This is a genomic window from Chitinophaga silvisoli (genome assembly GCF_003412465.1).
In the GTDB taxonomy this organism is placed as follows: Bacteria; Bacteroidota; Bacteroidia; order Chitinophagales; family Chitinophagaceae; genus Chitinophaga; species Chitinophaga silvisoli.
In genome coordinates this window covers 346029-443645 of record NZ_QTJV01000007.1, presented here as the reverse complement: position 1 = coordinate 443645, position 97617 = coordinate 346029, and the positions used below count along the sequence as shown (strand labels likewise).

Genomic DNA, 97617 nt, shown 5'->3' with positions numbered 1-97617 from the left:
GTATTAGGCAGGTTTGTTGCAGCTATTAAGGTCTTCCAGGATTTGCAGACGAAAGAGATAAGACATTGTATCAGGCAAACCGATCGATCACCTGATCTTTATATTTTAACCCAATGGGCAGGCTGGCCCCGGCTATCACCAGCTGATTTCCCTCTATATACAGGATAGAACTAACCGCAACAATATAGGATTTATGAATCCTGAGGAACAGGTTGGATGGCAAACTTTCCTCTATACTTTTCAGGGTTTCACCGGTGATGATCACCTTCCCATTTTTCAGGAATATTTTCAGATAATCCCCGATAGAATTCATATAAGTTACATCTTCAAAATTGAGTTTGTGGATCCGTTTATCTGCCTTTACTGTAAAATACCCCTGTGCTGCCGCTGAGCGGCTTTCCAGTTCTATTTTGTGCCGTACTTTATTGACAGCAAGCAAAAAGCGTTCGAATGAAAACGGCTTTAGCAGGTAGTCCACGGCATTCAGTTCAAAACCTTCTACCGCATGCTGCGGATAGGCAGTCGTAAAGATTATGTCCGGTGCTTTGGGAAGTGATTTAAGCAGGTTAATGCCGGAGAGTCCAGGCATTTTAATATCCAGGAATAAGAGTTGGATATTGCCCTCCTGCTGAAGGGCCTCCAGTGCTTCGATGGCATTATTACATTTCCGCACGAGCTCTATTAAGGGGAACTCTTTGATGTAGGATTCGATTACATCATGTGCGAGTGTTTCGTCATCTATTATGAGGCATCTGATTTTCATAAAATATCTATGCTGAGTTGTACAGTGTATAAGGTGGCTTCGTCTTTGATTTCCAGGCGGTGATTCCCGGGATATAAGAGGTCTAATCTCCGCTTTACATTATCCAGTCCCAGTCCTTTAAAATCAAGTGGTTCGGGATCGTCCAGCTCTCCTTTATCATTAACTACATGGAAGCGAAGCAAATGTCCTGTCATTGCTAACTGGATCTGTATAAAAGATCCCCCGTGCTTGAATGCATTCTCCACAAATACAATAAACATAAAGGGAGCTACCTTGTATAGTGCCGGATCTCCTGTTATTTCAAAACTTAGCTGCATACTCCCGGCATTGCGTAATTGCTGTAATGCAATATAGTTTTTCAGGTAACTGATTTCATTTTCCAGGGGCACATAATCAGCATCTGTTTCGTAAATCATATACCGCATTACTTCCGCCAGTTTAAGGATGGAAGCCGGTAACTGGGTGTCTTTTTTCAGCGATAAAGCATAAATGCTATTCAGGCTGTTAAAAAGGAAATGGGGATTGATCTGGGTTTTTAGGAACTTCAGTTCTGTTTCTGATTTTTCATTTTGCAGGCGGACGAGCATAAACCATCCCCTGGAAAGTTTGATCAGGGTAGTAAGCCCCAGATAGATCAGGGCAAACAAAAATAGCTCGGGAAAATTATAGTAAGCAATAAAATAGTAGCTGGGTACCAGGTAGTCAATCACTACATTGAAAAGGAAGGTATTCAGGCCGGCGCTTATGCACATCAAGGTTACCAGGGACAAGAGATAGTATACATACTTTTCCTTCCTTAATATGAAAGGAACCAGGAGTCCCAGGTTGATATACACCGCTATCAGCAGGGGAATGTGAAATGCTGCTGTATAGATAAAATCGATCTTTTCCGGCGGGCCGGGAGAAAAGAAGATCAGCAGGCAGTAATAAGACAGGCTCCAGAACAGGATATGTTGCAGGATCCTGTTCCGGGATAGGCTACGGAAGAACAGGATATGTTGCAGGATCCTGTTCCGGGATAGGCCACGGGAGAACAGGGTATTCTGTAGGAGTCTGTTCCGGGATAGGCCGCGGGAGAACAGGGTATTCTGTAGGAGTCTGTTCCGGGATAGGCTACGGGAGAACAGGGTATTCTGTAGGAACCTGTTCCGGGATAGGCTACGGGAGAACAGGGTATTCTGTAGGAGTCTGTTCCGGGATAGACCACGGGAGAACAGGGTATTCTGTAGGAGTCTGTTCCGGAACAGGCTCCTTAAAACAGGTGTCGTCTTATGCTTCAGGACCTCCATTTAGTGTTTGAATTTTACCGGGTCCTTGAAAAAGTCTTTATTGTCTGCAAACTTGACTATGAACTTTTGTAACTCTTCTGTGCTGGCCGTAATCACATTCTCAAACTCCAAAGATTCATGTTTGATCCTGATCTTATTTTTATTCAGCAGTTCATAAATCAATTCTGAATTCAGGGAGCACATTTCAAATCCATTGTTCTCAATCTTAATTTTTGCATAGGAATGCACCGGCAGGTAATGATTCTTCAGGAGTTCATTCTTTTCATGCAGGTCTAAGGGAAACAGGTCTACGAAGAAGTGATCGCCCAGTTTTACCAGGTTGAACATAAACTCGGCTTTTGCACCATTTTCGGTATAGGTGAGGAGGTAGCTGTTTTTGTTGATCAGGGAGCTTTGAAAGATATCCTTTTCCTTTCCTTCTTTAGGTTCCTTGAATTGGGAATGCTGGCTCTCCAACAGGTTTTGCAGGTTCCAGGTCTCGTTAGGATCGCTGGTATGCCAGGTGCCCAGGAGGCGTTTATCGAATACCAGGTCTTTGCCGGTATATAAAGGGTGTAAGGAGGCGATGCAGCCCTGGAAAAAGAGCATTGCCAGGGAAAGGATTGTAAGTGGGAAGAACCAGGTCGTTTTCATGTGGCAAAAATTTAAGTTAGTGATATTCTTTAGGTAAAGGAAACACGAACCGAAATTTTTGGGAAATAATACCGATCAACGTTGTAAAATACAGGGTCAACTTGTAAAAAAAAGAGATGTAAAAGGAAGTGATGTAAAAAAAGGAAGCGATGTAAAAAACGGAAGGCTGGCCATTTGGCCAGCCTTCCGAAAGACTTTCGTGTCGTAGCTTAGATTATGCACCTTTTTTAGGAGTTGCAGCAGGCTTGTGAGCTTTGTGAACTTTAGCAGTATCAGCAGCTGGTTTTTCAGTTTTTGCTTTTTCTTTCTTAGCTGGTTTTTCAGCTGGAGTCTGTGCAAAAGTTACAGCGCTAACACTCATTGCTACGGCAGCTACAATAAGACTTTTCTTGATGTTCATGATCTTTGTTTTTAAATAATTTTGAATTGTTTGTTTGTAGTTTCTGACGTAAAAGTACAGCCTATACGGTGCCTTGTCGGGTCGGTTTCGGTGAATGAGGTCGAAGTGTCGTTGAAAAAGGAAAATCGGGTGGTAACATGTTCATATTGTTACAACAGTTGTCCGAAGCCGAACACTTTTCCTGTAAAGGATATTACCAATTAACTGTGAATCAGTTGGTTGTGGTTTTGGCCTAGTTCGTGCTTCTTACCAGGCATTATTTTTCACCTAACTATGATTATTAATTCCATTAAAGTTGCCTGGCGCAACCTGTCTTACAACAGGCTTTTTAGCGCTCTGAATATCTTTGGTCTGGCTATGGGCCTTACTATTGCTATTTTGCTCTCCCTATACATCATCCAGGAGCGGTCTTTCGATGCTATTCCTAACCAGGACCGTACTTTCAGGTACCTGGCTCATGTCAGCTTCGATGGTACCAAAAGCACCTGGTCGGGTGTTCCTAACCAGGTAGGTCCAACCGTGCAGGAACACATTCCCGAGGTGGAATTGTCCGCCCGTACTGTGCTCAATGACTTCGGGGAAAATGCCAACTTCGGAATCGGGGAGACTACCGTGACCTTTATTGCTATCATCTGTGGATTGATCCTGGCGATGCCGTTATTCAATTCATTGTCCGGGAAGACATTGATGTATGAGCTTTTGTCATTGCGCTATTGACGGTATCAACACAGGCGATCAGGGCGGCGGTGGCCAACCCGGTTCATTCATTGAGGAGTGAGTAGAGTTGTAAATGCCGGATAACAAAACAGGAACGATAAACAAGAATAGCTTAGCCGGGGTAAGAACTTTTGACTATTAAAAAGCACCTTTCGAATTCTTGCTGAAAAGAAAATGAATCCTTTCAAAGAAAATGAATTCTTTCAAAAAGTAATTTGAATCCTTTCAAAAAGAAATTTGATTCCTTTTAAAAAAATCCTTTCAAAAAGAAAATTCGAATCCCTTCTAAAGGAAAAATACACATTTTTTTACAATAGAATGGCCATGGTTTCTTCCATGGCTTTCAAACTCAGTTCGCGAAGGGTAGCAAACTTTTCTGCTACCAGCGCGGGCTGATACTGGCTGGCTTCCAGGGATTCCAGTGGTTCCAGGATGGGATATAAGATGCCATCGAGCCCGATAAAGGAGATGGTCGTTTTCAGATTATGTGCGGTACTCCGGATGGCCGCAAGATCTTCTGCCTGGATAGCTTTTTTGAGTGCTCCCAGATCTTCAGGTAATTGGGTAACGAATTGTTGCAGCATAGCATGCTCAAATTCCGTGTCTCCCTTGCTTAAGGTCTTCAGATATTGCAATTGCACGAGCGGCCCCTCATGAGGCTGTAAATGGCCATTGCCGGCATGCGTATCAGGTGGGCTGATTTTCCCGGTAAAGATTTCGATCAGTCTGAATAATTCCTCTTCCCTGATGGGTTTGGAGAGGTATTCATTCATCCCTGCCTGCAGGCATTTTTCTCTTTCACCCGCCATGGCATGAGCTGTCATGGCGATGATGGGAATATTGGAATGCAGTTCCTGTCTTATTTTGCGGGCGGCGGTATAGCCATCCATTTCCGGCATCTGGATGTCCATCAGCACCATATCGTAGTGAGCTTTGCTGAGGGCGTTCAGTACGTCCTGGCCATTTGTGACCAGGTGGTAATGCAGCTGGCGGTTGCCCAGCAGGTGCCGCAGCAGGTCCTGGTTCATTTTATTGTCTTCTGCCACCAGGAGTTTTACATCAGCGTGGAGGGCAGAGAGGATGTGATCATTTGTGTTTTCACCGTTTTCGGGCAGGAGTTCGCCGATGGCATAGGGCAGTTCTACCATAAAGGTGCTGCCTTTGCCGGGTTCACTTTCTACGGTGAGTGCCCCATGCTGGAGTTCTACCAGTTGTTTGACGATGGTAAGACCCAGGCCGGTGCCACCGTATTTACGGGTGGTATCGGCTTCTGCCTGGTTGAAGCGGTCGAAGATAGCGGGTAGTTTATCGGGAGCGATGCCGATCCCGGTATCACTTACGGCCAGCGATATACGTACGGTATGTTCATTTTCGCCAAGTTTATTGACCATGATATTGACATGACCCTGGTTGGTGAATTTGATTGCGTTGTTGGTAAGGTTGACCAGGACCTGGGTGAGTCTTACCACATCGCCGTACAGGATATCGGGTACATTGTCATCGATGGCGACGTTGAAGGCGAGTTTTTTCTCTTCGGCTTTGAGGCGGAACATGGTCTGGACTGCGTGGAGTACGCCCCGCAGGCTGAACGAGACCGGTTCCAGGCGCATCATGCCGGATTCTATTTTCGAGATATCTAGGATATCGTTGATGATTTCTAACAGGTTTTCGCCGGCATTTTCGATGGCGGCGACATATTCCCTGGCTTTTTCATTCAGGGGTTGTTGTTGGAGCAGGTGTGTGAATCCGAGGACCGAGTTCATGGGTGTCCGGATTTCGTGGCTCATGTTGGCGAGGAACTGGTCTTTGATGGCAGCAAGTTTCTTTTCCTGCTGTTGCGATTTGTCCAGGGCTTCAATGAGTTGTTCCTGTTTATGGATGCGGGTGGTGATATACAGGAAAGCGAGCAGGCTGCTGATGCAGGCAAAGATCATCATGATCGAGCCCCAGTTCTGGGCGCGTTGTCCGCTGGTGTCAATGAGTCGTACGGTTCGGTTTACTTCTGTTTGCCTGGTACTGTCCAGCTGGTGCAGGATGACCCCGATGGCATCGCCCAGGCGTTTCCCTTTCTGCGCGTTGATGAGTCGTTCGGCAGACCATTTGCCATGGGTATAAAAGGAGTCGAGGACGGTGACGTTGAAATGATTTTTTTCTTCTACCAGGTAGTTCAGCTGGGTCAGCAGTTTTTCAGTGCTGTCGCTCATGACCAGCTTATTAATTTCGTTGAGGTCGGCTTTTATAAGGGCTACGTCGGCTTCTATGCCGGTGATATTAAGGGTGTCCTGGGAGATGACGGTACCTCTTACTTTACTATCTGTTTTAGCAATACTGGTCTGAAGTTTTTGCAGCTCATTTTTTACGTTCAGTTCATTCAGCAGCTGTTCATTTCCTGAGATCAGCTTGCGGATGTTCTGCGAGGAATTGAACTGGAGTACTATAAACAGGATCATCCCTGATATAAACACGCCGAGTAAATAGTATTTCAGATGTTTAGGCTGCATATAACGTTGATGATACAAGTTACAATTTTTCTTCACAAACGATCGCTTCTGCCTTGGGCAGAAGCGATCGTTTTGTAAAGATGTCCATTAAAAAACTATTTGGTAGCTGGAGCTGGCTTAGCTGCAGTACCTGCTGCTTTTTTGTAATGATGTTTCTTGTGATGTTTTTTAGGGGCTTTCTTTTCAGTTGGAGCCTGTTCTGTTTTAACTGTTTTTGCAGCTTTAACGGTATTGTTTGCGAAAGTGGCGGTACCTACCAGCATCAGGGCAGCGGCCATCAGCATTGCTATCTTTTTCATGACAGTTGTTTTTAGTATTTGTGATCAATTTGTTTGATGACCTAAAGGTACATCCCTGATCTTCAGGTGTCTGGTCGATTTGGGTTAACAGGCATTAGTGGTCGTTCAAAAAGGAAAAACTGTCGGTGGGGATTTTTTCTCAGGGGGAGTGGGGAAACAAAAGCAGCTGCCGGCCGGATAGTGATTGATTGGAAGTGCCTTCCGGCGGGCAGCTGCGTATTTATAGCAGGTTTAATTTGCTATTTAAGACCGAGCGATAGGCATCTGCCACCGGCACTGCATTCTTATGTATAATGATAGTACCGTCTTCAATCGATTCTATTTTATCGAGTGCTACGATATAAGACCTGTGCACCCGCATAAACCTGCCGGCGGGCAGTTTCTCTTCCACAGCTTTGAGCGTGGTGTGGATAGCATGGAACTTCTGCACGGTATGTAGTTTTACATAATCGCCCATTGCCTCCAGATATAAGATCTCGTCTATGCGGATTCTTTTGAGCACTCCATTGTCACGGATAAAGACAAATTCACTGTCTGTGCTCTGTACTTCCTGCGCGGTGCTTTCACAGATCTCCTTCGCCTTATCGATGGCCTGGATAAAGCGCGCGGGACTCACTGGTTTAATCAGGTAGTCTGCAACGTTCAGCTCAAAGGCTTCTACAGCATAATCTTTTTTGACGGTGGTAAAGATAATGACAGGACCTTTTTTCCCCAGGTTGCGGGTTAGTTCCAGTCCACTCATTCCCGGCATTTCGATGTCGAGGAGGAGCAGGTCTACTTTTTCTTTTTGCAGTACATTATAGGCTTCGAGCGCACTGGCACATTCGCCCAGTACATGCAGTTGTTCAACGTGGCTGGCCAATTGTTTCATTGCCGTGCGGGCCAGCTTATTGTCGTCTACAATAAGGCAGTTCATGCCGCAAATATAAGGGCTTTCAGGACTACGGACGCGCCTTTTGCATATTATAATTTGCTTAAAACCTGTTAAGACCTTATTAAAATTAAAATGTAATAAATATCTTGCATGTTCTAAACCGGGTCTCAATTGAAACAGCTGCCAAGGCTCATCCTTATATTATCATGCATACTCTTCCCGTTCGTTTACGGAGGAGTGGCCGGGGATCATGCATCCCCGAAGGGGCAGCCGCAGCTACTCAGTTATAAGACTCCACAGCATTTTCACACCTATTGTGGTAAAACTCATTTCAGGGCAAGGGCTGTCAACAAGTTCAATTTACGTAACCGTGGACTTGTAGATTATAATGAATATTTCCTGACTGTTTCCAGTATCAGGATTAAGCCGCTGTTCGTATACATTCATCCCCAATATAAAGGATATACTGAATCTATCATCAGCGTATCGAACTCGCTTAGCGACTGGCGGGGGCCACCGGTGGCATAATTTCCATATAACTCAATTTCCGTAATTACTTATTTACGCGCTGTTACAGCGCACTAACATTTCGCGCAGTTATGTATCTGAACATTACTGTAAAGCGATGTGCGGTTTTGCTATGCCTGTTGGCAGGCATAAGTGCGCATAGCTTTGCACAAACTTTACAATTGAAGCAGGCAATCGATATGACCCTGCAGCATTATCCTACACTGAAGGCAAAGAATACCCTCGCCAATGCTGCGGCCGCACATACGACCGATGTCAATCACGAGTGGTATCCAAACCTGAAACTGGTGGAAGAAGCGACTATAGGCTCCGATAATGGCGTGTATGGCTCTTACTTCCCCATGAGCATCATTCCTTCTACTTCCGGCGGGATCCGGGCGGCCAACAATTCACAGGCTGTAGCCGGCAATATCGGCATGGCACAATTGCAATGGGAAGTTTACAATTTTGGCCTGTACAAGGTGCGTAAGGATGAAGCCAGGCAACAACAACTGGTAGCCGGTGCAGATGCCGGCATCACGGCCAATGACCTTACCGTTTCTGTAATCCAGGATTACCTGTCTATGCTGGAATATTATAACCTGATGCGTATCCAGGCGGACAATATAGAACGTACTAAATCAGTATCCCAGGCGGTCACCAGCATTGTACTGCATGGGTTGAAACCAGGGGTAGATAGTGCAATTGCAGCGGCAGAATTGTCAAAAGCCCGGTTGAACTATATCGATTTCCAGAATGGATATAACAAGGTGCGCATGCACCTCGCAAGTCTTACAGGCCTGGATAGTACAGCGATTGTACCGGATACACTTTATGATCAAGGGCTTCGCCAGGTATTACTGGCACAGTCTGATACCGCGACTGTAGAGCAGACACATCCTGCATTGATGTATTACAATGCCCTGCTCGCCTCGGCTAAGAAACATGAACAGGTGATCCGTAAAACGGCGATGCCAAAGGTGATGCTGCTGGCAGCCGGTTGGGCCAGGGGTTCCAGTATCAACAGCAATGACGAATACCAGCATTTAGAGACAGGCTTTGGCTACAGCCGTTACAATTACCTGGCGGGTGTAGGGATCACCTATAATGTGGCGGACATCTTTCATACCAGAGACAGGATGAGGGAGCAATATGTACGTACAAGGGCTGCGGCTAACCAGCTGGAATCGTCTCATACTTTGCTGGACAACCAGCTGAATCAGGCCAGGGTGAACATTCATACGGCGGTAGACAAGCTGAATGAAATGCCGGCACAGCTGAATGCTGCGAGAGCGGCGGCTGCACAAAAGATGGCTTTGTATAAGGGTGGGTTGACGAACATCATTGATGTGACGAATGCATTGTATGTATTGAACCGGGCAGAGAATGACCTGATTCAGACCCGGCATGATGCGTGGCAATCACTGTTTATGGAGGCATTTGCTACGAATACGATCCAGACATTGGTGCAGCAGCTGGAAGCGACGCGTGGGCAGTTATAAAGGGGAAGCAGGAGATAATTCATGAGCGTCTAACCGCTGAATAAACATCTACGCGTTGAGTTACATCTGGTAGTTGAATAACATCTACGCGTTGAGTAACATCTGGTAGTTGAATAAACATCTACGCGTTGAGTAAACATCTGGTCGTTGACCAATATGTACGCGTTGAGTAAACATCTGGTCGTTGACCAATATGTACGCGTTGAGTAAACATCTTTTCGTTGAACAACATCTACCCGTTGAATAAACACCTGGTCGTTGAACAACATCATTAGAAGAGATACATCCATTCTCTGAACTTAAAATAATTCTATGTCATTAGTCTCTACTGCCTTAAAAAAGCCAATCTCGGTTGTCGTACTGACACTGGGCGTGTTCCTTTTTTCTATACTGGCAGTTATTAATATACCCATCGATATTTTCCCGAAGCTAAACCAGCCGACTATCTATGTGATAGAACCATATGGAGGTATGTCTGCCCAGCAGATGGAAGGTTTCTTTGCTACCCGCTTACAGGACCAGTTCCTGTATGTGAATGGGATCAAAAATATCAGTAGTAAGAACATTCAGGGTCTCACCATGATCAAGCTTACCTTCTATGAAGGTACTGACATGGGGGAGGCCTCTGCACAGGTAGCGCTGCAGGTAAGCCGTGCGATGAACTTCTTTCCTCCGGGTGCTGCGCCGCCACAGGTGATTCGCTTTGATGCATCTTCATTACCGGTAGGTGAACTGGTATTTAGTTCCCAGACACGCCCACTGAAAGATATCTATGATATGGCGACGACCCGTATCAGGCCGATGTTTGCCACTGTACCGGGATTGTCTGCCTCTCCGCCATTTGGTGCAAATGCACGTTCAGTAGTGGTGAATGTGAACCCGGACAGGCTGCGTAGTTTTAACCTGAGTGCTGATCAGGTAGTGGAAGCCATTGCACGCAACAATGCCATGAGTCCATCCGGGAACATTCGTATCAACAATAAGATGTTTCTTACTACGATCAACTCACTGGAAGAACAGGTAACTGACTTTGGTAATATTCCTGTAACTACGAATGGTAATGCGACGGTGTTTGTGAAGGATATTGCGACTGTATCTGACGGCGCGGATGTGACGGTAGACTATGCGCTGGTAAACGGAAAGCGTTCGGTTTATATGCCGGTGGTGAAGACACCGGATGCATCTACCTGGGAGGTAGTGAAACAGCTGAAGGCGAAGTTGCCCGAGATGCAGAATTTATTGCCGGAAGATACCAGGATCACTTATGAATTTGACCAGTCGGTTGCCGTGATCAATGCTGTGAAAGGCTTAATGACGGAGGGGATCCTGGGGGCCGTGCTGACAGGTCTGATGGTGTTGCTCTTCCTGCGTGATGTAAGGAGTTGTCTTGTCGTGGTGATCACTATACCGATAGCCATTTTATCTGCCGTATTTGGGCTCTACTTATCGGGGCAGACGATCAACCTGATGACATTGTCCGGGTTGGCACTGGCCATCGGGGTGCTTGTGGATCAGGCCACGGTAACGATTGAGAATATCCACCAGCACCTGGAGATGGGGAAACCCAAGCGGCAGGCGATTTATGAAGCTTGTGAAGAGATTGCGTTTCCCTTGTTGCTCATCCTCCTGTGTATCCTTGCCGTGTTTGCGCCATCCTTCATTATGTCAGGCGTGCCGAAAGCGATGTTCCTGCCATTATCATTATCTATTGGTTTTGCAATGATCGCTTCTTTCTTTACTGCACAGACACTTGTACCGGTTATATCCAACTGGTGGCTGAAGGCGGAGAAGTACCAGCATGCGCATGCTGGACTGGCCTTGGATAAGGAAGAGGTGAAAGAGGTGAATGATCATATGGAAGAGCAGCAGGTGCATCCTGAAAAACTGAGTGGCTTTGAGAAATTCAAAGCCTGGTTTATGCGGGTGCTGGAAGGGCTCGGAAGGCGCTCTTCGCTGGTGATCACCTTGTACCTGATTATTGCATTTGGGGCAGCAGGTACGGCGTATGTGGTGATTGGGAAGGACCTGATGCCGCATCTTAATGTGGGGCAGTTCCAGTTACGCCTGAAAGAGCCGGATGGTACGCGGTTGGAAAGGACGGAGGAGAAGGTACACCAGGTATTGCAGCTGATCGATCAGGCGACGGACAATAATGTTGAAATCAGTTCTGCTTATGTAGGTCTGATTCCGAGTAGTTACGGCTCGAGTAACCTGTATGTATTCAATGCGGGTACGCACGAGGCAGTGTTGCAGGTGAACCTGAATGAGGATTATAAGGTGAATATTGATGAACTGAAGGATAAGTTGCGTGATATGATTCATGAGAAATATCCGCAGCTACGTGTGTCTTTTGAGCCTATTGATATGACAGAGAAGATTATGGCGCAGGGAGCTTCTACGCCTATCGAGGTGAGAGTAGCGGGGAAAGATATGCAGCAGATTCAGAAGTATGCGACGACGCTGACGAATCGCCTGAAGGAGCTTTCATTTTTACGTGATGTGCAGATTGTACAGCCCTTGCATTACCCGGTGATCAGGATCAATGTAGACAGGTTCAAGGTAGCGCAGATGGGATTGAATGTGTACCAGGTAGCGCGTTCGGTGACGGCTTCAACATCCAGTAGCCGTTTTTCGGAAAAGAACCAGTGGCTGGATGAGAAAGGGGCTTACACTTACCAGGTGCAGGTACAGATCCCCGAGTATAGTATGCAGGCGATCAGTGACCTGCAGGAGATTCCGCTGGTGAAGGGGCAGGCAAGGCCGGTGTTGGGGGATGTGGCGAGTTTTAGTACGAGTGAGGTACCTGGAGAGTATGATCGTTCGGGACCGCGTCGTTACCTGACGGTGAGTGCGAATATTTCCAATATCGATTTAGGGGCTGCAACGAAAGCAGTGCAGCATGAGATTGATGAGATGGGGACACCGCCACGTGGTTTGATAGCAAAGGTGCAGGGTAGTTCAAGTTTGCTGACGGAAACATTGGATGGTTTGCAGAATGGTTTGATGCTGGCGGTGATGGTGATTTTCCTGTTGCTGGCGGCGAATTACCAGTCATTCCGACTGAGTTTTGTGGTATTGGTGACGGTGCCTGCGGTAATAGCGGGTGCACTGCTGATGTTGTTGCTGACGGGGTCTACGCTGAATCTGCAATCATATATGGGAATGATTATGTCAACGGGGGTATCGGTGGCGAATGCGATTTTGATTGTGACGAATGCGGAGAAACTGCGTATTGATTACAGGGATGCGTATAAGGCGGGTATTGTGAGTGCGGGTATTCGTCTGCGACCGATATTGATGACGAGTCTGGCGATGATAGCGGGGATGATCCCGATGGCATCGGGCATGGGTGAATCGGGTGATCAGACGGCACCTTTGGGCAGGGCGGTGATTGGAGGATTGATTGCTTCTACGGTTGCGGCGCTGTTTATATTGCCATTGGTGTATGCAAGGATGCAGCGGAAGGTGACGTTTGATCCGGTTTCGCTGATGCCGGAAGATGAGGTGGCTGCGGAGCATTAGGGTTTTATTTATGAAACCCTGGTTCTGGGAATTCAATCCTGTACCAGGGATTTTGATGCCGGGACAATTTACTATTACTGAACTTTTAACTATCAATCATTAACATGAATAATCAACATAGACTCGTCATTATATGTACGGCAGTGAGCATGCTGGCAGCATGCCGCGAGGCTTCTTCGAAAAAGAAGAAAGAAGAAAAACACCACGGCAGTCAATATACTTTTTCAACGGTGGTACAAGAGCCATTATCGTCCAGTATCCAGTTGCCAGCCGTACTGGATGCTTACCAGAAGGTGAGTATTTATCCGCGTGCAAACGGCTTTGTGAAAAATGTATTGGTAGACAGGGGATCGGTGGTGAGGAAAGGACAGATGTTGCTGGAACTGGATGCACCGGAGGTGATCCAGCAATATTATGCAGCACAGGCGAAATGGCTGCAGGCGAAGGCAGATTATGCAGCGTCTAAGGATAATTACGAACGTACTGTGGCAGTAAGTGCTACACCTGGTACCATTTCTCCCCATGACCTGGAAGTGTCGAATGCAAAGATGCTGGCGGATAGTGCAATTATGAACAGCCAGCTGGCGAATTTCAGGGCATTGGAAGCGACCCGGAGTTACCTGCAGGTGACAGCGCCGTTTGATGGCGTGATCACTGAGCGTAATGTACACCCGGGGGCGCTGGTAGGGCCCACAACGAATATAGATGGCAGGCCCATGCTGATGCTGGAGCAGGAGGATCGTTTGCGTCTTATTGTGCAGGTGCCGGAGATTTATAGTGCGCAACTGGGGGATGCACAAAAGGTATCATTCAGGGTGAATGCTTTGCCGGGTAAGGAGTTTACGGGTACGATCAGCCGTCAGGCGGGATCATTGAATGACCGTTTCCGTTCAGAGGCAGTAGAGGTGGATGTGTTCAATCCCGGGCATACGCTGAAACCGGGCATGTATGCGGAGATTACGATTCCGGTGAGTGGTAGCCGACAGGCCATGGTGGTGCCGGCTACGGCGATTGTGACATCGACGGAGAAGAAGTATGTGATAGCGGTGAGGAGTGGAATTACGCATTGGGTAGATGTGCAGGAGGGAAATCATCATAATGATTCAACGGAAGTGTTTGGTTCATTGCAGGCGGGGGATAAGGTGATAGCGCCGGCAACGGATGATATAAAGGAGAATGTGAGTATTGAGTAGGAGGCTCATCGGGCGATGGATTTTTGAGAATGGAAATTATAAGTGATTGGAGGTTTTTAGGAGTGCTGGTTTGGGAAAAATGGAAGTATTCAGTGAAAAGAGATGTAAAGTTGGTTGGACGTATTTAATGGTTCGGAATTGGTAAAATGGAGGTATTCAGTGAACGGAGGTATCAGTTGATTGGATGTATGCAGTAGTTAATTTTTACCAAAATAAATTGGCATCAGGCAGCATTTTTGTAATACTATCTCCAAAAGGTGTATTATGAAAAAATCAACAAACCTGAAAAGAACAATAAAAGCCGTCAAGAGAGAAAACGTGGAAGTCGCGCCAAAAGTAAAGCCGACTGCAAAAAAGGATTACGACGACGATCAGAACAAAATGCTGGAAGGCTATGATGAAAGTGAATATGATCAGAAAGACATCGCCGATGAGAAAAGAAAAAAGGGGGCCTGACAGTGGCTCCCTTTTGTTTTTTGAATTATTGGCGGATTTGAAACGACTAATTGAATGCCTGAATCAGTTACCAGGAAAGAACACGATACTCACGCCCACAGACTTCGTATCGGGATTGTAGGTAGGCATGGCAATAGGATGCATACTATTTTTTCCCTCTCTTCCATCTTTCTTCGCAAAAGCTCTTTCCATCTTAGGGAATACCCAATAGGCTGCCTTGGTACTCAGGATACCCAAACCAGCCCCTGCAATCACATCACTCAGCCAGTGGCGGTTGTTATACATACGCAGCACACCGGTAGCAGTAGCCATGGCATATCCATAGACCCCATACCATGGACTTACATCCTTGTATTCCTGGCGCATGAATTCAGCACCCATGAAAGACGTGGCGGTATGGCCTGAAGGGAAGGAGTTGAAAGTACTTCCATCCGGGCGCTGCCTGTGAGAAAGTGTCTTCACACCACCTACAGTTCCCATCATTACTAATGATGAAATACCAAGGATGATGGTACGGTCGCGGAAATTGTGTGCACCATGGATGCCCATAGCATTCAGGGCGTACACACTTAATGCGGGTGCATAGCGGGTGTAATTATCTATTTTGGTATGGAAGGTCGCATTATCTTCCATGATCTCGTTCTTGGTACTATGATCAAGATTACGTAGCGGACCGTATTCGAAAGTAGCAAGGCCATAACCAAGCATAGCAGCAGGAACCACTACACTGGCAATTGTACATTCGTATTTTTTGTTTCCCTTGAAGAGCTTTAAAAAGGAGCTATCCTTTTTAATCATTGCTACTCCCGAATCGGCTGGCAGCTGCTGGGCGCAAACCCCGCTTACTATTACGAACGGCAATAACAGTTGTAGGTATAAAGAGTTTAATCTCATCCAATACAGATTATCGGTAGTAACATAATGTTGTGCATATACTACAAAACAAAAAAAACATTCTGTAGAGATTCTGAAGGTAAATAATATTTTATTTAGATAGATCAAACGTTTGTAGGAGCCTGGGTTTTAAACAAACGTTTGAATGGAAAGATGCCGTGGCCGGCTTTTTGGATACAATTGAATTTTTATTTTGTATATTCGCATCAATACCAGGAAATGGTGTCTTCCTGCACAAGAACTGTCCCTTATTCTTAGGGTCTGATGGCGCCTACAAATAGTAAGTATATTTCTGCTCATACAAGCGGGCAGTTCTGTTTATATATTTGTAGGAACATGTTGAAATTTAACAAATCTTTAGAACAATTTACGATTGCCTGCCAGCTGGTTCGCTGGACTGTTATTATTATCCCTGTCGCGCTGGTAGTCGGCTCGCTGGTAGCATTATTTCTCTGGCTACTGGACTATGTCACGCATTTCCGCTGGGAACATCCTTGGTTATTGTATTTGCTGCCTATAGCAGGGATTGGTATTTATTTCCTTTATAACAAGTTGGGCGGTACTTCGGAGAAAGGCAACAACCTCATTATGGATGAGATTCATGAGCCAGGCGGCGGCGTGCCTGCCAGGATGGCTCCACTTGTGCTGCTGACTACTATTCTCACACATTTGTTTGGCGGCTCAGCGGGTCGCGAAGGAACTGCGGTACAAATAGGGGGCAGTATGGCAGGATTGCTGGGCAGGTGGATGCGTTTATCGCCAGGGGATGTAAGGATCCTTTTAATGACGGGGATTGCAGCGGGGTTTGGGGCGGTATTTGGTACGCCACTTACAGGTACTGTTTTCGCGCTGGAGGTGCTGGCAATTGGGGTGATCAGGTACGATGCATTAGTGCCATGTTTGATTGCAGCTGTATTTGCTGATTGGGTATGTAGTGCCTGGGGTATTCATCATACGCATTACCAGATTTTATTTTCACCGGATACCCCGTTTGATTATTTGCTGCTCGCGAAAGTAATTGTGGCGGGCATTGCATTTGGTTTAGCGGGTTTTTTATTTTCCACCTGCATGCACCAGATCAAAAAATACAGCAAGCAGTTCATTCGTCCGGCATGGTTGATTCCTGTGGTGGGTGGCTTGATCATTATTGCCTTTTGCCGGGTCCTGGGCACAGAGGATTACACTGGTTTGGGTGTACTGAGCAAGGACCCCGGTGGGGTGAGCATTGTGAATGCATTTAAAGACATAGAGATATCCAGGTGGGCATGGTTGTGGAAGTTATTGTTTACAGCTATCACACTGGCGATGGGCTTTAAGGGAGGAGAGGTGACACCCCTGTTTTTCATTGGTGCGGCATTAGGCCATACCATAGCGGTATTGGTGGGAGCGCCGGTAGACCTCTTTGCGGGCATAGGTTTTATCGCGGTGTTTGCAGGTGCCACGAATACACCGATAGCCTGTACATTGATGGGGGTGGAGTTGTTTGGAACAAGCAACGTGTTGTATTTTGCGGTAGCGTGTTTTACGGCATATTATTTCAGTGGGCATTCCGGCATTTATAGTGCCCAGCGTTTAGGAGTTTCAAAGAAATGGGAATAAGGCCAGAGCCGGCAGAGTTTTTGTTGCACATTGTCATCTAAAATCAAGATATGAAAGCCATTACAATTCCCCAATTTAAAGCAAGCCCTGAATTAACAGAACAACCTAAGCCGGCAGTTAAGACTGGCAGTATGCTGGTACGGATTGTAGCCGCAGGGATCAATCCTTTTGATGCCAAAATGATTGATGGGATCCTGGATGGACAAATGCCGCATCATTTCCCCATGATACCGGGTGTAGATGCAGCAGGGGTGGTGGAAGAAACTGGTGAAGGTGTGACGCAGTTTAAAACAGGGGATCACATCTATGGTCAGTTCCTGCATGCGCCGGTAGGCGAAGGTACATTTGCAGAATATGTAGTGGTGCCTGAAAAAGCAGCATTATCTCTCGCGCCTAAAAATATTCCTCTCAAGCAGGCTGCAGCCATACCAACTGCGGGAATGACTGCTTTGCAAATGATTGAGAAATCCGGGTTGAAGCATGAGTCAATTCTGCTGGTAGTAGGTGCTACAGGTGGTGTAGGTTCTTTCCTGATTCAGCTGGCAGCCATGCAGGGAATTTATGTAATTGCTACGGTGAGTGATGACCAGGGAGCGAGTAGGGTGAGTGAATTCGGCGCGAAAGAAACCATTAATTATAAAAAATTGAATGTAGCGGATATTATCAGGAATAAGTATCCTGATGGTGTGGATGGATTGATTGATATGGTGAGTAGCCCGGATGCATTTAAAGTGCTTACGCAATATGTGAAGAAGGGTGGTGTTGCATTGACAACAGCCTTTGTAGCCGATGAAGAGGATTTAAAAAAGAAAGGATTGCAGGGAGGAAATTTTGAATTGAAAGGGAACCGGACCTTGTTGGATACGCTTTCGGATGCGGTGGATAATGGAGCGCTGAAGGTGCCGGTGGAGCGGGAGATTACGTTGGAAGAAACACCGGCTGCATTAGCAGAAATTAAGAAATTGAATAGTAAAGGAAAGACAATTGTGGTATTGTAATTAAAGGCTTACAACAATAATGTTAAAGAATTTATAAAGGTTTACAGCAGTACTATTAACGAATTAAAAGGATATTTCAGCAATAATATTAATGAATATATAAAGGACCTTTCAGTAATATTATTAGCAAATTTATCATTAAAGCAAAGCAATGCTGTTGCACTAACTTCAACGACTAATTGAGCCGGCCGCTGACCTGCGGCCGGCTTCATTCAACCCATTAAAAATAAATTCCGTACCTTTGCCCCGTCTGTCGCATCCCCATACTTACATTTTAACTTGCTTCACTTAGCATAACCCGGGGCTCTCATCTATTTGACATGTTGTGACAGGTTTCAATTTCCCGTACTATTCAGGTGCGTTTTTTGATGTGTGGAATTCCATACCGCGATTGGCATTTTATTATAGCATCGATTTTTTGACTAAAACTGTATTATGAGTAAAACCATTATTGTATCGAACAGGCTACCGGTAAAGATCACTGAGAAGGATGGCGAATATGTGTTGAATCCGAGTGAAGGCGGTTTGGCTACAGGGCTGGGGTCCATTTACAGGCAAGGCTACAACATCTGGATTGGATGGCCCGGCGTGGACGTAAACGAAGCCGCACAGGGGCAGATCAAACAACAACTGGGCACTATGAACCTCATGCCGGTGTACCTGACCCAGGATGAAATCAATAACTATTACGAAGGATTCTCGAACGAAGTACTGTGGCCGGTTTTCCACTATATGTCCGTATATGCCCGCTATGAACAGGTTTATTGGGATTACTATTACCAGGTGAATACAAAATTCAGGGACGCTGTTTTAGAAGTGGCGGAACCCGGCGATGTGATCTGGATTCACGATTACCAGTTATTGCTCTTACCGGGCATGATCCGTGCTGCTGCGCCGGATGTAGCCATTGGTTATTTCCAGCATATTCCTTTTCCATCATTTGAATTATTCCGTTTGATTCCATGGCGTGTTGAATTGCTTGAAGGTATGCTGGGTGCAGACTTACTGGGCTTTCATACTTTTGATGATAGTCATCATTTCCTCAATGCAGTAACGCGTTTGCTGCCACTGAATGCAAATGCGAATGTGGTGACTGTGAATGACCGTGCAGTAGTAGCGGAGACCTTTCCCATGGGGATTGACAACAATAAATTCGAATTGTTATCACAGGATCCGGAGGTGATCAAACAGGTAGAGAGTCTGCGCGAGAATTTCCAGGGTACACACATGGTTTTGTCTATTGACAGACTTGATTACAGCAAGGGTATTATTCAACGTTTGCAGGCCTTTGAATTATTCCTGCAACTGTACCCGGAATATATTGAGAAAGTAGTACTGTATATGATCGTAGTGCCATCGAGAGATTCCGTGGCACAATACAAGGAACTGAGAGATGCTATTGATATGCTGGCAGGGGGCATCAATGCCCGCTTCCGTACGTTGAACTGGCATCCTATTAATTATTTTTATCGCAGTTTTCCGGTGGAGACATTGTCTGCTTTGTACAGCTTTGCAGACGTAGGACTGGTGACACCTATGCGCGATGGTATGAACCTCGTGAGCAAGGAATATGTGGCCAGCCGGAAGGATAGCAATGGTGTACTGATCCTGAGTGAAATGGCTGGTGCCAGCAAGGAACTCATTGATGCACTCATTGTGAACCCCAACAATATCGGTGCGATCGCGCGCGCCATCCATGAAGCATTGAATATGCCGGAGGGTGAGCAAAGAAGACGAATGAAACAGATGCAGCAGATTGTATCTAAGTTTAACATTTCACATTGGGTAAAATTATTTATGGCAAGATTACAGGAAGTGAAACAGCTGCAGCAGTCTATGCTGGCGAGAAGAATGAGCCTGGAAATGCAGGTGCATGTTAGAAAAAGTTATAAAGATGCGAAGGAAAGAGCGATCTTCCTTGACTACGATGGTACACTGGTTGGATTCCAGACCAACATCGATTTAGCTTCGCCGGACCAGGACCTGATCCAGTTGCTGTCGGAGCTCACAGCAGATCCGTTGAACCGGGTGGTCATGGTGAGTGGTCGTAAATACCAGACATTAGAAGAATGGCTGGGACATCTGAAACTCGATCTCATAGCAGAACATGGCGCGTTCCATAAAAAGCATGGAGAAGAGTGGCAGCAATTGCCGGGATTAACGGATCAGTGGAAAGCGGATATTGCGCCTATCCTGGAGACATTTACCGATCGTACGCCGGGTTCATTTATCGAAGAGAAGAGTTTTTCACTGGTATGGCATTATCGCAAGGCGGAAGCAGGTTTGGGTGAATTGCGTGCGAATGAGCTGATGAATACACTGCGTTATTTTGCGGCGGATAAAGGCTTACAATTATTGCCCGGAGATAAGGTGATCGAGGTGAAGAACGTGGAGATCAATAAAGGAAAGGCTACCTTGTCATGGTTGCAGAATAAGCATTATGACTTTACCCTGGCAATTGGAGACGATCATACGGATGAGGATATTTTTAAAGCATTGCCACACGATGCCGTGACAATAAAGGTGGGCAGCCAGTTGTCGGCAGCGCGGTTTTATTTGAGGAATCATCGGGAGGTGCGGGCGTTTTTGAAATCTTTGATTTTGGTATAAAAATATTGTTCCCCATACGGCGAACGCAAAAAAAAAGCGGCTACGGAGAGATCTCTGTAGCCCTTTTCATTTATTGTAAACCTTAATTCAAAACTATTTGAAGATCGGCGTATCCAGTTTCATCGCTATCCTGTAAGCTGCATTCATCAGGCCTACATGGCTGTAAGCCTGCGGGAAATTGCCCCACTGACTACCATTTGTTTCATCCACGTCTTCACTAAACAACATGAGATGATTTGAATATTGCATCAGCTTCTCAAATTCTTTCACTGCATCATCCACTCTACCTACACATGCCAGTGCTTCCACATACCAGAAAGCGCAGACCAGGAAGGTCGTCTTCGGCTTCCCGAAATCATCTGAGTGCAGGTAACGATAGAATAAACCGTTCGGTGTTTTCAACTCTTTTTCCAATGCCGCCAGGTGATCTTTTGCCTTGTCAGAAGCCGGATCCAGGTAGTTCATCATGATGAGCTGCAGGGTGCTGGCATCCAGGTACAGACTACCTGTTGCATTGGTATATACTTTACGAATCGGGTCGTAACAGCTTTCGATATGCGCTGCTGCTCTATTCTTTAAAGCTACGGCCTGTGCCGCCAGGTCATTGTTGCCGATGATACGGGCCATTTTTTCTGCTGCAGAGCAACCCGCCCACTGGAACAGGTTACTGTAGCAATGGATGTTGGCGAAGTTGCGGAACTCCCAGATACCTGCATCTTTTTCATCGATGGTTCGTTCGATCTTCCTGAGGAGGTATTCGATCCACCAGGCAGAGTCTTTTCTTTCAGAGAAGACAAAGCGATGATCGGTATATAAGGGCAACATGGAGATGAGTACCTGTCCGTAGATATCATTCTGGATATGCTCATAGGCCTGATTTCCGACCCTTACAGGTTGATTGCCCTGGTAGCCGTCCAGATGTGGAAGTATTTGCTCAACCAGGTTCTTTTTGCCCGTAATGCCATAAAGCGGCTGGTACCGGTAATCACCTGAGAAGGAAATATCAGCCACATAGCTGAAATACTTTTCCATTTCCTCGAAGTGACCAATATGGTTGAGGGCGGTAATTACGTAATATGTATCCCTGAGCCAGCAATAGCGGTAATCCCAGTTACGTCCGCTACCCGGAGATTCCGGCAGACTGGTAGTGCTGGCGGCGATGATAGCCCCGGTATCTTCATACTGGTGAATCTTCAGGGCCAGGGCAGAACGGATGACGGCTGGCTGGTAGAAGTTGGCGATATTGGAGTGCTTGATCCAGGTACGCCAATAAACGGTCGTTTCGCGGAGGAAACGTTCAGCAGTACTATTGAGTGGCGCTTCCAGGGGCTGGCCATAGGAGAGAAGGAGGTATTTTTCTTCATTCACAACGAAGAATTCCTCTTCAAAAAGGTAGCTCACAGGAATATTGGTGGTAAGGCGGATATGTTCATCACATCCCAGGAATTCGATGTGATTGCTGCCCCGCTGTGCTTTGAGTTTGCGCCCACCGTAGTCACATACGGGTTCACATTTGACCCGGACACGTGGATTGCCTTCCAGTGGGGTGATTTTACGGATCAGCATCAATGGTTTGAAATACCTTTCGTATTGATAAAAACGTGGGGCAAAATCGGTAATCCTGTATTTACCATTTGCACTGGTAATTTCAGTGACCAGGATGTTGGTATTTTCAAGATAATACTGTCGGCTATTGTATTCTCCCTCGGGCAGGATGGAGAACTCTCCTCCCTTTTTCTTGTCAAGCATGCCTCCGAACACGAAGGTACTATCCATCTGGGGCCAGCAAAGCCAGTCGATATTGGTGTTGATGTTCACATGCGCCAGGAAAGCGCAGTTACCGATCAAGCCTGTTTGATAGGTGTGTTTGTCCATAAGTATTATTCCTTTTCCGGCTTGGTATTAAATTATTCAATACATCTTTCTTCACTGATTGTTCATTGTTTACACAAAAGGTGTTCCACAATTGAGGAATTGGGGAATTGAGCCGGGGTGTGGACCTGGCCGGGGAACTGAATTATCAGGTTTGATTCCATTGCAGGCAGGACTTCCGGCCTGTTAATACCATTGCGGGTTTTACTGGCGCAGCCCGATTGGCATTTTTTTCGTATATTATGTTGTATATGCGCAAATGGCTTCGTATAACCATCATTGTTTTCAGTGGCCTCATAGGTCTGTTGCTCTTGCTTTGGCTGGCCCTTGCTTTTTATATTCACACGCATAAAGCATACATCCTGAAGCAGATCAGCGACCAGGTGAATGACCGCCTCCATGGGGGCGAATTGACTATTGGAGAACTGGAACCTGCTTTGGTGCAAAGTTTTCCTGATGTATCTGTTGCGCTGAAAGATGTAAGTGTGAAAGATAGTCTCTGGGTGCAACATAAGCATGAGCTGGTGAAAGTCTCGCGCCTCTTTGTACAGGTGAATACCCTGGCACTGCTCAGGAAGCAGCTGGACATAAAGCAGATCAGTCTACAAAAAGGAACGATCTACCTGTATACTGATAGTACGGGATACACCAATGCCAGCGTGTTGAAGAAGAAAAATGAGCAGGTGAAAAACACAAAAGGAAGCAGCACGAATGCGGATATTACCAGGTTAAACCTGGAGCATGTAAGGCTGGTAATGGATAACCAGCTGAAAGGAAAGTCCTTTGATTTCGATGTCTCGCGCCTGCGTGGCAGCTTGCTCACCAATGATTCCGGATGGACGGCTAGGGTGGACATGGATCTGAAAGTAAACTCCTTTGCTTTCAATACCGGCAGGGGCAGTTTCTTAAAGGATAAAGACCTTTCTACAGACCTGGAACTGCATTATAATACCAGGAAGAAAGTACTCGATATTCCCCAGCAGATCTTACGGATTGATAATAAACAGGACCTTTCAGTAGGTGCGAATTTTTCATTTGCAGATGATAAGGCATTCACCATCCATATCATAGCTGAAAATGCTTCGCTGGCACATGTCTCTACTATGCTCACCCCGAATATCAAAGAAAGGCTGGATAGTATTCAGATGGAAAAACCACTGGATGCGGAGTGTGTGATCAAAGGCGGACTGGCAGATAAAGGTACGCCTTTGCTGAAGGTGATCTGGCAAACAAAAGATAATAACATTACTACAAAAGGGCTGGAGCTCACGGAATGTAGTTTTGGCGGTAGTTACAGCAATGACTGGGTACCTGGAAAGGGGCATGGGGATGATAATTCTATCATCAGTCTTTACAACCTGAACACGCGTTGTTTCAGTATCCCGGTGACGGCAGATACTGTTCATATTTCCAATTTACAGCATCCTGCATTGACCGGCTATTTCAGGGCGGATTTTCAATTGACGGACCTGAATGCGGATGGTGTCTTTAACTTCACCGGTGGCACAGCAAAAGCGAACCTGTTTTACAAGGGAGGCATTACTGCGGGAGATACTATCAAACCTTTCCTGAAAGGCACTGTAGAAGTATTACACGGTGTACTGGCATATATACCGCGCAACCTGCAGTTTACAGACTGCAATGCGAAGCTGGATTTTACCGGGCAGGACCTTTACATGGAAAATATCAGCGTGCAGACAGCAAAGAGCAAGCTTTTCATGGAGGGGAGTGTGCTGAATATAACCAACCTGTTTTTCTCAGCGCCTGAGAAGTTGCAACTGGCCTGGAAGGTACATAGTCCGATCCTGGACCTGAATGAGTTCAGGGGTTTCCTGGCACAGAGAGGCAAGGTCGTGCAAAGCAAGGCAGCGGCGCGGAAGAAGATGACCCGTATCACGAACCAGCTGGATGTGATGCTTAATTCCTGTAATGTGAACCTGAATGTGGCGCTGGATAAGCTCATTTATCAGCGCTTTACGGCACAGCAGGTCAGGGCAGACATCTCACTGACCCAGACAGATATCCGGCTCAACCAGATTGCGCTCTCACATGCGGGGGGAACTATCCAGCTGAGTGGTAACGTCCTCCAGAATGGCAATAATAACCGTTTTAAGGTCAATACAGACATTAATAATGTGCATGTGGACCAGTTGTTCTATGCATTCAATGATTTCGGTATGCAGACCCTGAATTCGAAAAACCTGCGGGGCATCCTGTCAGCCAAAGCGAACATTTCCGGCAATATCTTTGACAATGGCAAGGTGGCACCGAAATCGCTGTATGGCACGATGGGGTTTGAACTGAGACAAGGCGCGCTGGTACATGTATCGCAGCTGGAGGATATAGGGAACATTGCGTTCAGGAAGCGGGATATGGGAAATATTACTTTTGAAAATGTGAAAAATAACCTCACGATACAGGGGGATAAGGTGCTGGTACCGCCGATGCAGATCAACTCCAGTGTGCTCTATATGGATGTATCCGGGGTATATGGTATGACATCGGGAACAGATCTCTATATCGATGTGCCGCTTCGTAATCCTAAGAAGGATGTGGACATTGAGGACAAGGAAATGAAAAAGAAACGCAGGACCAGGGGCATCGTGCTACACCTGCATGCTACGGATGACGGAAATGGCAAAGTGAAGATAAAATTAGGCAGTAAAAAGAAAGATGAGGGCAAGGATGTAACAAATTAGGGATAGCCGGCGTTTGAGGGAAGGGAAAATAAACTATTTTTGCGGCCTTATAATTATTTAATGCACCCATGAGAAAACTATTGCCAATCGCTTTGCTGGCTATGATCGTGGCCTGTAAGAAAAATGAAGATACCAGAACTTCGATCAGTTACACAGGCAAATGGTTCATTTCGCAAACGGTAAGTCTGCAGTATTATATCAATACAGATGGGGATACTGTTTATTTCAGGAATGATACCCGTAATTATGCGGATAGCACAGCGTACCTGGATATAAAACTGACAGGGTATACAACCGGTAAAGCGGCATTGTACCTGGATGGTTACCTGGATTCGCTGAGTTATGAGTATATGACGAAGGAGTATTTTAAACTGGATAGCACTTTGTGTGTGGTGCAGGAGGCGAGTGATTCCGTGTTCAGGTTTAATACCCTGGTTTATAATGGAGAACTGGTGCCGGGAAGGGTAGTGGTGACACAGGATTATTTTGTGGCAGACAGGCGCTGATGGTCATTTTGAAAATGGCTTATGCATGTAAGGGGATAATGTGATAGCAACAGGGAATTGGCGAAACGAATCAGCTCATTTAGCTGCCCGTTTTAGGTAAGTGCAATAATTAGAAGGATTGGAATCAGATTAAATTTTTACACCAGCAAATAAGTTCATGTGGGAAAGGGATAAAAGGCATGATTTTTTAGGCTTTTAACCTGACCATATTATTCCCGATGTCAAGAGACTTTTTCAGCACATTCCGGACTGCATTCCGGACATTACAGAACAATGATCCACTGCGGCTGGCTGGCGCAACGGCGTTCTTTGCCAGTTTTGCGTTGCCTCCTATCTTATTAATACTGCTACAGGTCATGGGCCTGTTATTTGACCGGAAACATTTGGGCAAGCAATTATTTCAGCGTCTTGGCGAGCTGGTAGGTACGGATAGTGCCGAGCAGGTAGTGGTGACGCTGAGGGGCTTCCGAAACCTGGGTAAGACCTGGCCGGTAGCAACACTGCTGTTTATCTTTCTCTTATTTGTAGCTACAACTTTATTAAAAGTAATTCGCAGTTCGCTCAACCAGTTGTGGCAAATCCGCCTGCCACAGCGGGAAGGTTTCGTGAGGTCCCTGATGGGACGGCTGCGTTCCCTGATTGTGATCGGGGCGGCCGGTATTCTTTTCCTGGCCAGTGTGCTGACGGAAAGTGCGCATGCCTTTCTGGGTACTTACATTCACGATCTCTTTCCCAATACAGACCTGATCTTCAATGAATTGTTCACGCAGGTTGTGTCCCTGGCTATTATGACGGCCTGGTTCACGGTATTGTTCCGCTACCTGCCTGATGCCAGGCCTGACTGGAAAGTTGCTTTTTCCGGGGCATTCCTTACGGGGATCCTGTTCGGGATAGGCAAGTTTGTGCTGAGACGTTTGCTGTACGGCGGCAATATTGGTATCCTGTACGGTGCCTCTGCTTCGGCGGTATTGTTGATGCTGTTTATCTTTTACAGTTCTATTATCTTCTATTACGGGGCAGCGTTTACAAAGGCGTGGAGTGAATTTAAACAACGACCTATGCAGCCACTGAGGCATGCTACGTTTTACGAACTTGCAGATGTAGAAATGTAAACAGGAGTCAGCAAGGCATTACGCCTCGCCCCTCAGCACCATTTCAATATGCTCCTTTACAGGATTGCTAAACCCTTCTACAGTAATTTTTGGATGCTGGTCCAGATTGATTGTAATTCTTCCATTTTCATTTACCAACGTGTCCGAAAGGGGCTCCAGTAATGCATGCATTTGTCGCACACCCATTTGCGCGAGTTGGTTCATAACAGTATCTTCCAGCTGATGGAATTCACGATTCTTGTAAGAATAGATAACCTGGATCATTGTGTTTAAGATTTTCAAAGGATGATAAAATAATTAATACTTGTTCTTTCTTCCTGATGTTGGTTACACTAATATCCCCGTTTACAAAGGATAATAAAAAGTTTTCATTGGATGAATTGTAATATATGTCCCCATCGACTGGCAAAAATCAAACCAATTGAATGCCTGTGTAAATATATAAATTTTATTAATAACTAGTTGTATTTCACTTTTATAAAACTTTTCCACAATCTGTTTTCCACACCTATCATAAACTGCCTTTGGTAGTCAGTAAAGGATTTATTTTATTTAAAAGCCCCAGGTCCAATTCTGTTACAGACGGCATCCAAATAAATCTGAATATCGTTATCTTGCCGCCTCAAACATTGCAGATGCGCAAATTTCGTTACACAAATCTATTCCTGGTGTTGGCGTGCTTCTCTGCCACCACAGCAGTAGCGCAGCCCGGGCAATCCACAAAATGGAGCCGTGACGGGCAATATATCTATGAGCCTTCTACCAGTTCTATCGTTGCGGTAAAACTTTCAGACGGTTCACAATCAGAAAAGGTCCCAGCCAGATTATTGACCCAGGGTAACTACCAGATCAGGATCCGCGACTTTGACTTCTCTGCCGATGAAAAGAAACTCCTCGTTTATGCCAATGCGGAGCGTGTATGGCGCTACGATACCCGTGGCGATTACTATGTACTGGATCTGAGTAATAATAGTCTGAAGAAACTCGGTGCAGACCTGCCCCAGTCTTCCCTCATGTTCGCTAAGTTCTCTCCCGATGCCAGGCAGGTTGCTTACGTAAGCGGGCATAACCTCTACGTTGAAGATCTCGCCAGCGGTACGCGTAAAGCTCTTACGACAGACGGTACCCGCCGACTGATCAATGGTACTTTCGACTGGGCTTACGAAGAAGAATTCGGCTGCCGCGATGGTTTCCGCTGGAGTCCTGACGGCAAATCCATTGCCTACTGGCAGATCGATGCCACAAAGATCCGGGACTTCCTCATGATCGACAATACTGACTCTATCTATTCATATACTGTTCCGGTAGAATATCCCAAAGCAGGGGAGAGTCCTTCTGCATGTCGTGTGGGCGTGGTAGATATTGCTACTGCAAAGACTACCTGGCTGCAGGTGCCCGGCGATGAACAGCAACACTACATTCCACGTATGGAATGGGTACCTGGCAGAAATGAACTCATCCTGCAACAGCTGAACCGCAAGCAGAATGAAAGTATCCTCTTCCTCGCCAATGCTGCTACCGGCAAGGCAAGCTCTTTCTATAAAGAAAACGACTCTGCCTGGATTGATGTGAAATCCCGCTGGGATGACCGCGATATCAGCGGCTGGGACTGGCTTTCCAACGGACAGTCCTTCGTATGGGTAAGTGAAAAAGACGGCTGGCGACACCTTTACAATGTAGACCTGAAAGGAAAGGAGCAACTGATTACGCCGGGTAACTACGATGTCATTAACCTGCTGAAAGTAGATGAAGCGCATAAAGTGGCTTACATCCTGGCTTCTCCCGACGACGCCACCCAGCAGTATCTCTACAAGGTTTCACTGGATGGTAAAGGCAAACCGGAGCGAATTTCTCCGCTGTCAGAACCCGGTACACATTCCTACGAAATCTCTCCTGATGCACAATACGCATTGCATGGCTTCTCCAACCACTACTACCGCAATCAGCAGGAAGTGGTAAAACTCGCTACCCACAAAAGCGGCGAGGGAGAGCAGATCTATAAAGACATCATCAGCTCCCGCAGAATCCAGAAACAGGAGTTTTTCAATGTAACTACTGTAGATGGTGTGACCATGACGGGCTGGATGGCAAAGCCTAACAACTTTGACTCTACGAAAAAGTATCCTGTAGTATTCTATGTATATGGTGAACCAGCCGGTGCTACTACCATGGATCAATATGGTGCGGGTTACAATCACCTGTACAATGGTGATATGGCCGCAGATGGTTACATCTACATCTCTATGGATAACAGGGGTACACCACAACCTAAAGGCAGAACATGGCGCAAGGCGATCTATCGTAAGGTAGGGATCCTGAATGCCCGTGACCAGGCAATGGGCGCGAAAGAGCTGTTCAGAGAACACAGCTATATGGATACTTCACGTGTAGCCGTGTGGGGTTGGAGCGGTGGTGGTTCTATGACACTGAACCTGCTGTTCCAGTATCCTGAAATTTATAAGACGGGTATTGCCATTGCAGCTGTGGGGAACCAGCTGACCTATGATAATATTTATCAGGAGCGTTATATGGGATTGCCACAGGAGAACAGGGAGGATTTTGTAAAAGGATCACCGATCACTTATGCAAAGAACCTGCGTGGCAACCTGCTGTATGTACATGGTACAGGTGATGACAATGTGCATTATCAGAACGCAGAAATGTTGCTGAATGAGCTGATCAAAAATGATAAGATCTTCCAGTTCATGGCCTATCCGAACCGCACCCATGGTATTAGTGAAGGGGAAGGTACGAGAAGACATTTAGCGACTTTGTATACTAATTATTTGAAAGAACATTGTGCGCCAGGCGCGAGGTAATTGAATTATGGCAAAAAATAAAATTTTCGGACTATTATCAGTTGTAGTGGTCCTTGTATGTGCATTCCTGCCCTGGATTACTGTAGAAAGTAAACAGCTGGTTTTCACCGGGGTACAGACCAATGGCTCTTATTTCGGTGAGCCTGGGAAGGTGAATGTTTTCTTTGCGGTAGTGATTGGGATCTTATTTGTGCTGAAGGGGAAAATGCCTTCCAGGATCAATCTCTTCCTGGCAGCGTTCCTGGCGGCGTGGACATTCAGGAATTTGTTGCTGTTCAGCAGGTGTGAGATGGGTGAGTGCCCGGACAGGCATATTGCCTTATTCCTGTCGTTCGTGGCGGCATTGGGCGCATTTATTTCAGTGTTGTTTACGAATAATGGGAAAACAGCTGAGAAGAAGGACTAAAAAAAGAGCGGGTTTCTGTTAACAGAAACCCGCTCTTTTTTTTAACGGAAGATCATTGCCATGATCCAGGCACCAAAATAAACGGCACCTGTGTACCCGATATTCCGCAGAATCACCGGTAATGCCGGCTGATTGGTCATTTTGGACTTTATAAAACTAAATAAGATCATGAGCACGAAGCAGAATGTAACACTGTTCTGTGCTGCCCGATAAAAGTTTTCATTCTTTAAATAAGGGAGTAAGGGCAATATGCCTCCTACAAGAAAAAAGAACCCCGTAATCGCTGCACTCAACAGCGCACGGCCCAGATTGAAATGGGTCACTGCCACCTGCTCCTGCTGTAAAGTATTTTCCCAGTCATTTGCATCTCTCTCCATTTCGCTGGCTATATCCGCGATGATGTGATGGCCTATTTCCAGGTCTTCGAGTTTCCGGCGTTCTTCGGCGGAGAGCGTACCTACATCATGCTGGGTATCGCCCTTGTTGGCATAGTAAGCGGTGATCATTACAAGCACGCTCCCTATGATCCAGATCAGGGTATTGATGGTATAGAACCGTTGTACAGTGATGTCGAGATCATGGGACAGGAAGGTGGTGAAAAATAGTAACAACAGTCCTTCCGGAAAACCGATGATGAAATCTGTTTTCCAACCAGTACTGCGGATAGTTTTAATATTTTCGGACATGTAGCGGAATTGTTGGTGAGTCATTTACGAACATACCATGACATCAGATTCCGCGGAAAAACATTGGTAGAAATGCTTTCAGGGAAATTTATTCTTCCTGATCCTTCCTGGAAATGTTTTCCGCAAAATCGATTTTAAAAATATGCCTTCAAGGAACATGCCTGAGTTTATAAGATCTCCAGACTACGCCCTATAATCTCCACGCTTTCCTTCACCTGTGAAGCGTTGATCAGCAAAGGTGGCGCAAACCTGATTTTGTCGCCATGCGTTGGTTTCGCGAGCAGGCCATTCTCTTTCAGCGCCAGGCACAGATCCCAGGCAGCTTCCGGATTGGGATGATTGATGACAATAGCGTTGAGGAGTCCTTTTCCCCGGATTGTTCCAATATGTGGAGAGGCCAGTGCGGCCAGTTCCTGTCTTAGGAGTGCCCCCATAGCTGCGGCATTTTCTGCCATTTTCTCTGTTTGCAACACTGTCAGGGCAGCCATGGCTACTTTACATGCCAGCGGGTTACCACCATAAGTACTGCCGTGTTCACCTGGTTTGATGGTAAGCATAATTTCATCATTCGCCAGTACGGCGGCTACGGGTAGCAGGCCGCCAGACAGGGCTTTACCAAGAATGAGGATATCCGGGCGTACATCTTCATGATCGCAGGCCAGCATTTTACCGGTGCGTGCAAGGCCGGTCTGAATTTCGTCTGCAATGAAGAGCACCTGGGCATCTTCGCAGTATTGACGGGCTTTGGCCAGGTAGCCTTCATCAGGTACCACTACGCCGGCTTCACCCTGGATAGGTTCTAATAAGAAGCCTGCCACGTTTTGATCCTGCAGGGCTTTTTCCAACGCAGGCAGGTTATTGTAAGGAATTACTTCATAGCCGGGCATGAAGGGACCAAAGTCAGTGCGGGAGCTGGGATCAGTGCTGAATGAAATGACATTCAGGGTACGGCCGTGGAAATTGTTGGCGCATACGATGATCTTTGCTTTGTTTTCGGGGATGCCTTTTACGACATATCCCCAGCGGCGGGCCAGTTTCAGGGCCGTTTCGACAGCTTCCACACCGGTATTTACAGGGAGCACCTTGTCGAATCCAAAGTAGTTGGTGATAAATGCTGCATATTCACCCAGGAGGTCGTTGTGAAAGGCACGGGAGGTCAGGGTCAGTTTCTGCGCCTGATCAATGAGTGCCTGTACAAGTACCGGGTGGCAGTGACCCTGGTTGACGGCGGAATAGCCGGAAAGGAAATCGTAATATCTTTTACCGTCTACATCGTAGAGGAATACACCTTCGCCACGATCCAGTACGACCGGGAGGGGGTGATAATTGTGTGCGCCGTATTGTTCTTCCAGATCCAGGTAATGCCGGGTCTTTTCACTTATCTTGAATGATTGTAACATACAGTACAAAAGTACGGTTAAAAGCGAAGGGATGGCGAAAAAAAGTCGCGTCCGCCTATGGCAGAAGCGATTTTTTCATGGAATGTACCGGCCTGCGGCCGGCTTTTAATTTTTCAATGAGGTGACTAACCGGATGTATTCTTCCATGGCAGCATCCGAAGACTTCCCTTTCAGTTCCTCCCATGCCTGGTACTTGGCCTTCGCCACAAAATCAAAGGGGTTGGCAGGTGGCTCAGCCGTATTATCTCCCTCCGTGGCCTGTTTATATAATGAATATAATTTTAATAAGATTTCATTAGAGGGCTTTTCAGACAAGGTTTTGCTGTCGGCAACGGCTGTTTCAAATTGTGTTTTGAGGTCCATTTTATAAGTTTGTATTAAATATAGCCAAAATAGTATGAAATACCCGGGTCCGACATATTCAGGAATAGCAAAATTTAAATACCTTTGCGGCTTGACGCGGGGCGGAAGAAACGTCTTGTTTTATAAGCATATATGAAGAATATCAGGAATTTTTGCATCATTGCGCACATTGACCACGGTAAAAGTACATTGGCCGACAGGCTATTAGAGCATACCAAGACCATTTCCGAAAGGGATATGCAGGCGCAGGTCCTGGATGATATGGATCTCGAAAGAGAAAAGGGTATTACCATTAAGAGCCATGCCATCCAGATGAACTATACGTCCAATGGACAGCAATATGTATTTAACCTCATTGATACCCCCGGTCACGTGGACTTCTCCTATGAAGTATCCCGCGCACTGGCAGCCTGTGAAGGCGCTCTATTGCTCGTAGACGCTGCCCAGGGTATTCAGGCCCAGACTATTTCCAACCTGTACCTGGCACTGGAAAACGACCTGGAAATCATCCCGGTTATCAATAAAATCGATATGGAAGGGGCTATGATCCCTGAAGTAAAGGACCAGATCATCGAACTGATCGGCTGTAAGGAAGAAGAAATTCTCCTGGCTTCCGGTAAGTCCGGTATCGGGATCGAAGAGATCCTGGAGGCCATCGTCAACCGTATTCCGGCTCCAACAGGCGAACCGGAAGCTCCCCTACAGGCGCTGATCTTCGATAGCGTGTTCAACTCCTTCCGCGGGATCATCGCCTATTACAGAATTTATAACGGCACCATTAAAAAAGGTGAGAAAATCCGTTTTGTAAATACCGGTCAGGAATACTTTGCCGATGAGGTAGGTGTACTGAAACTGGGCCTTTCACCTCAGAAGGAAGTGAAAACCGGAGATGTTGGTTACATCATCACTGGTATCAAGAACGCCAAAGAGGTAAAGGTAGGTGATACTATCACCAGCATGGCCAACCCTTCCCTGGAAGCGATCAAAGGTTTCGAAGAGGTAAAGCCAATGGTATTTGCCGGTATCTTCCCGGTAAACACCGAAGACTTCGAAGAGCTGCGTGACTGTATGGAAAAACTCCAGCTGAATGATGCTTCCCTGACTTTCGAACTGGAAACTTCCCAGGCTTTGGGCTTCGGTTTCCGATGCGGATTCCTGGGCATGCTGCACATGGAGATCATCCAGGAAAGACTGGAAAGGGAGTTTAACCAGACGGTGATTACTACTGTGCCGAACGTAAGCTTTATAGCTTATACAACCCGTAAGGAAGTGATCCAGGTAAACAACCCTTCCGAAATGCCTGATCCAAGCCGTATCGAACGAATTGAAGAGCCATGGATCCGTGCACAGATCATTACCAAACCAGATTATATCGGCAATATTATGACCCTCTGCCTGGGTAAGAGAGGTCTCCTCATTAACCAGAGTTACCTGACACCGACCCGTGTGGAGCTGATCTTCGAAATGCCATTGACAGAAATCGTGTTTGACTTCTATGATAAACTGAAGAGCCAGACCCGTGGTTACGCATCATTCGACTATTCCCCGATCGGTATGAGAGATTCTGATATCGCGAAGATGGATATCCTGTTGAATGGTGATAAGGTGGATGCATTGAGTGCGCTGATTCACCGTAGCCGTGCGCAGGACTTTGGTCGTAAGTTGTGCGAAAAGCTGAGAGAATTGCTGCCACGCCAGCAGTTTATGATTGCGATTCAGGCAGCTATTGGGGCGAAGATCCTGGCGCGTGAAACGATTAGTGCCATGCGTAAGGATGTGACCGCGAAGTGTTATGGTGGTGATATTTCCCGTAAGCGTAAATTGTTGGAGAAGCAGAAGGAAGGTAAGAAGAGAATGAGACAGATCGGAAATGTGGAAGTACCACAGGAAGCATTCCTGGCGGTGCTGAAGCTGGACGAGTAGTGTTGGGCTGCTTTAAAATTGGGTATAAAAATTTAGTAGGCTGTGTTGTTGCAACACAGCCTATTTATTTATAAGGGCATAAAAAAAGCCGGTCGCATTAATGCGACCGGCTTTTTGAAATATCTTTTGCGATTAAGCTAACTGTTTCTTCGGATGGAAAGAAATCTGCCTGATCAGTTCCCACGCACCAAACAGTACCGCACTAAAGAAAATGTTTCCAAGAATACCATTCAGTGCAAAGCTGCTAAACAGGTCTCCCTGTTTGAAGAATGGAATACCGGCTGCATAGCAGGCGATCAGACCACTGAAGGTATGAGGATACATATTTGTGGTGAGGAAAGTACCGAGGTTGGTAATTAAAAAGAATGTCACACCTGTACCAATGCTGGCGATCAGGATAGTCAGTGCATCTGCTTTCTTAATACGGGTAGCGATCCAGGTAATGAAGAGGAAGGCACCATATACAAAGAACAGCTGACCAATGTAAGCACCATAGAAGACCTGTACATTGGTAAAGAACTGGAGGAACAGATCACTCAGAAAAAGGGTAAGGATGGGTAACAGATAAGCCAGGCGTTTGTTCCGGATCATCATACCACCAAAGAGGGCAGAAGCGCCAATAGCGTTAAAGTTCCATAACTGGAGGTTGTTGGTGATGACACGGCTGATGATAGCCAGGAAGATCAGTACGGCAATCATTATATTTTCACGGGTATCCTTCTTCATTTGATCAGTTTATTTGTACAAAGATAGGGAAAAAGCGAAAAAATCGCTTCTACCAAAGGTGGAAGCGATTTTTCAGTAAATTAATGAAATTATGCCGGAACTCCTGCCTTATAAATCACTACGCCGTCTTTAGACTCGATCTGGTAAGTCGCCTCGTACAGTGCTACGACAGACTGACCTTTCAGCACCGGCAGGTTCACACCACCTTCGCCAGTTACCGTTGCTGAGCCCTGGAGCACCAGCAGGATCTCGGTGGATGTGCTGGTATGCTCATATTTCTGACCCGCTTTCAACTCGATACGGCTTACGACGAAATCAGGCGCTGGTGAAGCATAGATGCTTTCCAGGCCACCTTTTACTGCATCCCCTTTCAGAATTTTCGGATGTACAGCTTCGAAACGGGTATGTTTCAGCAATTCAGGTACATCGATATGCTTAGGTGTCAGGCCACCACGCAGCACATTGTCTGAATTGGCCATCAGTTCCACATTCTGGCCTTCCAGGTATGCGTGAGGAATACCTGCATCCTGGAATACGGCTTCGCCTTCATGTACTTCCATGATATTAAAGAAGTAAATGGAGAAGATCCCTCTATCCAGTCTGTCAAGACCCTGTGGGTCATTCGCAATGGCCCGGCCTGTCCAGAAAGCAGGATCTGACTTGTGCAGGGTACCCGCCTGGTAAGCAGGCAAAACTCTTTCTGCCAGCGGGCGCAGGAACTTATTCACTTCTTCCTGTGGCAGCTCCATGACAGCTTTGTACAGGCCATAGTAACCGTCTTTTTCGAAGATAGGTGCCAGGCTGGCAAATTCAGGAACGGTGGTGAGTACTTTCTTCAGTTTATCTTCAGGCAGGAAACCATGGAGCAGCCAGAATTCGCTGAGGGCTACCATGATTTCAGGCTTGTGATTGGCATCTTTATAGTTACGGTGCGATGCATTCAACGGAATACCAGCTTCATTTTCGCGGGCAAATCCTTTTTCAGCTTCTACTTTGGTAGGGTGCACCTGGATGGACAACATGTCTTTTACGTCGAGGATCTTGAACAGGAAAGGCAGTTCTCCGAACCGGTCCCACACTTTCTGGCCCAGGGCCGCGGCAGGATTAGCTTTGATCAGTTGGTCGAGTGCTGTGGCCTGGCCATCCATGTCTATTTTGGAAGGGGCGCTTTGGTGTGCTCCCATCCAGTATTCCGCACTGGGATTCTTTGTTTCGGGGATGCCCAGGAGTGCCGGGATATAATGATAACCACCCCATGCATAATTTTGAACCTTACCTTCCAGTCTGAATAGTTTCTTCTCACTCATACGTTATGCGTTATAATTGTTTATTTTCAATAACAGTGAACCTGAAAAATTTCCTCAAAGGAAGTTAAAAATTAATCAATATCCAATGTTAACCCACCTTGATTTAGGTAAAAAGGGCGAGGAAATTGCGAGGGCGCATTTTTCAGCACAGGAATATATCATTTTGTGTGCCAACTGGAAGTTGGGGCGGAAGGAGATTGATCTGATCGTGAGTAAAGATCAGTGTTTGGTTTTTGTGGAGGTGAAGACGCTGGCGACTGATGTGTGGGGGTATCCGGAGAAGAATGTGACGGTGGGGAAGATCAGGCGGATACGGGCGGTGGCGGAGGGGTATATGAATACGATGAAGGTCTTGCCTAAACGAATACGGTTTGATATTGTTTCAATAACGTTTAGGGAGGATGGGAGTCATGAGTTGGTGCATTTTGAAGATTGCTTTTAAAAGAGAGCCCCCGGTTTTTTTTGCCTTTGGCAAAAGAAAACCGGGGGCTGGCGGTGTGGCCTGGGGCCGGCTGGAATTGCCGTACCTATTACCAGATACCCGTATAATTATGTGGTGTGATTGCCTTCAATTCTTTTTTCAGGCTTGCACTTATTTTCAACCCGTCAATAAACTTATGCATTGTCTTCTGCGTAATCTGATCTCCACCACGTGTCAACGCTTTCAGTGCCTCATAAGGCTGCGGGAAATTCTCCCTGCGCAGCACTGTCTGAATCGCTTCCGCTACCACCGCCCAGTTATTTTCCAGGTCATCATGCAGTTTCGCCTCGTTCAGGATCAGTTTATCCATTCCTTTTGCCAGGGATTTCAGGGCAAGGATAGAATGGCTGAAGGGCACACCTACGTTCCTTAAAACAGTAGAATCAGTGAGATCGCGCTGTAAGCGGGAAATAGGCAGTTTCGCACTCAGGTGCTCAAACAGCGCATTTGCCAGACCAAAGTTACCTTCCGCATTTTCGAAATCAATAGGGTTCACCTTATGCGGCATGGCAGAAGAACCTACTTCGTTTGCCTTGATCTTTTGTTTGAAATAATCCATGGAGATATACTGCCAGATATCGCGGCTGAAATCTATCAGGATAGTATTGATACGTTTTAAGGTATCGAATTGCGCAGCAATGTTGTCGTAATGTTCAATCTGGGTAGTATATTTCATACGCTGTAAGCCCAGGGTGTTGTTCACGAACTTATCGCCAAATTTCTCCCAGTTGATCTTAGGGAAGGCCACGTGGTGTGCGTTGAAATTGCCCGTAGCACCCCCGAATTTAGCCGCGAAAGGAATATCGCCGAGCAGTTTCACCTGGCCTTCCAGTCTTTCGGCAAAGACCAGGATCTCCTTGCCCAAGATGGTTGGAGACGCTGGCTGACCATGGGTACGGGCCAGCATTGGGATCTTCATCCATTGTTTGCCGAATTTCTTCAGGCCCAGGATCAGGTTGGCGATAGCAGGCATATATACGTGCTCTACTGCTTCTTTCCAGAATAGTGGAGTGGCGGTATTATTTACGTCCTGTGAAGTGAGGCCAAAGTGTACCCACTCCAGTTTATCTTCCAGGCCTAAGCCTTTCAGTTCGTTTTTAACGAAGTATTCTACAGCTTTTACATCATGATTGGTCACCTTCTCCGTATCCTTGATCAGCTGGGCATTTTCTACCGTAAATTCCTGATAGATCTTACGCAGTGCAGGTACCTGGTTTTTGGGGAGGCTGAAAAGCTTCTGCTCAGAAAGGGCGATGAAGTATTCAATCTCTACCAGTACACGGTAGCGGATCAGTGCAAATTCAGAAAAATAAGGGGCCAGTTCTTCCAGTTGTTTGCGATAACGCCCATCCAGCGGGGAAATGGCGGTCAATGATTGTAATTGCATACTAAAATTTTATTGTTTAGTAATGGGTGGTTTTCACCCATTTCAGGATACATATAGCTAAAATGTGCTAATTTAGCCGGCAAAATTACTGAAATTGGAACGGAAAGTAAAAGTAGCGGCAGTAAGTTATTTGAATACCAAGCCATTATTATTTGGATTTAGGAATCATCCGGTGATGGACATGATGGAGCTGAGTGTGGATTATCCGGCTAAGATAGGCCAGCAGCTGATAGACGGGATTGTTGACGTAGCACTTGTGCCGGTGGCAGTGATACCGAAGATGAAAGAGTACCACATTATTTCAGATTATTGTATTGGGGCTGAGGGGCCGGTTGCGTCAGTTTGCCTCTTTTCTGATGTCCCTTTGCACGACATTAAACGGATCTATCTGGATTACCAGAGCCGGTCTTCAGTAGCGCTGTTGAAATTGCTGGTGAAGGATTACTGGAAACTGGATGTGGAGTTTATTCCTACTACAGGTGATTATGAAGGGAATATCAAAGGCACCGATGCCGGGTTAGTGATCGGGGACAGGGCGTTTTTGCAGCGTAAGGTGTCTCCTTATATTTATGACCTGGCAGAACATTGGATCAGGTATACAAGTCTGCCGATGGTATTTGCGGCCTGGATTAGTAATAAACCTTTGCCGGTTGAGTTCATCCAGCAGTTTAATAATGCAAACGGAATCGGGATCAATAATATCCCGGCGGTAGTGGCGGAGAATCCTTACGGGGAGTATGACCTGACCACTTATTATGTAAAGAACCTGAGCTATCCTTTGACCCCTTCTAAAAAGCAGGGTCTGAATAAGTTCCTTTGGTATTTGCAACAGTAAAAGACGTATTAATAATATAGTAAAAGAGCTTGTAGCAAAAGTAAATTCCGGACATTTAATCCGGATGCCTGTGGGAGGGAATTTTAAAATAAAATTCTAATTCCATCAAATTACTTTTGGTACAAGCTCTTTTATTTTGATGAGGCCCTGCGGCCGGACAGAAATCCAAATTTTAGAAGGAGAGCCAATTATTTTCATTAAATTAGTTACCCACTAATCACGGAAGCATGAAAATAGGTATCCTGGGCAGCGGCCCCGTCGGCCTTACGCTAAGTGAAGGCCTTGTCAGGGCAGGACATGAAGTGATCCTTGGCACCCGTAACCCGGCCAAAGAGTCTCTGCAACAATGGATACGCAAAATAGGTGGCCACGTTACTGCTGCTCCTTTCCGGGAGGCAGCCGCTCAGGGAGAGTTACTGGTCATCTGTACCAGCTGGGCAGGTACCCAAAAAGCAATTGAGGCCGCCGGCCTTTGGAATTTCAAAAATAAAGTTGTTGTCGATGTCACGAATCCACTGGATGGGAAAGGACCTGACCAGCAGGGGAGACTGAGCTTTTCAATTGGCCATACCAATTCAGCAGGCGAGCAGCTGCAGGCCTGGTTGCCGCCGGATGCGCATGTGGTAAAGGCCCTGAGCTGTATCGGGCATGAATCTATGTTCAGGCCGCAGCATGAACAGGATGCACCGACCATGTTTATCTGTGGAAATAAACGGCAGGCGAAGGCAACGGTGACGGAATTGTTGCAGCAAATGGGATGGATTGATATTGTGGATATGGGAAGTATTGAAATGAGCAGGAATATCGAGCCGCTGAGTATCCTGTGGTATGCATATGGGTTCAGGACAGGGACCTGGCAACATGGGTTCAGACTGGTGAAGAAGCCGTCTTAATTAAAACAAGATACAAACAGTTTCCATACTGTAAATCATATTAAAACCCCCAGAACAAACCCAAACAAAAAGGCCTTCCTGAAACTCAGAAAGGCCCTTCATAAAGCGGTTTAGATTTGTTTGACGTGTATATAAAAATTGGGATCCACCTTAAAATCCTTTTTATTTGTCAGCGTAAACTGCGTTGACTGCCAGTGTTTGCCTGGATATATAAACGTATACCCCCTATCATTCAATGTCACCTTCACCGGCATATCGAAGTTCTCCACATCCGTCACCCACCTGAACTGCAATTCATTCCCGTTGAAATGATACTCCAGCGTAGGGATTGTCGTCCGCGTCAGGTACTGTTCAAACACCTTCTTAAAATTCATCTGTGTCATGTAATTCAGGTAATCCAGGATATCCTTAGTCGTCACCGTCTGGTGCCAGAAGGTCTGGTTCATTCCTCTCAACACTTCCCTGAATACATTGTCATTGTTAATGATCTGCCGGATGGTATGGATCATATTCCCTCCTTTATAATACATATCGCCACTACCTTCCGCATTCACACCATAAGGTGCTATAATCGGTATATCATTCCGGATGTTCTGGCGCACGCCCACTATATACTCAAACGCTGCCTGCCGGCCAAACTCACACTCCGTATACAAAGTCTCTGAATAGTTGGTAAACGCCTCGTGGATCCACATATCCGCCAGGTCTTTGCTGGTAATATTATTCCCAAACCATTCATGTCCACTTTCATGCACAATGATAAAATCCCACTTCAAACCCCAGCCGGTACCGGAAAGGTCACGACCTTTATAACCCCAGCCAAAGCCATTACCATAAGCCACAGCACTCTGGTGTTCCATACCTAAGTGTGGTGCTTCCACCAGTTTGTAGCTATCCTGGTAAAAAGGATATTTCCCGAACCAGAACTCAAAACATGCCAGCATCTTCTTCGCTTCCTGAAAGTGAATCGTAGCCGTATCTACATTGTAATCCAGCACCCAATAGCTCAGGTCCAGTTTACCACCCTCACCATTATAAGTATCCTTGATCTCTTTGTAGTTGCCGATATTCAGCGCCACGTCATAGTTATTGATCGGGTTTGCCACATACCAGAAATATGTATCCGTACCATCTTTATTACTTACTTTCTTTTTCAGCCGGCCATTGGACACATCCACGAGGAAGTTAGGCACAGTCACGGCAATGGTCATATCATTCGGCTCGTCCGACTGTGTATCCTTGTTCGGCCACCATACGCTGGCTCCCAGGCCCTGACAGGCTGTTGCAATCCACGGACGACCATCCTTATCTTTCCGCCAGATGATACCACCATCCCAGGGAGGATTCACCGCCGCTTTAGGACGACCATGGAAGAAAATGGTTACTTTCTTGGTACCACCTTTCGGTTGCTGTGCCAGTGTTCGCACCATTACCGCATCGCCATCACGCTCATAGGCCAGCTTCTGTTTGTCCTGCATCACACTATCCACTTCCATCGGCAGTTGCAGATCTATCTGCATAATACTATCCGGCTTATTAATAAAATAGGTAATGGTATTATAACCTCCCAGGGTACTATCCTGGGCATTCAGGGCTACATGGAGGTCGTAGTTCTGTACATCCCACCATTCCCGGGCAGGGGTGATTGAACCACGGAGTGTATCCGCATGGGTGAAGGTCCGCTCCTGGGCTCCAGCCGACAGGGCTGCAGCCATGACCATTAAAAGCAACAATAAGCCACGCATAGAAATTGATATTTTTATAATGGAAAGATATTAATTTTCAGTTTAATGAGCATACAACGTTTTTTAATAATATGGACCGTGGTAATAGGATTGAGTAGTTGTCAATCCAGCCAAACCGAAAAAAGGCAGGTCTTCAGGTACAATGCTGTCGATGGTATCGCCACTCTCGATCCCGCATTTGCGAAGAACCAGTCTATCATCTGGGTGGTCAAACAACTTTACAATACCCTCGTGGAACCCGATCAGCAATTGCAGATCAGGCCCTCCCTGGCACAAAGCTGGGAGGTAACACCCGATGCTAAGGTCTATACCTTTCACCTCCGTACCGATGTATTCTTTCATGACAATGATGTATTCCCCGGTGGCAAAGGCCGTAAGATGATTGCCAGCGATGTGGTATATAGTTTACGCCGCATTATGGACCCCGCCACCGCCTCTGCAGGTGCCTGGATTTTCAATGGTAAAGTGGATCCTGATAAAGGATTTGAAGCTATCAACGATTCTACGTTCAGGCTCACGCTCTTACAACCCTTTCATCCCGTACTCGGTATTCTCAGTATGCAATATTGCTCTGTCATTCCCCACGAAATCGTAGAGAAATATGGCAAGGATTTCAGGAAACATCCCTGCGGCACCGGCCCCTTTCAATTCGATTACTGGGAAGAAGGTCAGGCACTGGTGCTCCATAAGTTCCCTCGTTATTTCGAAAAAGGATTACCTTATTTAGATGCCGTGAAAGTTAGTTTCCTCGATAACAAAGCGACTGAATTCCTGTTGTTCCGCCAGGGACAACTGGATTTTATGAACGATATCGATGCAAGTTTTAAAGACGAAGTGCTGAATAAAAAAGGAGAACTGAAAAAAGAGTGGGAGGGGAAGATGATCCTGGATAAGACACCGCAGTTAAACGTGGAATATTTCGGCTTCCTCCTCGATAGCACTAAGATCGCCCAGTCACCTACCCGCATCAAAAAAATCCGTTTAGCCATCAACTATGGTTTTGACCGGGCAAAGATGATCACCTTTCTCCGCAATGGTATCGGTACGCCTGCCAATGCAGGCTTTATTCCCGCCGGACTGCCTTCTTTCGATACAACTAAAGTAAAAGGATATTCTTATAACCCTGCGAAAGCCAGGCAATTGTTAAAAGAAGCGGGCTATCCTGAAGGTAAGGGCCTGCCGCCGATAAAACTCTTGTCTATTCCTATTTATGAGGACTATGCCAATTATGCCGCGAACCAACTCCAGCAAATAGGCATTACCGTACAGGTAGAAGTTTTACAAAAAGCCCTGCTGCTGGAACAAACCGCCAAGTCCGATGCCATCTTCTTCAGGGGTAGCTGGATGGGTGACTATGCCGATGCTGAAAATTACCTGGCCGTATTCTACAGCAAGAACCCGGCACCGCCCAATTACACCCGCTACAGGAATCCTGCTTACGATCAACTCTACGAAGCCGCTTTACAGGAGAATAATGACAGTATACGATATAGCCTTTATAACCAGATGGACCGGATGATTGTAGCGGATGCGCCCGTTGTGCCATTGTTTTATGACGAGGTCATTCACCTGATTCAGCCAAATGTAAAGGGGATGGAGAATAACGGGCTGAACCTGCTGGAATTGCGCAAAGTGAAGATAGTACAATAAACTTTAACATTTTATTGCACTATACCTATGGCCGGAATTCGCTTATTGTGAACTATCTCAATGGTTCTGATGTATTTAATGATGGTAATTAGATTATCTTCGCCCACTTATTTATCAAAATTTAAAAAGAGTTAATGACAGCGATATTGATATTTTTCTTCGCGCACTGGTTCCTGTCGCTTTTCTTCCACACCTTCTTTTTGCACAGGTATGCATCCCATCAGATGTATACGACAAACAAATTCTGGGAAAAAGTATTTTACTTCTCCACCTGGTTCTTCCAGGGAAGTTCTTACCTGGTACCCCGTGCGTATGGCGTGATGCACAGAATGCACCACGAGTTTAGTGATACAGAGGAAGATCCGCATTCACCACACTTCTTCAAGGATGTATGGTCTATGATGGTTCATACACGTAAAATGTATAATGACTTCCTGAACGGGAAGCGTGTAGCTGCTGAAGAGTTTACCAAAGATCCGTTGCCTGTGTGGAATGCGATGGATAAATTCGGTGATCATAATATTACCCGCCTTGTTTGGATGGGGATCTATATTGGCTATTATGTAGCGTTTGCACCCAGCTTCTGGTGGTATTTATTGCTGCCCATTCACTTCCTGATGGGGCCTGTTCAGGGTGCTGTAGTGAACTGGTGTGGTCATAAATATGGTTATCATAGTTTTGATAACGGCGATCATTCAAGGAATACTTCTCCCTGGGGAATATTGCTGTTAGGTGAGTTGTTCCAGAATAACCACCATAAGTTTAAGGATAGTCCGAACTTCGCTAAGAAATGGTTTGAGCTGGATCCAACTTATCCGGTTATGAGGCTGATGCATTGGGTGGGGATTATTAAGATAAAACCGAAAGAAGCAAAAGTGGTGAGTATGAAAGCTGCCGCTTAAATAGCTTAAATCATTATAACAAGGACGCTTTTGCCATAGGCAAAAGCGTCCTTGTTTTGTTCAATAGCGAACACCGGCTGATTCATAAGCGAACAAATCCATCCCATTATTTACAACTAAACCATTGATTAACAGCTTTTCCCATTTTTGACCTGCTTTTTGTGTTCATCATTCCCTATATTCCAATATTATGAACACTCATCTCAAACTTTCCTTTCGGGCACTCTGGGCAAAGAAGTCGTTCTCCCTCCTCAATATCTTCGGACTGGCCATTGGTATCGGTGCCAGTTTGCTGATCTTCCTCGTGATCCGCAATGAGATGAGCTATGATAGCTACCAGACTAAAAGGAACCGCATCTACCGTGTTGTGAGCACCGAACGAAACTTTAGCAATAACGAAGTCTCCTGGAGACATACCATGGTCGTTCATCCACTTCCCGATGCCCTCAGGCAGGAATTTCCTGCCATGGAAACCGTTGGCAGAATGCAGGACATCGGTGGGGCGCAAATCTACATTCCCAACAAAGACGGGGGAGAGGAAAAGCGGGTAAAAGAAAGTAACATCGGCCAGTTCTTTGTCGAACCCCAGCTCTTCGATATCTTCGATATAAAATGGGTGCTTGGCAACGCCGCCGAAATGAAAATGCCCAACGTGGCCGTCATCAGCGAAAGCCGTGCAAAAGCATATTTTGGCAGTGCCCAGGCAGCCATGGGCAGAACCATCCAGTTATGGTCGTACAGGGTACCCCTGAGAATAACCGGTGTATTTAAAGACCTGGCTAAAAATACCGACATCCCCCTGCAACTTGCCGCCTCCTTCGAAACCGTCATGGGATTAGGAGATACCCGCGATCGCTTTGCGAACAACTGGGAAGACAGGTCCGGAGGGTCTCAATGCTTTGTTGTATTAAAACCTGGTACCGATCCTAAAAGCATCGAAGCCCGGTTTCCCCGTTTCGTCAGCACACACTACCGTCAAAAAGAACGGCATCAATATACCTATACCCAACTCAGTCTGCAGCCACTCGCTGCTATGCACCTGGATCCGGAGTTTGACCTGCCATACACTAACCGGCTTGCTCCCCGGGAACTGTGGGCGCTTGGTCTGATCGGGATCTTCCTGCTCCTGGTCGCCTGTATTAATTTCATCAATCTTGCCACCGCCCAGTCAGTGAACCGTGCAAAAGAAATAGGCGTACGTAAAGCATTGGGAAGCGATCGCCTGCAATTGCTGAGACAATTTCTGCAGGAAACGGGTGTCATTACCATCCTCGCATTGCTCATAGGCACCCTTATGGCTATAGCTGCCATGCCCTACCTGGCACAGATCCTGGGAAAACCAATCACTTTACATGGATCAGAGATCCCGGTGATCCTCCTGTTCCTGCTGCTTACTGGTATTATCGTCACCTTCCTCGCTGGTTTCTATCCCGGTTTAGTATTGTCCGGCTTCAACCCCGTTCTTGCCCTGAAAAGCAGGATCAATGCCCGGCAAAAAGGGGGAGTCTCCCTGCGGAGAGGATTGGTGATCTTCCAGTTCGTCATCGCCCAGCTCCTGGTAATCGGCACATTGGTCGTCGTAAAACAAATGCAGTTCTTCCGGAACCAGTCCATGGGATTTCAGAAAGACGCTGTATTGCTGATCGACCTGCCCAGCGATAGTCTGCTTAAAACAAAATATCATTACCTCGAAAGCCGCTTTGCCGCCTTACCCGGTGTAAGTGCCGTTACTCTTTGCAGCGGTCCGCCCACTTCCCGGTCTGGTTATTATACAAGCATTCAGTATGATACCCGGACTGAAAAGGAAACCTATAGCGTCAAACGGGTTAAGGGTGACTCGTCGTATTACAAAACCTTCGATCTGCAGCTGGCGGCAGGCAGGTTTATGTTCCCTACAGATAGCATTCGCGAAGCCCTTGTAAATGAGACCCTGGTGAAGAAACTGGGCCTGAAATCAAATGAAGAGATTATTGGTAAGATGGTCACCATAGATGATGGTAAAAAGGTGCCTGTTGTCGGTGTACTCAAAGACTATCATAACAATCCACTGGATGAACAGATCTGGCCCTCCGTCATCACCTCCGGTTACAATGACTTTTATACCATCGCCGTGAGAATGGAACCACAGCACATGTTGGCCACCGCTGATTTAGTCAAAAAGACCTTTACAGAGGTGTATCCTACTTATCTATATGATTACACTTTCCTGGACGATGAAATCGCGCGTTTTTACCAGACAGCCGCCCTTGTCGAACAACTCTTCAAAGTTTTCGCCTTCCTGGCCATCCTTATTTCATGCCTGGGACTTTATGGTTTGGTCTCTTTCATGGCTGTGCAAAAGAATAAGGAAGTGGGTATCAGGAAAGTTTTGGGGGCCTCTGTGCAAAGCATATTGTACTTATTTTCAAAGGAATTCACCATCTTAATTGCAGTTGCATTCCTGGTGGCAGGGCCATTAGGTTATTATTTAATGAAACAATGGTTACAGGGTTATTACTATCATATTGAGCCAGGCTGGGGTATCTTTGTCCTGGCTATCGTTCTGTCTGTTTTGATCGCGTGGGTAACGGTGGGGTATAAGGCCGTCAAAGCTGCCCTGGCCAACCCGATCAAAAGTCTGAGAAGTGAATAGTCAAAAAGAGAGGTTGTATCAAAAGTAATAGAATTTCATTCAGCAAAATTCTTTCCATTTAATACTGGAAATTACTTTTGATACAACCTTTTAAAATCTTAGAACTTTCTATAATACCCAAACTTCGCGATCCCCAACATCGGCTTATCTCCACTCGTATCGCCATAAGCATATACATCCTCATACCCACTTAAATCAAACGTCTGCCTTATCCGTTCCACCTTTTCAGGACCATTACAATTCAAGCCCTGAATCCTGCCGGTAATCAATGCATTGCGTACCTCTAAACGGGTGCCTATGCATACAATTCCCAGGCTCGTACACCAGGGTTCCACCCAGTCCTCCGCCGAAGCTGTCACTACTGCGACCTGGTGTCCTTTGGCCACATGCTGCTTTATCGCCTGCAGCGCATTCTCCTTCACCAGGCCCGGTAAGTGATCCGCACAAAATGCTGCACACTTATTCCTGAAAGCTTCTGCCGATGTGCCGCCAAAGAAATACCTGAATACGATCTCCTTCATTCGTTGTGTCGAAATCAGCTTCAGCTTAAAAGCCACCAGGGCAGGGGAGAGCAGGACCAGGCCTACATACAGACCACTACTCCCTTTGTGATACCTGATGATCTCAAACAGTGTATCTTTTGTAGTAATCGTTCCATCAAAATCAAAAAACGCGATCGAGGGCCTCATTATAGTTTTAGTTTTTTGAAAATGCCTTCCGGTATCGATTTGATGATGAGCATGATATACTTCCAGCACCATTTGGTATAAAGCGTATTCTTCTTTTTAACTGTGGCCTTATATACATCCTTCGCTACTTGTTGTGGTTGTGCGGTGAGCAGTGCCGGTAGTTTCAGGTGCTCTGTCATGCGGGTATACACAAATCCAGGTTGCACACTCAGCACATGCACGCCTTTGTGAAAGAGACGATTCCGCAATCCACTCAGGTAAGCCGTAAAACCTGCTTTGGCACTACCATAGATATAATTACTCTGGCGGCCACGTTCACCGGCTACAGAGCTGATACCCACGATGGTACCCGCCCCCTTTGCAGCATAATCTTCCGCCACTATGTTAAGGATGGACACCGCACCGGTGTAATTGGTATGAATGATACGGGCAGCTTCTGACCAGTTAGCCTGGGCCTTTTCCTGCTCGCCAAGGTAACCAAACACACAGATCGTGATATCCGGTTTTACGGGTAGCCCCGCATAAAAAGCAGCATGACTATCGAAATCTGTCGCATCAAATGCAAAGCTTTCTACTTTGACCTGATTACGAATTTGCAGATCCTGTTGTAAGGGGTAGAGGGAATCGACTTTCCGGGCGGCCAGCTGAATATCGTATTTTTCGCCGGCAAAGTGTCTGGCTATAGCCACAGCTATATCAGATCCCGCGCCCAGTATGAGTGCAGTAGGCATATTATAAGTTCGGTTAAGACGGTGAAGTTAATTAATTGATACCCAGTCGTTCAGACTGTACAGAATGGAAGATCTTATCTCCGTTATAAGCTTTTACAATTTCTGCAAAACGCTGCGCATTGGGATAGCTCTGCCAGAATACATCCTTTTTCATCCGGGCATCTTTGGAAAGGTACAACCTTCCCCCGTATTGCAGCACCACTTCGTCCAGTTCATCCAGGAAGGCAAAGAGCCCTTTGCGCACGGGGAAGTCCAGCGCCAGGGTATATCCTTGTCTTGGGAATGAAATGAGATCGTCCTGGTGACCAAATACTTTCAGTACCGCCAGGAAAGATCCCAGTCCTGCATCGCTGATGCGCTTCAGGATCTCGACAAGTCCTTCCTTCTTATCCAGTGGCAGCACAAACTGGTATTGTACAAAACCGGCTTTGCCATAACCACGGTTCCAGTGCAGGATCGCATCCAGGGGATAGAAGAATGGTTCGTAGGGGATCACATTATTGATTTCCCTTTTGGTATTCTTTGCATAATACAGCCAGTTAAAGGCCTTCACCGTGAATGTGTTGAGGGCAAACGATGGAAAATTGAACGGAACTGAGAGGGGGCGCTTATCGGGCAGACTCAGTGGGGATGCCGCTTGTTGTGCGTTCAGTTCCTCCCTGGTGGCATGCTCACCTACGATGAGGATACCACGGCCGAAGCTATCGCCTTTTTGCAGGCAATCGATCCAGGCCATGCTGTAGGTATACTGATTATATTCTTCGAAGAGGCGGATCAGTTCATCGAGGTTACGCGCCTTGATCTGCTTCTGTTTGATATATGCAGTTTCAATTTTCTTGAGACCGAACTTCACACGGGTAATGATGCCTGTCAGACCCATACCGCCGCAGGTAGCCCAGAACAAATCGGGCAATACCTCTTTCGAGCAGGTGAGGGTTTCCTTTTTACCTGTGATCACGTCCATATCGATGATGTGGTTCGAGAACGAGCCTTCCGCATGGTGATTTTTACCATGTACATCGGAAGCTACGGCACCACCTACGGTAATAAACTTTGTACCGGGAGTGACAGGGAGGAACCAGCCTTTAGGCACCGCGATCTCCAGGATCTGGTCTAAAGTGATACCCGATTGGCATTCGAAAACACCGGTCGACGTATCGAACTGTAATACCTTGTCAAACTTAAGAGTGGAAACACTATTGGTAGCCAGCGAGGCATCACCATAGCAGCGGCCATTGCCGCGGGCGATGATGGAAGAATGTGAGGATATCATATCCTCAACCTGATCTACCTGCGTAAATGTTGTCTCATCGCAGGAGATGACGGGGTAGTTGCCCCAGTTTGCTAACCGTTTTTCCATTACTCAAAAAAACTTTTGTTAGTGGGTAAATAAATAAGCACATAAAAACTCAGCACCCACAGGAGTATGGTTAATTGTATGAAACGGTCTTTGTATAGGATTTTGGTGGGAGAACCTGTATTGTTCTCTACGTAAGTTATTTGCAAATATCGTAATAATCCGCCAATTACAAAAAGACAGGTGTAGTAAAGGCGATATGTTTTAAAACGGATCATGGTTTCGGGTGCCATCGTATACATCAGGTAAGCCACGATAATCACAGCAGATACCAGTGCCAGCATCACGTTCAGGAAGTCCAGGTTATAGCCCGCAGCCGCTTTTCGCATTTCCTGCCCCGTACTGGTTTTAATCAGCACATCGTCCCGGCGCTTAGCTACCGCCATGAACAATGCCAGCAGGAAGACCATGATCATGAGCCATTCGGATACCGCTACATTCGCAGCCACCCCGCCCGCTTTGACACGCAGTACAAAGCCGGTGGAGAGAATGAGGATGTCGAGAATACTGATGTTTTTAAGTCCGAATGAGTACAATAGGTTGATGACGAAGTAAATACCCGTAACAAACAGGAACTTAGGCTTCACATACCAGGCTAACAAGCCACCTGCCAGCAGGCAAAGTACAAAGAATACCAGGGCCATTGGTTTGGAGACAGCTCCTGAGGCGATGGGGCGCTTGCACTTCACAGGGTGGCGGCGGTCAGCCTCCACATCATTATAGTCGTTAATAATATAAATACTGCTGGCAATAAGGCTAAATGCCATGAAACCGATGAATACTTCGACCACTTTGTTCAGGTCGAATATTTCGCCTGCGAAGAAAAGGGGGATGTATAAAAACAGATTCTTGGCCCAATGGGAGGGGCGTAATAATTTTAAATATTGCACGGGGATAAGATCTTAATAACCGTGCCAATATACGATGGATTATGGAACAATTGCGTGAAAAAAAGCTATTTTCCGGTTAATTCTCCTATTTTTGGTCCGTTCAATACAATTTTACACTCGTTTTTATCCCCGTTTTTGTATGCCGTCAACTTATGCTCCGTTTAGCCGTAAGAGCGCTTTTATTACCGAATTAGCAATCATCATCGGCCTGGCGTTGTTCCCCCTTTTTGTTCCCTTACCGTACAGGGTCAATATTTTTCTATCCTGGGAAGGGGCTTACCGCATTTCCCAGGGCCAGGTACCTTACCGTGATTTCGGCTTGCCGCTGGGCTATGGTTTTTGGATTGTGCCCGCCCTGTTCTTTAAAATCTTTGGCCCTTACCTGGTTACGCTGGTGAAGGCGCAGGTCTTCATGAACATCCTGGCGGGTATCTCCTTCAGGTCTATTCTGAAAAGCCTGGATGTAAAGCCCGTGATCAGGGTGCTCTCTGTTTTGCTGTTCGTATTATCTTATTCCTTCTTTAATTTCTGGCCCTGGTATAACCAGACGGTCATTGTCTACGAGTTGATTGGCCTGGCATTTCTGTTCCGTTACCTGGTAGGACCACAGGGGAAGGTCAGGTTCCTGCACCTCTTTTTAGCAGCCCTCTTCACCTTTCTTTCCTTCTTTACAAAACAGGATGGCGGTGGCCTGGCGCTCCTCCTGTCATTAGCATTGTTGGCGTATAACAGCTTAAATGAGAAGCGCTTATGGGATGTGCCTTTATATCTTGCTTTTTACGGTGTGATCGCCGCCATCTTCATCCTGCCTTTTGTGCACTATGGATTTGGCTACTGGTTTAATCACGGTCAGGCACCACATAACAGCCGCCTCTCACTTTATGATATCATTTCGGAAGTCCTGTACCAGTCACAATGGATCAAGTTCTATATCGTGATGATGGTACTGGTATTACTTCCATCATTCAAACAATTTAAAACCTTCTGGCAGGATAAACAGGCGATGCTTTTTACCTTGCTGACTTTAGGCATCCTTGCAGAATCGGCTATCTTCCAGGTGACCAGCTACACTCCGCCGGACAATAATATCTTCTTCCACGCATTCGCTTTTGCGTTCATTGCTTCCCGCCTGGTGGAGCAACTGAACATAGATCTCACTAAAAAGACCTCTTTTGCCGGGGCAGCATTGCTGGTGTTGTTATGGTGGTCAGGTACTTTTTGGAAATATATGGACAAAGTCACTTCCCGCCTGCTGCCACACGATGAATCGGTGAATAAACTGCCTTCCCTGAAAGCCGATACTTCCTTTGCGGCATTTGAACCAACCGTGAGCAAGACCGGTGAAAACGTGGTATCCCGGAGTAACTATATGATTGAATGGGATACCACCGATGTGCCGACTTCCAAATGGATCTTCTCTGACCTGAAGTCTTTCAAAGGCATCTATATGCCACCACAAACCGTGGAAGGCATGCGGAAGATCATGGATCTGCCGGTAGTGAAGAATAACAAAGGTGATCTTAAAGTATTGAACATGACGGAGTTAACGCCATTGGCCGCAGAAATACCTTATGTGCCTGAAACGGGTGCGGACAGTCCATTGTGGTATCACCTGGGGGTGGGCATGTTCAATAAACAGTTGAGTGTGTTTACACAGAAGGTGAGGAACCACTATTATGATGTGGTGCTGTATGAATATGCGCCGGAGAATAATAACTTTTTCCCCTTTGCGCTCCGTTACGAACTGGAGGCACACTATAAGAAAGCAGATGTGTTCCTGGCACCCAGGAGGCCTACACATGCTATCATAGAAGTGTACGTAAAGGAATAATTTAGATATTTAATTATCGCAAAATCCCTTCGGCTTGCCAGGCAAGTTGAAGGGATTTTGATTTTGGGGAACAGTCGCCTTTGCTTGAAATGCTAAATTATTTAGTATTTTTACTTCATGCAGGAAAGAGTACACGAAAAGCTATCCATTCTTGCGGATGCTGCGAAATACGATGTAAGCTGTGCCAGCAGTGGCAGCGACCGGAAGAATACGAACAAAGGCCTGGGCAATGCTCATCCCGGCATGGGCATCTGTCATTCTTACACCCCTGATGGGCGATGTGTCTCCCTTTTAAAGATCCTCCTCACGAATCATTGCATTTACGATTGTGCCTACTGCGTCTCCCGCAAGAGCAATGATATCAAAAGAGCCGCCTTTACCGTACAGGAGGTCGTGGATCTTACGATCAACTTTTATCGAAGGAACTATATCGAGGGCCTCTTCCTCAGTTCCGGTATTTTCAAAGACCCGGATTTTACCATGGAACGCATGGTCAGGATCGCTAAAGACCTGAGAACCATTCATCGCTTCAATGGCTATATCCATCTCAAAGCCATTCCCGGGGCCAGCGATGAACTGATGCGGGAAGCCGGTATGTATGCAGACCGCCTGAGTGTGAACCTGGAATTACCTACTGAAGAAGGACTAAAATTATTAGCACCGGAGAAAAAGCGGGCGGATATGATCCAGCCCATGAATTACCTGAAAAATGAAATTATCCGCCTGGAGGACGAACGAAAGGTGCTAAAGAAGGTACCCATCTTTGTTCCCGCTGGACAGAGTACCCAGGTCATAGTGGGGGCCGGCAGGGAAACCGATAAGGACATTGTGCACATGGCCTCCCGTTTCTACCAGCAGTTCAGGCTGAAACGGGTTTACTATTCCGGCTATGTACCCATCAGCAACGATGCGCGGCTACCGGGGCTGGGGCAACAGGTACCGATGATGAGGGAGAACCGCTTATACCAGGCTGACTGGCTCATGCGATTCTATGGTTTCAATGCACAGGAACTCCTGGACGATGCGAATCCTCATCTCGATACCGAAATTGATCCCAAATTATCCTGGGCCTTGCGCAACCTCCACTTCTTTCCGATCGACATCAATACGGCGGACAAAATGCTGATTGCCCGGATCCCCGGGATTGGTATGAACAGCGTGAACAAAATCATCGCAGCCAGGAGTTTTAGTGCCCTTGGATGGGATCAGCTACAGCAAATGGGGGTTCAATTAAACCGTGCTAAGTACTTCATTACCTGCAAGAAAGGTGCGATGGTAAAGAAGGATTATACATCCGAACAAATCAGGCGACAGATCCTGAACCAGTCACATAGCAAGTACTTAAAACTGCATAGTCCTCAATTGAGTTTGTTCTAAATATGGATATTTACCTATATGATGGGTCCTTTGAAGGGTACCTGAGCGCGGTCTTCGAAGTTTATAAAAAAGGAGGGGTGATCCGGAAGGAAAATACGTTCATCCCCGACATGTTTGCCCGCACATTTGGGGTTCAGACCGACCTGGAAAAGGCTGATAGGGTCTGGTCAGGCCTAAGCAAAAAACTATCAGCCGATGGTTTGCATCAATATTTCTCGGCATTTCTCTCAGAATTGGACAATATTGAAGATCAATTATTAAACTACACGAGGCATATATTTGAAAATCAGGCTTCTGTAGAGCGTGATTTCGGTAATGCTTTTGTCCTCTTTGTTGCCCAGACGGCTCGCAAGGTGCATCGGGAGAAGCATAGGATGGAGGCTTTTGTACGCTTCCAACTCACAAAAGATGATATTTATTTCAGCCTTGTTTCGCCGGACTATAATGTCCTTCCTTTGATCATTCGTCACTTCAAAGACAGGTATGCGGACCAGCGCTGGATGATTTATGACAGGGCGAGAAACTATGGAATTTACTATGACCTGGAGAAGGTGGATACTGTTTGGATGGAGATGGATAAACAGGAAGGGATCTGGGATGAAAAGGAGCTGGATTACCAGGCGTTGTGGCAGACTTATTACAAAGGAGCGAATATTGCCGGCAGGGTAAACAGGAAATTACAATTGCAGCATATGCCTAAAAGATACTGGAAGTACCTGCCGGAATTACGATAACAGGGAGTATTAAAGACGGCGGTTCCAAGACCCGTTTGCTCCACTTGCGGGTTCCCTTACCTGTAAAGACCCGGTTTCATGACAGCGTTGTAAACCCTGCTTCCAGGTTCCCTTTCCTGAATTCATTCACCGCATTATGAGCCTGCCTCGTCGGCTCAGGAATTCTATACTTCCCAACACATTGATTAATAATACTCATAGCCCCCTGCAGATCAATCTTATTGCCAGGTGATACAAATACCGGTTTCACCTTATCCCTGGTTCTGAGGGCCGCTCCTATAATTTCTTCTTTATGAATCAAAGGCGTAAAACTCCCTTTGGTCAATCCCGGTTCTTCATACTTTCCACACAATACCTTTTTCGCACAGCCCAGGGCAGGCGTATCTGCCACCACACCAAAATGTGCCGCGATCCCCATTCTTCGTGGATGCGCTATACCATGACCATCCACTACCAATACATCCGGTTTGACGGGCAGCTGCTCCCAGGCATCCAGCAATGCAGGGACTTCCCTAAATGCCAGGTATCCCGGCACATAAGGGAAATGTACCTCCTTTTTTATGAGGCTATACCCCAAAGGCTTCAGGTCCGGGAAACTCAATAATATGATCCCCGCATATACCGTGGTACTAAACTTATTAAAGGAAATATCTGCCCCTGCGATGATATTCACCGGGTAATCAATGGGTTGGATGCGTACTTTTTCTCTTAGTTCATTTTGGACCTGCGTGGCTTCCGTAATAGTCATCTCTGATCGATGGGTTTATAATGGCTTCCAATTAAAAATCATCTCCACTTTTATGATCAAATTTAATCGATAAGGTCCTGACCCATTTCTCCTAATCAAATAAACTTAACTGGTTATTTTTTGGCGGCGGTGGTTTTTCTTTCCCAAAAATCGTCCGCCCTCCATGCTTCCAGGAGTCATTCCTTTCCCTCGTCACTACCTCATCAAAGCGCTCATTTGGTATAAAATCTTTTTCCACCTGCTGCGACAGGACCGACAATTTCCTGATCGCCTCCTGCTTATCATTTTGCCCGATCTTCGCCTTATTCACTGCCTCCCGCATTACGCTGATCGTTTCGTCGTACACATTCACCGGTACCGGGAACGGGTGTCCGTCCTTACCGCCGTGTGCAAAAGAGAACCTCGCCGGGTCTGTAAATCTCGAGGGCGTACCATGGATTACCTCGCTCACCAGGGTCAGCGACTGCAAGGTTCTCGGCCCTACACCTTCCATCAGTAACAAGGTTTCAAAGTCCAGTACCTGTCTTTCATGGGCCACCGCCAGTACAGCTCCTAATCTTTTGAGATCGACATTCTCCGACCGCACATCGTGGTGCGAAGGCATGGTGATCTTCCTGATCTCAGGCAGCAATTCAGAAGGGGCTACTTTTACCAGTTCCAGGAGACCGTCTTTAGTCGGCATCGCCTCCTTATCTGTCAGGTTCAGGATCAGTCCCTGGTTTTTACCATATATAAAGGAGTGGGGTGTCTCAGTAAAATTACGCACCGTTGCCGAGTGCCAGTGATAGCGCCTGGCCATGCCGGTGTCATCATTCATACCTTGTTGCACCACTGCCCAATCGCCCTCATTAGACACGATAAAGGAGTGGAGGTACAACTGGAACCCATCCTGCAGGGCGGTATTATCTACTTTGGCGGCCAGTTTACTATTCCTCACCAGCTCATGCCCCGGCAAGCCGGTTTTGTCAGCAATTGCCATGAGTTCCTGCGGGGTTTGCCGGGAGTGCTTCCCTTTGCCGCCACAGATATAGATCCCCAGTTCATGTGCCCTGGGATTCAATGCTTTCTTCAAAGCACCCATTACCGAAGTGGTAATGCCGGAAGAATGCCAGTCCATACCCAGCACACACCCTAATGCCTGGAACCAGCAGGGATCACTCAGTCTTCTCAACACCTCTGCCTTCCCATAGTCTGCAATAATGGTTTCAATGATCGCACCACCCAGCAGGCTCATTCTCGCTGCCAGCCAGGGGGGCACTGCACCATAATGTAAAGGAAGGTCCGCATACGCTCTTGACATAGTCTACATTGGATTGGTTTGCATTTGGAATTGACAAATGTCGGGATTATTCTGGAGGTAATGACTCATTTCTTTCAGGTGCCCCGGGTGTCCTTTGACCTCGTACCTGTTCTCTATGATGTCTTCCTTGCGGGACACGGTCATGTGCTTATGCTCCAGGTGAAAACGATGAAAGAGGGCCGGGAAGTCTACGCCTTTCGATTTCGATATATCATAAGATATACAGATTACCTTCTTCTGCCTCAGCCTGGAAATCCGCTTTTCTACCTGCTTCAGTCCCTGCAGTATCATAAGCACCAATATGAGGGCAATTACCACCAGCACGTAGTGACTCATCCCCACTGCGATACCCAGTGCTGCAGCAATCCAGATGGTGGCAGCGGTAGTAATTCCATCTATACTATAAGATCCTTTAAATATGACACCTGCACCAATAAAACCTACTCCGGTAAGGATATTGGAGGCTACACGATCAGGGCTGTTCGGCGAGCCTATTTCTACGGAAAGTATGGTGAATAGGGTGCTGCCCACACAAATCAGTGTCAATGTACGCATGCCTGCCGCCTTGTGATGGTATTCCCGCTCCAGGCCCAGGAAGGCCCCTGCGAAGCAGGAAACTACTACTTTGAGTATGGTTGAAGGCTCAATCAATTGAATTAAAGTGTGTTCCATAAGCTGTTCTAAATATACCTGGTGTGCGTTGGCACAATTATTTCAAATACTATACTTGTATTCGACATTATTTGTTCATCCTGACAATCTAGTTAATCATGAAAATGCAAAAAAAAGACCTGGGAACCCAAGCAATTAATTTCCGTCTAGCAGTTTGTAAAGTTTGTATAACCGCCTGTTTTGCTATAGCTCTCAGTCTCTTTCTGTTTGCGTGTGAAAGCAGTAAAGACACAACTAATTCAGCCAGCACTGCTGCTGCTGTACAGGCAGATACAACAACTACCACGACACCTGATACATCTACCATCGCGGTAGATTCATCCGCCCGTCCGGATTCTACACCTATTCACTAGGCTGGTGCGTTTATGCTACTATTTGGGGAAAATTATTCCTCAGAACTCGTTGATTCTCTTATATTATAAAAATAATTTTATGAAAAAGAGTCATTTTATATATACCATTTTAATTGTAGGTGGAGCTTTTATTGCTTCTTGTGGAAATGGGTCTAATACTAATTCAGATTCTACAACTACTACAGTAGATACTTCGACTACCGGTATTAACCCTGATACGGTTCCGGCGGCAGATGTGCCGGCGGGCGCACCAAATCCTTCAGAGGATTCGTCACGCTATGGCACCGGTACACAAGATAGCTCCAAAAACAGAAGGCCTCAATAATTGATAAATGACGGGATAGACTTCCGTCATTTATTTTTTGGAGAGGGCCATAATTGACGATACATACAAGTGAATTTGGTTTATAGGCGCTTCCGCTCCGGCGAAGCGCCTTGCTTTTAATCGAGGATTTTTTCCTGGTTTATAACAGGTCCTGCGCGCAATTCAATAATTAATACCCCATATTTGTACAATATTTCCATTTCCACCCCGTCATAACCTATATCAGCTCCCTGTATTTTAAAATTGACTTGTAATTAATTCTATGGAACAACACCAGGACAACAGCCAGGCATCCAATGCCGCCGCACCCAAAGTACCAAACGCATCAAAAGCACCCAAAGTATCAAAAGCATCTTTTAAAAAGACCTTCCGCTTATATAAGTACATCCGGCCTTATTGGCCCATGTTCAGCGCAGGCATGCTCTTATTATTTATTACCAGCTTATCCAACCTCGCATTTCCAAAGTTATTAGGTGACCTGGTGGACAACGGTACACATTCCAAAAACATTTCGGCCATCAATCACACCGGCCTCTTACTCCTCGGCTTACTTTTCGTCCAGGGGATCCTGGGCTATTTCCGCATCAACATTTTTGTGCGCGTTACAGAGCGCTCCCTGGCTTCCCTGCGCCAGCAGGTGTATAACCACCTGATCCGCCTGCCCATGAGTTTCTTCCTGAACCGCCGTGTTGGTGAACTGGGTAGCCGCATTTCTTCTGACATCTCTTTGCTGCAGGAGACATTCACCACTACCGTGGCAGAATTCATTCGCCAGGTCATTATTATTGTCGGTGGCGTTGCATTGCTGGTACATACTTCGGCTCAGCTGACCGTGCTGATGTTAGGTACCCTGCCGGTGATCGTCATCCTTGCCTGGTTCTTTGGCCGGGTAGTACGTAAATATTCCAAACAGGCGCAAAGCCAGGTAGCAGAAGCGAATACGATTGTAGAAGAAACCCTGCAGGGCATCCTGAACGTCAAAGCCTTTGCAAATGAATTTTTTGAAATGAGGAGGTACCAGAATAAGACCTCTGAAGTCGCAAAAACCGGGATCAAGACTGGTACCTACCGGGGGGCCTTTGCGGCCTTTATGATCCTGGGCGTATTTGGAGCAATCGTTGCAGTGATCTGGAGAGGAGCCGTTTTAATCGCCATGGGTAGTTTACAACCCGGTCTGCTGATTTCATTTGTATTATACTCTACTTTTATCGGTGCTTCCGTTGCCGGATTGGCAGAGGTCTATGCCACGATTCAAAAGACATTAGGTGCTACCGAACACCTGCTGGAAATTCTCGATGAACCGGCAGAACCGATTACAGATAGCGCCCTCATTTCACCCAAAGACCAACTGAGTGGTGAGATCTCTTTCAGGCATCTCGCATTCCACTATCCATCCAGGGAAGACCTGAATGTACTCCAGGACATCAGCTTCGAGATCCAGGCGGATCAGCAGGTGGCCCTGGTAGGCCCAAGTGGTGCGGGGAAAAGTACGATCGTATCCTTGTTATTAAGATTGTATGAACCGGCAGGTGGCAGTATCACCTTCAATGGCCGTAATGCCGGCGATTTCCCATTGTCCGCCCTGAGAAGTCAGATGGCGATTGTGCCACAGGATGTATTCCTTTTTGGCGGTACCATCCGGGAGAACATTGCTTATGGTAAACCGGATGCTACGACAGAAGAAATCATCGCTGCTGCAAAACAGGCGAATGCCTGGGAGTTTATACAACGATTCCCTGAAGGACTGGATACAGTAGTGGGAGAGAGGGGCATCCAGTTATCCGGCGGTCAGCGGCAAAGAATTGCCATTGCCCGGGCGGTGCTGAAAGATCCAAGAATCCTGATCCTGGATGAAGCTACTTCTGCATTGGATTCTGAATCAGAAAAACTGGTGCAGGATGCATTGGAAAAACTGATGGAAGGGCGTACCTCTATAGTAATTGCTCACAGGTTAAGCACTGTGCGCCAGGCAGATAAGATCATCGTGCTGGATAAAGGGCGCATTGTGGAACAAGGCACCCACCAGGAACTGCTGACAGTGGACGGCGGCTTGTATAAAAGCCTGAGTGAGATGCAGTTCACTCATTAAGATGAACAATGAGATACAGGGCTGCTAAAGGATCCCTGTATCTCATTGTTCTATTTACAAATACGGTTTCATTTCTTCCTCGATATTCATTCTCAGCCCCATCAGCTTCTTCGCATAAGCCTCCATTTCAAGTGCAGCCGGCGTTTCCGGATGCCATTTTGGTACAGGAACAGTCTTGCCATGATCATCCACGGCGGCAAAGACCATTACACAGTGAGTGGTCTTGACACGCTCCCGCTGTCTTGGATTCCCTGCCGATACATTGATGGCGATGTGCATACTGGTATTTCCCGTATAAATTACTGTAGCATTGATCTCCACCATATCCCCGATCTGGATAGGACGAATAAAACGAATGCCTCCAACATACACGGTTACACAATATTGTCCGCTCCAATTAGCTGCACATGCATATCCTGCCTGGTCAATCCATTTCATCACGGCTCCCCCGTGAACCTTTCCGCCGAAATTTACATCCGATGGCTCTGCGAGGAAACGCAAAGTCACTGTGTTACTGATTGTATCTATCATAGTGCGCGATTTGAATAGCACAAGATACTCATTTAAAAAAAGCAGCGCACCCAATTATTTGGATGCGCTGCCACTACAAACAAACTGATCGCTGACGCTTGCCTGTCAGGAATCACAAATCCTTATTTTTCAATTAAAAATCTCCATTTCCTCCTCCCTGGTCTTCTCCCTTCTTATTCTCCTTCTTCTTTCCCGTGTCTATCTTCCCGAATCTCCAGCTCACATTAATCCTCGCTTCTCTCGTCGCCCGCTTCCTGTAATACTCCTGCTCAGAATATTCAGTATTAGTATAAGAAATACTCCTGTCTGTATTGAAAATATCATTTACACCCAATGACACTACCAGCGATCTGTCTTTCAGCAACTCCTTACGCAGCGCCGCGTCTACTGTATATTTTCCCGCTCTTTCTCCCTGGGCCATAATCTGTTTGGATTCATAGATGCCAGTAAGCTGTAAAGTAGTTCTATACGGTAATTTGTAATTCGTATTTACTTTGCCAAAGAACACAAAGCCTGAATTAGAAAGATTATTCTGCAGGTTGCCGGCATTGATTTTCGTCTGCGCCATGTTCAGATTGGTGGTCACATCCCAGTCTTTAGTCAACTGGTTCCGCACTGTAAATTCCGCTCCATATGCATTACGCGTATCCGCATTCACCGGGTAAGTCAGCACCACTTTCTGCGCTGTACCATTCACAGTAATAGTGGTATCGCTTGAATAATCAGTGATTGCATTCTGCGTATTACGGAAATACAATGACACCATCACGTTGTGCTTTCGATTGAAATCTTTCAGGTAACTAAACTCAAATGAATTTGTAAACTCAGGCTTCAATGTCGGGTTACCACGGCTTGCACTCTGCGCTGTATAATTCAGGTTAGGCAGCAGATCGCGGAACCAGGGCCGGCGCACACGGCGTGTGTAATTCAGCTGCAGTTCATGATCGCCCTTGAACTTCTGGGACAGGAACACACTGGGGAACAGGCTGATAGGATAGCTGATTTTATAATTACTTTTCGTTGTACTGGTCATATCACCGCTGTAATAAGACTGCTCGCCTCTCAGACCACCCATGTAACCGAAGTTGCCCAGCTGGCCGGAGTAACTGATATAACCTGCATTGATCGTTTCGCTGTAATGATAGTTATTAGAGAGTGAACTATCCAATACATAGTCTCCGGTAGCATTGTTCAGGCCCATGGTAGTCAGCGTATTATTAAAGATACGGCTGGTGGTACGCAAGCCTGCTTCTACCTTCGAATTTTCAGACAGCGGATTTACATAATCAATCTGTCCGGTCACGTAAGTGGTATTGCCACCGCCATATCCATATCTCCGGGCAGGTGCTGTAGGTGTATCGATTGCAACATGACCCAAAGTATAATATTGCAGGGAGTAATCACTACCATCATCGCTTGTCGCGTAGTTGTAGTTGAAGTCAGCCGTCAGCTCATGCCCCTGTTTCGCAAAAGTATGTTTGTAACCCAGCTGACCTGCGTAGTTACGGAAGTTGTGATTATTGTTGTCAATACCGGCACCATATCTTACCTGTTCCTTGCCTGCGTTCAGGTTGTACAGCATGAGGTTATTATCATCACGGAAATCGCCGGCGTTGATGCTCCCGGCAATAGTAAATGTATTGCGGTTGTCCATATACCAGTCGAAGCCGATGCGGCCGTATTGAAAACGACGACTCTGGTCGCCATTCTCATATTGGTCCAGGTAGGTAGTGGTATCTGTTCCGATGTTTTTGCGGAACAGGTGTTCTTTCGCAGAACCTTTACGGCTACGGATGTTATAGCTCAGCGAGAGGTTATACTTTTCGCGACGGATGCTGAAGTCGAAACCGCCGTTTGCACCACCCAGGGAAGAGGCACCGGCATTTACTTGTCCGTTGATACCAGCCTTCCTGTTTTTCTTCAATACTATATTTAATATACCGCTCACGCCTTCCGCATCATATTTAGCAGACGGGTTGGTGATCACTTCGATATTCGCAATCGCATCAGCAGGAATCTGATCCATGGTCAGGGTGGTGGGGCGGCCATCCACGAAGATGGTAGGTGAGCCATTGCGCACGGTGACATTACCGTCAATGTCTACACTTACAGCAGGCACTTGTTTCAATACATCGGTAGCAGTACCACCTACGCTGGAAATATTTTTTTCCACATTGAACACGCGCTTATCAATGGCCATGGTATAAGCGGGCTTTTCACCTACGACCTCTACAGCAGCCAATACTTTTGCATTAGTGCCGAGTTTGATATTACCAACATCTATAATATTATTTTTTGAAGAAAGCACAATTGCTTTATAGACGGTAGTGTAACCGATGAAATTTACTTTCACAAAATACTTTCCCAATGCAATTTCAGGAAAACTAAAATCACCATTGGGTTTAGAGAGCATACCGGTGACTACGCTGGAATCTACAGCACGGATGATGGCCACTGAGGCGTACTCAATGGGAGCATTGGTTTGCTCGTCAATCAATTTTCCCTGAATAGACCCATGTTCAGGGGATTTTTGGTCGGTTTGTTGAGCATAAGAAAAAGACAGAAATGACAGTGTCATTCCCAAACATAAGGAGACAAATTTGTGCATGATCCAATAAACTTTTCTAATGTTAGCCTGTAACTGGAGCTAAAAATAAATGATTTATAAAAAGTTTCCTGTGATAATGGATGAATGGCGAACATGATTGATGTATCTTTACAGCCGGACCGTTACATTTTCGAATAGCAAATTTTTATGTCTAACGCCTACCAGCCAGATTGGGATTTATACACTTGTCACATAGATGACCACCCGGCCATTATAGGGCTAGACCTCGACCTACGGCGCTTCGCACCGCTGAACAGTAAACCGCATGCTATTTATGTGTCTGTATATTTGAATACTCCCCGTGCCGATGGATTTCCACAGGGAGATGAGTTTCAAGTGTTGGGTGAAATTGAGGACAGCCTGGTCAAAGGATTGGAAACACAGTTGAATGCACACTTTGTGGGCAGGACGATTTCCAATGGTGTAAGAGATTTTTACTTTTATACCGGTGACACAACTTTGTATGATAAACACATAGCCGATGTGATGATCAACTTTCCGGAGTATCAGTATGATTGCGGAGTAAAGGATGATCGTACCTGGGAGTTGTATTTTGATTTCCTGTTACCAGACAAAGTAGAGTTTCAACGTATCCAGAACCGTAAGGTATTGCGGACGCTGAAACAACATGGGGATATTGAGGAAAAAGCCAGACACATTGATCACTGGATATATTTTGCAACTGAGGAACACCGGGAGCTTTACTGGCAGAAGATCAGTAAGGAAGGATTTGTGGTGCAGCAGCGGGGTATGAGTGGTAATGAGGAGCGGCCTTATAGTCTGCATGTGTCCAGGCATGATCGTACAGATGAAGCCAGTATTAATGCCGTAGTGCTGTTGCTGTTTGAGCTGGCACAGGCCATTAATGCGGATTATAATGGGTGGGAGACCGTGGTGGTGAACAGTTAAACAATGATCAACCGGGTGGCCTGTTTTAATTAATCAATGGCCGCTTTACCCCCAGCCGCTTTCCAATCCAATAGTCCATTTTTTGGATCAAATCGCTTATGTCCCAGGCATAAGCGATTTTTTCGCGCGTGCAGGTTCATGAATTTTCTTTAGATTACAATCTTTAGGCTACAACTGTTGTATGCTCTTTGCTTAGTAAGTGCATATAACCTTACATACGAGTGGGAAATCGTTTCAATATATTGTTATTCTTTTTGGTTTGCTGTCACCTTTCTATGCCGCTCATCCCGCGGCATGCATACGGTAGCACGATCAGGGTTCAGCCTACATTTTCAGATACCCTGCCTGCTTCATTGTTCAAACCCAAAAGATCCCTCGGCAGCAAGATTTCTGATACCTTGCCCCTGCGCGTTTATAAACACCCCTTACAGGATACGATTTCAGCTAAATTATTTAAACCCTATGCTGATACCATCACCGTTCCGCTGTTTAAACCCAAACCTGCTTCCCGGGGATGGTTTCACCGGGTAGGTGAATATAGAGATTCCCTGCGGCGCAAGGAATACCGCGACTCCCTGATTCGCAGTATCACCAGGCAAAATGTGCCGGAACCTCCTGCCACCGATAGCAGTATTATCAAGAGTGAAAAGTATTTCATCCCTTATACAGGAAGGGTGATCAGGGATATTTATTATAGGAAGGTAAATGTATTCGGTCCGCAAAACATTCGTGATACTTCGTTTACCACCACCATGAAGCTCATCAAGCTGGCAAACCGTCTTCACTATAATACCGAGGAATGGGTGATCCGGCAGGCGCTCTTTTTCAAATCGGGCGATACCCTGAACCCTTACGAAATGTCAGACAACGAGCGTTACCTGCGTAGCCGGCCTTATATGCAGGATGCCCGTCTCTATATTATTAACGCCGGTGCCAGCCCGGATTCGCTGGATCTGCTGGTAGTGACCAAGGACGTATATGAATACGGTATTGATATCGGGGAAGCCAGTACTTCCGCTGTAAGAACGACCATTTATAACAATAACCTTTTTGGTGCCGGACAGGAACTGCGGGTAGGCGCTTACTGGAAGAATAGCTATAATCCGCCCTGGGGATCAGAGATCAAATATACCAAGTACAATGCCCTTGGCACATTTGCCGATGTATCGTTGGGTTATACTACGCTGAATAATTATTACCCCCTGGATACCGGTGTCTTTGAGGGTTCGTATTACGTGAATGTCAACAGGCCCCTGTACAACTCCTCGGCAGATTGGGCCGGGGGTGTTGCTTACCGGAATAGCTTTTCTATCAATATCCGGGAACGGCCGGATACGGTTTACCGGGATTACCGTTATGAACTGCTGGAGGTCTGGGGCGGTTATAACCTGATCAAGCAGGATAAACATAACCTGAACAACCAAAGACCTAACCTGGCACTCCTGTTGGGGCATTCCAACCAGATATTCCTGAAACGGCCCTGGCAGCCGATTTATAAGCTGGATCCCGTCTACAACAACCACCGGTATTACCTGGCCCAGGCCATTGTATTCCGCAATGAGTTTTTCAAAGCCACTAATTTCTTTGGTTTTGGAAGAACGGAGGACATTCCCCTGGGCTACAGCGGCAGCTTTACCTCCGGCTGGGAGACCTGGAAAGGGCGAACCCGGGGCTATGCAGGGGTGGAAGCGCAGAAGTTCTGGGCCACAAAACTGAAAGGGATCTTTAATGCCCAGTTTGGGATCAGTACCTTCTACCAGGATGGCAGATCGGAAGATGCGGTGATCCATGCCAAACTGGAATATTATAGCCGATCGTTCAAAGTGCTGGGAGGGAAACTGAGGGAGTTTGCTTATTTTGATTACCTGGGTAACCCGAATCCGTATTTTTATAAACCCCTGCAGATCAATATGGAGCACGGGATTTATGGACTTAAGAATGTACCCCTGACTGGTTTCCAGCGAATGAATATACGGTCGGAGACCGTGTTTTATAGTCCCTGGAGAGTGCTGGGCTTTAAGTTCAACTGGTATACGACATTGCAGGCTACCCAGATCACTATTAATAGCAATAACCTGTTTAAAAACCCGATTTATGGAGGTGTTGGCCTGGGCTGCAGGATTAAGAATGAAAACCTGCCGATCAATACCCTCCTGATAGATGCGAACTATTTTCCGAATGCGCCGTATCCGGCGAATCAGATCTATTTTGAGATTACGACGACGGTGGATTTCAGGTTTGATATCTTTACACTGAAAATGCCGAATTTCCTGAACTTCAGGTGATTGTGAGGAGGCTTAAATTTATTGTTTCAAATTGAAAGGGGGATTCGTTTGAATTAAGATATTAATTCAAACTACAACACTACCTTTCGGTTGTTGCTGATTTTTTAATCTTAATAATCACTAATTTTGAAGTCGGCGTATTACTCTTATCCGCTACGCTATCCAGTGGGACCAGCGCATTCGCCTCGGGAAAATAAGTAGCCGTACATCCTTCCGGTATGTCATAAATTACTACCAGGAAGTTCCTCACCACCCGCTCTACACCACCAAATTCATTGTACAAGTCCACCTTATCTCCACGTACAATTCGATGCTTTGCCGCATCTACTTCGTTGATGAGTAATACACGCCTTTCCTGGTACACCCCTCTATACCGGTCATCCAGCCCATAAATAGTGGTATTGAACTGGTCATGACTCCGTATTGTCATCATCATGAGTTCATCCGCTGCCAGGGTAAACCTGGTCACAGGTGCCACATTGAAATTCGCTTTTTGGTTTTTGGTATTATACTTTCCCTCACGGGCACCATTGGGCAGGTAAAACCCACCCGGATGCCGAACCCTTTGGTTATAATTATCAAAGCCCGGAATTACCCTTTCCAGGTCATCCCTGATGTAATCGTAGTGCTTTTCATATTTATCCCAGTCTACCACGGTGCGGTCTTTCAAGGTCGCCTTTGCCAGTTTACAAACAATCAGGGGTTCACTCAGCAACTGATCGGAAACAGGTGTCAGGTTGCCTTTAGACATCTGTACTACACCCATAGAGTTTTCGCAGGTTACAAACTGCCTTTCTCCATTTACAATGTCTTTATCACTCCTTCCTAAAGTTGGCAGGATCAGCGCTTCCCGGCCATGCACCAGGTGACTCCTGTTTAGTTTTGTGGATACATGAACTGTCAGGTTACAATTGCGTAACGCCCTGGCTGTCAAAACCGTATCCGGTGTCGCCGAAAGGAAATTGCCGCCCATGGCAAAGAACACTTTGCCTTTCCCGTCCCGCATAGCGCGGATAGCTGACACTACATCCCAGCCATATTCCCGGGGTGGATTAAAACCGTAGACTTCCTGGATCTTATCCAGCAATGCCTTCGGGGGTCTTTCGAAAATGCCGACGGTACGGTCTCCCTGTACATTGCTATGACCGCGAACCGGACAGGTGCCGGCACCGGGTTTACCAATACTGCCTTTTAGCAGTAAGAGGTTGACGATTTCTTTGATGGTATCTACGGCATTTTTATGCTGCGTAAGTCCCATAGCCCAGCAGGCAATGATTTTCTTTTTATGTACCATGGCCTGTACCGCAGCCTGGATTTGTTCCAGGGGCACACCGCAGTCGCTGACTAACTGATCTAAGTTTTGTTCCTGTAAATGAGCGATGTAGGCATCGTAGCCGCTGGTATTATTTTTAATAAACGCAGGGTCGAATACAGTACCTGGCGCTTTCTCTTCTTCATGGAGCAGGAGCAGGTTGATGGCCTTGATCAGCGCCATATCCCCGTTTATCCTTACCTGCAGGTAAATATCGGTGAGGTGACTCCCTACATGCAGCATCCCTTTTACAGTTTGCGGGTTCATGAAGTTCAGCAGCCCGGTTTCCTTCAGCGGATTGGCGGAGATGATGGTTACGCCTTTGGCCTTTGCCTTTTGCAGGGCGGTGAGCATGCGGGGGTGATTGGTACCCGGATTTTGTCCGAGAATGAAAATCACCTCTGCCTCGTAGAGGTCATCGAGCGTAACGGAGCCTTTGCCGATTCCGACAGATTCCATGAGGGCAACGCCGCTGGATTCATGGCACATATTCGAACAGTCAGGCAGGTTATTGGTGCCGAATTCCCGTACGAATAACTGGTATAGAAAAGCCGCTTCATTGCTGGTACGGCCGGAGGTATAAAATATTGCTTCGTTGGGGGAGGACAGGGCATTGAGGTGTGTGCCGATCTTTTCAAAGGCTTTGTCCCAGCTGATGGGGGTATAGTGAGTAGCGCCTTCGGCGAGGTACATGGGTTGTGCCACACGTCCTTTTTTACCGATTTCGTAGTCTGTGAGTGCTGCCAGGTCTGCTACGCTGTTTTGAGCAAAGAAGGTGGCATCCAGGCGTTTGGTAGTCGCTTCTTCGGCGACCGCTTTGGCACCGTTTTCACAGTATTCAGCTATGCCCGATCGTTCGTCGTCAGGGTCAGGCCATGCACAGCCGGGACAGTCGAAACCATTCTTCTGGTTCAGTTTATTTAAAGCCTTGAAACCCCTGATGGCATCCATTTCGGCCAGGATATGGCGGGCGGCCTGGAATACGGCAGGAAGGCCGGCGGCGGCAGTTTTGGGCTTGCCAAGTCGAAAGTGTCCTGTCAGTGTTTCGGGATTTTCAGCGTTGGGTTGTTTCATGACACTATATTTTCTTGTGCGTGTTGTTAAAAGCTTATCTTCTCTTCTCCATGATAAATATTAAACCGTCCCTCCCGCAAAAAACCAATCAATGTAATACCCCATTCTTTCGCCATTTTCACGGCCATACTACTTGGCGCTCCTACGGCCGCAATCAGGGGAATCCCTGCCACAGCAGCCTTCTGAATCAATTCAAAACCTGCGCGTCCACTCAGCAGCAATCCATAATCACTAAAAGAGAGTTTGTTTTGCAAAGCTACCCCAATCAGTTTATCAACGGCATTATGTCTGCCAATATCCTCTCTCAGGAACGATAACTGTCCTGCAATGTTAAACAATGCTGCGGCATGCAGTCCACCGGTATTATCAAATACCGCCTGCTGCTCACGCAGGCGTTGCGGCAGCTCATGCAGGATATTAGCGGGTACTTTTATGGTCCTGGTAGGATTTGCCTGCTTTGCTACAGGGGTAAAGATGGCATCCAATTCAGTCTTCCCACATACACCACAACCTGCATTGGCCAGGAAATTACGCTGGGCGGGTTGTAATGCTGGGCTAATACCTGCCTGAAGGGTGACTGTGGCTACATTATCATTATACTGGATGGATTGAATGGCATCATAACTGGTAATGATTCCCTCGGTGAATAAAAAACCTGCTGCAAGTTCTTCATCCTGTCCGGGCGATCGCATGGTAACAGTGATGCTTTGTTGCTGACCGCCATGTACCAGGCGTATTTCGAGTGGTTCCTCGGCGGCCAGGGCATCGTCAGTAGTTGTAACAAGTGTATCGGTTACTCTTGTAATGTGCGCGTAGGAAATGGCTGGATGTAACATAATTTCAGATTACTCAGCAAAAGCTCTTAGTGGTGAGGTATACCTTTTAACTTCGGGACTAAGGTAAGTACATTACGCTTAATTTACTCCTTTCCGGGTTACACAAATATCGTTCTATTCCGGGGAGGGTTGTCGTTAAAACGGACTGGTACGTTTTTTTCATACTCATTTTGTACTTTCGACCCTAATTAATCAAAAACAATCTATATGCGTTGGCAAAACAGACGACTCAGCGATAACGTAGAAGACCGCCGCGGCAGCGGTGGAGGTGGTGGCGGAGGTATTCGTAACCTCGGTATCGGCGGCGTCATTATCATCGTCGTACTGGCACTCATTACCAAACAAAGCCCCACCCAGTTACTCAGCAAGGTATCTCAAAGTACCGGCGGTAACACTGCACAGGAGTCTTCCCAGACTGTCACCAATGCCAGTGATGAGGAAGCGCGCTTTGCATCATCTGTCCTTGCAAATACTGAAGATGTATGGACAGCATTGTTCAAAGAAATGAACAAAGAGTACGAAGCGCCTAAAATGGTCCTGTTCACCGATGTAGACCAGTCTGGTTGCGGTACCGCTCAATCAGCTATGGGCCCGTTCTATTGTCCTGCAGATGACCGGGTTTATCTTGACCTGTCTTTCTTCCAGGAAATGGAACAACGGTTTAAGGTAGTCGGCGATTTTTCCAAAGCATATGTCATCGCTCATGAGGTGGGTCATCATATCCAGAACCTGCTGGGTATAAGCCGGAAAGTGCAGGCGATGCGTTCGCAGCTGAGCGAAACGGAATATAATAAACTCTCAGTAAAACTCGAACTGCAGGCTGATTTCCTGGCTGGTGTATGGGCACACCATGCACAGCGAATGGATAATATCCTGGATCCGGGAGATATAGAAGAGGCGTTGAATGCAGCCAGTGCAGTGGGGGATGATAAACTACAGGAAGCGGCGAATGGCAGGGTAGTGCCGGATGCATTTACACATGGTACGTCCGCACAACGCATGAGATGGTTTAAGAAGGGATTTGAAACGGGGGATATCAAACAGGGAGATACCTTCAATGCCACGAATTTATAGAAACGTAAATATTTTCGGAAAAAAGAGCTTGTATTACTTATGATACAAGCTCTTTTTTTTGTAATTCCTTTTTTATTAATGCGAATAATCTCTTGAAGTTTGCAATATAATCGTCATGCCATGCGCACTGGTCGTTTCTTCATCTTCTGACAATGGCAGCGTAAAGTGGAAGCTCGTTCCTTTATCTTTAAAGCTATGAAACCAGATCTGCCCATTATTCAATTGAATAAAATCTTTGGACAAGGGTAATCCCAATCCACAACCTTTCTCATTCTGTGTACCTGTTGTAGAATAGTAGATATTCGAGAATACCTTTGACTGATCTTCCAAAGGAATTCCCACCCCATTATCTTTCACCATGATCTCCACCTTATCAGGCATCAGTTTGTAATCCACTGTAATTACCCCCTTCTTTGGCGTAAACTTAATCGCATTACTCACCAGGTTGCGCAGTACCATGCGGATCATATCCTTATCGGCATACACATGGATCACTGGTGGCAGCAGGTGATTTAATTGAATCTCTTTTTGTCTTGCCAGTGTCTGCAGCAATTCAAATTCACTATCCAGCAAAGCAGTGATATTAAAGTCATCTGCCATTACCCGGATGCCTTTCATCTGGCTATTGGCCCACTGCAAGAGGTTGTCCATCATGGAGGAGGTATTTTTCACATCTCTCCACAATTCATCTACGAACATATTGAACTGTTCCTGCGTCATCTTTTCATCTCTCAGCAAAAACAGCATTCCTTCCAGGATGCCCAGGGGGGCACGCAGGTCATGTGAAATTACGGAGAAGATTTTGTCCTTCACCTGGTTGCCGCTTTCCAGGGCTGCATTCTGGTCCATGATGATCTGGTTCTGTTGTTGAACGCGGCGGTTGCGGCTATTTAACTGGCTATACAGTTCCTGTTGTCGTTTGAATACGCGATAGAGTAATACAGTGACGGTGGCCAGGGCTATGAACATCCCGATACAAAAGAACACGAAGATCTTTTGTTGTCGTATAGTCGCTAAGTGCAGGAGCTGTTCTTTCTTCAGCAATTCATTTTCATGCTGCTTCTTTTCGGACTCATATTTCTCCCTGGAATTTGCGATGAATTTTGACTTCTCGGTACTAAAAACTTCTTCGCTCAGAGCCTGAAATTCTTTAAAATTCTCCAATGCCTGTGCATAATTTCCCCTGGCAGAGTCCAGCATTGCCCGGTACCTGTAATAGATCATTTCATTACGGGCATTCTGCATATTCTTATTCAGGCGCCTGGCGTTTTGCAGGTCTTCTTCTGCGGCGGCAAAATCTTTTAAGAAGGTATGGGTTTGTGCGAGGTTGAGGTAGGATTTGACGACACCCTGCACATTGTCAGACTCCTTATAAAATTGTGACGACATGGTATGATAGCGAAGTGCTTCCTTGTAACGTCCTTTTACGGAGAGTACTGTCCCGATGTTTTCATAGGCGTATGCCAATCCCCGGTGATCGTTGAGGGCGAGCTTAATCCTTTCGGAAGCATAGAGGAAGTGGAGGGCGGAGTCCCATTCTTTGAGCACCATATAACTGGTACCGATTCCGTTCAGGGTTTTCCCGATTTCGGCCTGATCATTACCGCGTTGTTTGATAGCCAGGGCTTTCTTTTGGTAGATAAGGCCTTGCCTGGGTTGCTGCTGTTCGATAAAGATATTGCCCAGGTCCGCGTTGAGGACGCCTGTGGCTTTCAGATCTTTAAGTTGTTCGGCCAGTTTCAGGGCTTCCAGGGTCAGGTCAGTCTGTTTTTCGAGATTGCCTTTCGCATTCTCGGCCAGGGCAAGGTTGCGGGTAGCCCACATTTTACCAGGCAGATAGTACAGGCTATCGCTGATATGGAAAGCTTCTTTTGCGTAAGTCTCTGTCAGGGAAGGAACCTGGGTAAAGAGAAAACGGCTTAATTGATTGAGAATGTTGACACGTATGGTATCTTTTGAGGGGTGGGCTGCCAGCACTTTTGTCAGACTATCAGTCACTTGCGACTGCGCATCACATGCCACCGGCTTCGTAAAGAACAACGTCAGCATCAATATCAATACGGTGTAAAAGGCAGAATTCCTTCTCTGCCAGTAAGTGTTCATTGTCGGCACAAATAATTATTAGGGTAACCTGAATGCTGCATAAAATTATAAAAAATATTGATGCAAAGTATATTTACTGGAATCGTTGTAACTTTCACCCCATGAAACCGACAGTTACCATAGAATATTGCCCCAAATGTGGGTGGCTTATGAGAGCAGCCTGGATGGCGCAGGAATTACTGACCACTTTTGCAGAAGAACTGGAAGGTGTAACCCTTAAACCCAGTGCAGTGGGCGGTAGTTATATAATTTATGTGAATGATGAGATCCTGATGGACCGTAAGGTGATTGGACATTTTCCTGAAATTAAAGAAGTTAAGCAACAAATTAGAGATAAGGTAGCTCCGGAGAAAAGCCTGGGTCACTCAGATAGAAAATAAGATGATATTAAAGACACGTTTACTCTCTGGTACGGCTATATTACTGTTGTTATGTGGATCCCTGAAAGCGCAGGATGACAAGGCCATTGTCATAAAAGATACTACAGCGGTAAAAATTAATGATTCGACAATAGTTCATAAGAAGAGTTTTTTCCCATTGCCGGTATTGGGGTATTCACCAGAGAAGGGATTGGAAATAGGGGCGGCTATGTTGTATTCATTTTATACGGACAAGAATGATCCTGTGCTCCGTAATTCGACTATCAGTCTGATTCCATCGCTGACGACCAAGAGTCAGTATAAGATAGAGTTGAAGACGGATTTCTGGACGGATCATAATAATTATCATTTTAAGAGTAGTCTCCGTTATCATGATTTCCCGATTTATTTTTATGGAGTTGGGGATACAACGCGTAAGGCTGATGGAACATTGTTGGGCAATCAGCGGTATAAAGTGGTGTTGGAAGGGGAGAAGCGATTGAGTGGGCGTTTTTATGCGGGGTTGTCGTTGCAGTACCAGCATGATGCATATGAGGCGAATGAGAGCAAGGGGGTTTATCCCGGGATGGCGTTGGCGGATAAGGATGGTGGGTATGTGACGTTTATTGGTGCGACGGGGATTTTTGATAACAGGGATAATCAGAACTATACGCATACGGGTTCCTGGGTGCGGTTGAATGTGGCGTATGCGCCGGCGTTTTTGAGTAAGCAGACGTTGTGGAAGATAGATGCGCAGGCGAAGCATTTTGTGCCGATATCACGAAAGAGTACGCTGGGGGTGAATGGGTTGTTTAATTCTTTGCAGGGGAGTGTGTTGCCGTTTTATTTGTTGCCGGAGATGGGGAATGACCTGATGATGCGGGCGTATTATACGGGGAGGTATAGGGATCAGAATTATTTGGCATTCCAGGCGGAGTATCGGTATTTTTTGGATCCGAAGATTCCGGTTAATATCTGGTTTTTGCATATGCAGCCTAAGTTTGCGCTGGCGGCGTTTGGTGCGACGGGGGCGGTGTTTAATAATCATGATTTTGGGATGGATCATTTTAAGCCGGCGTATGGGATGGGTGTGAGGTGGTTTTATGATGAGGGGAGTAAGTTGACGATCAGGGTGGATTATGCGTGGGGTGAGAAGAGGACAGGAGAGGAGCGGCAGTCGGGGTTGTATTTGTCGCTGGCGGAGGCGTTTTAGATTGGATGGGGAGGTTTGAAGGCGGGATTCGGAGAGAGGGTTTGAAAGGGAAGTGTTGGTCGGGAAAGTATTAAAGGAATTGGTTGACAGGGAGGGTTTGAAAGGGAAGATTTGAAAGGGGTGGTTTTGGAAATTTTTGTAGTTTATTTTGATTCTTTTTTAAAGTTAGAATAGATAGAAAGGTCACTTTGAGGTCAGTAAGGCTTTGAAGTGGCTTTTTTTTTTTACGTCATCTTTTTTCATCTTATTTAAATTTTCTCTCTTGATTTTTTGATCATTCAGCTCCCCTACTCAATTTTAGAATAATCTATATATGATTATTTCTTATTTCGGATAAATTCGTTATATTCATAAAACACGTTAGTTTTCACCCAAATTGTTCCACTAAAATGAAAAACTTAACCCTGTTTACCACGTTATTTCTGACGGTAGCAAGCTCGTACACATTACACGCGCAAGACCAGAAAATAACAGCGTCCTCTAAATTTTATGTCAAAGTAGCCGGTGGGTATTTCTTCAGTGTTTTTCCTGGTGAGTTTCCCAAAGTAGGTCCTTATGAGCCGCATGATGAGCAGAAACAGTACAACTCCACGACCGGAACGACAAGTACTATTTCGGAAAAGGTCCTGACGGGATCGTATGGTGCTGGCAGCAGGGGAGGCCTCTCCTTCGGCTGGAATATTAATCATTACATCGCTGTGGAAGCAGCGTTCAATTATTATCACAGCAAGAAAAATCTCATGACCCGTGAGGTAACGGTACTGGCTGGTTCCAGTACAGTGCTGGGTAAAATTGAATCGCATGGCTTTGTAAATGCGATTGATTTTGCACCGGCAGTAGTGATTCATCCTGGTTTTGCTGGTGTGGATCCTTATGTACGGGTGGGGTTGGTAGTACCTTTATGGGGTGAGTTGAAGATCCATACGGATGCGAACCAGACAGGTTCTGCGGTAGTAGGTGGTTCGCCGGCGATAACCCAGACGACTATTTCGCGCGATGAGCGGGTGGATCCGAATGTGACAGTTGGATTCCAGGGAGCATTCGGTATTGTCTTTCTGGTGGCGGCGAAACTGGATGTTTTCGTAGAGACGGAGTATAGGAATATTCCGGTACGTAGTAAGAAGAAAGAGGTGACTGCGTATGATGAGACGACGAATATTGTAAGTGCGACTACGGGTCAGACGATTGCAACGCAGCATCGCGGGCTGAGTGATTTGTCTACGGCAGAAAGGCATACTGAGTATCAGTCTACGCTGGATCAGAATTCTAATACACCGGTGAGTCAGAGTGGCGCGACGGTGACTTATAAGGATAATGATAAGCCATCGAATGATTTGAAGTCTTATATTAATATTGGTGGCTTGGGCGCGAATGTTGGGTTGAGATGGAGGTTTTAGTGGAGTGGGATGTGAGTTTTTTTTATGAAAGTTTTTGTTGAAGGGGATTTATGAAAGGCTTTTGATAAAAGGTTATTTATGTTTTTATGAATTCCAATTCAGGTGGATTAAAATGGTTTTGTTTTAATTTATCTGAATTGGAATTTTTTTTTGCTGGCGGGATAATTAAATATTTGAATTTTCATTTTTCCATTTTCAAATAGGAGAATAAGATAGGGGGATTTAAATAGGAGATTTTAATTTTTCTATTTAAATCGGAGAAACTAAAAAGAAGAATTCAAATAGAAGAATTTAATATGAATCTTCTAATAAAAGAATTTAAATAATAGGAGAATTTAAATAGAAGAATTCAAACTATCCACAATTTTAATTAATTCTTTTTTCAATGCCTCGTCGATAATATTCCCTGTAGCATCGATTTTCGTACGTATGGTGGGTATAATCAGGATCCGATCATCCGTAATTGCTGCCGTCATTACTTTCAATGTTTGAACCAGGGATGCATTGGCTTTATCACCGCCAGTCATCATGGGTGAAGCACTGATAACGGCAGTAGGTTTATTTACAAATTCTCCGCTTGAAACAATCCAGTCCAATGCATTTTTAAGTACGCCTGGTACGCCGAAAGCATATTCGGGAGTGCATACAATAACCGCATCGGCGGTTTTGAGCTGCGCGCGCAGATCCGCTACACTGGCGGATGGTGTAGCACCTTCGTAATCCAGCTCAGGGCTGAAATAAGGCAATTGGTCTAAGCCTTCGTATAGAGAAAACGAAAGGTCCGGCCATTTAGTTAAATGTGGGATGGATTTTAAAATGTTTGTATTTGTAGAAGTTGGGCGCAGGCTCCCGGAAATACACAAGATCTTTTTCATACTTAATAATTTGAATGCACATAATAGCAAGTGCTTTTTGGGACGAATAAATTGTCTGGCAAGAAGATATTGTCGTGAAACAATGATTTCTTTACACTGCAATAAGCCTGTTATGGTACAATAATATCTTCACGCAGCATAATTCTTCACGTAACATAATTCTTCACGCAGTAAACATTTCGTCGCAAGGAAAATATTTCGTCACGCGCGGCAAATGTAAACCAGTTAAAATCCCTGACTCAGAATTTTATTTAAACGGTTGGTCGCAGCTCGTTGATATAATTTTGGACCTTTGATGTACTTATAGTTGGATTATTTCCATTATCCTTATTTAACCTATAATTTATATTATGTTAAATAGAATTAAAAGAATTATCACTATACATCTTCATCCCATCGGGTACTTCGCCTTCTGCTACGATCATAATCTGCCATTATCATCAGTCTAATTCTTCCATTACCATCATCCAAATAATGAAGCCAATATCCCAATAGCTATTCCACCCCTACAACAGCCATTTGCTTTGCCAATTTTTCCCTTTCCTGCAGCAGGTTAAATTACTCGTTCATCTCTTTTGATAACGCAGTATTCTTATCAGTCGTCTCGAAACCTTTATCAAAGAAACCTTTATCAAAGTTGAATAAAATTCTTCCAGATAAATGAGCATTTTTCTTTTCCAGGGCGGACAATAAAATCCTACAAAATAACAAAGGCCAACATCTATACAAGATGTTGACCTTTTAAATTATTTTTTTTCACCTCCTCACCTGCTATACCGCACCTTTTGAGGCTTCGTCCCCATAATAAACTCCACCATCTCATTAAAGCACGCATTATGCGAAAACAATCCCAAATTCGGCCCATATTCCGTCTGACGCTTTGCCTGCACACTCTTCTCATACGCCGAAGCCTCCCTCGCACTATACTCCACAATATCCCCTTTAATATATATCCTCATCACATACACCATACTCTCCTTATTCTTCTCCTCCGTCGTTATAAAATGAAACTCCCTGTTCATCTTATCCGGTGTATAACCATTATCAAGTAACTGCTGGCATAAATAAGAAAACAATTCATCACCCTGCATGGAATAAGCTGCCAAAACCTTATTAGCCCCTTTAAAAGGCGCATCTTCCAGGTTCTGTCCAAACGTGATACTACAGCATAAGGTGAACAATGGTAATAATAAATACTTCATCTGAATGGGTTTTAATTTTAAACCTTACGAACCTATAATCTAACGAACCTAAGGTATCGAATCCAATTTAACATTTTTTAAACTTTTCTCCGGAGGTTACCTTTTCACATTTCCTGGTATAAAAAGAAAACACACTCTTAAAGTAAAACATACTCTTAAAGGGAACACTCTTTAAAGGGAAACACACTCTTTAAAAGAATACAAGCTCTTTAAAGAATACAAACTCTTTAAAGAATACAAACTCTTTAAAGAATACAAACTCTTTAAAGAATACAAACTCTTTACAGAATACAGAATTTTAAAGGAATACAATCGCTAAAAAACACTCTCTAAACAAAAACAAACTCTTATGCGTCCTTATTGTTACCTGGTGGTCCCCGCCATGACCCTCTATGCCTGCTCCGCAGGAAACTCCAGTTATGAAAGCACCCTTGACAGTGCTGTCGCATCCGAACAATCCAATTCATACTCTAAAGCTTTAGCATCCGCAGCCCAGGCAGGCGAAGAAGTTCCCGCACTCAACTCCCCTGCACGAAAACATGTTAGAACTGCTGATATCAATGTTCGTGTAGCCAACGTGTTTAATGCCGCTACCACACTTGAACGTGTCACAAAAGGATTTGATGGCTATGTGGTCGAAAGCACACTCTCCAACGAAATGGGGGCTGCACAGGATATCCCCTATAAAGGTGATTCTATGAAGCATGTGCAACTCTACACCGCCATCGCCAACCTGACGCTGAAAGTACCCGCTGAGAAGCTGGATTCACTGGTAAGCTCTCTTAATAATGTCGCTACTTTCGTGAGTACGCGAACTTTGAGAGATGATGATAAGACACTGGAATACCTAAAGAATTTCATGAAGAATGAAGAGCCGGTAACTCCCGTAGCTGTAACAAAAAAATCAGATCCATTGCAGACGGCAGCTTACCAGGACAATAAAAAAGATGAAAAGATTGATCGTAAAGTTGCCAACTTTGCTATTCTTGATGATGCGAATTATGCAACTTTGACTGTGAAGTTATCTCAGTCACAACAAGCGGATGTGCAGGTAGTAGTAAATCCTGAAAGTGTGATCAGGGCTGGGTTTGGAACAGAGCTGCTGACTGCTTTGAGTACAGGTACAACAGCTCTGCGGAATGTGTTTTTATTCTTTTTGCAGCTTTGGCCTTTTATTTTGTTGGCGATTGCAGGGGTATTTGGCTATAAAAAGATGGCTGCGCGGAAAGTTTTGCCAGTGGCTAATCCGGAGAATAAATAAGTGAAGCCGGATCAATAAAACGGAAAATCTGATCATCCTTCAAAGTCAAATGTCACTCAATTCACCAAAAACAAACGTCATTCAATTCAACAATCCAGGCATCACTCATTTCACCAAAAACAAAACTAATGCATCCAACAAACCAAACTTAAACTAACGCATCAAACAACACCTCTGCCGGATGCAACGCTATCTTCCCGGTCCCATCAAGGATCTGATGACGGCAGCTGGTACCAGGTGCAGCTATTATCACATCCTCATTTTGACTTCTTACAGCAGGAAACAATACCAATTCCCCTATCTTCATCGACGTTTCGTAATGATCTTTATCAAAGCCAAATGATCCAGCCATTCCACAGCAACCGGAATTTATCACCGTTGCCTCATAATGTGCCGGCCATGACAGCACCTTTTTGATATAATTGACCGAAGACAAAGCCTTCTGATGGCAATGTCCATGGATCATAATCTTACGCTCATCCGTCCTGAAGCGCTCTTTCCGGATACGGCCTTCATCCATCTCTGCTGATAAGAATTCTTCAAACAACTTTACCCTGGATGCTAATCCTTTCGCCTTCTCTTTCAGCTCCCCTGAAAGCAGATCGATATACTCATCCCTGAAAGTAAGGATCGCTGAAGGTTCCAGCCCTATCAAACTATATGGCTGCTCTACCAGGAACGATAATAGCTGCACATTTTTTGCTGCTATGCGCTTTGCCCTTTTTACAAGGCCTTTCGACAGATGCGTACGCCCACTCTCTATATGATCCGGTATGATCACTTCATAATCCAGTGCTGTCAACAGTTCTATACAACGTTGCCCAATATGTACATCGTTGTAATTCGTAAATTCATCACAGAACAGATGCACCTTGTGCGCAAATGTCCGTCCAGCCTGTTGTTTTTTGAATTGTTTATACCATGCCCGTAATGTTTGTGGCTGTAATGCAGGAACATGGCGCTCCGGAGCCATGTTCATCATATTTTTTAGTATCCCGGAGGTGAATTTATTTGAAAATGCAAAATTGTATAATCCTGGTGCTATGGAGGCCATCCTGCTGAGGAAAGGAAACTCCGCGATCATCCACGCCTTCATTGGCGTACCATTGGTATCGTAGTACTGCTGCAGGTACTCTGCTTTCAGTTTGGACACATCCACACTGGATGGACACTCTGCCTTACAGCCTTTACAACTTAAACAGAGATCCATCGCATGACCAATTTCTTCATGGTTGAATGCCTGCGCCGTATTATCCTGGGCAAGGAATTGACGAAGTACATTCGCCCTTGCACGGGTCGTATCTTTTTCAAAACGCGTCGCCATGTAGCTGGGACACATCGTACCACCAGCGAAATGCGTCTTGCGACAATCACCTGACCCTGAGCATTTTTCTGCCAGTGATAAAATGCCATTAGTTTCGGAGAAATCGAAATAGGTTTTTACCTTGCCGCCGGCAGCAGGTTCTTTGAAACGGAAAAACTGATCCATCGGGGGCGGATCAATGATCTTCCCAGGATTAAAGAGATATTCCGGGTCGTACAGTTGCTTCACCTGTTTACAACAATCATAACATTTTTCACCCATCATAAAACGGATGAATTCTCCGCGCAAACGACCATCTCCATGTTCGCCACTCAGCGAGCCTTTGTATTTTTTAACGATGGCTGCTGTCTTTTCCAGGACAGCACGGAATTGCTTCCTGCCTTCTTCGATTTTTAAATTGATAATAGGTTCTACATGCAATTCACCGGCACCTGCATGCGCATAGTAGGATGCTTTCAATCCCATAGCGTTTAGCATTTCCTGCAGGTCATCGATGTATTCAGGCAGATTTTCAGGTGCTACCGCACAGTCCTCGATGAGGTTCACCGGCTGTGCATCGCCCTTGATGTTGCGCAATAAGCCCAGACCTGATTTACGCAGGTTCCATGCTTTGTTGATATCGTTGCCACGAAGCAATGGATAGGCGTAACCTAATTGTTTTGCTTTGACTTCGTTGATGAAGGCGCTGGTTTGTGCCTGCAATTCTTCCTCTGTATGACACATGAATTCTACCATCAGGATCGCTACCGGCTCCCCTTCCATAAAGAAACGGTTCTGCTGGTGCTCAGGATGCCCTTTGGTAAAGTTCATAATCACGTCATCTACCAGTTCAGAAGCGGTTACCGGGTGTTTAACGGCAATCAGGTTGACCTGGAGAGATTCTTTGACGGAGGTACAATGCACGGCCACCAGGCCGTTTACTTTTGGCGGCGCGTCCAGGAGTTTGAGTTTGGCTTCGGTTACGAATGCCAGGGTACCTTCTGAGCCTGCAATGAGGTGAGACAGGTTGAAAGGTGCATTGCCACCATATGGCGTGGTATCCAGCAGGGCATCCAGGGCATAGCCGCTGTTCCTTCTTTTTACCGTGCGGGTAGGATAGCCATCGCGGATGGCCTGTTGATTTTCTTTATTGGAGAGCAGGGCATGCATGGTTCTGTAAATGCTGCCTTCAAGGTTGTTGAGGAGCATTTTCTCCTGCAGGCCCCTTTCGTCGAGATCTTCGAATGTGGTTGTCTCACCATTGCCAAGAACCACTTCGACGGAATGGAGATTGTCACGGGTAGCGCCCCAGACCATGCTGTGGAGACCACAGGAATTGTTACCGATCATGCCGCCGATCATGGCACGGTTGGAGGTGGATGTTTCGGGACCGAAAAACAGGCCATAAGGGGCCAGCAATTCGTTTAAAACGTCTCTTTCGAGACCAGGTTCCACCCGTGCCCATTTTTCCTCCTTATTGACCTCTAAAAGACGGTTCATGTAGCGGGAGATGTCTACGATCAGCCCCTGACCTACTACCTGGCCAGCCAGTGAGGTGCCGGCGGTGCGGGGAATGAGGGGAATTTTGTGGGTTTTACTAAACCTGATTAAGGTGGCAATGTCGGATTTGTTCTTTGGCAGGGCTACGCCGAGGGGATATTCCTGGTATACGGAGGCATCTGTCGAGTATGCCATAAGGATTGTACGGTCCAGAGAGTCATCGGAGAAGTAGAGATCGCCTGCCAGTTGTGGTTTGAGTTCCTTGAAAGCCTGCTTGAGTTGTTCCTTAATCATGAGGTAAATTTACAGCTTCCAATTTAGAACATTCAGGCAGAAAAATGCAATAAAACATGCAGAAAACGGCAAAAAAAATGCTTCTACCTTTGGCTGAAGCATTTTTAAGGGTGCGAGCGCAGCACTGAGCCGGAAAATTCAAAGCCGGGAGTGCTGGCTGACGGGGGAAATCACATTGTTTATCATAATCATAGTTTAAATGTTGATTCCATTCCCGCCGACAGGAAAACGGGATAGAAATTTACCATTTTATATTTTTACTGATATACGCTATCAACTGTTTCGCCATCGCCTCCTGCTCCTTCGCATTCGGATGCCCCGGCGTTTCCTTATATGGGAAGAAACAGGTATGGATCTTTGCATCATGCAATCCAGCCACCGCCTCCTTTATATACCCTGGCCACACAGACCCCTTTCTCGTCGCATCCATATTCCCCAAGGCACAAATAATTACCGCCTTTGGATGTTTTGCCCTGATCTTCTTCACCAGTTCACTATATGCCGCCACAATCGTCTTCCCATCCGGTGCTTTGTCCCCAAACTTTGCCTTGAACTGTTCATGCTCTGGTCTTGTTACCAGCCAGCTATCATTCTGAAATAAATTAATCACAACCAGATCCGGTGTAAAAGCATCAAAATCCCATTTGCTGCCAGGATCTGTCGCATCCACCCGGTCGTACATCTCAGGCATGATTAGCGGGAACCAACTAATCAGGACTCCTATCCCACTCTTCGCCACCAGGTGATATTCTGCATTAAAATGCCTTGCTGTCAGCGATGCATAACTGATATAGGAATTCTCATAAGGCCCCGTACCCCTGTCCTTACCACTACTATCCTCCACGGCATAGCCACAGGTGATGGAGTTACCATAAAATTCTATCTTCCGCTTCCGGGTAAGGGGGGCAGGCAGCAAGGTACCCGTTACTTCGAAATTATACAGCCAGGTCTTGCCCATCGCCCACTCTGTACGCTTAAACAACGCCAGTGTATGATTCCCGTTCTTCAAACCACTTACCAGCGTATAGGTATGCACGCTACTATCCGGCTGAAATTTACTGACCAGCTTTCCATCCACTACTACGTTGTAAAAATTATCTCCCCGCTCGTCCTTCAATGTCACTTTCACACCGGTTCCCTTAAAATTTATACTTACCGTCGTCGCCGACCAGGATAACTGTGCACTATTATCTGTCTGAATGACACGCCCCATATAATGGATATGTGGGTCATTACTTTTAATGGTTAAATTTTGTGCCTGCGTATGCAAATGAATCATTATCACGCATGTAAGTAACAGGCAAAGGCCTTTTTTCATATCGATTGGATTTGTCGTGTCATGGAAATTAATTTAGAATCTTTAATTTTTGAAAATAAATATTTATTTTGCCGCAGTTATATATATAAATTGTTGTTAGCTCATGAGATTTGTTAAGCAAACCGTGCTTTACTTCAAGGAGGGGACATCTGACAAAACTTACGAAATAGACCTATGTGAAACTGGCCCCGGACAATACATTGTGAACTTCCGCTATGGCAAGCGGGGTGCCGCACTTAAAGAAGGTAGTAAAACAGCAACCCCCGTTTCCCTGGAGGAAGCTACCGCTATTTTCGATGCATTGGAAAAGGAAAAACGTAGCAAAGGATACACTGGCGAAGCAGATGGTGTCGCCACCACCGCTTATACCAGCGTTCCTGTAGATGATGTCTCTGACCCCTTCCACAAAGCGATTCTGAAAAGACTGGACGATGCCATGACCGGCAAACAATCCTTCAAGACAAAATGGACTACATCCCGCGTGATCTGGGCTGCCGGTGAATTGAAAATTCGTGCGGCCGCTCCTGTTATCATGCGCCTGATTGAAAAAGGTAATGCCATGCAGCGCTATGCCGCTATCTGGGCATTAGGAAGATGTGGTGATCCCGCAGCCATTTCGCTGGTCAGTTCATATATAGATAACAGCACTTATCCGCAATACCTGCGGCAAATGGCTACCAATGCTGTACTGCAACTCTCGTCGGGCGCTGAACGTACTACTTTCATCACACGTTCCCTGCAAGCCCTGCCAGCTGAGTTCCAGGCAGCCATCCATGCACAGGATATGCAGGCTCTGACACAACTGCTGGATCAGCGGGTGATGAAACTCAATGAACCTACTTACCAGTTGCTGGAAGACCTGTATGTGGTAGCAGCTGAAAATATTCCTGTCAGACACCTGCTGCATTCTTTATTCGCAGCTTTACCTTTGCGTCCATCTTACTTCAGGCATATCCGTCACCTGTATAAACAGGCGGAAATGCGGGATGATCATGCATTGACGGCGCTCTTCTCGGTACGTTTTGAAAGGGAACACCATATGTTTACCAGCCAGGGAAAACCTTCTCCTGAGCTGAAAAAGCCGCTGAGCAAGATTGCCTATTCCAACCGTACCCGTCGTCATTTCAGGAAAAGAACACTGCTACACCTGAAAGAACTGGGTCAGCGTAAGGAGCTGGAATACGTAAAACTGGCGACCGCATTGCTGCTGCAATACGATCAGCAGATCTATAACCAGAAAGCGTATACTAATAACTATACTACGTACGATTATTCAACCCGCCGTTATACTACCCATGAAATCAGGTATCCGGCAAACCGTACAGCAGTATATCTTAACTATATCCTGAGGGGAAATGATCCTGCCTTGCAACTGGAAGGTGGTAGCTACTGGCGTTACAAGGATAAGCTGACCCCACAGGAAGAAAATAATGATGGTAAAAAGGTAGATTCACCTAAAAAAGAAGGTTTCCTTAACCAGCTGAGCAACATTTTCAAATCTCCTAAAAAAGAGGAAAATGTACAGCCAAAAGAATCCGGTGAAAAAGTGGTGAGCGAAGCACCACACAGCGATATTCCTTTCCTGTCTCTCTGGCACCAGTTACCACAGGCATTCATCCAGCTGCTCATCAGCGGTCGTATGGAAGAAATTCATGCCTTTGCGTATGCTGAATTGCAAGCCAGTCCGCAGTTTGAAGCCATCAAGGAAAAAATTGATGCCAATGTGATTGGCGGCCTGCTCATCAATCCATATCCCATTCCGCAGCAATTCGGTCTGGCACTGGCAAAGGAGAAATATAATCCGGCAGCACCTTCCCTCCCACTCTTTGTAGCACTAATGAATAGTCCGCTGAAAGAAGCGAGAGACTTAGGTGTACAATGGATCAGGCAAAGCATCGAATTCTGTTTCCAGGATACCGAGTTTGTAGCTGCGCTGATTTTTGCTGCATACGATGAAGTGAGACAAATTGCGATTGATCGCCTCAGCACTACCCTGCTGCCACTGGATAAAGCCCGTGTGGTAATAGGCAGAGCGGTTGGTGTATTGCTCTCTCAACGGGCACCTAATGATGCAGTTTATAAATTACTGACCGCAGGGTGCAGGATCCTGGAACAATACCTGGTGGCTGCGCTGGAAGAAATAGATTTCAAGGTGGTGGAAGACTTGCTGAAATCCGGTATTCCGCCGGCAGAAGCATTTGGTGTAAGGCTCCTGTTGCTGAAGAAACAAGCACTTGAACAGATTTCTGACGAAATTATCTTAGGCATTCTTGAAAATGCTTACCAGCCGGTAAGAGAGGGTGGTATTGCAATTTTAAGCAGCCTGAATAATGAAGAACTTTTACAAAGACCGTCATTGCTGTTGCAAACGGCTATTGCATCTTATTCAGATGTACGGCAAGGTGTCCGACCTGTACTGGCAAGACTTGTAAAAGAATACAAGGACCTTGCGGTATGGCTGGTGAATGAACTTGTACCTTTGCTCATGCGGAAGGAAACATCGGAAGGCCTGCACAATGACATTGCCAATATCCTGGGCAATGAACTGGTGGGGCACCTGCATGATATTGATAAGGCCACCGCTTTGCGACTCACTTATTCCAACTACCGTGCTACCCAGGCATTTGGTGTGCTGGTACTGGAGAAATATATTCCACCTGCAGAATTAAGTATCAGGCAGGTAATTGCTACCGGTAATCATGAACTGAAAGAAGTACGTGAATGGTGCTGGCGCTTCTTCGAACAACAGCTGCCGCGCATCCGTTATGAAAGAGATGATGCTATCGGTCTGCTGGATGCAAAATGGGATGATACCCGCGCTTTCGCCATGCAGTTTTTCCGTACTCAATTCAGGGATGAAGACTGGTCTGCGGAGACACTCGTTGCCATTGCAGACAGCGTACACCCAATCGTACAGGCATTCGGCAGGGAATTGCTGACACGCTTCTTCAAAGCTGAAGACGGTCTCAATTATCTCCTGAAACTCAGTCAGCATCCGGGAGTAAGCATGCAGACATTCGCAACCAATTACCTGGCACAGTATGCGGCCGGTGAACCAGATCGCCTGCGGGAACTTGATTTTTATTTCCGCTCAGTATTGAGCAGGGTAAATAAGGCAAGGGTGGCCAAAGAACGCATCTTTGCCTTCCTGGAACAGGAATCCCTGAAATCAGCAGCAGCAGCGGAATATATCGCAGCGGTCATTGCCCACATCTCTGCAACGGTAGCTATTGGGGACAAGGCCCGTTGTATACAGATCATGCGCAGGATCCATCTGCAATACCCGGAGATTTCGCTGCCGGTTCAATTCATCGCTATTCCTGAGCATTCATCTTAAACCCTGATCACATGTTATTCAATTATAGATATAGCGGCAGTACGCAGGTATATAGCAATGCAACATCAGCAGGAATTTCATTTTCACCTGATACCAGACGTGAGCCTACTTTCTTCAACGGAAAGCTACACAAAAAGCTCGCCTTCAGGGAAGCCATTTCTGCCTTGCATGATGTAGTCGTGTCAGATCTGCGATTCAAGCCAAAAGATAAAACTGAGTATAAAGAATGGGCTGCGCAACAGGAAGCTGTATGGCTGGCCGAATTCATGGGACAATACAATGCGGCGGCAGCCCAGGAGAAGATCAGACATCTTCGTGAGGAACTGAATGCAGTAAATGCTGAGCGGGACAAGGTGATGGCTCCATACTACAAGGCCCGCCGTACTTACTTCGACTACCTGTATCAAAAGGATAAGGATGCCTGGTTTGTATTGGATCCTGTGATCAGTGTTCACCCTGATGAAATCTTTTTTGAGTGCTTCAGCCAGGATGAATCTGCCTATGGTAAACTGAGCGCCAGTTATAATGTATTTAAGGAGGTCAACGAATTTGAATGTGGTACGACCAACATTGATTATTCTGCAAACCTGTATAATGAGTTCCAGAAGATCCGTGATTATAAGGAGACGACTTTCACAGTAGATCCTTCCGGTTTTGCTGTGCAAACAACGAAGGAAGAACTCTTCAAAGAAGTAAAAATCGATCTGCCTGATAGCTGGGTGAGAGGTTTCCTGCAGGTAAGTTCTGCAATGACATTGCCCGCTGCCAGCTTTGACCTGCATCCGATGGATGTATATAATTTCTGTGCGCAGCTGCGACGTTTCAAAGAAAAGAAAGGACCGCGTTCCATCCGTTTTATTTTGGAACCCGGACAGCCGGTGAAGGCAATCTTCGATCCATGGGGGACAGAGATCGTGTGTGCGAGATCGGTATATACCGGTGTGCAGCGTAAAGAGATCAGGATCTGGGGCCGTCGTCGTCTTTTGATATTGGAAAGACTGATCCCGGTAGCAAAGAAATTTACCGTTCACCTTACGGGTAATGGTCTGCCTTCTTTCTACATCGCGGATTTGGGGGATATGCAGTTCACACTGGGATTGAGCGGCTGGACGGCGAATGACTGGTCACGCGCCGGACAGTTTGACCTGATGGCACCAAGAGGTGTGGTCGATGATGCAACGAAGCTGACGATTTATGGAGATCTGCAACAACATTGGTTTGGTACACCGGAGCAGATAGCTGCGCGTACGGGTGCTCCGAAAGCGGCAGTACTGGCTGCGTTGGGGATCTATACACAGGCAGGTAAAGCCATTTACGACCTGCACTCAGGCTATTACCGGCTGCGTGAACTGAGTCGTGATCCATTGCCACTGGATCAGCTGCGTTTTTCAAATCCGGCGGAAGCCGCTGCTACAAAGCTTGTGGGCAGTGTGAAGTTTACAGCACAGGAAGTACCGGGTGTAGGTGTGCAACTGGAAGGAGTGATTGGGTCAAGGAATCGTACATACCATCCCGTTATAGTGATTGATGCAGATGAAAGGATGGCTTCAGCGCATTGCGATTGTAATCATTACCAAATGAATAAGTTACATAAAGGTCCGTGCGAACATATGCTGGCACTGCGTATGGCGTATGAAGGAGAAAAACAAAAAGTATAAAAAAATATAACAGGGAATAGCAGAATATTGAAGAAAAGAATGTATCTTTAATCCCGTAATGAAAGAGAATATTCATCGCCAAAAATGAATGCTTTTTCAGAATAAAAAGTTCTTTATAAAGAGGAAATGATTGCACTTGCGCCCGTAAAAGGGACGAATGATGTTTCGTCATTCAGGTAACATGACTATACATGCTTCACTAAATGCAATCTTTACTTTGGGAGGGGCGTACTATAGTGCAATTTACAGTACTCGCCCCAGGGGCCCTAAATTACACTATAGTACGCCCCTCCCTGGAGTTGATTGATTTAGTCAAAGGCTTGCACGAAGGCCATTTCCTCTTTATAATTTACGATTGCCGAAAGGCGGCTGTTAACAACCATTCTTCTCCCCTTCTGCCCTTTCCCTGCTTGAATTCATTCATCATTTTATCTGAACTGGAATATGTCAGCAGGTTTGACCCGTCAAGAATTATATGATAAAATCCGTGCTTCCTCAAAAGAAGAAGTAATTCTGGAAGAAATGGTACGCCTCGGTTTCTGGGCGAAAAATGAATCAGTACCCAGTGTACCCGAAACATTTATTCGCAAGGAAGGTGAGCTGCGTAGAGAATTGAACGAACTCCTCAGCGAACAAGCCCGGTATAGAAATAAACAACAGGTGCTCACCGACATGCGCAAAGCACGCATGGCTGCCGCCAAGGCTAAACGTGCAGAGACCAAAAAGCGGAATGAAGAAAAGCGCCTTCAGCGCGCCGCCGCCTGGAAGGAAGAAAAAGAGAAGACCATCGTCTATCTCGGTGAAGATGTATCCGCAGGCTTAAATAAAACGACCTCTGATGCTGAACAGTTACAAAAGTTCGGTCTCCCCTTATTGAATGATGGTGCGCAGCTGGCAGCAGCGATGGGCATCAGCCTCGGTAAACTTCGCTTCCTCGCATTTAACAGGAAAGTAGGTACCGTTTCCCATTACAAACGCTTCTACCTGCCTAAAAAGTCTGGTGGCCGCAGATTGATTTCTGCGCCTATGCCACAACTGAAGGCCGCACAATATTGGGTGCTGGAAAACATCTTATATAAGGTGCCGAACAGTGAATCCGCTCATGGCTTCGTACCCGGCAAGTCTATCGTGACCAATGCTAGTAATCACGTAGGCCAGGAAGTGGTGATCAATATCGATCTGAAGGACTTTTTCCCTACTATCGAATATAAACGTGTCAAAGGGCTCTTTATCAAGCTCGGGTACAGCGAACAGATAGCGACTATCCTCGGCCTGCTCTGTACTGAACCTGAAGTAGACCAGGTAGCCCTGGATGGTAAGGAATATTTTGTGGCGAATACGCCCCGTCACCTGCCACAGGGAGCCCCAGGGAGTCCTGCCATTACAAACCTTATCTGTTATGGCCTGGATAAACGCTTCGAAGGATTGGCGAAGCGGTTTGGGTATACTTATAGCAGGTATGCGGATGATATGACCTTCTCCACTAAAGGGGAAGCCGCCGATAAGATCGGTCAGCTACTCTGGTCCGTGAAACAGGTGGTAAAGGAAGAAGGCTTCCATTTGCACCCTGATAAACTGAAGGTGATGCGTAAAGGGGATAAAAGAGAGGTGACCGGGATTGTGGTGAATGATAAACTGAGCCTGGACAGGGAGACGCTGCGGAAGTTCAGGGCTTTGCTGCACCAGATTGATAAGACCGGGCTGGCAAATAAACAGTGGGGTAATGGGAATATTATCAGCAGTGTAGAGGGCTTTGCTAATTATGTGGCGATGGTGAAGCCGGAGGCCGGCAGACAGTTGAAGGATAAGATTAAGGTATTGTTTAACAGGGAGGATATTAAGGCGCAGGCAAGGGCGATGATGAGCGGGGCGGCGGTGAATGGCGCTGGTAGTACTGGTTCTATAGGTGGTGCTGCCGCCAAAGATGAGCATATTCCAAAAAAAGAGGATGGAAATTGGTGGGATGTGGTGTAATGCCTTTAAATCTCCGTAGATCTATTTTAAGAGAGCGTGTATCGGGAAAGATATGCGCTCTTTTGTTATTAGGAATTGCCTTCGGTTATTAACTGTTTAAACAAATATTTCCCTCCATTAACTCCCCGTTAACTATTTCCTGTTCCTTTTGAACTATTTTGCGTCATCAACTGTTAATTTTTTAGCTGATCACACAAGCTAACTATCCTCTATTTTCGTTATCAATAAATACAATATCAACACAGCATTCTGTATGAGTTTTATCCGTATGTGCCCCCTAAGACCTGGTACCTCATTTGCAAAGGGAAACTTTGGCATCTACGCAATTCCCATGCGAAATGCGCCCGTTATCACAAAACAAATCACAATGAAAAAATATGACAAAGGGGGGCCTTTTATTACTTAAGCAGTGCATGCAATTGTAGCTATCCGCCCCAAAATTTAATCAGTTCAGCTCATTGCCTGCTTCTTTACTCTGATACCATCACATTGACCGGATTTATTGCGCAAGCCGGGAACTTGCCGCTAAACCCAGGTCCATGTTATGTTCCGTTAATTTAAAATATCGGTACATGAACCTACTACAACAAATCGTTACTACTGGCTGCGGTAACGTGAAGGGCACTTCATTGCAGGAGGTTGAAGACACACAGCGAACCATTCGACTCGTCAACACATTGTGTCTGATCTGTGCTGTTATGTGTTTTTCCTTCGGCTTGAGCTGCCTCTACCTTATTGGAAACCAGATTTTTTTATGGCCGGCCATCATTGAAGCCGCCATCTTTTTCTCTATCATCTGTGTGAACGGGCTTGGAAAGTATTCCCTTGCCAGCATGCTATTGATCGTCGTTAATAATGTGACCATTCAATATTACAGCGCCATTATGGGCCGGGTTACTGAAATCCATCTCCTGTTTATTTTCCTGATTGGTTTATCATTATTACTGTTTCAAAAACCTTCGCAAAGAAGGATGAGTATTGCTATTACCATCGGTTGCTTTCTGGCAGGCGAGATCAATATGTACTTCGGCTTCTTCCCTCCTTTGGTGAACATTGCAGATTTTTTTCCGACAGAATTTGTGATCCGCTGGGTCACTATCCCTGGTATCCTGGTTTTGGACCTCATGGTGTTTTCTTTTTATGTCAGGAATGTTGACCGCCTGCGTCACAGGGAAATGACACAGGTGCAGGAAATGCTGGAAACAGTGAGACTACACAATGCGGACCTGGAGGCACTTACCGCCAGGTTGGCACGTGCTACAGATGCAAAGACTGTCTTTGTACGTGAGACCAGTCATGAAATCCGGACGCCGCTAAATGCGATTTTCGGCATCAGTCAGCTATTGCAACTGAAGGTGGCACAGGACCGTAACCTCGCTCCCATCCGGCTGCTGGCAGATCACTTGTACGCTGCCAGTTTTAATACACGCGAAATCATTAACAATGTCCTGGAGTTCTCACGGATCGAAGCCGGCAAGGCGGCTACCGCAGAAAATTCAGCGTTGGATATCAGGGAGTGGCTGGATAATGTGGTCAATATTCACCAGTATATAGCCAGTATCAAGATGGTGCGGATCCGGTATAATGTTGCTGAAGAGATGCCGGAGTTCCTGATGGTGGACAAGCTGCTGCTGACCAAGATGCTCAATAATCTCCTCTCAAATGCAATCAAGTTTACTGCCAGCGAGAGCAATGTGTCCATTCATGTTTTTGCGAAGGGAGACAGATGGTATATTACGGTGGCCGACCAGGGTGAAGGGATTAGTGAAGAAAGGCAGGCAAGTATTTTTGAGGCCTTTGTGACTGAAAGGAATATCTTCCTTGAAGGTACAGGATTAGGCCTGCACATTACCCGTCACCTGGCGGAGGCCATGGGTGGAACCATTGATGTAAGGAGCCAGGAAGGTGTGGGCACTACTTTTACGGTGAGTCTGCCGCTGGAAGGGGCTGCATTTAAGCCAGGTAAGGATGGTAAGGAATGGCCGGAGAGAATGCTGAATCTCAATGCGGCCAGCATCCTGATTATTGAAGATGATAAAATGAGTCAGATGATATTGACACGGTTTTTATCAAGTCTGGGGAGCAGGGTGACTGTAGCCGGAGATGGTGTGGAAGGGATGTTGTTAGGCAGGGCATCTAAACCGGATATCATTATCCTGGATGCGCATATTCCGGGGATGAGTGGAAAGGATACGCTGACACGTATCAGGGAGGATGATGTGCTGAAAAATGTGCCGGTGATCATTGCGAGCGGAGATGCATTTAATGGTGCCAGTGAGGAGATGATGAATGCGGGGGCGAATGAATACCTGGTAAAGCCAATTGAGTTCAAGGCATTGCATGCTACGCTTACGAAGTATATTGAATAATTGAAAATTGGTTCAGTGAATAATTGAAGAATTAATTATGTGAATATTAGAGGGTCAATATAGTGTAAGAACCTGTATCAATGGCTGATACAGGTTCTCTTTTTTATTGAGTATTAAACCAAAACACAATATTTAAAATTGTACCCAGGCAATATTCGCCTGTCTCGTTTCTCCCTTCCTTGTAATCAGGATCGTCACATACTGGCTCTTTTCCTGCTTATAATCACTGGCTCCCAGCATGCAATAATACCCTTTGTAGGTCTCTGGCGTACCAAAGAGAAACAATCTCTCCCCGGCAGCATTATAACAAACCACATTCGCCTCAATCAGGTAACGTAGCGGTTTCTTATCTGTATACACACCTCCGGGATCCAGGTAAGCCAGGTAGTCGTTGAACAGGATATAATTACCATGCGCGGTATTCAGGTAATCAAAAGACAGGTAAGGTGTGGTATTCAGCGCCTGGATCCTGTTCCTGAACATCCACTGTCCTTTCTTCCTGCGATACAGGAACAGAGGATCATAGAGTCCATTCGCAATCTGCATCTTGATCTGTGCCAGCCCTGACTGAACGATACCATTACTATCCAGAGTAAGTACACCGATATCATTCATATTGGTATGCATGTTATTCCAGGCATTGGTACCCCCGGAAGTGAACAGGGCAATATTTTCAAACAGCAAGGTGGTTTTACCATCATCCGTGATCATCATACGCTGTGGTACACCGGTATATGGATCGGTATATTTCAATTTCTCCTGCGCATAAGCGCTGATCTTATCCAGGGACAGGGGTTGGTGACGATATTCATCCAATGTATTGGCATCCAGGTAACTGAGCTGCATATCCACACCTGGGGTTTTAGTTCCCTTGCCGGTGGCATTGGTCAGCAATAATACCAGTTTTTGCGATGCCGGAATATATTGGATATTCGCATGGATATCCTGCATATTTGCAGTATAGGGCAGCAACTGGTGCTTTACTTCCGTGTCATGAATCCTGGATACGGCTACCATTGCGCTGGTATCTTTTACGTTCCTGCGAATCCGTAGTGGAGTTGTCACCAGGTAGACCTGGTCTTTGTGTACAGCCATGTCCAGGTAGCCATGATAGGGATAATCAGCTGAAGGCAGGTAGGAAGTACTATGTCCAATCTGCTGATGATCAGGCGAATATTGATACACCTGTACCCTTTCGCCCGGTGTTTCCTTCTTATCCAATTCACCACCTGCAAAGGAAGCAACAGCATAATAGCCGCTACGCGGGTCTTTTGCGACGTAGAAATCATGGGAGGCAAAGTTGTCCTGCACCACGACATCCCTGTGCTGAATGGTAGGCAGTTCACCCAACTGATCTTCCTGTACCAGTTTACCTGTTTTACCATCCAGGATCAGTCTATACAGGCGGGGTTTCATTTTCACCAGTTGCTGCAGGAACAACACCACCTGTCCGTTTATTTCATAAATACCATCTATCTCTGTGTCATTTAATGCATTTACATCGAATAATTTAGCATTGACTGTATCAGTCGCTGCAGGTTTGTGCTGGCCATCGAACATATTGACAATAATCCCTGCTTTCTTATCGAAATGCAGGTAAGCAGTATAGCTGTTGTCGAGGAGTAAGATCTTGTCAAAACCATCACCGGGTTCAGGGAAGTTATTACTAAGTTGTACCTGTGGTACCTGCGCGGAAAGTTGTGATGTAAATAACAGGGCAAGAAGGCGGGTGCCTTGCCAGAAGTATCTCATAGGTATTAATAAGGTTATGAATGTAAATGTATAATTAATTTTTAAATATTTAATTAGAACAAACTGATTGTTTGCCCTTTATCCTTTTTTACTTGTCCTTCCGGCCCTTTTACTATATTTATGCATAATTATTAACAATTGAATGATCTAATGAGAAGCAACAAGTTCTTACTTTTTTGTATGTTAGGAGCATGTCTGTCTGGTCCCGCAATGGCTCAGACCGAGGCCCCCAAATATGATCCGCACGCAGCTTTTAGTCCTCTATTCTACCCTACTAACGGCAATGAGTATCGCAGCGCTTCCGGTGCTCCAGGCCACAAATACTGGCAAAATAAGGCGGATTACGCGATCAATGTGAAACTGGATACCAGTACACATCGGCTCTCAGGATCCGTGGCGATTACATATACCAATAACAGTCCCGATCAGCTGCCTTTCCTCTGGTTACAGCTGGATCAGAACATTTTCAGGGAAGACAGCCGTGGTTCTGCTACCGCAGTAGTGACTGGCGGTCGCTTTGCCAACAAGAGTTACACCAAGGGGGATGAAATTAAATCCGTGAGTGTAGTGGCCAATGGCAAGTCTACTCCTGTAAAGTTCCTGGTGACTGATACCCGTATGCAGATCTTCCTGCCCAAGCCCCAGGCTGCGAATGGTGCTGCTATCCAAATCAAAATTGAATATGCTTTCGATATTCCGCAATACGGTACTGACCGTATGGGCCGCCTGACTACCCAGAATGGCTGGGTTTATGAAATTGCCCAGTGGTATCCTCGCATGGAAGTATATGACGACATCCTGGGCTGGAACAGCATTCCGTACCAGGGAGCAGCTGAGTTCTACCTGGAATATGGCAATTTTGATTATAAGATCACTGTGCCTGCCGGTCTCGTAGTAGTAGGTAGCGGAGAACTGGTTAACCCTGCTGAGGTCCTGAGTGCAAAAGAACAATCCCGTCTGGCTGCTGCTTACCGGAGCGATAAGGCAGTGATGATCAGAGATAGCAGCGAGGTGGTAAAACCAACTAACAAACGTAGCGGCAACCTGACCTGGCACTTTGTATGTAAAAATGCAAGGGATGTATCCTGGGCAGCCAGTAAGGCATTTGTATGGGATGCTGCCCGCCTGAACCTGCCCAGTGGCAGAAAAGCCCTGGCACAATCAGTTTACCCTACCGAGGCTATCAGGCGCCCTAACGGCTGGATCAGGTCTACTGAATTTGTAAAAGGCTGTATTGAATTCTATTCCAAACAATGGTTTGAATATACCTACCCTGTGGCTACTAACGTAGCTGGTAATATCAGTGGTATGGAATACCCGGGCATCGTATTCTGCTCCTGGAGAAGTAGCGGATCCGGGCTCTGGGGTGTCACTGATCACGAATTCGGTCACAACTGGTTCCCAATGATCGTAGGTAGTAACGAACGTAAATATGCGTGGATGGATGAAGGCTTCAATACCTTTATCAACCAGGGTTCTACTGAAGCATTCAACAAGGGTGAATACTTCACCCCGCAGGTGCTGCAGAACATGGGACGTAGTATGGTAGGTCCTGATCCGATCATGACTATTCCTGACGTGGTGCAGAACAGCTACCTGGGTACTGCGGCTTACTTTAAGCCATCTGCAGGGCTGACGATTCTGCGTGATTATATCCTGGGCAGGGAGCGTTTTGAATTTGCTTTCCGTACTTATATCAATCGCTGGGCGTTCAAGCATCCAACTCCATGGGATTTCTTCCGTACCATGGAAAATGCGGCGGGTGAAGACCTGGCGTGGTTCTGGCGTGGATGGTTCCTGGAAAACTGGGCACTTGACCAGGCTGTAAAAGACGTGAAATATGTGAGTGGCGATCCTGCCAAGGGGGCATTGATTACTATCGAAAACCGCGATCACCTGGTATTGCCTGTTGTTGTCGCTTATACGGACAGTAATGGTAAATCTGATACCGTACGCCTGCCCGCTGAAATCTGGCAACGTTCCGGTACCTGGACTTTCAAGGTGAACTCCACTTCCAAACTGACCAGTGTAGTGATCGATCCTGCGAAAGGGCTGCCGGATGTAGATCCATCCAACAATACCTGGAAAGGTGAAGTACGTAAGGTAGCTGCCGGTACTACTGCTACAGACATCATCAATCGTTATTTCACAGCGATCGGTGGTATGGACAAACTGAATGGAATCAAGGACCAGTCAATGACTGCCATCGGCAGCGTACAGGGTACTGAAATCAATATGGTGAAAAAGTACAAATCTCCTGACAAGTACTACATGGACATCTATATCGCTTCTATGGGTGCTCATGCGAGCCGCCTGATTATCAATGGCGACAGCGTAATAGCTGAACAAATGGGTAACAGGATGCCGGTAGATGCCAGCATGAAGAATGAACTGAAATCCAGCCTGGAACTATTCCCTGAAAAACAATACCTGAGTGATGGTGCGAAACTGGTATTGTCACCTGATTTTGAGCAGGTGAATGGTAAGGACGTTTACAAACTGCTGGTGACTGAACCAGATGGTGAACTGATTGAACTGTACTATGATGCTGCTACTTACTACAAGGTGAAAAGCATCAACAAACAGGGCGAGCAGGTAACCGGTATGCTGGAGTTCAGTGATTACAAAGATGTGAGTGGGATTAAATTTCCTTACACACTTGTAAATACAATTGGTGGTAATCAACAGATCAATTTCAAGGTGAATGAAATAAAAATAAATAGCGGATTGTCAGATGGAGAATTTAAATAATTTAATATCCGGCTGGCTTAAAAAAGCTTAAATTGCATGAATCGCTTCTGCCCCTGGTAGAAGCGATTTTTGTATGTAGCTTTTATTTTTAGTTCGTTATATTGCAACAAATTGATCAGGCTCAA

General features: G+C 46.0%; 72 protein-coding genes and 1 riboswitch. Of the genes, 38 read left to right on the top strand and 34 right to left on the bottom strand.

The features are described from left to right. Positions 1–70: 70 nt before the first annotated feature. The 4 genes from DXN04_RS20515 to DXN04_RS20500 form a co-directional block, all read right to left on the bottom strand. Positions 71–763 carry a LytR/AlgR family response regulator transcription factor gene (locus DXN04_RS20515; RefSeq protein ID WP_116855258.1) on the bottom strand — a complete coding sequence of 231 codons (693 nt, stop codon included), beginning with the start codon at positions 761–763 and terminating at the stop codon, positions 71–73. Continuing rightward, complete coding sequence (locus tag DXN04_RS20510) at positions 760–2052, bottom strand: sensor histidine kinase (protein WP_116855257.1); 1293 nt, start codon at positions 2050–2052, stop codon at positions 760–762. Before DXN04_RS20510 ends, DXN04_RS20515 begins: the two co-directional genes overlap by 4 nt. Next, on the bottom strand, positions 2053–2685 hold the full coding sequence (locus tag DXN04_RS20505) for a hypothetical protein (RefSeq protein WP_116855256.1): 633 nt from the start codon (positions 2683–2685) through the stop codon (positions 2053–2055). Positions 2686–2899: 214 nt separating this feature from the next. Beyond that, positions 2900–3085, bottom strand: coding sequence for a hypothetical protein (locus DXN04_RS20500; RefSeq protein WP_116855255.1), 186 nt, complete (start codon positions 3083–3085; stop codon positions 2900–2902). A gap of 273 nt (positions 3086–3358) precedes the next feature. Here DXN04_RS20500 and DXN04_RS20495 point away from each other — a divergent pair, with 273 nt between their 5' ends. Next, entirely contained in the window at positions 3359–3802 is a 444-nt protein-coding gene (locus DXN04_RS20495; protein WP_116855254.1) for a hypothetical protein, read from the top strand. Positions 3803–4110: 308 nt separating this feature from the next. On the opposite strand, the gene DXN04_RS20490 is transcribed toward DXN04_RS20495, so the two are convergent. From DXN04_RS20490 to DXN04_RS20480, 3 genes are all read right to left on the bottom strand, one after another. After that, complete coding sequence (locus DXN04_RS20490) at positions 4111–6303, bottom strand: hybrid sensor histidine kinase/response regulator (RefSeq protein WP_116855253.1); 2193 nt, start codon at positions 6301–6303, stop codon at positions 4111–4113. Positions 6304–6398: 95 nt separating this feature from the next. After that, positions 6399–6602: a hypothetical protein gene (locus tag DXN04_RS20485; RefSeq protein WP_116855252.1), complete on the bottom strand. Its 204-nt coding sequence runs from the start codon at positions 6600–6602 to the stop codon at positions 6399–6401. A 220-nt stretch (positions 6603–6822) separates the two neighbouring features. Further along, entirely contained in the window at positions 6823–7518 is a 696-nt protein-coding gene (locus DXN04_RS20480) for a LytR/AlgR family response regulator transcription factor (protein ID WP_116855251.1), read from the bottom strand. A 129-nt stretch (positions 7519–7647) separates the two neighbouring features. Here DXN04_RS20480 and DXN04_RS34600 point away from each other — a divergent pair, with 129 nt between their 5' ends. From DXN04_RS34600 to DXN04_RS20460, 5 genes are all read left to right on the top strand, one after another. Then, positions 7648–8004 carry a hypothetical protein gene (locus DXN04_RS34600; RefSeq protein WP_147320007.1) on the top strand — a complete coding sequence of 119 codons (357 nt, stop codon included), beginning with the start codon at positions 7648–7650 and terminating at the stop codon, positions 8002–8004. A gap of 71 nt (positions 8005–8075) precedes the next feature. Next, positions 8076–9485, top strand: coding sequence for a TolC family protein (locus DXN04_RS20475; RefSeq protein WP_116855250.1), 1410 nt, complete (start codon positions 8076–8078; stop codon positions 9483–9485). Positions 9486–9797: 312 nt separating this feature from the next. After that, positions 9798–13007, top strand: coding sequence for an efflux RND transporter permease subunit (locus tag DXN04_RS20470; RefSeq protein ID WP_116855249.1), 3210 nt, complete (start codon positions 9798–9800; stop codon positions 13005–13007). Positions 13008–13111: 104 nt separating this feature from the next. Beyond that, entirely contained in the window at positions 13112–14200 is a 1089-nt protein-coding gene (locus DXN04_RS20465; RefSeq protein WP_116855248.1) for an efflux RND transporter periplasmic adaptor subunit, read from the top strand. Positions 14201–14464: 264 nt separating this feature from the next. Further along, positions 14465–14656, top strand: a complete 192-nt coding sequence (locus DXN04_RS20460) for a hypothetical protein (protein WP_116855247.1) — start codon at positions 14465–14467, stop codon at positions 14654–14656. Between the two features lie 63 nt (positions 14657–14719). Here DXN04_RS20460 and DXN04_RS20455 read toward each other — a convergent pair whose 3' ends face one another. Then, a complete protein-coding gene (locus DXN04_RS20455) occupies positions 14720–15550 on the bottom strand; it encodes a phosphatase PAP2 family protein (protein ID WP_116855246.1) in 831 nt (276 codons plus the stop codon). A 206-nt stretch (positions 15551–15756) separates the two neighbouring features. Continuing rightward, positions 15757–15831, top strand: a riboswitch (Fluoride riboswitch). Between the two features lie 55 nt (positions 15832–15886). Here DXN04_RS20455 and DXN04_RS20450 point away from each other — a divergent pair. From DXN04_RS20450 to DXN04_RS20440, 3 genes are all read left to right on the top strand, one after another. Continuing rightward, positions 15887–17149: a voltage-gated chloride channel family protein gene (locus DXN04_RS20450; RefSeq protein ID WP_116855245.1), complete on the top strand. Its 1263-nt coding sequence runs from the start codon at positions 15887–15889 to the stop codon at positions 17147–17149. Positions 17150–17199: 50 nt separating this feature from the next. Further along, positions 17200–18147, top strand: a complete 948-nt coding sequence (locus DXN04_RS20445; RefSeq protein ID WP_116855244.1) for an NADP-dependent oxidoreductase — start codon at positions 17200–17202, stop codon at positions 18145–18147. 435 nt (positions 18148–18582) lie between these two features. After that, a complete protein-coding gene (locus DXN04_RS20440; protein WP_116855243.1) occupies positions 18583–20757 on the top strand; it encodes a bifunctional alpha,alpha-trehalose-phosphate synthase (UDP-forming)/trehalose-phosphatase in 2175 nt (724 codons plus the stop codon). A 93-nt stretch (positions 20758–20850) separates the two neighbouring features. Here DXN04_RS20440 and DXN04_RS20435 read toward each other — a convergent pair whose 3' ends face one another. Further along, positions 20851–22632, bottom strand: coding sequence for a glycoside hydrolase family 15 protein (locus tag DXN04_RS20435; protein ID WP_199415092.1), 1782 nt, complete (start codon positions 22630–22632; stop codon positions 20851–20853). A gap of 248 nt (positions 22633–22880) precedes the next feature. Between DXN04_RS20435 and DXN04_RS20430 the strand changes: the two genes are divergently transcribed. The 3 genes from DXN04_RS20430 (at position 22881) to DXN04_RS20420 (ending at position 26946) form a co-directional block, all read left to right on the top strand. Beyond that, positions 22881–25328, top strand: a complete 2448-nt coding sequence (locus tag DXN04_RS20430) for an AsmA family protein (protein ID WP_158569092.1) — start codon at positions 22881–22883, stop codon at positions 25326–25328. Between the two features lie 68 nt (positions 25329–25396). Next, positions 25397–25834: a hypothetical protein gene (locus DXN04_RS20425; RefSeq protein WP_147320006.1), complete on the top strand. Its 438-nt coding sequence runs from the start codon at positions 25397–25399 to the stop codon at positions 25832–25834. Between the two features lie 218 nt (positions 25835–26052). Then, positions 26053–26946, top strand: a complete 894-nt coding sequence (locus DXN04_RS20420; RefSeq protein ID WP_116855239.1) for a YihY/virulence factor BrkB family protein — start codon at positions 26053–26055, stop codon at positions 26944–26946. Between the two features lie 18 nt (positions 26947–26964). Here DXN04_RS20420 and DXN04_RS20415 read toward each other — a convergent pair whose 3' ends face one another. After that, positions 26965–27210 carry a hypothetical protein gene (locus tag DXN04_RS20415; RefSeq protein WP_116855238.1) on the bottom strand — a complete coding sequence of 82 codons (246 nt, stop codon included), beginning with the start codon at positions 27208–27210 and terminating at the stop codon, positions 26965–26967. Between the two features lie 371 nt (positions 27211–27581). Between DXN04_RS20415 and DXN04_RS20410 the strand changes: the two genes are divergently transcribed. Together DXN04_RS20410 and DXN04_RS20405 are read left to right on the top strand one after the other, a co-directional pair. Next, positions 27582–29765, top strand: coding sequence for a S9 family peptidase (locus tag DXN04_RS20410; RefSeq protein ID WP_116855237.1), 2184 nt, complete (start codon positions 27582–27584; stop codon positions 29763–29765). 7 nt (positions 29766–29772) lie between these two features. Continuing rightward, a complete protein-coding gene (locus DXN04_RS20405) occupies positions 29773–30171 on the top strand; it encodes a hypothetical protein (RefSeq protein WP_116855236.1) in 399 nt (132 codons plus the stop codon). A 41-nt stretch (positions 30172–30212) separates the two neighbouring features. Here the strand turns inward: DXN04_RS20405 and DXN04_RS20400 are convergent, their stop codons facing one another. The 3 genes from DXN04_RS20400 to DXN04_RS20390 all read right to left on the bottom strand — a co-directional run bounded on the left by DXN04_RS20400 (position 30213) and on the right by DXN04_RS20390 (position 32620). Beyond that, positions 30213–30857 carry a VIT1/CCC1 transporter family protein gene (locus DXN04_RS20400; protein WP_158569091.1) on the bottom strand — a complete coding sequence of 215 codons (645 nt, stop codon included), beginning with the start codon at positions 30855–30857 and terminating at the stop codon, positions 30213–30215. Between the two features lie 167 nt (positions 30858–31024). After that, positions 31025–32257 (bottom strand): ornithine--oxo-acid transaminase, encoded by a 1233-nt coding sequence (gene rocD / locus DXN04_RS20395; RefSeq protein ID WP_116855234.1) that lies wholly within the window; start codon positions 32255–32257, stop codon positions 31025–31027. 105 nt (positions 32258–32362) lie between these two features. Beyond that, positions 32363–32620, bottom strand: a complete 258-nt coding sequence (locus DXN04_RS20390) for an acyl-CoA-binding protein (RefSeq protein ID WP_116855233.1) — start codon at positions 32618–32620, stop codon at positions 32363–32365. Between the two features lie 132 nt (positions 32621–32752). On the opposite strand from DXN04_RS20390, the gene lepA reads away from it, so the two are divergent. Continuing rightward, positions 32753–34543, top strand: coding sequence for a translation elongation factor 4 (lepA, locus tag DXN04_RS20385; protein WP_116855232.1), 1791 nt, complete (start codon positions 32753–32755; stop codon positions 34541–34543). Between the two features lie 132 nt (positions 34544–34675). Here lepA and DXN04_RS20380 read toward each other — a convergent pair whose 3' ends face one another. Next, positions 34676–35269: a SoxR reducing system RseC family protein gene (locus DXN04_RS20380; protein WP_116855231.1), complete on the bottom strand. Its 594-nt coding sequence runs from the start codon at positions 35267–35269 to the stop codon at positions 34676–34678. An 89-nt stretch (positions 35270–35358) separates the two neighbouring features. After that, positions 35359–36576 (bottom strand): mannose-6-phosphate isomerase, class I, encoded by a 1218-nt coding sequence (gene manA / locus DXN04_RS20375; protein WP_116855230.1) that lies wholly within the window; start codon positions 36574–36576, stop codon positions 35359–35361. Between the two features lie 85 nt (positions 36577–36661). On the opposite strand from manA, the gene DXN04_RS20370 reads away from it, so the two are divergent. Then, on the top strand, positions 36662–37018 hold the full coding sequence (locus DXN04_RS20370; protein ID WP_116855229.1) for a YraN family protein: 357 nt from the start codon (positions 36662–36664) through the stop codon (positions 37016–37018). 88 nt (positions 37019–37106) lie between these two features. Here DXN04_RS20370 and purB read toward each other — a convergent pair whose 3' ends face one another. Then, complete coding sequence (gene purB / locus DXN04_RS20365; protein WP_116855228.1) at positions 37107–38444, bottom strand: adenylosuccinate lyase; 1338 nt, start codon at positions 38442–38444, stop codon at positions 37107–37109. A 94-nt stretch (positions 38445–38538) separates the two neighbouring features. On the opposite strand from purB, the gene DXN04_RS20360 reads away from it, so the two are divergent. Both DXN04_RS20360 and DXN04_RS20355 read left to right on the top strand, forming a co-directional pair. Further along, positions 38539–39279 (top strand): menaquinone biosynthetic enzyme MqnA/MqnD family protein, encoded by a 741-nt coding sequence (locus DXN04_RS20360; protein WP_116855227.1) that lies wholly within the window; start codon positions 38539–38541, stop codon positions 39277–39279. Positions 39280–39506: 227 nt separating this feature from the next. Then, the gene (locus tag DXN04_RS20355) at positions 39507–40172 is read left to right on the top strand and encodes an NADPH-dependent F420 reductase (protein WP_116855226.1); all 666 of its coding nucleotides are present in this window, start codon (positions 39507–39509) and stop codon (positions 40170–40172) included. A gap of 110 nt (positions 40173–40282) precedes the next feature. Here the strand turns inward: DXN04_RS20355 and DXN04_RS20350 are convergent, their stop codons facing one another. Continuing rightward, entirely contained in the window at positions 40283–41917 is a 1635-nt protein-coding gene (locus DXN04_RS20350) for a M1 family metallopeptidase (protein WP_116855225.1), read from the bottom strand. Positions 41918–41962: 45 nt separating this feature from the next. On the opposite strand from DXN04_RS20350, the gene DXN04_RS20345 reads away from it, so the two are divergent. From DXN04_RS20345 to DXN04_RS20335, 3 genes are all read left to right on the top strand, one after another. Continuing rightward, complete coding sequence (locus DXN04_RS20345; RefSeq protein ID WP_116855224.1) at positions 41963–43567, top strand: ABC transporter substrate-binding protein; 1605 nt, start codon at positions 41963–41965, stop codon at positions 43565–43567. Between the two features lie 134 nt (positions 43568–43701). Beyond that, positions 43702–44469: an acyl-CoA desaturase gene (locus DXN04_RS20340; RefSeq protein WP_116855223.1), complete on the top strand. Its 768-nt coding sequence runs from the start codon at positions 43702–43704 to the stop codon at positions 44467–44469. Positions 44470–44659: 190 nt separating this feature from the next. Next, on the top strand, positions 44660–47101 hold the full coding sequence (locus tag DXN04_RS20335) for an ABC transporter permease (protein WP_116855222.1): 2442 nt from the start codon (positions 44660–44662) through the stop codon (positions 47099–47101). Between the two features lie 98 nt (positions 47102–47199). Here DXN04_RS20335 and DXN04_RS20330 read toward each other — a convergent pair whose 3' ends face one another. Genes DXN04_RS20330 through DXN04_RS20315 form a run of 4 tightly spaced genes read right to left on the bottom strand, consistent with a single transcriptional unit; the run spans position 47200 to position 50768 of the window. Continuing rightward, positions 47200–47790 carry an HAD-IB family hydrolase gene (locus tag DXN04_RS20330; protein WP_158569090.1) on the bottom strand — a complete coding sequence of 197 codons (591 nt, stop codon included), beginning with the start codon at positions 47788–47790 and terminating at the stop codon, positions 47200–47202. Beyond that, complete coding sequence (locus DXN04_RS20325) at positions 47790–48521, bottom strand: SDR family oxidoreductase (protein ID WP_116855221.1); 732 nt, start codon at positions 48519–48521, stop codon at positions 47790–47792. The genes DXN04_RS20330 and DXN04_RS20325 overlap by 1 nt, the downstream gene beginning before the upstream one ends. Before the next feature lie 31 nt (positions 48522–48552). Beyond that, entirely contained in the window at positions 48553–49881 is a 1329-nt protein-coding gene (locus DXN04_RS20320; RefSeq protein ID WP_116855220.1) for an FAD-binding oxidoreductase, read from the bottom strand. Beyond that, on the bottom strand, positions 49881–50768 hold the full coding sequence (locus DXN04_RS20315; protein ID WP_116855219.1) for a decaprenyl-phosphate phosphoribosyltransferase: 888 nt from the start codon (positions 50766–50768) through the stop codon (positions 49881–49883). The genes DXN04_RS20320 and DXN04_RS20315 overlap by 1 nt, the downstream gene beginning before the upstream one ends. Positions 50769–50907: 139 nt before the next feature. Here DXN04_RS20315 and DXN04_RS20310 point away from each other — a divergent pair, with 139 nt between their 5' ends. The 3 genes from DXN04_RS20310 (at position 50908) to DXN04_RS20300 (ending at position 54710) form a co-directional block, all read left to right on the top strand. Beyond that, entirely contained in the window at positions 50908–52599 is a 1692-nt protein-coding gene (locus DXN04_RS20310; RefSeq protein WP_116855218.1) for a hypothetical protein, read from the top strand. Positions 52600–52716: 117 nt separating this feature from the next. Continuing rightward, positions 52717–53976 (top strand): putative DNA modification/repair radical SAM protein, encoded by a 1260-nt coding sequence (locus DXN04_RS20305; protein WP_116855217.1) that lies wholly within the window; start codon positions 52717–52719, stop codon positions 53974–53976. Positions 53977–53978: 2 nt separating this feature from the next. Continuing rightward, positions 53979–54710, top strand: a complete 732-nt coding sequence (locus DXN04_RS20300; protein WP_116855216.1) for a TIGR03915 family putative DNA repair protein — start codon at positions 53979–53981, stop codon at positions 54708–54710. A gap of 76 nt (positions 54711–54786) precedes the next feature. Here DXN04_RS20300 and nfi read toward each other — a convergent pair whose 3' ends face one another. The 3 genes from nfi to DXN04_RS20285 all read right to left on the bottom strand — a co-directional run bounded on the left by nfi (position 54787) and on the right by DXN04_RS20285 (position 57430). After that, positions 54787–55458, bottom strand: coding sequence for a deoxyribonuclease V (gene nfi / locus DXN04_RS20295; RefSeq protein WP_116855215.1), 672 nt, complete (start codon positions 55456–55458; stop codon positions 54787–54789). A 91-nt stretch (positions 55459–55549) separates the two neighbouring features. Then, positions 55550–56758, bottom strand: coding sequence for a DUF763 domain-containing protein (locus DXN04_RS20290; protein WP_116855214.1), 1209 nt, complete (start codon positions 56756–56758; stop codon positions 55550–55552). A 3-nt stretch (positions 56759–56761) separates the two neighbouring features. Then, positions 56762–57430 (bottom strand): MgtC/SapB family protein, encoded by a 669-nt coding sequence (locus DXN04_RS20285; protein ID WP_116855213.1) that lies wholly within the window; start codon positions 57428–57430, stop codon positions 56762–56764. A 432-nt stretch (positions 57431–57862) separates the two neighbouring features. On the opposite strand from DXN04_RS20285, the gene DXN04_RS20275 reads away from it, so the two are divergent. Together DXN04_RS20275 and DXN04_RS20270 are read left to right on the top strand one after the other, a co-directional pair. Continuing rightward, a complete protein-coding gene (locus DXN04_RS20275) occupies positions 57863–58108 on the top strand; it encodes a hypothetical protein (RefSeq protein WP_116855211.1) in 246 nt (81 codons plus the stop codon). A 262-nt stretch (positions 58109–58370) separates the two neighbouring features. Continuing rightward, the gene (locus tag DXN04_RS20270) at positions 58371–60197 is read left to right on the top strand and encodes an ABC transporter ATP-binding protein (RefSeq protein WP_116855210.1); all 1827 of its coding nucleotides are present in this window, start codon (positions 58371–58373) and stop codon (positions 60195–60197) included. A 54-nt stretch (positions 60198–60251) separates the two neighbouring features. Here the strand turns inward: DXN04_RS20270 and DXN04_RS20265 are convergent, their stop codons facing one another. After that, positions 60252–60728 carry an acyl-CoA thioesterase gene (locus DXN04_RS20265; protein WP_116855209.1) on the bottom strand — a complete coding sequence of 159 codons (477 nt, stop codon included), beginning with the start codon at positions 60726–60728 and terminating at the stop codon, positions 60252–60254. 133 nt (positions 60729–60861) lie between these two features. Continuing rightward, positions 60862–63306: an outer membrane beta-barrel family protein gene (locus tag DXN04_RS20260; RefSeq protein WP_158569089.1), complete on the bottom strand. Its 2445-nt coding sequence runs from the start codon at positions 63304–63306 to the stop codon at positions 60862–60864. A gap of 177 nt (positions 63307–63483) precedes the next feature. Between DXN04_RS20260 and DXN04_RS20255 the strand changes: the two genes are divergently transcribed. After that, positions 63484–64245, top strand: a complete 762-nt coding sequence (locus DXN04_RS20255) for a DUF695 domain-containing protein (RefSeq protein ID WP_116855207.1) — start codon at positions 63484–63486, stop codon at positions 64243–64245. 221 nt (positions 64246–64466) lie between these two features. Further along, entirely contained in the window at positions 64467–66530 is a 2064-nt protein-coding gene (locus tag DXN04_RS20250) for a BamA/TamA family outer membrane protein (RefSeq protein ID WP_147320005.1), read from the top strand. A gap of 79 nt (positions 66531–66609) precedes the next feature. Here DXN04_RS20250 and DXN04_RS20245 read toward each other — a convergent pair whose 3' ends face one another. After that, positions 66610–68916 (bottom strand): FdhF/YdeP family oxidoreductase, encoded by a 2307-nt coding sequence (locus DXN04_RS20245; RefSeq protein WP_116855205.1) that lies wholly within the window; start codon positions 68914–68916, stop codon positions 66610–66612. 26 nt (positions 68917–68942) lie between these two features. After that, on the bottom strand, positions 68943–69752 hold the full coding sequence (fdhD, locus tag DXN04_RS20240) for a formate dehydrogenase accessory sulfurtransferase FdhD (protein ID WP_116855204.1): 810 nt from the start codon (positions 69750–69752) through the stop codon (positions 68943–68945). A gap of 207 nt (positions 69753–69959) precedes the next feature. On the opposite strand from fdhD, the gene ypfJ reads away from it, so the two are divergent. After that, positions 69960–70826 carry a KPN_02809 family neutral zinc metallopeptidase gene (gene ypfJ, locus DXN04_RS20235; RefSeq protein ID WP_116855203.1) on the top strand — a complete coding sequence of 289 codons (867 nt, stop codon included), beginning with the start codon at positions 69960–69962 and terminating at the stop codon, positions 70824–70826. A gap of 75 nt (positions 70827–70901) precedes the next feature. On the opposite strand, the gene DXN04_RS20230 is transcribed toward ypfJ, so the two are convergent. Continuing rightward, complete coding sequence (locus DXN04_RS20230) at positions 70902–72929, bottom strand: tetratricopeptide repeat-containing sensor histidine kinase (protein WP_116855202.1); 2028 nt, start codon at positions 72927–72929, stop codon at positions 70902–70904. A gap of 101 nt (positions 72930–73030) precedes the next feature. Between DXN04_RS20230 and DXN04_RS20225 the strand changes: the two genes are divergently transcribed. The 3 genes from DXN04_RS20225 to DXN04_RS20215 all read left to right on the top strand — a co-directional run bounded on the left by DXN04_RS20225 (position 73031) and on the right by DXN04_RS20215 (position 75898). Beyond that, the gene (locus tag DXN04_RS20225) at positions 73031–73309 is read left to right on the top strand and encodes a SelT/SelW/SelH family protein (RefSeq protein WP_116855272.1); all 279 of its coding nucleotides are present in this window, start codon (positions 73031–73033) and stop codon (positions 73307–73309) included. 1 nt (position 73310) lies between these two features. Further along, positions 73311–74501, top strand: coding sequence for a BamA/TamA family outer membrane protein (locus tag DXN04_RS20220; RefSeq protein WP_147320004.1), 1191 nt, complete (start codon positions 73311–73313; stop codon positions 74499–74501). A gap of 389 nt (positions 74502–74890) precedes the next feature. Next, positions 74891–75898 carry an outer membrane beta-barrel protein gene (locus DXN04_RS20215; protein WP_116855200.1) on the top strand — a complete coding sequence of 336 codons (1008 nt, stop codon included), beginning with the start codon at positions 74891–74893 and terminating at the stop codon, positions 75896–75898. Positions 75899–76233: 335 nt separating this feature from the next. On the opposite strand, the gene DXN04_RS20210 is transcribed toward DXN04_RS20215, so the two are convergent. Both DXN04_RS20210 and DXN04_RS20205 read right to left on the bottom strand, forming a co-directional pair. Next, positions 76234–76773 (bottom strand): NADPH-dependent FMN reductase, encoded by a 540-nt coding sequence (locus DXN04_RS20210; protein WP_116855199.1) that lies wholly within the window; start codon positions 76771–76773, stop codon positions 76234–76236. 764 nt (positions 76774–77537) lie between these two features. Continuing rightward, the gene (locus DXN04_RS20205) at positions 77538–77975 is read right to left on the bottom strand and encodes a hypothetical protein (protein ID WP_116855198.1); all 438 of its coding nucleotides are present in this window, start codon (positions 77973–77975) and stop codon (positions 77538–77540) included. A gap of 349 nt (positions 77976–78324) precedes the next feature. Between DXN04_RS20205 and DXN04_RS20200 the strand changes: the two genes are divergently transcribed. Continuing rightward, on the top strand, positions 78325–79236 hold the full coding sequence (locus tag DXN04_RS20200; RefSeq protein WP_116855197.1) for a DUF4349 domain-containing protein: 912 nt from the start codon (positions 78325–78327) through the stop codon (positions 79234–79236). 148 nt (positions 79237–79384) lie between these two features. Here DXN04_RS20200 and DXN04_RS20195 read toward each other — a convergent pair whose 3' ends face one another. Both DXN04_RS20195 and DXN04_RS20190 read right to left on the bottom strand, forming a co-directional pair. Continuing rightward, positions 79385–82333, bottom strand: a complete 2949-nt coding sequence (locus tag DXN04_RS20195) for an FAD-binding and (Fe-S)-binding domain-containing protein (RefSeq protein WP_116855196.1) — start codon at positions 82331–82333, stop codon at positions 79385–79387. A gap of 241 nt (positions 82334–82574) precedes the next feature. After that, on the bottom strand, positions 82575–83546 hold the full coding sequence (locus DXN04_RS20190; RefSeq protein ID WP_199415091.1) for an SGNH/GDSL hydrolase family protein: 972 nt from the start codon (positions 83544–83546) through the stop codon (positions 82575–82577). A gap of 208 nt (positions 83547–83754) precedes the next feature. Between DXN04_RS20190 and DXN04_RS20185 the strand changes: the two genes are divergently transcribed. From DXN04_RS20185 to DXN04_RS20170, 4 genes are all read left to right on the top strand, one after another. Continuing rightward, positions 83755–86988, top strand: a complete 3234-nt coding sequence (locus DXN04_RS20185) for a HEAT repeat domain-containing protein (RefSeq protein ID WP_116855194.1) — start codon at positions 83755–83757, stop codon at positions 86986–86988. An 11-nt stretch (positions 86989–86999) separates the two neighbouring features. Then, positions 87000–88646 carry an SWIM zinc finger family protein gene (locus tag DXN04_RS20180; RefSeq protein ID WP_116855193.1) on the top strand — a complete coding sequence of 549 codons (1647 nt, stop codon included), beginning with the start codon at positions 87000–87002 and terminating at the stop codon, positions 88644–88646. Between the two features lie 444 nt (positions 88647–89090). Continuing rightward, positions 89091–90620: a reverse transcriptase family protein gene (locus DXN04_RS20175; RefSeq protein WP_116855192.1), complete on the top strand. Its 1530-nt coding sequence runs from the start codon at positions 89091–89093 to the stop codon at positions 90618–90620. 572 nt (positions 90621–91192) lie between these two features. Next, a complete protein-coding gene (locus tag DXN04_RS20170; RefSeq protein WP_158569088.1) occupies positions 91193–92989 on the top strand; it encodes an ATP-binding protein in 1797 nt (598 codons plus the stop codon). Positions 92990–93121: 132 nt separating this feature from the next. Here DXN04_RS20170 and DXN04_RS20165 read toward each other — a convergent pair whose 3' ends face one another. Then, a complete protein-coding gene (locus tag DXN04_RS20165; RefSeq protein WP_116855190.1) occupies positions 93122–94741 on the bottom strand; it encodes a hypothetical protein in 1620 nt (539 codons plus the stop codon). A 180-nt stretch (positions 94742–94921) separates the two neighbouring features. On the opposite strand from DXN04_RS20165, the gene DXN04_RS20160 reads away from it, so the two are divergent. Then, complete coding sequence (locus DXN04_RS20160; protein WP_199415090.1) at positions 94922–97492, top strand: M1 family metallopeptidase; 2571 nt, start codon at positions 94922–94924, stop codon at positions 97490–97492. Positions 97493–97617 lie beyond the last annotated feature (125 nt).

Coding starts and splice junctions, on each gene's coding strand:
- DXN04_RS20195 (WP_116855196.1), bottom strand. CDS start 82,333: ATGATTAAGGAACAACTCAAGCAGGCTTTCAAGGAACTCAAACCACAA.
- DXN04_RS20325 (WP_116855221.1), bottom strand. CDS start 48,521: ATGCCTACTGCACTCATACTGGGCGCGGGATCTGATATAGCTGTGGCT.
- DXN04_RS20515 (WP_116855258.1), bottom strand. CDS start 763: ATGAAAATCAGATGCCTCATAATAGATGACGAAACACTCGCACATGAT.
- DXN04_RS20475 (WP_116855250.1), top strand. CDS start 8,076: ATGTATCTGAACATTACTGTAAAGCGATGTGCGGTTTTGCTATGCCTG.
- DXN04_RS20220 (WP_147320004.1), top strand. CDS start 73,311: ATGATATTAAAGACACGTTTACTCTCTGGTACGGCTATATTACTGTTG.
- DXN04_RS20380 (WP_116855231.1), bottom strand. CDS start 35,269: ATGAAGAAGGATACCCGTGAAAATATAATGATTGCCGTACTGATCTTC.
- DXN04_RS20170 (WP_158569088.1), top strand. CDS start 91,193: ATGAACCTACTACAACAAATCGTTACTACTGGCTGCGGTAACGTGAAG.
- DXN04_RS20335 (WP_116855222.1), top strand. CDS start 44,660: ATGAACACTCATCTCAAACTTTCCTTTCGGGCACTCTGGGCAAAGAAG.
- DXN04_RS20200 (WP_116855197.1), top strand. CDS start 78,325: ATGCGTCCTTATTGTTACCTGGTGGTCCCCGCCATGACCCTCTATGCC.
- DXN04_RS20465 (WP_116855248.1), top strand. CDS start 13,112: ATGAATAATCAACATAGACTCGTCATTATATGTACGGCAGTGAGCATG.
- DXN04_RS20290 (WP_116855214.1), bottom strand. CDS start 56,758: ATGTCAAGAGCGTATGCGGACCTTCCTTTACATTATGGTGCAGTGCCC.
- manA (WP_116855230.1), bottom strand. CDS start 36,576: ATGAGTGAGAAGAAACTATTCAGACTGGAAGGTAAGGTTCAAAATTAT.
- DXN04_RS20490 (WP_116855253.1), bottom strand. CDS start 6,303: ATGCAGCCTAAACATCTGAAATACTATTTACTCGGCGTGTTTATATCA.
- DXN04_RS20430 (WP_158569092.1), top strand. CDS start 22,881: ATGCGCAAATGGCTTCGTATAACCATCATTGTTTTCAGTGGCCTCATA.
- nfi (WP_116855215.1), bottom strand. CDS start 55,458: ATGACTATTACGGAAGCCACGCAGGTCCAAAATGAACTAAGAGAAAAA.
- DXN04_RS20225 (WP_116855272.1), top strand. CDS start 73,031: ATGAAACCGACAGTTACCATAGAATATTGCCCCAAATGTGGGTGGCTT.
- DXN04_RS20215 (WP_116855200.1), top strand. CDS start 74,891: ATGAAAAACTTAACCCTGTTTACCACGTTATTTCTGACGGTAGCAAGC.
- rocD (WP_116855234.1), bottom strand. CDS start 32,257: ATGTTACAATCATTCAAGATAAGTGAAAAGACCCGGCATTACCTGGAT.
- DXN04_RS20210 (WP_116855199.1), bottom strand. CDS start 76,773: ATGAAAAAGATCTTGTGTATTTCCGGGAGCCTGCGCCCAACTTCTACA.
- DXN04_RS20440 (WP_116855243.1), top strand. CDS start 18,583: ATGAGTAAAACCATTATTGTATCGAACAGGCTACCGGTAAAGATCACT.
- fdhD (WP_116855204.1), bottom strand. CDS start 69,752: ATGTTACATCCAGCCATTTCCTACGCGCACATTACAAGAGTAACCGAT.
- DXN04_RS20270 (WP_116855210.1), top strand. CDS start 58,371: ATGGAACAACACCAGGACAACAGCCAGGCATCCAATGCCGCCGCACCC.
- DXN04_RS20185 (WP_116855194.1), top strand. CDS start 83,755: ATGAGATTTGTTAAGCAAACCGTGCTTTACTTCAAGGAGGGGACATCT.
- DXN04_RS20330 (WP_158569090.1), bottom strand. CDS start 47,790: ATGAGGCCCTCGATCGCGTTTTTTGATTTTGATGGAACGATTACTACA.
- DXN04_RS20470 (WP_116855249.1), top strand. CDS start 9,798: ATGTCATTAGTCTCTACTGCCTTAAAAAAGCCAATCTCGGTTGTCGTA.
- DXN04_RS20425 (WP_147320006.1), top strand. CDS start 25,397: ATGAGAAAACTATTGCCAATCGCTTTGCTGGCTATGATCGTGGCCTGT.
- DXN04_RS20160 (WP_199415090.1), top strand. CDS start 94,922: ATGTTAGGAGCATGTCTGTCTGGTCCCGCAATGGCTCAGACCGAGGCC.
- DXN04_RS20310 (WP_116855218.1), top strand. CDS start 50,908: ATGCCGTCAACTTATGCTCCGTTTAGCCGTAAGAGCGCTTTTATTACC.
- DXN04_RS20400 (WP_158569091.1), bottom strand. CDS start 30,857: ATGTCCGAAAATATTAAAACTATCCGCAGTACTGGTTGGAAAACAGAT.
- DXN04_RS20345 (WP_116855224.1), top strand. CDS start 41,963: ATGAGCATACAACGTTTTTTAATAATATGGACCGTGGTAATAGGATTG.
- DXN04_RS20435 (WP_199415092.1), bottom strand. CDS start 22,632: ATGGACAAACACACCTATCAAACAGGCTTGATCGGTAACTGCGCTTTC.
- DXN04_RS20450 (WP_116855245.1), top strand. CDS start 15,887: ATGTTGAAATTTAACAAATCTTTAGAACAATTTACGATTGCCTGCCAG.
- DXN04_RS20275 (WP_116855211.1), top strand. CDS start 57,863: ATGAAAAAGAGTCATTTTATATATACCATTTTAATTGTAGGTGGAGCT.
- DXN04_RS20340 (WP_116855223.1), top strand. CDS start 43,702: ATGACAGCGATATTGATATTTTTCTTCGCGCACTGGTTCCTGTCGCTT.
- DXN04_RS20480 (WP_116855251.1), bottom strand. CDS start 7,518: ATGAACTGCCTTATTGTAGACGACAATAAGCTGGCCCGCACGGCAATG.
- DXN04_RS20410 (WP_116855237.1), top strand. CDS start 27,582: ATGCGCAAATTTCGTTACACAAATCTATTCCTGGTGTTGGCGTGCTTC.
- DXN04_RS20165 (WP_116855190.1), bottom strand. CDS start 94,741: ATGAGATACTTCTGGCAAGGCACCCGCCTTCTTGCCCTGTTATTTACA.
- DXN04_RS20180 (WP_116855193.1), top strand. CDS start 87,000: ATGTTATTCAATTATAGATATAGCGGCAGTACGCAGGTATATAGCAAT.
- DXN04_RS20305 (WP_116855217.1), top strand. CDS start 52,717: ATGCAGGAAAGAGTACACGAAAAGCTATCCATTCTTGCGGATGCTGCG.
- DXN04_RS20460 (WP_116855247.1), top strand. CDS start 14,465: ATGAAAAAATCAACAAACCTGAAAAGAACAATAAAAGCCGTCAAGAGA.
- DXN04_RS20500 (WP_116855255.1), bottom strand. CDS start 3,085: ATGAACATCAAGAAAAGTCTTATTGTAGCTGCCGTAGCAATGAGTGTT.
- DXN04_RS20420 (WP_116855239.1), top strand. CDS start 26,053: ATGTCAAGAGACTTTTTCAGCACATTCCGGACTGCATTCCGGACATTA.
- DXN04_RS20205 (WP_116855198.1), bottom strand. CDS start 77,975: ATGAAGTATTTATTATTACCATTGTTCACCTTATGCTGTAGTATCACG.
- DXN04_RS20255 (WP_116855207.1), top strand. CDS start 63,484: ATGTCTAACGCCTACCAGCCAGATTGGGATTTATACACTTGTCACATA.
- DXN04_RS20265 (WP_116855209.1), bottom strand. CDS start 60,728: ATGATAGATACAATCAGTAACACAGTGACTTTGCGTTTCCTCGCAGAG.
- DXN04_RS20245 (WP_116855205.1), bottom strand. CDS start 68,916: ATGAAACAACCCAACGCTGAAAATCCCGAAACACTGACAGGACACTTT.
- DXN04_RS20355 (WP_116855226.1), top strand. CDS start 39,507: ATGAAAATAGGTATCCTGGGCAGCGGCCCCGTCGGCCTTACGCTAAGT.
- DXN04_RS20405 (WP_116855236.1), top strand. CDS start 29,773: ATGGCAAAAAATAAAATTTTCGGACTATTATCAGTTGTAGTGGTCCTT.
- lepA (WP_116855232.1), top strand. CDS start 32,753: ATGAAGAATATCAGGAATTTTTGCATCATTGCGCACATTGACCACGGT.
- DXN04_RS20300 (WP_116855216.1), top strand. CDS start 53,979: ATGGATATTTACCTATATGATGGGTCCTTTGAAGGGTACCTGAGCGCG.
- DXN04_RS20285 (WP_116855213.1), bottom strand. CDS start 57,430: ATGGAACACACTTTAATTCAATTGATTGAGCCTTCAACCATACTCAAA.
- ypfJ (WP_116855203.1), top strand. CDS start 69,960: ATGCGTTGGCAAAACAGACGACTCAGCGATAACGTAGAAGACCGCCGC.
- DXN04_RS20505 (WP_116855256.1), bottom strand. CDS start 2,685: ATGAAAACGACCTGGTTCTTCCCACTTACAATCCTTTCCCTGGCAATG.
- DXN04_RS20190 (WP_199415091.1), bottom strand. CDS start 83,546: ATGGGGCGTGTCATTCAGACAGATAATAGTGCACAGTTATCCTGGTCG.
- DXN04_RS20510 (WP_116855257.1), bottom strand. CDS start 2,052: ATGGAGGTCCTGAAGCATAAGACGACACCTGTTTTAAGGAGCCTGTTC.
- DXN04_RS20260 (WP_158569089.1), bottom strand. CDS start 63,306: ATGACACTGTCATTTCTGTCTTTTTCTTATGCTCAACAAACCGACCAA.
- DXN04_RS20370 (WP_116855229.1), top strand. CDS start 36,662: ATGTTAACCCACCTTGATTTAGGTAAAAAGGGCGAGGAAATTGCGAGG.
- DXN04_RS20445 (WP_116855244.1), top strand. CDS start 17,200: ATGAAAGCCATTACAATTCCCCAATTTAAAGCAAGCCCTGAATTAACA.
- DXN04_RS20415 (WP_116855238.1), bottom strand. CDS start 27,210: ATGATCCAGGTTATCTATTCTTACAAGAATCGTGAATTCCATCAGCTG.
- DXN04_RS20455 (WP_116855246.1), bottom strand. CDS start 15,550: ATGAGATTAAACTCTTTATACCTACAACTGTTATTGCCGTTCGTAATA.
- DXN04_RS20495 (WP_116855254.1), top strand. CDS start 3,359: ATGATTATTAATTCCATTAAAGTTGCCTGGCGCAACCTGTCTTACAAC.
- DXN04_RS20175 (WP_116855192.1), top strand. CDS start 89,091: ATGTCAGCAGGTTTGACCCGTCAAGAATTATATGATAAAATCCGTGCT.
- DXN04_RS20390 (WP_116855233.1), bottom strand. CDS start 32,620: ATGGACCTCAAAACACAATTTGAAACAGCCGTTGCCGACAGCAAAACC.
- DXN04_RS20320 (WP_116855220.1), bottom strand. CDS start 49,881: ATGGAAAAACGGTTAGCAAACTGGGGCAACTACCCCGTCATCTCCTGC.
- DXN04_RS20230 (WP_116855202.1), bottom strand. CDS start 72,929: ATGAACACTTACTGGCAGAGAAGGAATTCTGCCTTTTACACCGTATTG.
- DXN04_RS20350 (WP_116855225.1), bottom strand. CDS start 41,917: ATGCGTGGCTTATTGTTGCTTTTAATGGTCATGGCTGCAGCCCTGTCG.
- DXN04_RS20485 (WP_116855252.1), bottom strand. CDS start 6,602: ATGAAAAAGATAGCAATGCTGATGGCCGCTGCCCTGATGCTGGTAGGT.
- purB (WP_116855228.1), bottom strand. CDS start 38,444: ATGCAATTACAATCATTGACCGCCATTTCCCCGCTGGATGGGCGTTAT.